The organism is Chitinibacter bivalviorum, assembly GCF_013403565.1.
GTDB lineage: Bacteria > Pseudomonadota > Gammaproteobacteria > Burkholderiales > Chitinibacteraceae > Chitinibacter > Chitinibacter bivalviorum.
The window spans coordinates 1,439,508-1,554,850 of the sequence record NZ_CP058627.1; the positions used below are offsets into that span (position 1 = coordinate 1,439,508).

The following is a 115,343-nucleotide window of genomic DNA, read 5'->3' on the forward strand; positions in this document are numbered from 1 at the left end:
TTGATGACTTTGCCCAAGCCCTTGCGACACATGGCATTGTGCTTAATCTCAAAAGCCAGATGCTCTATAGCGATCAGCAGTTATATATCAATGGCGAAGAAGTTGAGTTTGAAGATGCAAGCGCTGAAGATATCGCCGCCCTGCAGCTATTAGCGAATGAACGCACCTTAGCTGCAGGGGAATACTCCGATGAACTCGTCGATTTACTCTATAGCTATCATGAATATGGATACCTCCAACCCATTACCCGATAAGCTTGCCCAGCCTTTTGATACCCGAGCAGGGTATCAGGCTGCGTTCAGCGCCATCATTAGTCAAGCTGGCCATACACTATTGATGTGTGAAAAGGATTTTGCCGAGATCGATTTGGGTTGCAAACGCAATTTTGACCTGCTGTGGGCGTTTTTCTCGCAACCCTCGCCAGGACGATTGCAACTCTTAATGCAAGACAGCGATTATCTCGGTCGACACTGCCCTCGCTTTATGCAGCTTTATGATCGCTTTACCCATTTAATCGAACTACGGGTAATTCCTGAACATTTACGCCAATGGCAAAAAGGCTGGGTCGTGAGCGATCACAAGAGCTATTTAATTCGTCACCATTACGACTGGTATCGCGGCGAATTAGCGAATGATCCGCAAATCGTTGCGCTGCTACGACAACAATTTGCCACACTTTGGGAACAATCCACTTCAAGTAATGCACTGCAACGCCTTGATTTATAAGGACGTACACTACGTTACACGGAGTAGCAGATTCCACTTCAATTTCAAGCCCTAAATGCGACCTAAACACTAGCAATTTGTCGGCATGGTGATTAGAATTCGCAGCGTTGGTTGTGAAGAAAGTCACAACGAAGTGAATTTAGGCGATCGGCAATTGCCGGTTACCGATAGTTAGTCAATCAAACTTAATCTTAAAGGATTTCAAAATGAAACAATCTCTGCTCGTTGCTGCTTTGTTGGCTGTTGCTTTGTCTGCTTGCGGTAAAAAAGAAGAGCCAGTTGAAGCTGCTTCTGCTGTAGTTGAAGCTTCTGCTCCAGCTGTTGAAGCTTCTGCTCCAGCTGCTGACGCTTCTGCTGCTTCTGCTGCTGTTGAAGCTCCAGCAGCTTCTGCTGCTTCTGAAGCTGCTGCTAAGTAATTCGGTTTTACCGAATACTGAAAAGCCGACCACAAGGTCGGCTTTTTGCATTTCTGGGGTAAAATAGCAGCCATCTCCCAACGATCTCCTTCCATGTCCATTCAAATCCTCCTCCCCCGCTGGATCATCCCAATTATTCCTCGCCACACCGTGTATAGCGACTATGCTCTGGTCATGAATGGCGAGCGCATTATTGCGCTTCAAGCCAAAGATGAGGCACTCGCAGCCTATCCACAAGCGACGATCACCGAGCTACCCGAGCATGCACTCTTGCCCGGGCTCGTCAATCTACACGCACATTCAGCCATGACCTTATTGCGCGGATTTGCTGATGACCTGCCGCTGATGCGTTGGCTCAATGAACACATCTGGCCAGCCGAAGGGATGCATGTGAGCGATGAATTTGTCTTCGATGGCTCCCAACTTGCCATCGCAGAAATGATTGCCGGCGGCACCACCAGCTGCAATGACATGTATTTTCATCACAGCGCAGTTGCACGCGCAGCGCTTGATGCAGGTTTTCGAATGACAATCGGCTGCTCGATTCTCGAGTTTCCAACTGCATTTGCCAGTAATGCCGACGATTACATCGGCAAAGCCCTGAAAAGTCGTGATGAATTTCTCGGCGAAACGCTTGTTAATTTTACCCTCGCACCACACGCGCCCTACACTGTCAGCGATACGACTTTTGGCCGCATCATTACGCTGGCCGATCAACTCAATCTCAGCATCCACTGCCACATTCACGAAACAACGGACGAAATCGCAGGCAGCCTCAAAGAATATGGAGTCCGCCCCTTAGAGCGCCTCGCCCAGTTGGGACTGCTTGATAGCCCGCTGATCGCAGCGCATATGGTGCACACCACCGACACTGAGATCGCCCTACTCACCCAAAAAGGCGTGCACATTGCGCACAATCCGGCCAGCAACCTCAAGCTCGCCTCAGGCTTTGCCCGCATTCACGATCAACTGGGCGCAGGCATCAACGTTGGTATCGGCACCGATGGTGCCGCCAGCAATAATAAGCTCGATATGTTCGCCGAAATGCGCCTCGCCGCCCTGCTCGCCAAAGGCCAGAGCGGCAACCCAGAAGCGATTCCTGCGTGGCAAGCATTGGAAATGGCCACGCTCAATGGCGCCATTGCATTAGGCCAGCTGGGACAAATTGGCAGCCTCGAAGTTGGCAAACAAGCCGACCTGATCGCAGTGAACCTTGCCGCATGCGGCACGCAACCATGTTACGATCCAGTATCGCATTTAGTTTATGCCGCAGACCGTAATCAGGTCAGCGACGTCTGGATTGCCGGTCGCGCCGTCTATCGTCAGCAGCAACACCAAACACTGAAGCTAGGCGAGATTGAATCCAAAACTCGTTACTGGCAACACAAAATCAAAGCAGGTATATCCTCAAAAGCCTTATAAGGATTAATGTTGTGACCAATACCCACGAAGAAAAAATTAATGTTGATGATGGCGAGATCGCCAAATTTTCAGCCCTCGCACACAAGTGGTGGGATAAAACCAGCGAATTCAAACCGCTGCATGAAATCAACCCGCTGCGCATTGGCTTTATTGATCAGCATGCTGGCATCAGCGGACTGAAAATCCTCGACGTTGGTTGCGGCGGCGGCATTTTGTCTGAAGGACTCGCCGAACGTGGCGCAGAGGTCACTGGCATCGATCTGGCGGAAAAATCACTCAAAGTCGCGCAACTGCATTTATTTGAATCGGGGCTCAAAGTCGATTACCGCAAAGTACCTGTCGAAGAACTTGCTGCTGCCGAGCCAGAAAGCTACGACGTCGTGACCTGCATGGAAATGCTCGAACACGTCCCCTCGCCCGCCAGCATTGTTGAAGCCTGCGCCCGCCTCGTTAAACCGGGCGGCTGGGTGTTTTTCTCGACACTCAATCGCAACGCCAAAGCGTATATGCTGGCCGTCGTGGGTGCGGAATATGTACTTAATATGCTGCCGCGCGGCACGCATGATTACGACAAATTCATCAAGCCATCCGAATTGGCCCGTATGACGCGCACCGTAGGGCTCGATACCGTCGCACTCACCGGCATGACATTTAATCCCCTGACGCAAGTGTATAAACTCACCGACGACACCGACGTGAACTACATCGTTGCCACGCGCAAAGGCTTATAAAATGATCAAAGCCGTATTATTTGATCTCGATGGCACACTGGCTGACACCGCACCCGATATGGGCGCGGCGCTCAATCGCCTACTCATCGAGGAAGGCGTTGCGCCCCGTTCGCTCGACGACATTCGCCCCGTCACCAGCCACGGCGCACGCGGCCTACTGGAACTTGGTTTCGGCATCGGACCGACGCACGCGCGGTTTAGCGAATTACGCGAACGTTTTCTTGACCTGTACGCCGAAAAAATCTGCGAAGGCACTACGCTGTTTGACGGCATCAGCGAACTTATCGAAGAAATTAACGCACGCGGCATGGCGTGGGGCATTATCACCAACAAGCCAATGCGCTTCACCGACCCGCTAGTGCAATTACTCCCCCTCCCTATAGCCCCACAGACCTGTGTTTCTGGTGATACGGTAGGTATACCCAAGCCAGATGCCAAACCTATGCTGCATGCAGCCGCCGAGCTGGGCATCGACCCGATTCATTGCCTGTATGTTGGTGACGCCGAGCGCGACATCGAAGCGGGTCGTCGCGTCGGCATGAAAACCGTCCTCGCCAATTACGGCTACATCAGCGACAGCGACGACACCGCTAGCTGGGGCGCGGACTTGAATATCAATCACCCACTCGAATTGCTAGTCCATTTAGGGTAAGCAAGGTATAATCGTCTCTCTTCACTTCGCATGAAGAACTCCGAACATGGGGGTGCCATGGTTTCGACAGGGGTTGCAAAGCGGATGAGGGCATGTCGGGGTCTCAGCTGCCCGTAAAAACAACTGAAAACATATAGTCGCAAACGACGAAACTTACGCTCTAGCTGCTTAAGCTAGACTCTGCACCGCAAGGCCCATCGGGCGGGTCGGGTAAAACCGGCAGCAGAGTCATTTAGATGGGATCGCTTTAAGTCGGGTTACTTGGCTTAGGGTTAAACTAAGGTGACTCGCTCTCTTCAAGCCTGCCCATCGGCGTGATTGAGAGTTAAAACCCAAATGATACGGCTAAACATGTAGAACTCACTGTAGAGTGCTTCTGGACGGGGGTTCAACTCCCCCCACCTCCACCAAACACTTGTTTCACAAAGCTTCAAGAAATCTCAAAACCCGCATAAAGCCTAGCTTTAGCGGGTTTTTTGTTATTCATATTGTTTCAAACAGTTTCACAAAAGCGCATCATTTTCCTGTCCCCTATCCTGTCCCCAGTCTATGCTTTAATAGATTCTCAACAAAAAGGGGACAGATATGTCACTCAACACTGGGGCAGATAATGAAAAACCGAGGAACCTGTTAACCGTTCTTGCCATTAAAAATGCAAAGGTTCCAGAGGGTAAAACTGAAACAACACTTTATGATGGAGATAGGCTCTACTTACTCATTACATCCACGCGCCAGCGTTGGTACTTCCGTTTTGGATTACAGGGAAAAATGTACAAACAATGGCTTGGTGAATACCCAAAAATTAACCTAAAAAAGGCTCGCGAACTACGCAATGCTTCTGCGGCCATGGTACTCGAGGGCAAAGATCCCCGAGTCGTCAAGCAGATCAGCAAGGCCAATGCAAAAGTCAGTACTGACGATACATTTGAAGCAATTAGCCATGAGTGGTTTGCGCGTGCAATGGCGCAAAAATCTAAAAGCCACAGAGACAGAACAATAAATCGCTTGGAAAGCGATATTTTTCCATGGCTAGGCAAGCGCAAAATTTCAACCATTGAGGCACCAGAATTACTTATTTGTCTGCGTCGTATCGAAGAACGTGGCGCTATTGAAACGGCTCACCGTGTTAGATGGTCATGCGGCAAAGTTTTTGCGTATGCCATTGCAACAGGCCGTGCAGTTAACAATCCTGCCGATACCTTAGCAAAAGCAGACGTATTGAAGTCCCCTACTTCTATTCCTTTCCCTACTATCACTGATCCAGTAAAAATCGGCGCTTTATTGCGTGCGATTGATAGCTTAGAGGCAGGCATAACCGTCAAATGCGCCACACAACTTGCGCCACTCGTATTTACTAGAATTGGTGAATTGAGAAAAGCGGAATGGACAGAAATTGATTTTGATCGCCAGCAGTGGCGTATTCCTGCAGAAAAAATGAAGAGCCGCGCGCCTCATATCGTTCCGCTGTCTAAACAAGCAATTGAAATACTCAAGACAATCCATCCTGTAAGCGGACACAGCCAATACGTATTTGAAGGAGGCCGCAGCAATGGCCGCCCAATGAGTGAAGCAGCTATAAATATTGCATTACGGCGTCTTGGCTACACCCAAGAAGAATTTACGGGACATAGTTTCCGCAAAATTGCCTCCACTCAACTGCATGAATCTCACTTATGGCACCACGACGCAATAGAACGTCAATTAGCACATGGTGAAAAAGACAGTGTTTCTGCAACATATAATCATGCTCAACACCTACCAGAACGGACCACGATGATGCAATGGTGGGCAGACTATCTTGATAAACTTAAAGCTGGTGGCGATGTAATAAACTTCCCTGCAAGAGCAGTCTAAATTTTGGCACAATGTTAGGTGACTTGATTCAGGGGTCAAATCACTTCGCATTAGTCCGTTGCATGCTTCAAGGGGCATCGCACAGGTCAGCTCGCGTACCAGGCTGTGTAAAAACGCCAAGACCGACGTGGGTCATTTCGCCTAACCAATTTGAATCACGCGCGTGTGATTTGAAGTAAACGTAAAACTTCATAAATAACACCACTGAAAACAGCAAATAAAAGGCCCTTCAGCCCTTCATTGCCACCAACATTGCTTGATTTCCCATTATGTTCATAACTCGCTTCATGTTATACGCGAGTATATGCAAACTCATCTCTGTACTGACGTGCTTCAAGGTCTTCATTAGGAAGTGCGTTGCCCCCATCCAGGCTTTTAGCGTACCAAAGGGGTGTTCAACGGTCTGCCGTCGAATGCGCATTGCATCTGGTTGCAATTCCAGCCGCTGCTGCGCTTTTTCCAGTACCGCCTCATGCTCCCAGCGACTCACGCGCCGATTATTACTCGGAGTACATTTGGTTTTGAGCGGGCAACGTGGGCAATCAGAACTCCAATACCGGCTCATATAGCGCCCAGCTTCCAGACTCACAAAACGATGAATTAGTCGGCTATTGCCTGGGCAGACATATTCATCGCGAACTGGGTCATAGTGGAATTCATCTTTGCCAAAGCGCCCATCGGCTTTCGCGCCTGAGGTTTGCGGCTTCGGCACCAAAACCATGATGCCCGCCTGTTCGCACGCCAGTATTTCATCACCGTTGTAATAACCCCGGTCAGCGACCACCTCTAGCGTTTCTTGTTCGAGCACTGCTTTGGCTTGTTGGGCCATATTGGCCAGCTGCGCGCGGTCATGCCCTTGATTGATGACTTGATGCGCAATAATTAAATGGTGCTTGGCATCAACAACGGTTTGCACGTTATATCCCACAACACCACTGCCACGGCCGCTGGTCGCCATGGAACGGGCATCTGGGTCGGTGAGTGAAATTTGTTTGTCTGGCGTCTTGGCGAGTTGAGCCTCGACCTCATCCAGGCGGGCCATCTGCGACTTTAGTCGCGCCAACTTGTCCTTCAAGCGAGCGACCTTGGCTTCTGCAATATCGGGCTGTTGCCGGTCTGCAATTTCCATCTCCCGCAGGTAACTTGCAATGTTCGCTTCGATTTGCTCCCGTTGCTTCGCGAGTTTGTTGCTGGTGTAGTTGCGGTCGCGATGATTAACGGCTTTGAACTTGCTGCCATCAATCGCCACAATGGCGTTGCTAAATAAACTGAGTTGTCGACATAGCTGAACAAACTGGCTGCAGACTTTGCAGATAGCAGGTCCATTATCTTTGCGGAAATTGGCGATGGTTTTAAAGTCGGGCATTAAGCGACCGGTGAGCCAAATCAGCTCTAGATTCCGGTGGGCTTCACGTTCCAAGCGACGGCTAGATTGGATTCTGTTGAGGTAACCGTAGATATACAGCTTGAGCATCGTGCTGGGATGGTAGGCTGGGCGGCCAGTGGCTTCTGGCTCAACCCCATCGAAACCGAGTGCCTTTAAATCCAGGTATTCTACAAACTGGTCAACGACCCGGACAGGGTTGTCTGCGCTGACATAATCTTCCAAGCATTCAGGCAACAGCAATGTTTGGGTTCTGCTTTCACCTGCAATGAATCTGGGCATAGAATCATCCTTGGCGGGGAGTTCCAAGAATTATACCGGTCGAGTGTTTATGTGTTTTTACACAGCCTGGTACCAAAACCAATCAGCATAGAACCAACAAACTACTACGAGATGTTGACGAGCAGATACTCTGGCTTTGAAAGTTTATTTGCACATTTGAACAATAAGGATCTCGGTAAACACACCTCACAAGCTGCAAATTAATAACAAACGAAACACTTCAACGGGTAATTTTCAAGCTTGTACTGTCAACAATCTTCGGTATGGAGTGTGAATTGCAGTTCAAATTGGACAGGCAATTAAAACACAATGATGAGCACCTAGAATTAGCGCATTATTAGCCAACCCCTGAAAGAACTTCACCTTCAATTAGTAGAGCCCTGACAATTGGAGATTGCTCAGCGCGCGCACGCGCACGCGCAATTAGGGCACAGCAGCCAGATTTCAACCCTAAATTCAAAATAAATATTTTTTTGTTTTTTTGCTACATAAAATCACTTTCAAAGATGAAAGACATCACCCACTTAACGTTGCGTACTAAGCCATACTATTTATCTAACTTACAAAAACCATAAATACTTAAAAAAATCTTAAAATAGCATGTACACAAATACGATAGCAATCGAGTCTAAGGCAAAGTCAACAGCACCAACAACTTCCTAAAAAATTATTATTTACTCAACAAAAACAGCCTAACCACGGGTAGATACTTAATCTAAAAATAGCAATTTAATAAATAAATCTATTTAAGTTTATTATCGTATTTATTCTATCCAGACAATGCCGATCGGCTCTCGACCAAGGGAACATTCTAGGGCTGGACGGCTGGTTTTTATTTCTTTCGATTTGTTGTACATTTTCCTGAGCAAGCAAGTTTTTGCTAAAAATCCGCACATCAGCTGATGTTGCAACTACACAAGGGAATATACAAATGAACATCAATCCATCAAAAAATGGCCGGATAATGCGTGTGAAAGAAGTAGCGCTGCGTGTTGGGGTTTCAAGATCGACAATTTATCGCATGTTACTCAAGGGAAAATTCCCTCCATCATTTGCTATATCACGGCGCTGTATAGGCTGGAGAGAGTCGGATATCGATGACTTCATCACTAAATTGTCGTTAAAAGATTTGGAATAGTCGATAGCCACCAAAGCCCAGATTTCATTCTGGGCTTTGGTGGCAAATTACTTGGCCGTTTAGACGACACTTAATTTTCGTGCTTGATCTACTCAATACAGAGGCGTATTTGTTAGAAAAAGCCAATTCGCCTGAGAGCAGCTTGCGGAGTAACCGGCGGTAGCCTTAAAGTCAATTGCCCACGTAATTTCCGTAAGGCATTTGGGTCCTCCACAACATCAACTGAAAACTCAATTGCTTCAATGAGTGCGGCTTTCAAACTTCGGATTGAGTCACACCGAGATGCTAACTCGCACAAGATGGCGTTATCGACTTTGCTATCGAAAAACTGCCCACACTCCATCTCTTCTAGCAGTGAGTGATAGAGCATTGAAGCAAGACGCTGTAACTCCGCTGCAGTTGGGGCTTCGGTTTTGAAAACACGCACCCTCGATAGCATTGGCGAGCTAATTCTCTCCAAGTCATTTGCTGTCAGCATAAAGCTGGCATGCTCCATGTTAATTGGGGTGGCCAAGAAATTGTCCATAAATTGCCGGCTATTTTGCTTCTCGAGTAGCATTAGCATTGCATCTGTGTAGTCCCCTTTTCCACTGGACATTGAGACCGTTTTATCTACTTCTTCAATCACAATCACTGGATTTGCGTACCGACAACCAGCCATGAATTTGGCGACGCGGCCTGCGTCAGCATTGTTCCATTGAGCAGAAGAGCCTTGGAATAGCATCCCATCAAAATTACCAGAAAGTTGGATGCACAACATGGGCACCTCCAGAATCCGGCACACCTCAGCGCAAAGCCACGATTTACCGTTGCCGGCCGGCCCGATGAGCAGCAAGTTACCTAAGTGCAATGGCGCATGGGTTGCCGCCTGATGTTTGATTCGCCTGAGGAGTACCTGAAAAAACTCATGGTGCTGTTTTTGTTGCTCGTAAAACTTCAATAAAGCGTAGTAATGATGATCGCTAGCGAGAATGAGTTGCTTCGGGTGTCCTAATTTGCCCAATTCAGCCGTTTTTTCTGGTCGATTGGTCCGCAGCTGAGCTTCCATTTGGATTTCCAGTTTTTGGGGATCGACCAAATTCACCATCCGTGCTGGCTGGACGTTAATTTGCTTCATGGTCGCGTTGTTGGCAGGCAGCGAAGCTGCCGGTAGATGCCAGCTGCTGACCTCATCATCGACGAGCAAGAGAACAGTGCTTGAGTTGAGGTATGGCCAGAGCTGTGCAAGAAACTCGGCATCGAGCCCAGCGAGGCAACACACTACAGGTTTAGTTCCTTCATTGGCTTCGCTTTTAACACATGGAGGCGAAATGGGTTCGCCATTCAGATCGCTGTTCCAATAGTAATTTAATCGGTTTTCGGCCAGGGTATATTCAAGCTGTAAGGCAACTTCTTCTGTGCACTCAAGTGGCAAATGCAGCAATAAAGGTCCCTGGGGGTGAACGCGCCATTCTTTGATAATTTGAGTCAGACTCGAAAACCAACTGGGGATCAAATCAAACTCATGTGTTTCAAATCCGCTATCGCAGCAATCTAGATCGTCATCCCCCCAATCTGGCGCAGGCGGACCGTCAAAGATGGAGCTCAACATTTCTGAATCATCAGCGGACCCTAACCGGAGGCCTTTTGGCCAGGGAGCAGTAATGCGAATCAGCTTATTCCGATCAAGTGTTGCGCCAGCTTGCCGTGACAAGTAGCCACGAAGTGCATAGTCAGGCAATTCCCGAAATAAGGGGTTCGCATGTGCAAAATAATAAGAGTCGCGCATTAGACACCTCCCTGTACGCTAAATACCGGGCAGTCAAATTCACTGTGGTGTGCACTTACCGTGCGACGAAGGATTGCGGAGATGTGGCTTCGCAATGATGTGATAGAATATTTTTGCATCGTTTTCTTTCCTGAGATAAATGTTGCAGAGATCGTCCTACTGGTTGGTAAGATCTCAACGGGCCCCATTGTGTTCAAGCACTTTGGGGCCTTTCTTTTTTATATTGAATTTAAGTCATCACACAACCAAATGACTACACAATGTAATCATTACATCATGTAGCTATTGCGTCAAGCGAATTTTGGCTACATTATGTAGTTATGACCAAAACACGCACACCTACCGCTCATATCGCTCCTTTTGGATTGCGCATGCAAAATGATTTGAGGGAAGCACTAGAAAGTGCCGCCAATATAAGCGGGCGATCACTCAACGCAGAAATTGTTGCGCGACTCCAATCTAGTCTTGAAAAAGCCCCAAACCAGCAGGCATCTGAGCTTGAGGCGATCCAATTGGCTGTTCGTGAAGCTGTCCGAGATGAACTGAAGGAAATACTGCCCAAGCCCAAGGCTAAATAATCGGGCGAAGAAAACAGGGAAGCAAAAGCAAGATCAGGGGGTGATTTTGCATTTCAAGCGATGGCAGACCAAACATTAAATTAGTTAGAACGGCAAGAACCGTTTTAAAAAGTCGCGGACTTTTTCTAAACGGGATTTTTTGGGTGTATAGCTGATGAGTGATTGGTAATACTCTTGATCAAGACCAATTAGCTTGCTATTGGTCTGAAAGCGGTCATAACATCCCTTGAGTAAGAGATAGGCATCATCGAGTGTTGCTGGGTACTCACCATTTAGCTGGCGCATCGCAGCACAAGTGAGAATAAGTTCGTACCACCAATATGTAGTATCCGAAGGCCCCATTGCGGATGGTTTATAGTTCACGAATTCATCAATCTGCTCATCCGTAATGTCAGGGTGAATGAGCTGCGCATCTTTTAAGAGTTTAATCTCGTACTCAGTAATCTGAAGCACGGCAAAAAGATCGTCGACCTGTATAAAATGCCTCACCGATTTTTTTTGCAATGATAACTCTTCAGTATTGTCCCTTGAAAAAAACACTCGAACCGGACTAGGTGACTCGCCGATGTTGGTGCGGCTAACTGAATAGAGAGTACCGACCGCAATGCCACCAAATAGCGAATAGTTGGGCCGAATACCCAAGTAGATGAACATATTCTGATTAATCATCAGACCTTGTTCTTCAAGCTGAGAAATGAATTTAGGGTGTTTCAAAGATGGCATAATGATATTGAACCTGATCGTTGATCCATTTCACTATCACTTTCGCAAATAATGAAAAGAATTGGCCCCACTCCCGAGGCCTAACACTGTTTATCGGCTACGGATCATTTGCAACACACGGAAATCCGGCGCGGGATCAACGATATGTTTCTGGCGATCGTTCAAGACAGGGTTGGCACTGCTTGAAGATTTCGACAAAGCGCGAGACGACCCCATGTTGCCGGTTAAGTTACGGGCAAACGCAAACTGCAAATTAGCCCAATCGTTATAGTCACTTAACACTCCAATCTGCCCATCATCATTAACGTCATAACTGTAATGAGTTTGATTTGTGCCGTTATTGTTCCAATCCAGATTCACCAGACCTCGGCCAATGCCAGTTTGCGTGTCGCTTAAATCCGCTTCATTCAAATTACCACCAGAGCCATCAGAAAAATTTAATGGCATATTAGCCGCACAAGGCCCATTTGAGTACGAGCATGGGTCAGTGTTATTTAATCGACCCAAGTAACGCTGACGGAAGCTATCTGAACCGCTACCTGTGCCATATAGTGAATACAGATAATTCATCACGCTTAAGTAGTTGGGCTTGTAATTAATGCCGTCACCACCGCCATGGTTTAGGCCGAGGTTGTGACCCAATTCATGCATGATGGTTGCCGCTTGCATATTCACCAATTGATTCAGGCCAGTACCCGCCGTGGTGACAAAACCCCAATTGCCCATGGTCAGCAACAAATCATTGCCACCTAATTCGGCCACGCCTGATGAGCCGGCAGAACCATCACTCAACTGAGAATTGGCCATCAGCAGGAAATGGAAGGTTTGCAATCGAGCAGCATCAAAATATTGAGCTTTGTAGGCATAAATGGTTGACTCAGGGCATGGCGAACCTGAACTACCCAGTCCGATACATTGAGCGTATGGCACGCTACGACCGCCGCCCAAATTAAAATCAGCTGGCGAGAAGTTGGGGTTAAACAAACCGCCCACGTCAAAGTGAATGGCAATACCATGTGGCGCAAAGGCATTCACCACTTGTTGCAATGCTTCTTTCCGTGGTAGAACACCGGGGTCAAGCGTCTTCATCCAGTTTACTTGAATGAATACATCTTTTTGGCCGGGGCGCGCGCCCATGTCGTAATAATTGATGCCACCAAACGTCTGGCCCGGTGCTTTGGCATAGGTTGGAATGCCGTCACCATCTTGGTCAATCGCGTTGGCGGGGACATCATTTTTACCCAATGGCGTGCTAAATGCCACCGAACGCCATACAGTGCCAGTGCCTACTGTGTTTTGGCCCGGTACGACATCACGAACCAGTGAGCGGCCATACTCAACTGCAGTCAATGCTTCAGCATTTGTTGCGCCCCATGCGCCAGCCGTGGTGGGGGTGTCAGTATTGCTACCAAAGCGAACCACATCCAATGTTTTACCACCGGATACCAATTCAATAAAACCCGAACTGCCCCAAGTTGGAATGTTGTCGCCATTGCGAATACGAGCCACTTGGCTTGACGAAGGAATGTTTGAATCCACATCGCCGGTTACCAATAGATAACCACCCGCAGGGATGACCGTATTGGCTGGCATGGTGAACGTAACAGGCGCAACCGCCTGTTGGTATGGGCTGCTGCGACCGCCTGCGGTAGCGCGTACGGTGACATCATTTAAGTTAACCGCTTGCCCGCTGGTGTTAAACACTTCAAACCATGCCACCCCGTTGGAATACACGTTACTTGAAACTTCGCTGATGACCAGCGAACCGCTTTGCGCAGGCGTAGATGGAATGGCTGTTGGCGTCGGTAATGGAATTTGTGTTGCCGCAGGAGAAGGCGACGCTGACACCGAAACAGTTGCTGTCGGCGTAGGAGCTGTCGTGCTTGAATTGGGGATTGAGGCGCTTCCACCGCCACCACCACCGCAAGCGACTAAAGCAATAGATAATATACAGATGCTCGGACGAATCATGATAAAACCCCAACGCTCATAACAATTAACTTGTAGTTTTGGCAGCCTTCATTCCCGATCAAAAAATCCAACGAGAAACTCAGGGCGCAGACGCGCTTGATATTCATGCATTAGAGATAAAAATGCGTGAGTTTTCTCAATCGGTCATTGATCGGATAACTCAATGTTTGAGCTTTAACGACCCAATCGAATGCGCTCGCAGCAGGAGTGCCAATTTCATGTGCAAACTGCTGGAGCACACCTTTGTATTCCGTGGTTTGGGTAATCTCAGTTTCAAGATTTTCGATTCGATATATGCCGAAGCTTAGAACGCTCAACAGCACCAATGTCGCAATCGAACTTCCCAACGTCATTGCGCTGAAAGTTGAATTAATATTCTGTTTTGCAACAGGCCCCCAAGGCCAAAGCACAGCGGCAAATGTGAGAACGCCAGCATAAAACCAAGCCGACTGCAGAACATTCCCAAAGATCTGCAAGCTACCGAGAATGAGGAGAACGAACACCCATTTCGGGATTGGTAACGCAGGGATACGAAGCCCGATTTTTTTGGTTAATGGCGTCCCCAGCAGCACAACCTTGCTGAGATATCTCAGTGATTTAAAGGTGTGTGTCATCGCACCAAGGCAGCTAAAAAACAGTGCCAATGCGGGTGCAATGATCGACTCCGCGGCATCATGTCCGTACTGCTTGAATTTGCCATGTTTGGCAAAATCGGACTCGACCGCATCAAACACTTCACCATCGCTAATCGCCTGAGTCATTTTTCGGTAGTTTTGCTGGTCTGCAGGATGCAAATTAAGCATTAAAGGCAAGATGGTCGATCTAAAGTAATTGTAATTTTCTGTAGGCTTTTCAGCACAAGTTGCAATTTGGACAGTACTTGCAAGTTCATACCCTAACTTGTTGTAGATCCATTGCTGAATCATCTCAGAGGCTACAAACTGCTTGAAATCTGATGTTCTTGGCGTCCCATGATTGTCTGTAAGCCATACCACCCCAATAGCCTTGGCAAATTCTTGTTGAAACACATTTTCGACATCACTTGGTTCCATCTCAATGTAGCGTCGCTGATCTGGGCTTAATCGCTTGAGCATTTCAGCGCGAACTTGGGGCTGAGCTCGATTCCACATTGCGTTATTATTCGGTGAAATTCCACGCTGTTGAAGTTGTCGTTTAGTTTGTGAGACAACCTGTTGACCGAACCGCCATTTTGCATCTTCGAGTTGCTTTACTTTAGGCGTGACCGCTGCCCCTTTCTGCTTAAATTGCGCGTACATTGTAGGCAAAGCATTACAGATCGGAATCCAGGCCTTATTGAACGAAGTTGCTTCGAGGTGCTGCTTATTGATGATAAAGGCATTACGCATTTCTCGTTTGTTTTCCAACCAGCCTTTTACTGTATTTTTCGGGTCTTCCAGATGCCAAAAGAACATTGGAAAAACCGACATAAAGGTTTTACCAGAGGGGGAATGTAGCGTTGCCGGATCAGTCGGAATGCCTTTTAAACTCGCTGTACCAGCAAATACATCCGCAACGACGCCTCGGACTAAAAATGCTTCATATAGCTTGGTATTTGTCTGCTCATCTTCGACAAAGGCATCCAGTAAGGCTTTCTCGCCAATATATGCGCACAAAATTCCTGCTAGTGCCGCGCAAATCAGTCCACTGCTTAATCTAAACCACTTCAGTTCTTTGACTGACGCGTAAACCATGACGCCAAAACAAATGAGCGCAAGGAGCAGCAATTCGTTCACTCGTCTAGGCAACAGAGCATGCCCGATATAGATCGACACAGTTGCAGCAAGAAACACGACACACAGAACTTTGCCAATGTCGTGCTCAATGAGCTGCAAGATATCGTCCTGATGCAATAAGATTGACCATGCAATCAAAGCCAAAGCACAACCAGAGATCAGCCGCCCCCAATGTTCTACCGAATCAATTAAAGGCTTGGCAGCATTTCCACCAATGACATCGATTACATTGGCATTGAACGCCAGTTCGACGGTCAGATAGCTAATGGTCAGCAGCACCATCAATAGGTAGTATCGACGCATCACAGATTGATTTGCGGAGGACATTTACGACTTCTTGTTCAGATCGATGACGACACCACGACTATTTACACGGGTGTTTTCAACGACTTTGATTTCTTCAAACTTAACCACTTTATTCACTTCTGACTTGCTTGAAGCCTTCGGCTTAGTGCTACTACCTGCAGCTTTCGTGGAATCGTCAATAGCGACAACAGGGGTTTCTACCTTCGTTTTTGGTTTTGACTTTTGTTTTGTGCTTCCCGCATTGCTTTTTCGATCATCATTAGCAGCCACTTTGGATGATTTCGATTCAGACTCCGGGGCGTCTTTTTGCAGTAACGCAGACTGACGTCCAAACTGAGAAATACTATTGGGATTGCTTGAAACCCAACCCACTAAAAGCGGATCACGTTCTTTTGGGTTCCAGGTGTAATAGCCGACATTCCCTTTTTCATCGCTAAAAGGACGGATCTCGACTTTTGCATCTCGGTCCGTTTTGATTAAAGTATCAACCGTGTACTTTGCACCATCGGCTTGTAATTTGAGTACCTGATACCGATCACTTGAACCATCGCGTACTTTCATGATGATGTGCCGCTCACCGCCAAACATCATGTCTTGTACGACTTCAGGGGGGCGTTTGGGATCAGCGAGTTGAGGCGGTAAATCAATGGCTTTCTCCTTGCGGTCTACCCCAGTAAACAACAGGACGATTTGACCATCAGGATCACAGCGATTGGGCTTGGTTTTTGCAATAGTGAGCGGAGAACTACCATTTTTGTAGTTCTGAATAACCTGATATTGACCACTCGTTATTTCGTTGGATAATTCATGCAAGGCTTTATCGAATTCGAACTTGCTTCGTACGCAATCGCTAGCGAGTGCATTTTTACCACTGCACAATAGCGTGGTAGAAATGAAAGAAGTCAGCGCACCACTCGCTGCGCAGGCATAACCTTGGGTTGAGGTATTGGCACAAGACACCAATAACGGGCTAAGTACGAAAAATGTCAAACAGTGGGTAGAGTACGAGCTCATCTTTGGTTCGCAAAATAGGGAGGAAGCAATGTGCAACTTCTCAGATTAAGTTATTGTGCTTTGCAGTATTTTTGAGTGAAATCGGCGCGTTTTGGCAGCGGAGCCCCCGTACCGACCTTTCGGCAGTCCTCATCAAATACTGTGACTTGTTTTTTTATCAGCAAGTTTTTTACATTACCAACACTGGCCTCTGAGAGGTCCCACAGCTCCGAGGCTTTGTATTCTTTACACTCTGCCAATATGGCAAACAGGCGATCACAATCACCTTTAGGCATCAATGCGCCATCAATTGGTTTAGTTTCTCCACAATGCTTCGCGATCCAGTAGTCAACTCCTGCTTTACCTTCGTTGCGCTCGGTACCTGCGGGCACGCGAGTCAAACATTGTTGCCACTCTTCCGCAGTCTTAGGTTTGGCCGCCCAGGCTGAGCTAGCCAAGAAAGTACTGATCAACACTAGTACTATTTTCTTCATGATTTATGCTCCACGACGTTGTATGACAATGGTGCCTGCCACTAAATCGTGGAAGGTTTGATTTTTTTTACTGAAACAAGCAACGATGTAGCCGATCAATAGAATGCAAGACAGAAAAGAGATCACAAGACGGAGAAATGACGTTCCAACTGAAATGATCTTGCCATCGACCGAGCAAATTTCTAAACCCACTAATTTCATGCCTAATGTGCCGCGAATGGATGGTGTAGCCATCATAATTGCCATGGCCGCGCAGACGATGATAGGGCCAAGGAGTGCACCAACCCCTAGCGTGCCAATGCCAACAACCAAATCAAATGCGAGGAAAATCAAGAAATCGATCAAGCCACCTAATAGCCTTCGGGAAATAGGCGCAATGACGATGGGCTGCTCATTCAGCACGGCCGTTTCAGAGGGATCAAGGCTCGCAAAAAATTGCGCGATAGGATTGGTTGCTGCAGTTTCATTGATGAGACCACGCACTGGGTGGACCCCTACTACACCAGCCTCGCTCATTTCAATCAGCACTGTTTCATTTAAAACAGGAGCCAATGTCCCCTTCCAGTGTGAAATCATAAATTGATGCGCTTCGCCTGCCGCATTAATAATGCCCTTCCCTTCATTCTGGTTGTAATGAATGATTGTGCCTTTTTCCATCACCTATAATCCTTGCAACGCAGTTTAAAATGAAGAAGTACCACCTGATTTATGAACGACTTAGCAGTTCGAATTTGAAATCAGGGTGAAGTCGCTTTGAGCTTCACACATTCACTTCATAATAACCTTGCCATGCGTTATACAACAACCACTTGGTTGTTTTGTGTCGCAAAGCTTCCACCATACTTGCCTGATGGACGCAAATAACAAACAAGCTTTCGCAGAACGACTGAAAATAGCACTACAGCGGAGTGCTCCGATGGTGCAAACGGGAACCCAGCTCGCCATTCAGTTTAATTTGCGTTATCACGGCGAATCCGTTTCACAACAAACTGCTCATAAATGGTTAAAAGGCTTAGCACGGCCAAATCCAGATAAGATTGAAATTCTTGCTTCTTGGCTGGATGTCTCACCACATTGGTTACGATTTGGCGACGCAGATGACAGCAAAGTGGTTTGTCTTGAGCCCACGTCAGAGTTAGGCGAAATTGCTCCGACGGAAAAAAACCTGATTCTTCACTACCGATTGATGACTGATCAACAGCAGGCCATCATCCAAAATCTAATCAATGAGTTTTCGATTCGGCGAATTGTTTGGCCCAAAAAATCTTTGAATGATGACGAAGAATAACCTTCGAATCTAATGGTATTCACTTGAGTTCTGACACGTAAATTTGCCAACGCCCCACCTAACTTTTGGTCTGCGATGAACTTCTCTACGGAACGACATCTGAGTGGTAAATACTTACGGCATGCAGACTTTTGTTTATTAATGAGGAAGGCATCTCGGGGGTTGGAATTCGAGATGGCGATGAACGCGGCCTTAACCAGTTGGAAGATGATCCATCTAATCAGCAAGCGCAAGACTGTCGGCTTCGTTTTATTAAGCGGACATATTGCAAGTTAAGTCAGGCGTCTCTAGTTCGGCCAAAGCCGCCAGTCACAATCTATTGTTGTTGGCACAAAATCATTGTGCCACTACAACTACTACCAATTGGTCATCGATGAGAGAACAGAACAAGTATAAGATTTAGCTTTTATTACGCTCTTTGCTATGCACATAAAGGCATTTTTCCCAGCTGTTACACCAATACAATTTAAAGAATGTATAGTCGGCTCTATAGGAGCAGCGCTTGGCTTAATTGGCACTGCGATGCTATGCCAATGGTTTTTTGGTTTACACAGCCATTGGTTAATTGCTCCAATTGGGGCATCAGCGGTATTACTTTTTGCTGCACCAGCTAGCCCTTTAGCGCAACCGTGGTCAATTATAGTAGGTAATGTACTCTCTGCTGTAGCTGGAGTACTCTGCGCAAATCTCATTGGTCATACGGCATTGGCTGCGGGAATTGCAGTTATGCTGGCAATTGCGGTCATGTTACTCACCCGTAGTCTGCACCCGCCGGGTGGTGCTGTGGCGCTGACTGCAGTCATTGGCGGCTCACAGATCAGCGATCTGGGCTATCTATTTGTGGTTGTGCCCGTTGCGATCAATTCGCTGCTCATTTTGCTGATTGCGCTGATTTACAGCCATCTGGCCAGCCGCCGTTACCCCAATTACACCCCACCGGTGACAACACATCATACGAATGATCCCTCGCCCAGCCAAAGAGTTGGCACCAGTGCAGAAGATATCAAATATGCGCTGGCACATCAGGAACAATTGCTCGATATTAGCTCGCAGGATTTGCAGCATGTCTTGCATGATGCGCAACAGCATGCGTTACAGCTCAAAATAGGTGCTTTGCGCTGTGATGCTGTGATGTCGAGATCGGTCGTCACGGTAACGCCGGAAAGCAGCTATGCCGAGGCTTGGCAAAAACTCTCTCATCATCGCGTCAAAGCACTCCCCGTCAGCAACAGTCAATCGCAGTTACTGGGCATTGTGACCTTACACGATCTGGTAATTGACCCACCCAGCGCGCAACCACGCGCCGCTTTTACTATGAACACGCCGATTGCCGAGATCATGAATACCCAAATTCATACCGCCAGACCCGAGCAATCCTTGCTGGAGCTGGCGGAATTATTTGCCGATGGCGGCTTACATCATCTGCCGGTGGTTGATGCAGATCGACTGGTCGGGATCATTACCCAGTCGGATATGGTCGCGGCATTGTTGCAATGCTTGTTGTCAGCCAAAATTGAAACCAACTAATGGGTGCCCGAACAAAAACCGCAGCACGGTGCACCGACTTTCTCATCGCGGATTTTATGAATCTGCCAGCGCCATAAATCTGGCCCATCTTGCAGATATTCCCAGCGATAACTTTGGCTGTATTTTTTTTCAAACAGCGCCTGCAAGCGCATCGGACGCTGCTCGGCACTGAGCTCAAGACACTCGCCGACGGCTAATTGCTCAAAGCCTTGAAACAGCTGTTGCTCGGTTTCGGCGAGCCGAGCCAGATCAAATACAGACATCGTGTCCTCCCACATTAATTAGTCAACCTGTTTTGCAATGCTGCCAGCAGCGCCGGATCGGGCTCGACCGAAAGCGTGACGCTGGCCTTGACCACCTGCCCTTGCTGATCCAGCACGACAAAACGTGTGTTGTGGTTGATTTCGCCGTTGGCACCGCGGCGATATTTCACGCCCAGCGTAGCGGCCAGCTGGCGTGTGTGCGCGTCGTTATCACTGACTACCAGCCGATACACACGCTCGTCCATCTCATGGACTTTAGCCAAGGCCGCCAGACTTTTCGCCGTATCTACACCGGGATTCAAACTCACCAGCACCGCTTGCACCGCGCCGCGTTGCGCTGCTGGCAACTGCGTGATCGTCCGTTTGACGTTTTCCAGCACGATCGGGCAGGAAATATTGCAATCACCATAAAACATCGTGATCAGCGTCGCTTTCTTCCCCGCCTGCCCCAGCTTAAACGGCTGATTGGTTTGATCGGTCAATGGCACGGCCAGTTGAAACAATGATTCGCCACTCACGGCCGCTGCCGCGCTGGCAGCATGCTGATGTTCTTCGCACGCCGGTACGGCGCTGATGGCGCCGAGCAAAAGCATGGCAAGTATCGCTTTCATTTTCTTATCCTCAGTGACTCATTGAGCCGGTTTGACGCAGCGGAACCCCAGACTGCCGACACTATCCTGTCCATTTAACGCCGCCAGCAAGGCAATGCGCATCAACACGGCGTAGTTTTCCTTGTCACCTAAACTGAGCGACGCGGCGCCACAGGTTTCCAATATTTTCTGTTCACCCTGCGCACGGCTGTCGACGGTGACAAACAGACCATTAAAATCATCGACCCATTCCCAGATCAGTTGGTGCAGATCGTAAACGCCGTAAATATTGGCCGGATGCAGCCCGACATCGGGCAAACGCTCGACGCTGGGTTTTTCGTACCAGCCCAGAATTTGCGCCCGCCAGGCCGGATCAATGCGCGCGTCTTTACGGTTGGCATCGGCCGCGGCGGCAAATTCCCATTGCGTCCAGCTTGGCAAACTTGCGCCTTCGCTGGCGCAATATGCACTGGCAGCAAACCAACTTACCTGCGTCACCGGTGCATTCGCGGCATGCGGCGCAAAATCAGTGGCACTGCGCCACTGATTGAGATAACTGGCGGTGGCATAGAGCGTGGGCGCTTTACCGCGCTGCCATGCGGGGTTTGTAACGACAAAGCGCAGAAACTCCGCATTGGTGACCGGTTTACTGCGCATCTGGTATGCCGCGACAGGCACGGTCTCGCCATCCAGCGGCAAGGCCGTGCGCAGTGTGCCGCCTGCGATCGGGACGTAGTCGGCAGCGTGGAGACACCCTAGTACGAACGCGAAACAGACGGCTGCGGTTTTCATTTTGCTGCCCGCAGTTTTTTCACTTGATCGACCTTGAACATCGCCTTGCCGCCGTTGAGCGCGACGCTGACATAATTGAGCACATCGCTCATTTCTTGATCAGTGAGGGTTTGTGCCGGCATTGCCGAGTTAAATTTCTGGCCGTTCACCGTCACTTCGCCAGTCAAGCCATGATCAAGAATTTTGACCAAAGCGGCAGGCGTAGCTTTTTTAAAGTAATCCGATTGCTTGAGCGGTGGAAAAGCCCCCGGCAAGCCCGCACCGTCCGCCATATGGCACGATGCACAGACCTGTTGGAAAACCGCTTTGCCCGCATCCAGTTCTGCTGCTGAGGCCGTGCTAGCGATTAAGGCTAAAGCCAAACACATAGAGAAACGCATTTTCGTACTCCTCGATGGGTATATGTCTGAAATCTATTTAATTAATGATCTTCAGCCATATACCTTTAATATTAATGTTCAGCCTTAGCTGCCGCCGCTTTGCTGTAAATCTCTGGATGCTCTTCACCACTCACGCTCATAATACCGATCGCCCCTTTATGGAAAGCGCGGCTGAGCGCATGATCAACCAGCGTCAGATTGCCCGGCACCTTGGGCACAAACTCGACGATGGTCGAGCCGCCCGGAGGCACGGTCGTGGTTTGCACCTGTTCTTGGTATTTCAGGCCACCCTCGGTGTAAACCTTGTCAAAAATCGCACCGATGACGTGGAAATTGGAAGCGACGTTCGGCCCGCCGGAGCCAAAATACAAACGCACTTTGTCGCCCACATTGGCGGTCAGCGCGTTTTTGCCGGTCAGCGAATTGCTCGCGCCGTTAAATAAGATGTAGCTGGCGTTTTCGTCGATTGAGCGTTGCATATCAAACGGTTGCAGCCCGCCCGCACCAAACGCGCCCGGTGTATAAAAATCGCCCTGCATCACGTAATACTCTTTATCAACCGGCGCCATGCCCGCTTCGGGCTCAACCAGAATCATGCCGTACATGCCGTTGGCGATATGCATCGCGACGGGTGCGGTCGCACAGTGATACACATACAGACCCGGGTTCAGGGCTTTGAAGGTAAACGTTGCATCTTTGCCCGGCGCAATCAGCGTTTGTGGTGCGCCGCCACCGGGGCCAGAAACCGCGTGCAGATCGATGTTATGCGGCACTTTGCTGGTCGGCAGATTTTTCAGATGCAGCTCAACCGTATCGCCCTGACGCACCCGGATCATTTTGCCCGGCACCGTGCCACCAAAAGTCCAGAACATGTATTTCGTGCCCGGCGTGATTTCGCGAATCACTTCTTCGGTGGTCAGATTAACGATGACTTTGGCCGGTGTTTTGCGCACAATCGGCGCTGGCACCATGGGTGGCGCGGTCAATTCGGCCGTTTCGACTGGCAAATCTGCGGCGGCATCCGCCCAGGCCCCCATCGCCCCCAAACTGCCCATGGCCACCAGCAAGGTGGTCATCACCGCACGGTGTAATCGCGGTTGAAACTGTAATTTCGACATCACATCATCTCCTGTTAACACGCTTGTGTGATGTTATGTTGTAACTAATATACATATTAAATATTGATCAAAATCAACATGTATTTAATATACACATTAAAGTTACCGCTCCTACAACATCCACGCTCCAGCCCAATAAAAACGGCGCTAAAAGCGCCGTGATGGTTTGAAATCATTGATGTTTTTTTACGTCAACAGCGCTTTATTGCCCGCTGCAACCACAACCGCCACTACCGCAACCTTCACTGGCCGCAGTCTCGGCCACTTTCAGCGGCACAATCGCAAAATCAATGACGACGGCTTCATGATCACGTTGCACATAGCGCGCAACAACTTGCCCTTGATAGCGTTGCTCGATCTGCGCCAGCAGCGGCAATGGATCATGATCGTTCACAAAACGCATCGTTTCGCCCTCAGACAGCGATTCGAGCGCGCCGAAAATTGCCGCATGCCGAAAACGTTTGGCAACGCCGCGCGCATCAAAACCATACACGCCATCCAGAGTTAAATGAGAACTTGCACAAGAAGACATCTTAAATTCCTTTGTTAACAGGTATATGGCCAGGCACTATATTTTGCATAGCGTCTGACCACATACCTAATACACACATCAAGCTTTATTTTTTGCCAATTGGCCATCAAGCACTGGCACGGTTTTAGCTTTACCAAGCAGGCGCAGCGCAAACACTGCCAGATACAACACACCCGCCGCAAACACGATGTCACCCGGAACGCGCAGCCACACCAGCGTTTCCATCACGGATGAGTGAATGATTTCAGCCGAGCGTGCATACCACAGACCATGCTCAACACTCGCCGCAGCCTGGTAAATACCAGCAGGCAGCAAGGACATGAACACCATCATGAAGAGACCAATATTCATGCTCCAGAATGCCGGTTTCAGCAGGCCATCATTCCATTTCGCTGCAGGTGCAAGACCACGCAGGCAGAACAGCATCAGACCAATCCCCAGCATGCCGTACACCCCGAACAGCGCAGCGTGACCATGCGCAGCGGTCATATTCAGACCTTGCACGTAGTACAGCGCAATCGGTGGATTAATTGCAAAACCGAGCAGACCAGCACCGACGGTGTTCCAGAAACCTACCGCGACAAAGCACATAATCGACCAGCGATATTTTGCAACCCACGGTGCAGCTTGTGTGTGGCGATAAGTGTGATACGCCTCAGCAGCAATCAGCGCCAGCGGCACGACTTCGAGTGCCGAGAACATCGCGCCAACGGCAATGACCGAAGTCGGTGAACCGGTGAAATACAGGTGATGCAAAGTACCCAGAATGCCGCCGAACAAAAAGACGATGGTTTCCAGCACAATCGCACGATTCGCAGAAGCAGTCCGGATCAGACCCAGACGGCTGAGCAGCAAGGCGATCACTGCGGTGGCGAATACTTCAAAGAAGCCTTCCACCCACAGGTGAACCAACCACCAACGCCAGTATTCGATCATCGCGTAGTGGGTTTTTTGGCCCCAAACCAGCGACGAGGCGTAGAACAGACCAATACAGACCGCAGAAATAAACACCATCGCGATCAGGCCCTGGCTCTCGGACGGTTTACGCAGCGCAGGCCACAGACCACGGCCGAGCAAGGTTGCCCAGATCAGCAGGCCAATAAACAGTAGAATCTGCCACACGCGACCCATACTGGTGTATTCCAGCCCCTGATTACCGAGCCAGAAGCTGTAATTGGTCCCCAGGCGTTGCATCGTGCCGATCCAACCCGTAGCAATCGAGCCAACGACAATCAGGAGCAAGGCATAAAACAGCGCATCGGTGCCCAGCTTTTGAAACTTCGGCTCTTTACCACCGAGCACCGGCGAGAGGAACAGACCCGTCGCCAACCATGCTGTTGCAATCCACAGCACGCCCAACTGAGTATGAATCGTGCGGCTAACGGTAAATGGCAAGGCTTCAGCCAGCGGAATCCCAAAGAAACTGCCGCCTTCCACCTGATAATGCGCCGAGATAATCCCCATGCCGACTTGTGCCAGCAGCAAGCCGATTACGACATAGAAATACTTGAACGTGGCCTTCATCGATGGCGTCAATTGCAGCGCAATCAACGGGTCTTTATCCGGGCAAACGGCAGGCTCTTCTTCCCGCTGCATATTGTGAAACAGCACCATCGCCGCAATGCCGCCGATCAGCAAAATAATGCTGGCGATCGACCACAAGCTCGTTCCCGTCGTTGGCGTATTTTCAATCAAGGGTTCGTGCGGCCAGTTGCTGGTGTACGACAGATGATGCTCACCCGGACGATTGGTGCCCGCTGCCCACGCTGACCAGAAGAAGAACGCTGGCAGCGCTTTCAAATCGTCAGCATCTTTGATTGAGCCAGAGATCATTGCATACTGGGTACGCAATTTATCCTGCGCCGGATCGGTGCCAAACAGGCTTTCATAATGCTGCGCGACTTGTTGCATCGCCAGCGCGCGATCAGCCTGAATCGTCACCGTATCTTTGGCGGCGTCGTAGGTGTTGGTACGCATTACCGACACCACGCGCACATCGATCGGCGCCTGCTCTTCCCGATTCAGTTGTTCATAATTTTTATGATATTGCTGTTGCGCCCAGATATTACGTAGCGCGAGTACTTCGCGATGCAGCCAGTCGGCTGACCAATCCGGCGCCACATAGCTGCCATGCCCCCAGACTGAACCCATTTGCTGGCCGCCTGCAGACAGCCAGGCTTCCTGACCGCGCTGAATTTGCTCGGCGGTATACAGCACTTTGCCATTGCTGTTGACGATTTGCTGCGGAATCGGTGGTTTGTCGAGATAGATTTCCCTGCCTATCCAGCCTAAGGCGGCAAAAGACAGGAAAAACACAATCGCAAGCCAGCGCCAAAGCGTGCGCGTTTTTTGCATGATAGTTCTCCGTTGAGGGTGAAATGGGATGTCAAGTCCAATAAGTTACATATTACATGCAACTTTTATGAATATGCAAATTATATACATATTAAAGGCTAATTATTGCGCACAACATCGGTAACGGAGTTCATAGGCCAAGGAAAATATGATCAAAAAAAGTAGGTATATCTCTAAAGCTATTTTAAATAGGAATCTATAGAGACATACCTAATGGTGTATTTTGGAGAAGAATGTCAGGGACGAAAACCCGTAGGGTGAAGTTCGATGGCAAAGACCGCCCCCAACTCGACCGGATTACTGATCAGATCAGCCAGCGTGTAACGATCGAGCACAGCATATAGCGCCTGCAGCGCTTCATTTAGGATGAATTTGAGTCGACAGACGCTGGCGATATTGCAGCTATTGTTTTCACGGTCAAAACACTCGACCATTGGGCTGTCTTCTTCGCTCAGTCGTACCAAAGCACCAATATTGATCGCCGATGGTGGGCGCGATAAGAGCATGCCACCACCCTTACCACGCATCGTGTCGATAAAGCCTTGTCGCGACAGAAAATTAACGACCTTCATCAAATGATTATCCGAAATGCCGTACGCTTGGGCGATTTCGCTGCGCGTCACCACTCCGCCATCTTTCATTGCCACATAAATCAGTGTACGCAAACAGTAATCGGTAAAGACATTCAGGCGCATATACTGGTATCCTTTTCATAACACGCATTTTTAATACATATTACCTCAGAATGGGTAGTGTGCAATGGGAGTTTGTACTGATGTTGCCTCTACCTCTAAAGAAAATGCCTGACTGATATCAAATCAGCATAACGAAAAGCTGCATAGGCTGTTGGAATTATCTAAAGGAGTACCAGCGATGAGCATCACCACCGCATTACAACAACAGCATCGCCAGTGCGATGAATTTCTGGCGCAAGCTGAAAGTGCGGCCCGTGCTGCACAATGGGGTGATTGTGTGACAGCGACGCAAGTGTTTTGCCAAATGACCGAGGCGCATTTTGCGCTGGAGGAAGAATCGCTGTTTCCTGCTTTCGAGCAGGCCACCGGCATGAGTGGTGGGCCAACGCAGGTGATGCGCGGCGAACATGCGCAGGCCCGCGATCTGATGCAGGGCTTGCAAGATGCGGCGCAAAACTGGGATGCCGATGATTTCATCGGCTGCGCCGAAACCTTGTTGATTCTGCTCCAACAACACAATATGAAAGAGGAAAATATCCTCTATCCGATGTGTGATCGCAGCATCCCCGAATTTGCCGAGCGGATTGCGTAAGCCATGGCCAATCTCAAGCTGGACTTACGCGGCCTTGCGCCACCCGAACCGATAGAGCGGATTTTGCATTGGCTCGACGCAGCCATCGCGGGCGAAACCCTCCTTGCGCATCTGCCCCACACCCCTTACCCGCTGTACGATCATTTACGCATGCGTCCCTGCCACTGGGACTGTGCTGCGCATGCCGATGGTTCGGCGATACTGACCCTGCATCGAGACTGAACGATGTTCCAGCCTGAATTTAGCTTGCCCGTCGCACTACCGCTGCGTTTTTTTCGTACCGCGCCAATCTGGCTGGCGCTGGTGGCACTACTGGCTTTCGGTCTGGATGAGAGCGACTGGCAGCAGCGGTTTTCACCCGCCATGTTGGCATTAACCCACCTGCTGATGCTGGGCTTTGTGGGCAATATCATGATCGGCGCGCTACTACAGGTCAGCGCCGTGCTGGCCGGGGTAAAGGCGACAAATCCGGTTTTCTGGGGGCAGTTATTGTGGCTAGCCTTGCAAGGTGGAGCCGCACTGCTAGCAGCCGGTTTGTGGCATATGCAGCCGATCTGGCTACAGGCCGCGGCAGTGATCTTATTCACCAGCCTGGGTGGCTTGGCGCTGTGGCTGCTGATCGCGCTATGGCGCAGTGGCGTTGCGACACCCTTGCGCTGGGCGATTGTGGGTTTGGGCTTGACCGCACTCAGCGGCGTACTGTTAGTTAGCTTGCTCAGTACGGGCTGGCCCGCTATCGCGCTCAATGATTTGTTGCGCGCGCATATAGCGTTAGGCAGCATCGCCTGGGTTGTCGGGCTGATTATCGCTGTCGCCTTTACCGTCGTACCGATGTTTCTGGTCGCGCCAGCGTGGCCAAGTCGTTTAAATTGCTATTTATCGCTGGCCTTGCTGGCGACAGTATTGGCGGCTGCGCTTGATGCCCGCTTGCTGATGCTACTGGCACTTCCCGTACTAAGTTGGTTGCTGGCGCTACTGAAACTGCTTCGACACAGCCAGCGCCGCGCCGATCCTGCGCGCTATTTATGGGGCTGGGGCGGTTTCAACCTATTACTAGTGACGGTACTAATCCCATGGATGGATCAATGGTCCTCGCTCTTGAGCACGCCATCACAAGCGCCCATTATGCTCGCTGCTTATTTTCTGTTCGCGGGCGTCCTCCCGATTATCACCGCCATGCTGGCCAAAATTATACCCTTTCTGCTCTGGATGGATTTCAGACTGAAAATCAAAAGCGGTGGTGGCTTGCGGCATATGGGGCAACTCTTTCCCGAACGCTGGCTAAAAAAGCTGGCCTATCTATGCTTCAGCATGGGTATATCTTTCTTCCCTTTGTATTTATTAGCCTTTAAGTCAATACCTATCATTTTAATAATTTATGCAGTTGCCTTAAGCTATTGCATAGAATCAGCCTTGAGCATTCAGAATAAAGCTAAGATCCTTCAGTCTTAGCGCAAATTCTCAGTAGGGTCTAAATTATTTAGTAGAGGTAGGGAGGTTCAGTTGGAGCACATCAGTGACAGCTAAGGCCGAGTAGCTCAGCTGAAAAACTAAAATAATGAAGGCCGCAACAAGCTGGTTAGCGGCCTTTCGTTTCTCATGCTTTGGCATCGACAGATCGGCCTAAGCGGTCACCGATGTGCTTCTACAACCACATCAATCATCTTACTTTTGCGTCAGAATCTGAGTGGGCAGACAATGAGCTGTCAGGTGACGGTAGTCGGCCAGAAGCGGTCATCCCCTAATATCTCATTTACAAAACGTGTATATGAAACTACGGCAAGAACTTACTCCTCCTCCGCTCGATGAGTCGCTTGTGGCTCGTCTCGCTGAATTGGCAGATGCCATTGACGGCAATTCAAGCGAGATGCTGCGTTCTGAGTTCAATAGGCTTGCAGGTACAGCATTGCCAGTGAGTGCTTTTCAAGGGATTTACGGAAGCGAAAACCACGCCAACTTTGTGCGGAGGGTTCTACGAAAACAACAAATCAAGGCAGTGCCCGATGTTACTCGAGAAGAGCTTATCGAAATTGTCCGACGCGCAATGAAACCCGATAGGACTGGGTTGCATGAGGCATATATGGCCATATTGGATTGCAACGTGCCGCGGCCACACGCATCGAATCTGCTTTTCTATCCAGTCGACTACGAACACAGTAGCAACACATGGGGCGGCGGCAAACCGATGAGCGACTATGACCCAAGCCCAGAGCAAATCGTCGACTGGGCTCTTGATATGACCTCTAATCTGCGGTGAATGGCTGGAGATGAGAGGCAGCTAAGGGTCGGGTTGAGCCACTCAAGCTCAGCTGACGCATGACCAGGTGGCGGCAGGCTGTGAGGCAGAAGTCGAGCCACAGCTGCCACCCAAAACTACAACGCCTGCAACACTAAGAAAATTAGAGCAGCAACTCCAAGGGCTAACGAATAAAGAACCCTAATCCAGAAAATAAATGGGTTCTTATTCAGATAGATTAGAGGTCCACGCAGCGTTGTAGTTTTTGTATCAAGTGCAGCAACAACATCTAGCACTACTAAAGGTAGAAGAATAAGCGCAGCAGTAATTTTCAGCTCTCTGGAGTAGTACCAGCCGAAATCCTTTGTGACAACCGAAGCCAGCCAGAATATTGTACAAACAATAACAAGCGGCACTATAAAACGGTCGTATTGCTGTCTAGTTCTCATTGAGACCACTTCAAAACAAGTTTCGTTACCTAGCCGACGAATGCCGGTGTCGACCCATAACAGCCGCTGAAAACTAAGCGAGATTATGCTTCGGTGTCATGTTGTTTTCTAAATTGACGCTCCGAAAAGAGCCAAATTATGAGTCCAAATAGCCCGCCAGCAAGACTCCAAAGGATAATCTGAGGAACAAAATATGCGAGAGTTGGTTGAATATGACGTGTAAGAACAGGAAGGCATGACATTCCAAGGAACATCGGTAATCCCCACCCCAAAATCCCTCGAACCAAAATAAAATTCCATCTCCCTTTTGTTCTCGTTATTGCCCAGTTGTTTCTTAGTTTTGCACTAGCAGACAAGGTTTTTGATGTCGCCCTAGGATCTAAGCGCCATTCTTGCGGCACGTTAGAATACATGAAAGTCTCGCAGACTTTGGCGGATGGCCAACGAAAGATATAACGAGCAATAAGTGCATTTAGCAGCCACCCTAGAGCGTATCCCATCAGCATGAGAGCAACCATAATAAAGATGAATGCTATTAGCCAAAGCAATCCATTTGGTTGCTCTTTGACAGGGGCTCCGCCTGGAATCCCCATCGCTCGTCCTAATGGTCCGACAAGCAAGAAGAGTGGAATGAATGCAGAAAACATTAACACCAATGGGAGTACGCTCAACCACCGAACAATCTTTGGCTGCAGGTGTTCACCAATAATGAAGTTTGTACCTAATAGATTCATTTGGAATCGTTGCCTTTGATAGTTACATTATCTTGATATGCAATTTCAAAAAGTCTAAATATTATCCGTCCGCTTATGGCCGACTACCGTCAGCTGACAGCTCATTTTCGGCGCTCAATGACGCTGACGCAAAAGTAAGTTGCTTGATGTAGTACTGTGCGCACATGAGTGGCGGCTTTGGCCCGAACAGCTATGGCCCATGCCAAAATAAGTTGGCCACATCAGAGTACTACAGTTCGGAATACTTTAGATTGGCGGAAAAACCACTATACACAAAGCGCTATCCCTGTACCTAACAAGTCAGCCAACAGGATGCTAAACTGCAGGGCAGTTTGGTTTGCTCCGCTGCGCTTAGGCACCTTTTACACCCATCATTAGAGCCCAAATATGACGATCATCGAAGCGATCACATTTGCTATAGCAATACTCGGTGCAGCTCTCGGTCTAATAAACACTTGGCACAATCTCGACAAGGCGCGCGTAAAACTTATTGTTCAGCCCAAGCACGCAGTTGCATTCGGTGGGGCAGATGAAAATCTTAATTTTTGTATTGAGATTACTAATCTCAGCTCATTTCCCGTTACCCTCTCTGAGACTGGTGTTCTTTATCACGGAACCATGAGCAGAGGAGTAATAATTCAGCCAGTTCTACTGGATGGTGGACCGTGGCCGCGACGGTTAGAGCCACGTTCCTCCGTATCCATCTATGCACAAAATCCTGCAAAAAATTCGGAACGCTTGATTCGGTGTGCATATGCAAAAACAGCCTGCGGAGTTACAAAGCGAGCAACAAGTCCAGCATTGAAACAATTGGCTACTCATGGGCTCTAACCTTTCAGGTAGTTTTGGCAGAAGGTCGGCCTTCGCAATGGTATGAACCAGAAATGATTTAGGCCGCTAACTGATGGTTGGCGGCCTTTAGTTTTTCTCGCATCGACATCGACTGGTCGGCCTTAGCCGACGCTCAAATGTCTCTACAAAAGCTGGGGCGATTCAAAGGCCATGATCTTGTGACACGGATTGATAGGCAAAATAGCATCGATGCTGAAAAAATGCAGATTTAAAGACCGATGAGTTCAATGGTTTGCACAGCAATTTAGGTCACTCCAACTCAGCAGCGGCACTTCCTTAAGTTGGCTACTTCAAATTGGCAAAGCTCAACCAATACTTACAAAGACAGAACAGCCCAAAGTCTATTAACCGTCTAGTTACCCAGTCCTAAGATGATTTTTGGCCATAAATTGGATATTTAACAAATATCCGCGGATATTTTTGGATATCAAGTGGATATTTATTTTTTATCCAATCTAAAGATACGTTTTGATCAAATTGCAAATATCCAACTCGCTCACGCAGCATCAACAAGAATACAATGAAAGCCTGCAGAAAGTATGACAGCAGAATATAACTTGAGCCCAGGAAAAAAAACAAATTTGCTAGATGCCCATCGCCGCAAAAAATTGGCAGCAACATTTTGTGCTAGAAGTGAGTGAATCGATGCAATCACACAAAAGTCGAGAGGCCGTAACCCACAATGTAGCAATCTTTCTTTTCTACAGTCTTGCAATCGACTAATCGACTAAAGTTGCCGACCAACACATCTCCCCCTACTAAAGCTTTTGGCTCGCGGCCGAGCCATGGAGGCTGCGTTAGCTTACAGCCTTTCCCGTATCGAAATTACAACCAACGTGAATTAGCCTTTTCTAATGTTTAATGTTCCTGCATAATTTTGTCATTGTTACGTTTGACTTTGAGTTTTTAAAATGAATTTGTTGTTCGGTAGGTGGGGGGATATTCACATCTATCCACTGCCGTCTGTTTAAGTCTGTTGTCTTCTTCGATCTGTGCCATCTCCCCCGGTGAAATCTTAGAGCAAAATGCACGGCAGCAGCAATGGGTTAAAGAGCGCGAACAGTCCCTACGCGAGCAAAACGAACCGTCACCAAACGTTCAATTACAATCACCCACTCCCGCTTTAACCACCCGATTTCCTGCGCAAGAATCACCTTGTTTTGTCATCCACCATATTGAATTAATTGGCCCCAAGGCTGAACAATTTGCATGGGCATTGGATGCCGCAAATTCGCCTGATCGAGCCATTGATCGCTGTCTAGGTAGTGACGGCATTAACCTGGTGATGCGCCGTATTCAAAATGAAATAGTGCAGCGCGGATTTACAACGACTCGGGTTGTGGCCAGTGATCAGGACTTATCAAAAGGCACGCTCAGTCTTACCGTGGTGCCAGGGATGATTCGTCGCATCGTCGCATCTGAGGGTAGTAGTCCACGCGCTACGTATTGGAATGCGTTACCGTTTCAGGCTGGCGAGGTTTTAAATCTTCGCGCAATTGAGCAAGGGCTTGAGAATTTTAAGCGTCTGCCCAGTGTGCAGGCCGATATTCAGATTGCACCTGCTTCGGGAGCCGATGCACAGCCGGGTGACAGTGATTTATTGGTCAGTTGGCAGCAGCCGATGCCGTTTCGTTTCAGTGTTGGCCTTGATAATTCGGGCACTGAAAGTACAGGTAAATATCAGGGTTCTTTAACGTTCTCTTACGATAATTGGCTCACGCTCAATGACCTGTTTTATGTGTCGTTGACCCATAATGTCGGCCAAAGCACGGAAGGTGGCACATCTGGGTATACGGTGTATTACGCCATTCCTTATGATTATTGGTTGCTCTCGTGGTCGACGAGTAAAAGTTCCTACTTTCAAAATGTCGCGGGTGCAAATCAGAACTACCGCTATGGTGGCGACAATAAAAATGTCGAAATGGTCTTAAGCCGTTTACTGTGGCGAGATGCACAAAGTAAAACCTCATTTAGCCTTAAGGGCGGGATGCGCCAAACCCAAAATTTTATTGATGATGTCGAAGTGGGTGTGCAGCGACGCAGAACGGTAGGTTGGGAAGGTCACCTTTCACATCGTCAGTATCTTGGGCAAAGCACTTTGGATCTGGATGCGACTTATAAGCATGGCACGGGCGCATGGCAAGCCTTGGCAGCTCCCGAGGAGGCGTTTGGTGAGGGTACTGCCCGAATGGCGCTTTGGACTGCATCGGCTAATTGGTCGACGCCAGTATTCTCTGAAGATTTACGCTACTCAGCCAATTGGCGTGTGCAATGGAATCGGACGCGTTTGGTTCCTCAAGATCGATTCTCCATCGGCGGGCCCAGTACGGTTCGCGGCTTTGATGGTTCAATGACTTTGGTGGGGGACAGTGGATGGCTCATCCGCAACGACTTAAGTTTACCCCTCAACAAGCTTGCACTGGATGCCATTCCCGGTGAGATCTATTTAGGATTGGACTATGGGCATGTCGGCGGTCCCTCTAGTGATTTCTTGCTGGGCAATCAGTTAGCGGGCACTGCTCTGGGTGTGCGCGGCCAGTATAAAAATTTGAATTATGACGTCTTCGCCGGATTACCACTCTATCAGCCAACAGGATTTGGACCGAAAGATGTGACGGCAAGCTTCAATCTGAATTTAATGTTTTAGTCATTATATTTGAGCGATCCGACACGGTGTGTCACCCACTTTGGGGTTGGCGTGTCTGGCGAGGACAATCCTTGCCCTGTGATTGCTGTATTTATTTCTGGGTCTGGTTATGAATCAATCTCTGTATCGCATCGTTTTTAATCAATCGCGCGGCCTATTGATGGTCGTCGCTGAAAACGTCACAGGGCAAGGTAAAACCAGCACCCAAAGTGCACAAGCACCACAAACTCGCGCCAGGCTCATAACGCGCATCAGTGCATTGCGTTTTGCATTTTTGGCTGCACTTGGGGCCGTGACCTTGCTGATGCCCGTACAAGCCGCAGTTCAGTCTGATCATCAGGCGCCGACATCTCAACAACCCACCATTCTTAAAACGGCCAATGGCGTCGAACAGGTCAATATTCAGACCCCCAGTGCGGGCGGAGTTTCCAGAAATACCTATTCTCAGTTTGATGTCGATCGTGGCGGCGTGATCCTGAATAATTCCCGCAAAGATGTGCAAACACAGCAAGGTGGTTGGGTACAAGGTAATCCATGGCTGGCCACGGGATCTGCACGCATCATTTTGAACGAAGTCCGCTCCAGCAATCCCAGTTCATTAAAAGGTTACGTTGAGGTAGCTGGCCAGCGCGCTGAAGTCATTATTGCCAATCCATCCGGCATTCAGTGTGATGGCTGTGGGTTTATCAATGCCAGTCGCGCCACGCTCACCACGGGCAGTGCAATCTTTAGTGGGGATTCCCTTACCGGATTTCGTGTCGGCCAAGGGGCTATCACGATTTCGGGAGCTGGCATGGATGCCAGCCTCACTGATTACACGAGTTTAATTGCGCGTTCAGTCCAAGTGAATGCGGGCGTCTGGGCCAATAACTTAAACGTTACAACTGGCACGGGTGATGTGGCAGTCACTGGCGACAGCATTATTCCTAGCACCCAAGCCGCTAGTGGCCCTGCTCCCACCTTTGCGATTGATGTCGCGCAATTGGGCGGGATGTATGCTGGTCAAATCCATCTTATTGGTACTGAAGCTGGCGTTGGAGTGCGAAATGCAGGGCAAATTGGTGCCTCTGCCGGTGAAGTGATCGTGCAAGCTGATGGCCGAATCAGCAACAGTGGTTTGATCAACGCCACAACACAGGTTCAAATCAAGGGCGCTCAAGGTTTTGAGAATAGCGGCAACCTGTATGCTAATCAGGCCACCACGGTGCAAGTGACGGGCTCACTCTCTAATAGTGGGGTCATTGCTGCCGGAGGAGATGTGACCCTACAAGCGAAGGGTGGGCTCGGTCAAATCAGTAATACGGGAACGGGCACCCTGGTCGCGGGTTTAAAAGCCGATGGTAACTTGGGTGACTCAGGCAATTTGAGCGCACAAGCGGATAGTCAAATTGACGCGGCAGGTTTACTGGCCAGTGGTGGGGAGCAACACTGGAGCGCCCCTCAGGCCAGTTTAGCGAACAGTCAACTGATCGCTCGTACCTTCAGTCTGGCCGGGGATCAACTGGATTTGCACGACGCAAAAGCCAATATTGGTACAACGTTGGATCTTCAAGCACACCAGAGCCTGAACACGGCAGGAGCCCAGCTGAGTGCTGATCAACTTAAAATCAATACGCCGCAGTTGGATAATCGCAATGGACAGTTAATCCAAACCGGAAACGCTGATCTGACGCTGGCTGTCTCGCAGCAGATAGATAATCGTGGGGGGCGTATTGCGACCAATGCGCGCAATTTGACGCTGACCAGTACTGAGCTTCTCAACGACCATGGGCAGATCGAACACGCTGGCAGCGGTACGTTAAGTATTCAAGCGGTTGACCAGCATGGCGAACAGAGCCGGATGACCAGCACTGGGGTCATGAATCTGAGTGGTCAAACATTAAACTACAGTCATAGTGAATTGCAGGCGAACGCCATCAGCCTCAATCACAGCGATGCGGTACTCGATGGCTCGAAATTAACCAGTCGCGATGGGTTAAGCATCAACACCCAGCATACACTCAGTACCCAACACGCCCAGCTCAATGCCGATCAGATGACGATCAGCGCTGAAAACCTCAATAACCAAGGCGGAACATGGCAGCAAAGTGGTCAAGGCGACACCCAAATCGTTGTTAGCCAAGTAATGAATAATGCAGGTGGGCGGATCGCCAGTAATGGTCAAAACCTAACGATTCATGCGGCCGAAATTAATCAGGACCAAGCGCGGATTGAACATGCGGGCACGGGTTCACTCACGATCGACTCGGCCAATCAACACGGTCATCAAGCAGAACTGGGCAGTGCGGGTGAGGCGCACTTCTCGGGCCAGACACTGCAATATACCAATGGGAAGATACAAGCCAATCAGATCCAGTTCACGCATACTAACGCCACTCTGGATGGCAGTACGATCACCAGTCAGCACGGACTTCGCGCCGACATCGGGCAAACGCTCTCCAGTCAACAGGCGACCCTGAACGCCGACCAAATGACAGTCAATGCTTCGACGTTCAACAATCAAGGTGGGCAATGGCTACAATCGGGGCAAGGTGACACCCAATTTAATATCACGGGTCAATTCGATCATACCGGTGGCCGTCTGGCCACCAATGGGCAGAACCTCACCATTCAAGCGGGCACGCTCGTCACTGATCAAGCTCGGATTGAGCATGCAGGGACGGGGGTTTTGCGTCTGCAGGCCAATCAACAAAGTGGTACCCAAACCCACCTTGCCAGCCAAGGTACGCTGCAAATAGCGGGTGGTTCGCTGAGTTATACCCAAAGTGATTTGCAAGCCAATACCATCAATCTGACGGGTCAGACCGCCACGTTGGATGGCAGCACTCTCACTAGCAATGGTCAATTGAATGTTCGGGTTGATCAAACCTTATCGACGCGCAATGTTGATGTCCATGCAGCGCAACTCACGGTAACTGCGTCCAGCCTCAATAATCAAGGTGGACAGTGGAAACAATCAGGACAGGGTGACACGCAATTTAATGTCGCCACGCAAATGAATAACTCGCAGGGGCAACTCACCACCAATGCGCGCAACGTGACCATCCATGCTGGTGAACTCATTAATGACCAAGCGCACATTACCCATGCAGGCACGGGAACGTTAAGCCTTGAATCGGCCAATCAATACGGTGATCAAACGCAAATTACCACTGCGGGCAATCTCACTTTAACGGGTGACACGCTGAGCTATACCCATGGCACTTTACAAGCCCAGCAGATTGAACTGACCCACACCAACGCCACGCTGGACGGTAGTAGCATCACCAGTCAACAAGGACTTCAAGCCCATATTGACCAAACGCTCACTAGTCGACTCGCTCACCTTAAAGCAGATCAACTCACGGTGAACGCGGGTGAACTCAATAACCAAGGCGGTGAATGGTTACAAAGTGGCGCGGCAGATACATCGTTCACAGTTCGAACTCGACTGGATAATACCGATGGCAAGATTGCCACAAATGGTCAGAACCTCAGCCTCAATGCAGTAGAAATACTTAATCATAATGCCAGCATCGAACATGCCGGAACGGGCAGCTTATTACTGAACGCTCCGCAACTGGACAATCACGGCGGCGAGATTCTCAGTCAAGGCGCAGTGCGTATTGACAGCGCAACGATCCAGAATGGCAGCGGTACCATCCAGGGGCAACAACTTACCCTGCAAGGTGACACGCTCGATAATCAGCAAGGCCTCCTGCTACAAAAGGGCAGCGCGGCCACTCAAATTCAGCTCAGTGGTGCCTTGGATAATCGCAATGGCATCATCGCCAGTAACGGAAATACCAGTCTCACCGCCGGATCACTCGACAATCGTGGTGGCAAATGGCTCCAACAAAACGACAGTCATTTACAAATTCATCTGGATGGCTCGCTCAATAACAGTGATGCGGGGATTATTCAGGCACAACAACTCCACATTCAAAGTGCCGACCTGAGCAACCATCAGGGAAAGATCGTTGCCAGCGATATGCTCGATATCCACACCTCGGGTGCCCTCGACAATCATGCGGGGACTTTGGCCGCGCAAAACCAAGTCAAACTGTACAGTGGTGACCTCAACAACCAAGCCGGTACCATTGCCGCCGTTGCCGGTGACGTACAACTTACGACACAGGGACTCAATAATCAGCAAGGTAAATTGCTCGCCGCCACCACACTGACTCTCAACAGTGGCGCTCTGGACAACCAACAAGGCGTGATCAATGGGCAACAATTGACGCTCGATAGCACACAACACCAGATTAATAATGCGGGTGGGACCATCAATGCCAGTGGTCAACTGAGCATTCAAAGTGGCGCATTCGATAATACAGCGGGTCAAGTTCGTGCCGGTACCGATTTGAGTTTGGATACGCATGGACAAACACTCACCAATACTAATTCAGGGACTGACAAAGGCATCCAGGCTGGCGGCAATTTAACCCTCTCGAGCGGTGATGTGAACAACAATGCCGGTCTGATTTATACCCGGCAAGACCTTAGCATGCACAGTGGGGTGCTCAATAACGGTGGTCGTATCCTTGCAGAACAGAATCTGCAGTTCACTGGTACCGAGGTTAATAACCTAACGGGACAAATTCAAGCCGGGGGCAATCTCACCTTAAATGCTGACCGCATCGACAATCAAAATAGTTTGATACGTGCCGGGGGCACGACCACCCTCACCGCCACGCTGCTCAACAACCACAATACGCAAGCGGCCAATCAGGGCATTGAGGGGCAAAACATCACCCTCACCACACATACCCTCGACAATCGTTCAGGTGACATTCGTGCTGATCAACGCTTGGACATTGTGAGTGACGGCCAAGTACTTAATGGACAAGGTTTAGTGGCAGCGGGTCAAGCCACCGCCATTCGTGACCAGAACTTAGGAAATAAACAGCTCAACATTCAAAACGACAGTGGCCAGATCCAATCGGGCCACACCCTGGCACTCAATGTCGCCAGCTACAGTGGCACTGCGGGCCGCTTAGCCAGTATGGGTGACTTGAACTTCAGTGTCTTGGGTGACTACACTCATCAGGGCACCTTTGAAAGCAATGGCAACCTCAGTATCAGTACAACGGGTCAATTTATGAATCCGGGGGTGATTCGAGCAGGCCAAACCCTCACGGTGCAGGGCGCGGGTATTGATAATCAGACGACGGGTGAGCTCAGTGCCGGTAGCCTTCACCTCAATACCACCGGAACCCTCACCAATCGTGGCCTCTTGGATGGTGGTTTCACTTGGTTAGAAGTCGGCACGCTCAACAACGTGGGCACTGGTCGGATTTATGGAGACTATCTCTCAATTGCCGCCACAACCCTTAACAATGGTGAAGAAAATGGCACCGCAGCCACGATCGCTGCGCGGCAACAGTTGGATTTAGGGGTCGGCACACTCAACAATAGTGAACATGGCTACATCTTTAGTGCCGGAGATATGCACATTGGCGGTCAATTGGACGCCAATCAGGAAGCACAAGGTCAAGCGACGCTCATCAGCAATCGCAGCGCGACCATTGAGTCGCTGGGCAATATAACCATTAACGCCGCTCAAGTTGAAAACAAAGACTTGCATTTGGTCTTGGGCGAACAAATTTCGGCGCCAACCCCTGTCGAATACTACCTTGCGGGTGGGAAACAATACCGCCCAGATGAAGTCAGTATCAAACCCGCCGTCCCCATGGTCTACTCTCCCGCAGATGGCGCCCCCAATTACTTGGTGACACCGGATGGTGAAGTGGATCAGTGGTATCAAGTATCAGCAACACGAACCACCCATGAAACCAAGGTGATGTCCTCGGATGCGGCTAAGATCGTTTCGGGCGGTAATTTAAGCATCACGGCGGGCCACTTGCTCAATGACAACAGTCAGATCATCGCGGGCAATACGCTCACGATGACGCTCAGCTCGCCAATAGAAAATCTGGCCGCCACCGGTACGCGTACAATCGATGAAACAGGCACGTCCACCCATTATTGGAATGTCGCGACCTATGGCGCGGGCTGCCATCAATGTGGATTCCCTGGTGGCACCTACGTCCTCAATAACAGCCCTGGTAGCACCAACTCAAGCAGTACGACGCCTGATATCTCCCTCGGTACGAATCAAGTCCTTGAACATACCGCAGGACACAGTTCGGGGATTGCCATTGAGCAACGCCAAATTAACAGTGCCATTATCAATGCAGCCCAAGCAGGCACTGTACATGCACAGGGTAGTGGTTCAATCTCGGTGGAAAGTCCGACTTTAAGTCGTGCCACTGGCCCGCAAGACAACGCCGTACAACAACAAGCCTCGGGAACGGTCAGTCAAATCCTGGCCGCGACAAGTCAGCTCGCCACAGCACCCACTCAGTTGAGTAACCAGACCCAAGCAACACTTCAGCAAGTCCAAGATGCCAAAGGCACCATCCTGCAAAAGGTACGCACCTTGAACGTCGCATTTGGCCTGCCCAATAACAGCCTGTTTAAGACCAATACTAAGCCAGGCAGCCATTATTTGGTTGAAACCGATCCCCGCTTTGCTGGTTATAAAAACTGGCGTAGCTCGGACTACATGCTCAAAGAGTTGCAGCTCGACCCCGACTTGATTCAAAAACGATTAGGCGATGGGTTTTACGAACAGAAATTAATCAGGGAACAAGTTGCCCAATTAACTGGACAGCGCTTCCTCGGTAATTTCACTGATGATGATGCGCAATATGCGGCCTTGCAAGATCAAGGCGTCGCCTTTGCCAAAGCGCACAATTTGCGCCCCGGTGTCGAGCTAACCGCCGATCAAATGGCGCAACTGACGGCAGATATGGTGTGGCTGGTCGAGCAAAATGTCACCCTCCCAGATGGCACCGTTACTCAGGCGTTGGTGCCCAAAGTCTATACCATGGTGCGAGAGGGTGATATCAATGGCAGTGGCAGTTTAATTGCTGGCCGTGACATCAATATCAAGCTCGATAGCCTATTTAAATCCAATGGCACCCTCGCTGCAAAAAATAGTCTTCAGCTGGTCGCCAATGACATCGAGCTCACAGGCGGACGCGTGCAAGGCAACACCATCAATCTGGCCGCCAACCAGGATTTGAAGCAACTGGGCGGTGTCATTGAAGGGCTCAGCAAAGTCCAACTCAGCGCGGGGCGAGACATCGTGATCGCCAGCAACTCGCGCACCCAAAGCAGCTCAACGACCCTCGATCAAGCGCCGGTCGGTTATGGCCGCAGCGTGACAAATGTGAGCAGCACCACGCTGGGAGAGCGAACCGGAATTTCAGTGGCCGGAGATGGTGGCACACTCGTCATCCGCGCAGGACGTGATTTAACCCTCACCGCTGCCGACATTAACAACAGTGGTGCACAAGGTACCAGTACCCTCACAGCTGGGCGTAATTTAGCACTTAACACCGTTGAGGAAACCTCAAACACCAGTCAAATCTGGCAAAAACCGAACAACACGCGCTCTGAAAAAACGCAGACGCTGCAAGGCAGCGAAATTCATGCGGCGGGGGATGTGACGCTCAAAGCCGGACAAGACCTCACCGTCACGGCCGCCACCTTGCGCAGTGAAAATGGCGATCTCAACCTCAATGCAGGCAAGGACCTCACCATTACAGCGGGGATGGCGCGCCAAACCAGCGAAGAAGCGCATCAAACCACATCCAAGCGGCTACTCTCAAAACAAAGTACCACGACGCTACATGAAAGCACCCAGGAAAGCGCAGTGGGCAGCACCCTCAGTGCAGAGAATATTAATCTGCAAAGTGGCCATGACTTGAACGTCATGGGCAGCACCGTCGTCGGTAGCAAAGATGTCAACATCAAAGCTGGGCATGACCTCAACATCGCCAGTGTCACCGAAAGCAGCACCGAACACACCTTCACCGAAACCAAAAAATCTGGGCTAATGAGTACTGGCGGTGCAAGCTTTACCTACGGCAAACAGAAACAAAGCCAAGACACCCAGATTAGCGGTACAGAACAAAGTCATAGCGGTAGCCAAATCGGCAGTCTCAATGGCAATGTCACCTTGACTGCAGCCAATGGCGCACATATCAGCGGCAGTGAAGTGAAGACCCCGAATGGCGACATCACGGTCGCGGCAGACCATATTCTGATCGACACGGGCACGGACCAGCAACGCCGAACGGATACTCAGAAGTTTGAACAAAAAGGCATCACAGTCGCCGTCAGTGCCCCCGTCATTAGTGCTCTCGAAGCGACCAAAACGGCCGCCGACATGGTTAAAACCGCAGGGGCCACCAAAGACAGCCGTGTCGCCCTTCTCGCGGGCACCACAGCCGGACTCGCAGCTAAAAATGCTTACGATGGCCTCAATACGGCAGCAAAGAGCAAAGACGGCGTGACTGGCATCAACGTCAGTGTGAGCTATGGAGAGACCAAATCCACCAGCACCACAAATTCGAACAGCCAAACGCACAATGGCAGTAGCCTGGAAGCTGGGGGTAACCTCAAACTCATCGCCAGTGGCTCTGGCAAAAATAGCAACATTAACGTCATTGGCAGTGACCTCAAAGCCGGTAAAGATCTGACCTTAGCGGCCGATGGCGACATCACCCTGCAAGCAGCCCAAGACACCCATAACCGCAATAGCAGCAACAGCTCAAGCAGTAGCAGCTTCGGTGTTAGCTATGGGATCGGTAAAGGCACAGCGGGTCTGTCGGTCAATGCCAGCGCCAGTAAGAGTAAAGGTAGTGGCAGTGGTAACGACATCAACTGGCTCAATAGCCACGCCAGCGCCGGCGAAACGCTCAGCATCACCAGCGGTGGCGACACCAACCTCAAAGGTGCCACTGCGACTGGCAAACACATTGTGGCCGACATTGGTGGCAATTTGAATATTGAAAGCCTGCAAGACAGCAGCAAATACGACAGCCAACAAAAATCCATCGGCGGCAGTATTTCGGTCGGCTTGACCAGTGTAAGCGGCAGCCTCAATGTCGGACGGGATAAAACCCACGCCGACTACCTCGCCGTGAACGAGCAAAGCGGGCTCAATGCTGGCAAAGGTGGATTTGACATCAAAGTCAAAGGCAATACCGACCTCAAAGGCAGCGTCATCACCAGTGAAGCCGACGCCAGCAAGAACAAGCTGAGTACCGGCACCCTCACCACCAGCGATTTGAACAATCACGCGGAATACACTGCCAGCAGCGTTGGCATCGGCGTCGGATTTGGCTCCAACTTTGGGAAAGAAAAAGACGGCAGTGCTGGCACAAACCCCGGTACCGTGACGAGTGGCAAAACGGCTGGTAATGGCATCAAAGCCAACACCCCAGTGGTGATGGCCGCCAAAGGCGATGACAGCAGTACGACCCGCAGCGGCATTGCCGCTGGCAATATCACCATCACCAATGAAGATGCACAGCAACAGTTGACTGGCAAAACTGCCGCCGAACAGCTGGCCAGTTTGAATCGGGATACCGGCAACACGGCCGGTCATCTCGCCAACAACTACGACCAAGCGCAAATTGACGTTGCCTTCAAAGTCACCAAGGAATTCATCAACCAAAGTGGCACCTTTATGGCCAATCGTGCTGCCGAAGCCGATGCCAAGAAAAAAGAAATTAGCCTCTACCCTGAAGGCAGCCAAGAACGAAAAGATGCCCAAGCGGCTTACGATGAAGCCGCCAAATGGAGCCCCGGTGGTGAATATGGCCGCGCGATGACCGTACTGCAAGTCGCCGCAGGCGGCAATGTGACTGGCGGCATGGGCAACCTGATGCAAAGCGCCGCTGTCAGCTACATCCAAAGTCTGGGCGTCGAAAAGGTCAAAGAATTCGCCGACAGCTTTGAAAAAGTCCCTGGTGTGAAAGACGAAAGCAGTGAAAGCGCACGAACAGCCTTTCACGCCATCCTCGCCTGCGCGGGTGCAGCAGCCACCGGGCAAAATTGCGGCAGCGGAGCACTCGGTGCCGCCTCCAGCGTGATCCTCAATAATGTCGCAGACCAACTCCAGCACATCGACGGCAGCAACCTTAGCGCGGAAGAAAAAGAGCAGCGAAAAAATGCGATTGGCTCCATGGTTGCGGGCATTGCGCTGATGGCGGGTGGGGATGCAAGTGCGGCCAATGGCGCGGCGCAGATTGAGATGGAGAATAACTACCTGACTCCAAAGCAAATTACATCGAAGCAAGATGAATTAACAAAAGCAAAAACTAAAGCTGAGCGAGATGCAATCGAAAATAAATATGCTGAAAAAGATGCTCAACAAGCCCAAGAGGCGGGGAAAAAACTGATAACCAATCAATTAGGCGTAATGACTCCCGAGGAGTTCTCGCAAATAAGGGACAGCTTGCAGTTATTAGCCCAAAACCCATCCTGTAATACGGAGTGCCGCAGTGATGCAGAGCGCGGAGTAAAACAACTCAATATCTACCTGACTGCATATGACAAACATCAGGAAAATTTAAAAAGCCAAGAGTTTGTTAATACCGTTGGCAATGTGCTATTGGCGCTGATACCAATGGAGCGAATTGCTGCTCTTGCCAAATCTGGTCCAACTGCATTAGCAGGTAGTCTAGTTAAGCAATTCGGGGCGGATATTGCAGGTTCATCCGTGACAGGGGCAAAGACTGCGGGTAGGATTGAGGTCGCAAACACGGGAGTTGCAGCAACAGAAGCTGAAGTTTTAGCCAAGGTTCATGGCGGTCGTAGTCCATTCACAGAAATAAATGGGGCTCTTGGCGAGGCACATGGCTGGCAACGTGCATTAGAATCCGGTCATGTACCTATTTCCGAGCCTGGCAAGGCATCAGTGCCTGGGGCTGACTTTATTACATATAATCCAGAAACAAAATCGATTGTAGTTTGGGATGCTAAGTATCGCGCCCCTGGTGGAAGCTACCCTTCTTCTCTTCCTGCGGAAAAACTAAAAGCGTGGAGTGCAGAAGTATCTGCTGCTGTCAAAAATATGCCACCTGGCGCAGATCAACGTGCGGCTCAGCGTGCTTTGGATTCTGGACGCGTAACAGGTCAAATTTTCAAATGGCCTCAGTAGGGAGGGTAAATGATTAAAGACTCAACAGAATGGGAGAGGCTAGTAACCCTTTCCAAAGGTATTCTTCTGAACGCAATAGTTGCAAATGCTGTTCCACTTGGTGACGATCTATACCAAATTGGCCCATCAGCATATTGCATTGTGGATGATCCGGATGTGGCGCGGGATCATTTAACGGTTGTCTCCCTTTTGTGGGCTTGTAGTGCAAGTGCAGCAAGAAGAGCCTATTACAATGATATTGAGGCCGATGACTTAGTTCAAAGGTCTCCTCCTGATCATGTATTTCCGGGGATTAAAGACGGGAGTGCCTATGTTGACATTTTGCGTGGATTAAAGGGACTAGGCGTAAATGGTTTAATGGAGCATGCAAGCTATCGAATCGTAACGGACGGCAAATTTGTTCACAAAAGTATTGAATTCGATAAGGCTATCTATTACTTCCGCTCGCCTGATATAGATGATAAAAATCCACCATATGCAATTCTCTGGAAAATGAAATGAATTTAACTGCGTGGCTGTTGAGTTGCTGATATTTGCTGGACCAATGGCTTACGTAGCAAGTTATTGAAATGCATTTGAAAAGTTGATTCTGAGGTCGGGTAGTCGAATTTCAGTAAATGCATCAATAAATCATCGGTATCAACAGCATATTCGGCGGAACTGTGGTTGGCGACACGACAACATTCCATGATTTGCAACCAACGTCAAGCGAATTTTTTTGCGTTATTCACTTCCATGATGATGAGGTTTGTTGGTGACCATTCTTAGCTAGAACCCTGCCTAATTATATTGTTTGTAAAGTCTGCACTGGAAGTTCTGCTACTTTTATATCAAAATAGAAATCTCATATTTTGCTTCGCATAATCTCATTCGATGCTTCTCACCTCTCCGCAACGCCTCAGTTTATGCGATGAAGAAATCTCACATTATGCGTCTTGCTACATGTTTTGTAGGATCCCACTAACTTCTAGATATTTCCCACTTTTCTAGATTTCTGGGATTTCAGTTTGAAGCTAAAAAAGCCCCGGAAGGGGCTTTTTTGTTGAACCCTTGCCATATTTATACACGAAAATCACCGTAGGATTTGCAATCTCCACTGTAGGATTTTGTCTGCTACGGTTACCAAAGCTGAAATTTTAAAGCTCAACCTCAAGGACTGTTGCTCGGCCATTGCGGACCTTCAGATCTGATTGCTAAGCACGGCGCATGTTATTGTTTGTTTGAAAAACAAACGAAGATTGTTCTATATCAAGTCTGGCTTTTGCAATATTGGACAATAGCTTTTCCAATGTTTTTTTCTTGCGATCTCTCTAAAATGCTGCGTACATAGTGCTCAGCAGCACCATATGAAACTACTGGATTTATTAATGTTATTTCTTGCCAGCTATTTGGATTATTCTTTATATAATCTATGTCGATACCTAAAACTTGCGACGCCGAATAGAAATCGGCAAAAGAAAATCGATCGTCCCCACTAACAATAACGGCCAAGCCTTCTTCTAACCATATAGGATTGCGAGGTTCTTTTGCGCATTTTAGATTTTTTGTGGCGACATGTGTAATTTCATGAGAAATTATTATTTCGTTAAGGCCTTTCTTATTTAGTGCAATTATTTTATGAAAAATAGTAGACCCTTTTTCCCCATTTTCTTTGTCAAAAAAAGGAGAAAATAACCGATAGCACCAATCTGATTCGCATGCAACTAAGTAAAATTTTTCTGGGGGCCATAGTTTTGATGAAACATTAGCAATTGAATTGTTTGTCATCTCTAGAATTAGATTTAATTCTTGCTTGTTGTTATTTTGGATTATTGCTGTGTAGTCACCTTCTATTTTTATGGAAAATATGCTTATAAATGCAAGAAATACAAGTATTAATAATATTGCAGCATATTTAACGCTTCTCATTATTTTGCACTCAAAATTTAATTTTTATGATTTTGCCTTGTTAACATCAACTTGCTTAAAGTTAGCGAAGGCTCTTGTATTTCTTTGTTTGTGTTGAGCGGAATCTTCATTGCTGTTCTTACAAACTTCAGAAGGTTGTTGTATGCGACACAGAAAATCAAGTACAAGAATGCCAGCACAATATTGTTTTTTATTTCTAGCTTGTTGCCGATTATTGCTTCTGTAGCTATGCGCATTACAAAAAGAATAAAGCCTGCAAGTAAGAAGTACATAATATATTTAAAGTATTTACTCATGGGATCACTGTTGAATTGTGTGGCAGTTGGATTATATGAAAAGTTCTCTATCTGTTTTGTGTTGGGTTTTTTTTGATTGTATAATATGGCATATTGCTTTTGGCAGAAGAGGTTAATTGGGTGTCAATAGCTTCTGCAAAATAAAATATTTAAAATAAGTGGGCAATATAATAGATTGAATTTAATTCGCTGCATACCGGCTTATCTAAAATTTAATTATTAAGCATCTTGTGAATAACTAGCTCAATCCATAGGCTACTAGCTCCACGTATTGGAGTTGGTAAACTAATAACAATTGAAATGCTTGGATTTTCTTCTCATGTTAAAGCCAATGCTTCTGCGGATTAAAATCCGAAACCATAGGGCAGTTTGTACCCCCTTTATTTTGCTTGGAGAAAACGCCTAGACTACCAACTCCAAAGTGGCCGAAATCGCGACCATAACCACCCGAACCAGACGTTTATTTAAATTGCCAATAACTTCTGATTACTTACAAATTATTGTAAATATCAAGCTTATACTAGCACATACTTACTTAAGTAGTCATGTATGTTTGACTTGTATTTTATTAAGCATTTTTAATGAGAATTATTTTAGGGCATATCCATAAACTTGGCTTTCTTCCTACATGACTTGGTAGATTGCGGTAACGATCGTTTTTACAATGTGCAACTAATCTCCTACTGGCCGATTAACTTCAGAAGACATTTGATTGTCACCTTGTACCGTAACTGACGCAAAAGTAAGTTTTGAAGTGTCGGCCCAAAATAATATGAGTGGCCGCTATGGCCGAGCAGCACAAGCAGGCCCCACAAATACTTAAGGCCGCTACCTGATAGATTGCGGCCTTTCGTTTTTCAGACAACGACATCGACACATCGGCCAAAGCTGACGTACTAAAAAGCTTCTGCATCAATAGAAATGTTCAGTGCATTGAGTTCAGATTTTGTAAAACACCACAGTTAGAATGACTACATTTGATGGTGTTCTACCATCATCCTCTGGAGTCACTCATGATTCGCTTGGCGGTTGTTGGAACTAACTGGATTACCCAACGTTTTGTCGATGCTGCACATGACACAGGCAAGATACAACTGATCGCGGTGTATTCACGCACGCTTGAGCAAGCAGTTGCATTTGGCGTGCAATATCAAGTGGCACATTTTTTCGATTCGCTTGAAAAACTCGCTCAAACAGACTTGATTGATGCCGTGTATATCGCCAGCCCCAATTCTTTGCACGCGCCGCAGACTTTGTTGTTTCTCAACCATAAAAAACATGTGATCTGTGAAAAGCCACTGGCGTCCAATTTACGGGAGGTGCAAGCAGTGCTGGACTGTGCTCGCGCGAATCAAGTGATTTTGCTTGAAGCTTTTATGGGGCCACACCTCCCGAATTTTTTGGCAATCCAAAAAGCTTTGCCCAAGCTTGGACGCTTGCGGAAAGTATTTTTTAACTATTGCCAATACTCGTCGCGTTACCCTGCCTACTTAGCGGGGGAACACCCAAATACGTTTAATCCTGCGTTTTCTAATGGCTCCATTATGGATATCGGCTATTACTGCCTAGCAACTGCAGTTGCATTGTGGGGAGAGCCAAAATCATTATTTGCTAGTGCGAGCTTACTAGAGAGCGGCGTTGATGCGCATGGCACAGTCTGTCTCAACTATGGGGATTTCGAGGTGGTACTTGTGCACTCGAAAGTTTCGAACTCAATGATACCCAGCGAAATTCAGGGGGAAGATGGCACGCTAACCATTGGTAAGATTTCACAGTGTCTGGACATTAATTTCATTCCCCGTGAAGGAGTAGCGCTGGACATCAATCAAGAACAATGCTGTAACACCATGCAATATGAAGCTGAAACATTTGCCGATTTGATCGCGAAAAGGCAAGTAGAGCATCGTGGAATTGCAATTTCGCTGATTGTGGCAGAATTGCTCACCGAAATTCGCCGCCAGACAGGCGTAATTTTTCCAGCAGACATGCATTGAACGAACTGTGTATCGATACCGAAGCGTGAAATACGATCGGCCGCAAACCATTAGGTTGCGGCCTTTAATATTACCGGGCAATTCCACGGCTGTTCGGCCAAAGCAGACGTCAGAGCACCTAGAATTCATAGGGCGATTCAGACATGACATCCGTAGCAATCTGCAAACGTTAAGTACCAATTCTACTCTCTAAGCAAGTCAGCTCTTTTGCTTGTCCAAATGTACGCAGGAGGATATCCAAGTCTTCCTTTACTATAGTTTCGGGCGAGAAAGATTTCAGTGCTCCAGCGCCTGCCAGATCGTGGGCATAGGTAGCAGCCTTGTTCTTGGTAGTTATGCCGGCAATTTCATGGAACACTGCGATTAGGCGCTTGGCCATCTCCACTCGACTATCTGCCCCCCCAGCGTCGCTGTAATCTTCTCAACATCATCGAATACCGCGCCCACGGTTATATCCATAGAGGCAAGTTTTAAGAGTTTGGGCACTTCCGTTAGATAAAATTCAGCCCCCAGTTCAGCGCTTCTAGAGACTGCCTGACGCCAAACTCTCAACGTTTGTTCATCACTGGTTTCTATCTTTTCGAACAATTGCTTGATTAACTCCTGACCTCCATCTGGTTGTACTTGTAGCCACGTGCTAAACCCAAAATCGGGGGTAGATGCTGAGGCAATCGGTACCTTACCCAAGAGCTGTCGAGCAATGCTCTGCCTTGTCGCGTTATCACGCTTGGATGCCAAACTGCTCCACACAGTTTTGAGTGCCGAAACGTCTTCTTCCTTCTCCGGGTCAATCGTTGTAATGAGGTCAACTGCCTGCTCGATAGTGAGCTCGGAGTGCTGTGCCAAGATTGATGCCATGTCATCCGGAGCGGTCTTCCATGCCAGACAGGCAGTGTTCAGCATCTGCGGTAACTTGGTCTTGTCGACCAATCCACGTTTGAGCATTTCGTTCAGAGATCGTGGAATACCCTTAGTCAGTGACGCAGGCGACTGTCCAGTCGAGAATGCCACTGCTTGATCAAAAATTGGATCAGGGTTGAATCCAGGATAATTTGATGGCCAATCATCCGCCATCCAATCATGTAACCATGAATAATGGCCAGGATAACTTACTGCTTGAGCGAATAATTGTTGAAGCGAGCTTCCCACTGTAGTCGGTGTGGCATGTTCCAGAAGCGCGACCGCAGATGGAAATACTCTATAAAGGTATCGGCTGGGGTTTCCCGCTCTATTTGCAATCGCCGTCCACATACGATCCAGGTAAGCATGGAACGGCCCTTTCTCCCACAATGCTCTATTGGCATGCTTTACAAACAGTTCCAAGCGTCGACTTGCCTCTTCACTAACTATTTCATTGTCGATTAGAACATTCATGCCACTGACCATACTGCTCTGCATGGTTTCAGACAGCCGATACGTTGATTTAGCCGTTAGCTCAAGATATGGATCTGAGAGATCAGTCAGCAGGCGAGGGATCCAGGATTCCACGACTTTTTCCATCGCGCTAAAGTGATGGAGGCTCAACTGATTTGCGATGGCGCAAGCGGCTGATTCATTAGCTTCCTGTGCGCTCCATTGCACAACGAGATTTGCAAGAACGTCGACCGAGTTTTGATCGAGACGCGTTACATTGGCAGAGACCGCTTTGACCAAAGATTCTTTGGCTACGGTCCAATCATTGTTCAATTTACCGTCTTGAGCAACAAGAACCAATCGTTCAATAAACCCAGTCACAAACTTGGATATCTCGTTGTCTTGTGCCTTGTCGAGGTTGGGAATTGCATAAGAACATACAGCCTTGACTGTCTCAATCGAGTTGGTTGTGATCAACTGATTGACAATAACCCAAGCTGGACGGCGAGAGTCTTCACCCCGCGCAATTTGCCCTTCGATAATCCCAAGTGCGCGATTGACGGCTATTGTGTGATCAAATGGGGCAGGCTTGGCTTTAAGCAGCTCATCGGCAAGAGCTTTCGCATAGCCCATACCCAATCCTTGGGTCAAAAATTCGTCATTCAGCACAAGCCAATCCTCGAGCTGTGTGAAGGACAATTGTTCAACCTTCCCATCAACTCCGACGCTTCGATCAAGAAGCCACTTTAGAAAATTAGTCATGGCATCATTATCAAGCTCATGCGTACCAGCAACACGAATGACAACCGGAATAAGTGACTTAACCATGTCGCCCGCTTCTTTTAGGCTTGGCTTATCCAGAGATTCCTTCAAAAGTTTAATCTGCTGCCCTGGTGTCAATACGTCGTCAACCAATCGTGAGGTGATGCTGGATTGATCCTTGCCGGTTGCCTTCTCCAGCAGATGATCAATGCGCGTGATGCCGAGTTGAGACCGTAATTCCAAAGAATCCGCCACTTCGCGACATAACTCGCCTAGAAGCTGGGCGGCAGGCGGCTCAGGGATACGGTCAATTATGTCCGCAATTACTTTTGCGGCATTGGTCCGGCGATGTTCAGATTCGTCTCTCAGGTCTTCGAACATTTGGTACAACATTCGGGCTTGATCACTAGTAAGCGCGGATATGTCCTGATGTCGTCCCATCCCTTCCAGAACACCATCCGTGTCACCAGAAACAAATGCGTCGTAAATAGCCGGAGCTTTGTCACCCAATTGCCGGGTAATGGAGTCTTCCGAAAGAATCAGCAAGCTTTGTAACGAATTCGCCCATCGGAGTCCAACTAGGCTGGCGAGATACTGCCTCAGGGCGCGATGTTCGGGTCTAATTTCGTACTTATCTTCTTCAGTCAAACGCAGGTATTTTTCGATCAGTAGCTGCTGCGTTGTCAATGGCAACCCAGTGTGCGGTCGTTTCTGAACCAGCACTTCAGTAAATCTCAATAGGATAGCCGGATCGTCCTGCAGGTCCCGATAAAAATCTGGAAAGCTGACCTTGAAAGCACATATTGCGCCCAAAGAAATGGGGTGTTTAGTGACCGCCCCTTCATGCAAACCTCCAGGGCGATGCGTACCTGCACCCTCAATTTCACGTTGTGTTCCAAGCCACCAAGCTTGAGCAAAAGCATTCACAATCTGCAGCGCATTTCTGGGATCCTGTATGCCGACATGAATCATCCGATCAATAATTGGTGCCAATTGAAATCCACGCCCTTTCAGATCCTCGGCGATGTTGCCCATTCTTTCTAGATGGGATGTCGCAAATGCTCGCATGTCATGGCGCGGTGGTGGGGTAATCTCCAGACGAAACTGAAATACGCGGTCTAGGTAGCGCCGGGCATCAAAATGGTTGAATACGGCGGCGGGCAAATCCGCATTCCTACGACCCTTCGCTAACGCGTCCGCAATTTTCCCTTCATCACAAGAAATCACGAAAACCAGGCCGAGTCCCTTGGGTAGTCGATCCTTGGGGATTTCCATGAAAGTTCGGACTGCATCAAGCCCCAGTACCATTTCGTCGGCAGGTAATCGATCCAGATCGTCAACAAATACCACCAGACGCTCACATGTCTTTCCTGACTGGCCAGTTAGAGCTGTCGCTCTTCCGGCTTTGTATTCATGGATCTGCTTAACCAGCATCTCTTCATACTGTTCGGGGGTCGTGCTTGGAAAGGTAATTTTGGTGAGTAGGTTTGTGGCTTTTACCTCTGTTGGCTTCACATTTTTTAATACGTAAGTATAAACAAACGCGACCGACGGAATGAACAGAGCTTGGGCCCATGGATTGTTTATTCCCAGAAAATAGAGACCTAATCCCAGTAGCAGAAAAAGTCCAATCACTGCCAGAGTAAGTGCCAGCATCGGGATCATCCAGGCCCGCAGTAGTTCACGGGTAAGCTGCCTCACTGATTTAGGTGTTTCCTTCACCTCGCTGAACTGATGGAAAAGCTTGTCCTGAAGGCTTTCCTCCGACCCCCCCAGTTCAAGGAATACGTGGCGCAATAACGCGCGCTTAATATCCTGATCTTTACCGCCGAAACGCCAGGCGTTGAACGTAATACAGTGATAGCGATCTTTGCGAGTGAGCTTGTTTGTGCGGCTTGCATCGTCCCGCAGATTTGCCGTATAGAGTTCCTTGATACTGCTTTTACCGGTGCCCCAACCACCCAATAAGCCAATACTAAACGGCGGTGAGTAATTCTCTGATTCAATCAAGCTGCGAAGTGCTTTTGCAAAATGGCGGTGCCCGAAGGCATCTTTATCAGCGCTGGATATTTCTCGATCCAGTGCTGAAGGCATCATTTCTTCTAAAGACATCTCCACTCCCTGTGGATGCACGACGCATCTTTAATTAGGCTCGCTGCTTGCAAGCCAGTTAGATTGTCAGTGTAATTCTGACAAAGAATTTTCGCACCAGTCTTTAATATTACATGCAATTGGATTTCTCATGTAAGCCGTTTCTTGAATCGGGACGGCTGACTATTGTTGAACCCCCATAGTTTTTTCGACGGGTTTTGTCCGCTATGGCCGAGTAGCCAAGGTATGGCGCTGCAAAAATGAAGGCCGCAATCTGAAAGATTGCGGCCTTTAGCATTCAGGACGAAAGTTGTGTCATTTTAAGCTTCTGCGCTGTTAATTTTGATCACGATTCTCTGGCTAAGTCGCTGTACTGATGGGGCGCAAAGCATAACAATCGTAAAAGCCGCTGGCCACGCGGTGATAAAGGCACGTCCCCAACTCATGAAAAAGTGCTCGTTCAGGCCGACTACCATCCATGTGACCCAACCGCTCATGACGCCCGACATCAATAGCGACATTAAAAATGAAAAAACCCAACGAAATTTTTGTGCTTCGGACATGACGTTTGCTCTTTGTGCTTGTTGAATAATGTTGAGCATAGCAAAAGACGAAAATTGAAAATACAATTGAAAAATCAAATATAAATTCCAAAAATGAAATCATGCTTGATGATCTGGCGCTATTTGTTTGTATTGTGGAAGCGGGCAGCCTAAGCGCGGCGGCTAAGAAAATGGATTTGCCCGCGGCGACGCTCACCCGCCGTTTGCAGAAGTTGGAACAGCAATTGGGTTGCCAACTGTTACATCGTAGCGCGAGGCGTATGTTGCCAACGCCAGCGGGCCAGCAATATTATGAACAATGCCGTCCTTTATTGCAGGCTTTGCAACAAACTACGCAATCTTTGGACGCCAACCTCAATCAGCTCAGTGGCACGGTGCGAGTGCTCGCGCCAATCAATTTATCTAATGGCCCATTCCGGCATTTTTGGAGCAGCTTTATGCTGCGTTATCCCGAAATTAAGTTAGAACTTCAATTGAGCAATCACAAAGAGGATTTGCTTGGTAATGGCGCTGACTTGGCAATTCGCGTCGGCGAGCAATCCGACTCTTCTTTTGGGCAACGCCGATTGGGAGAGGTGCGCATTGTATTAACCGCATCCCCTGATTATCTGGCGAAAAATCCGCCGATTGTGAATCCATCATCGCTTGCACAACATAAATTAATCGTTGCCGATCCAGTGACTCAATGGCGCTTCACTGAGCGCTCGACGTCAATCCCCCAAACGTGGCTGCCGCAAGGTCATTTTCGCGTCAACGAGATTCAGTTGGCAGTGCATATGGCACGCTCGGGTATTGGTCTACTGTATTGTCCCAAGCCGCAGGTGATCCAAGAATTAGAAAGCGGACAACTTGTTACTGTGATGCCAGATTGGGAGACCGAATCCCGAGTTATCTACGCGGTCTGGCCGCAAAGCCAATTGATGCCAGCCCGAGTGCGTGTCTTACTGGATCATCTGGTCGATTGCGCCATGGCGCATCCATTGTTCAATTAAAACCATTTATATTGACGGTGTTTTGGAGTGCCATAGGTGCGAAAGATAATTTCGATCGCGGTGAAAATGTCCGCTTTGGCCGATCTGTCGATGCCGCAGCCCAAATAACGAAAGGCCGCAATCCATCAGGTAGCGGCCTTAGTTATTTATGGTGAAATCTCGTGCTGCTCGGCCAAAGCAGCCTTTCGCCCCACTAAGTTTGCAATCCGATCCGCATTCAGCTTGAGTCGCTCAAATAATTAAACTCCTTTTAACTGTAAGGAGTTTGCCATGCCGAACGATATTCACCACGAACCGTGGAACAAAGGAAAACTTGTTGGTCAAAAACCACCACTAAAGCTTAAAGAAATATGGGCCATTCGAATTCGATTGCAACTTGGTAAAAAGGTGCGTGACCTTGCCATGTTCAACTTAGCCATCGACAGTAAGTTGCGCGGCTGCGACTTAGTTAATTTAAAAGTTAGAGATGTTTGTCACGGGAATCAAGTCGCATCACGTGCTTCCATACTACAGAGCAAGACACAACGCCCAGTTCAGTTTGAAATTACGGAACCTACGCGTGATGCCGTTTCTGCTTGGGTTTTACAGGCCAAACTACGTTCTGATCAGTATCTTTTCCCAAGTCGGCAGCGCCAATTCTCGCCACACATTTCAACTCGGCAATATGCTCGGATTGTAAGTCGCTGGGTCAGCTCAATAGGGCTGGATCCGACTGAATATGGCACACATACCATGCGAAGAACCAAAGTCACGCTCATCTACAAACGCACAAAGAACTTGCGTGCGATTCAACTGTTACTTGGCCACGCCAAGATGGAAAGCACTGTTCGTTATCTTGGCATTGAAGTTGATGATGCTCTCGAGATATCGGAGCAAACTGAAATATAAAGCATCGTAGGCACTCGGCCGAGAATCTTACGTCTCGGCCAAAGGCGGGTATTACACTGCTTAAATCAACCGGAAAGTTCGTAGGAAGTGCTTCGCCCGCCAGATTCAGATTTATGCAACACACCCAAATTCAGTAATTCATTGATGTCTCTCAGCGCGGTATCGGTGGAACACTTGGCGATGGCGGCCCATTTTTTTGAGGTCAGTTTGCCGTCAAAGCGGTCCTGTAACCGATTGAGTAATTTGATTTGCCGCTCATTGAATGGCGTAGCCGACCAGCGCAGCCAGAAGTTGGCCTTGGCCAGCACTGCATCCAGCGTAAGCTGAGCGTGCTCAATTGCTCGGAGCAAGGTATTAAGAAACCAACTCAGCCAGAACGTGATATCCAGCGTACCTTTTTGGGTTTTTTCTAATATGTCGTAATAGTCACTTCGCTCTCGCTGAATTTGTGCCGAAAGGCTATAAAAGCGCTGAGTATTACCATCTGCACGCGCCAGCAGTAAGTCCCCCACCGCGCGGGCAATCCGTCCGTTTCCATCATCGAACGGGTGCAGGGTCACAAACCACAAGTGTGCAATCCCTGCCTTTAAAATTGCATGATCTTTAAGATCACGACTATTTAGCCAATCCAAAAAATGAGCAATTTCCTGCGTTAGGCATTCTGCAGGAGGTGCTTCATAGTGTACTTTTTGCCGGCCAATCGGGCCGGAAACGACTTGCATTGGGCCATCCTCATCCGCTCTAAACTCGCCAATCCGGATGCGGCTCATTCCGCTAAAGCCAGTCGGAAACAGGGCTGCATGCCAGCCAAATAACCGACCTAATGTGAGGGCATCAGCACTGCGAGTCGTCGCATCCAACACCATTTCGACCACACCTTCGACATGCCGATCTGTGGGTGCTAATGCACCAATATCAACGCCAAGACGCCGTGCAATCGAGGAGCGCACAGTGGAGACATCAAAATGTTCACCTTCGATTTCACTCGTTTTAAGGACATCCTCTGTCAATACCAGCAAGCTGGCCTGATCGCGTAGAGTCATGCCAACGTCACTTAATCGCCCAAGTAACATGCCTTGAGCACGGCAAACGTCAGCTAGCGGCTTTGCTAACGCAGCCAGATCGTAATGCCAATTTGGCCAGTCGGTAGACTGCCAGATGTATTTATATTCGCCGCTATTCATGCGGTAATTATGGGGTACATCCACCGCAAGAGCAACTTAATATCTGCAAATAATGCGGTGATTGAGCCAATTATTCACCGCACATTAACATTCAGAAATCCGTTTTGGCCTAGTAGCTCAGGCACAAAACCAAAATGATAAAGGCAGCAGCCCGAAGGGTAGCTGCCGTTCATTTTTCAACCGTCGGCATCGACACGTCGGCCTAACCGGACGTTCGGGTTTGTCTCTGTCAGAGTTCGCAACGTGTCGATTAGCTACCGTAGCTGTGCACGTTGGACACAACAAAAATATTCTAACGGGCTCAATAATACTTTGCTTTTAAGACGCCATTTCTTTGGCACAGATTGTAACTACATACTGCCTGACTTTATCGTATCCAATTTGTCTTGCTTCTTGAGTCCCATAAAGCACGATTGCACCTTCCGTAACCATTGCAATTAAGTTGACTACATCCGAAATTTTGGTAATGGCTAGGTTTGGATACGCATTTGCAATCAGAGCAGTGGTTCTTTCAATCGTTTCATCATAAAAGCGATCAACCATTCTGCTAATCGCTTCATCATGCAATGCCATTGCCCAAAGTTCTCGAAAGGTTCTTACTGTTGCAGTGCTTACCGCGTCTTTCATTAGCCAGTCGATTAGGGCTTCTAACCCAATATTATCTTGATCGCTCCCTATATTTAGCGCGACTTCAAAGTTGCATAAATATTCGTCAAGCATTCGGGTAATCAAAGCCTGAAGTAGTTGATTTTTGTTTGGGAAATGATAGGACAAATTTCCAGGTGAAATTCCTGCCAGCTGGGACACTTTACGCGTAGTAAAGCCAGTATGCCCATGTTCAATCAAGACCTTTCGTGCACTGTCCAGAATGTTACTTATCGTATTGAGTGATGTGATGGATTTTGAACGTGTAAGTGGGTCAGTTTGTTTGCTTGCGATCGCCATATTTCAACCTCATCAATGTGTATTTTTACAGCTCAAAATTAGTTCGTATGAACTAATATACTCGAATTAGTGCAATTGATCTAATTCTCAAAGTTCGTATCAAAGGAAGAAAATATGCGTATCAAACCACTCACAGTTGGTATCTCTCTAGCACTATTGGGCAGCATTAGCTGTACTCCAACGTTTGCGGCAGGTGGCGGTGGCTCGGCAGTCACAGATCCGGCGGCCATGGCTGGAAAGCACTTTGATCCCAAAGGCAAACAACCTTCCCAATATACGGTTGAGATGCAAAATGCTCAGCGCAAAAGTTTACCCTTTGAAGATCAGCGCGACTTCGAAGAGTCTAAAAAAGGCTTCATCGCAGCACCTTCCTATCGCCTGATTCGGAATGATCAGGGTGATATCGTTTGGAATATCGGTAGCTACGATTATTTATCTCAAGGTAAAGACTACAACAGCATTCATCCTTCACTTCAACGCCAAGCTCAATTGAATATGGCTTACGGCTTATACGAAGTTGTACCGGGCAAAATCTATCAGATTCGCGGTTTTGACTTGGCCAATATGACCCTGATTAAAGGAGATACGGGCTGGATCTTGTTTGATGTACTGACCGCAAAAGAAACCGCACGGGCCGCGCTTGATTTTGCCAATGAACAGCTTGGGAAACGCCCCGTGGTTGCTGTGGTACTGTCGCATTCACACGCCGACCATTTTGGCGGGATTCGCGGTGTAGTAGATGAAGCCGATGTGAAAAGCGGCAAGGTACAGGTACTTGCGCCAGAAGGCTTTATGGAGCATGCGGTTTCAGAAAATATGTATGCGGGTAATGCCATGACGCGTCGGATGCAACTTACTTATGGCACTTTGTTGCCTCGCAATCCCTTTGGACATGTCGATCAGGCCATCGGTAAAAACGTCGCTTCCGGTGAAGTGGGACTACTTGAGCCGACACGCACAATTAGCAAAGACATCGAAGAAATAACAATCGATGGCGTGCAGATGGTGTTCCAAAACACCCCCGGCACCGAGGCTCCGGCGGAAATGAATACCTATTTCCCGCAGTTTAGAGCTTTTTGGGCGGCGGAAAATGTAACTGGTACGGTCCACAATATTTATACCTTGCGCGGTGCGTTGGTGCGCGACGCATTGCTCTGGTCGAAAAACATCAACAATGCGCTATATATGTTTGGTGACAAAACAGATGTAATGTTTGCGTCACACAACTGGCCACGTTGGGGCAATGAGCGCGTGAAAGAAGTCTTGCAAACACAGCGCGACATATACGCCAATCTGAATAACGACGTGCTGCATCACGCGAACAACGGCGTGACGATTAATGAAATTCACAATGTCTACAAACCACCTCAGTCATTGCAAAGCAACTGGGCTGCACATTCCTACCATGGCTCGGAAGAACACAATAGTCGTGCAGTGCTCAATCGCTATCTCGGTTACTGGGATGCAAATCCAGCCACGTTAACTCCCTTGTCGCCGCGGGATTCAGCGCCTTTGTATGTTGAAATGATGGGCGGCAGCAAGAAAATCATCGCCAAAGGTCGTGAGTTGCACAAGCAAGGCAAATATCTGGAAGCAGTTGAAATTCTGAACAAACTCACATTGGCTGAACCGACAAACACTGCGGCCAAAGACTTGCTCGCCGATGTTTACGAGCAACTGGGTTATCAGAAAGAAAGCGTGGCATTGCGCAATAGTTTCTTGGCCAGTGCCTACGAGCTACGTCATGGCATACCTGAAGGCGCATCACCCAAAACAGGCAGCCCAGATATGGTACGGGCAATCTCGACTGAGTTGATGCTCGATTACTTGGGCGTGGCGATGAACAGCCAGAAAGCAGCGGGGATGAAATTCAAGATCAATCTGCTTACCCCTGATAATGGCGAGAAATACGTCTTGGAAATGAGCAATTCAACGCTCACCAACATCAAAGGCTTTACTGCCCCCGATGCCGATCTGACAGTGACGGCCAATCGCGCTGATCTGGAAATGATCATGACTGGGCAAGCTACATTTGAGAGCTTAGCCAAAGCGGGCAAAGTGAAATTAAGCGGCAATCAGGCTGTACTGGCTCAATTGATGAGTACGCAGGAAAAGTTTGATCCTCGTTTTGAAATCTTGCCAGGCACCAAAAAACGGTAATTCGGCACTAAATTAAAACTAAAACCATCGCTCGCCTGCCGATAATCATCCGCAGCTAGAGAGTGATGGTGCATTTCTCTCAATGGATGGCCCATCTGAACGATGCGGCCATCTCTTGCACTTGGGTTTTTCGATGAAATTTCAATCCAGCATTCTATTGCTCGCTCTGTGCACTGGCACCACGTGGGCGGGAGGGATTTATCTTTATGAAGTTGGCACCGAAGATGTGGGCTTAGCGGGTGCGGGTATGGCCGCCAGAGCCCAAGATCCATCGGTTATGATGACCAATCCGGCTGGCTTAAGCATGCTAAAGGGTGATCAAATCACCATCGGTGCTCAAGCACTGTATGGCGATGTGCAGTATCGCCCCCAGATAGGCGCTGATGCAGACAATGTGATCGGCTGGTTTCCAGGCATGAGCGCATTTTATAGCCACAGCATCAATGATCAGCTCACGGTTGGTCTTGGCCTGTATGGAAATTATGGACTTGCCATGGACTTTGGTCACTGGGGGCTTTCCGGTCCACAGGGCAACGATTTGGGAAGTTCACTCATTAAAAATGGCGCCACCATGGCGCTCACTTTCCAACCCAGTGTGGCTTATCGGATTAATGATCAATGGTCTATCGGGGCTAGCCTCGGGATCAATTACGGTTATGCCGCTTTAACACGGGATACCTTGCTCGGTGCGGAAGAAAAAACCTCAAATGAAGATTGGGCTTTGAATGCCAAATTGGGTGTACTGTATCAGTACAATGAATCAACCCGTTTTGGTTTAGCCTACACCAGTGCGACCCAATACAATTTTGATCTCAACCCCAGCATCCTTGGACAGCAAACCTTAGTTACCCAAGAGCTCAATGCGCCACAACAAATCATGTTCAGTGCATTTCATCAGCTCAGCCCGCGTTGGGCAGTGATGGGCAATGTCGGTTGGCAAGATTGGAGTGCCTACAATCAAAATAAAATCAATGGCGCCCAAGTATCACAACAATTCCAAGACACATGGCATTCAGCGCTTGGTGTGCAATATCAGTGGAATGAAAAACTCAGACTCAATACGGGCGTAGCTTATGACTCAAGCTTTTATCAAGATCAGCACAATGCGTCGCTCGCCCTACCCTCTGGCGCTGCATGGCGATTTGGAGCGGGTGCCGTTTACCAATTAGACAAGAAAAGTAGTGTCGGACTGGCGCTGGAATACATGCATGTCGATGATGCAACCGTGCAAAATATTGGCCCACTCAATGGGCAATATGATTCACCTCAAATGTTTTTCATTAGTGCCAATTACCAAACTCAATTTTAGCAACTGCAAGTGACCAGACTTTCATGTGGCTTGGATCACTGGGGCAATTCACAGTCCTTATTTAGCAAAAAGCCGACTGATCCGTCCTATCAAATACTCATTGTCACTACGAAAAAAGTCAATTCAACACTTTCACGTAATCAGCATGCTGTTTTTAATCATTGGCAAAAGCTGATCTATTTCTGGAATAACATGTCATTCAACAACGCATTTAAAATCAGTGCCCTTCTTATGGCTAGCCTCATTCTTACAGCATGCGGCGGCGGAGACTCAGAGGAGGACAATGCGCCACCCGCACCCACAAGTACGCCTGTGATGACGACAACTCCCAAGCCTGACACGACGCCGAGCCCCAATACCGATCAAGTATTTTTTAGTCCTTATAAAGACATATTGTTGGGCATGAACTGGAACACCAATGTGATCGGTACGGCGGTCAATGGTAGCCAACAAACCTTGCTGTCGGCGCTGCCGAGCAAGGCCGAAGTAGTGACGTGGGCATTTGCGACGGGGACGTGTGGCTCGGAAAACTGGGGCGGGCTAGATGGCGCAGCGGTGGCGGCAGCAAATGTGGGGGCGTGGGTGGCGGCCAACAAGAAATACATCATTTCCACCGGCGGCGCGGCGGGCGCATTTAATTGCACGTCGGATGCCAATTTTGTGAAATTCATTAATCGCTACAATTCGCCCAATCTGGTCGGTATCGATTTCGATATCGAGGCGGGTCAGACGCAGGCCGATATTGATAGCTTGGTACTGCGAGTGAAAAACGCGCAAAGCCAGTTCCCGCATTTGCGCTTTAGTTTCACGTTGGCCACGCTGGGCGGGAATGTGCAGCAAAGTCTGGGCGCACAGGGGCAACTGGTAATGGAGTCGATCAAGCGCAATGGCCTGAGCAATTATTTTATCAATCTGATGACGATGGATTACGGCAGCACCACGCCGAGCAATTGCGTAGTAAGCGGTGGGCAGTGCGATATGGGCCAGTCAGCGGTGCAGGCGGCGATCAATCTGCATAAGCAGTACCAGCTGCCTTATAGCCAGATTGAAATCACCCCGATGATTGGCGGCAACGACACCATCGATGAAACCTTTACACTGGCAGATGTCCAGACGGTGACGGATTTTGCGATCCAGAATAATCTGGGCGGCGTTCATTTCTGGTCGTTTGATCGCGATAAGGATTGCGCGCCGGGCTATGCCTCAGCGACGTGCAATACCTACGGTGTCGCTGGGACACTGGGCTTTTTGAATCGATTCCTGAACGCGCTGGCTTACTAAAAAAGACTGCGGGGGCTGACCAGAAAATATCTCTCTGACAAGCCCCGTGTCCTATAAGCTGAATGTTTCCACTCCTATATAAGCCGAGCAAAAAAGCCTGAGCCACATTGTAAAAGCCCTGCAGTCAGATTTACTGAGTTACCATTGAGCAATTCACTCAGATGGTCGACACCTACATTCGATGGTATAACGAATAGCGAATTAAGGTTTCACTCGGTGCAGTTAGTCCGATTGAATATCGAAAAAGGCTTGGGTTAAATACATAAAACCAGTCCAAGATTTTATCCGCATCCACCTGGGTCAAATTTCAATCGGCGCGAACAGTGGTTTGGCAATCGCAGCGCAGCAGCAGTGTAAGAGTGACTTTTGCATTTAGGTGAGATGACCGCCACACCAACACTTAAACAAACAAGATGTAAGTCTAGAAAAAGATACAATGGATGAAATGAACTTCAATTTGCCCAGAAATATCTATGTCACTGCAATTTCTACATCGAATCCAATTTCACTCGTTCATCACTGCACTGTTCATTACGGTCGTACTCAGCGCCTGCTCACCCAGTTCACCAGGCGCAAAAAGCCTAAACCGAATAGAATTAATGAAGTTGGTATTCCCAACTTGGGAGCCCAAAGGTAAAAATCAGATTCAAGAAATTAACCAGACTGCAGGTGAAATAAAACCAGCCTCTACGCCCGCTGAAAATGAATTGCGCTATCGTATTAGCCCGCAGCAGGTCGTACAACTCGATGCAGAGCACGCCGTCATGATCACAGGCTCGGCGCTCGTTGACCAAACCGGTGAAGTTGCCGGTGGTCATGCCTCATCGGGCATCATCAGTGCCTTCTGGTTTAAGAAAGACAAAGACCTTTGGACATTCTTAGACCAGCAAGACGAAGTCACTACCGCTGGAAAATATGGCGAACCCGAGGAGACTAAAGTCATCCGCTTGGATCAGACCCACTTTGCACTTGCGATTGAAAGCTCTGACTGTTTTCAAGGGCAATGTTTTACCAGCCTTAATCTGTATCAGATTGGACCAACTGAGATAAAACCATTATTTAGCAAATACATCCGCCTGAGTGAAGGCAATTTGGAATCCCGTGATTGCGAAGCGGCAATGAATCAACCAATAGGTAAAACCATTGAACGCAAAATCGAAGAAGATCATTTCAGCTCGCACGAATGCTATGACATCAAGGGCATGTGGCACATTGATGGCAAAGGTAATCAACCTGGCGATCTGATCATTGAATTTAGTGGTCAGAAAGAGCATCAAGTTGAATTAAATCGTGAAGATGGTGCAACGGAAAATGATCCAGTGCAAATCACGATTCAATCAACGCTCAATGAGATCAAGCAAAAACAGGTTTTGCGCTACAAAAACGGGCAATATCACCTTGTGAGTGGAAAAAACCCAAATCCAAATCAGTAGATAGTGAGGATGAATTCCTAACGGTTTTATATACATCCAAAACTATTTAATTTCGATTTCTAATATTTTTCTCCCTCACCGTCGCACCGCGCACTTCAAATTTCACGCGCTCCAGCAGCAAACCTTTGCTATCACGCAACTCGAGTTGATGCCGTCCCGGCCATGGGAACCAGTTTTGCGTTACGCCTGTGCCGATGTTCTTGCCATCCAGCCACCACTGCGCCGCTTTAACGCCGCGAGAGCGGAACACCAGTCTTTGATTAGCGGGCGGCACATCTGGGTCGAGCGCGAAAATACTGCCGTCGAGCGGCGCAATAATGCCGGGGGCTTGGTTCTGAGTCGGATTGGTTTCGGCAACGATGACATCGCGCTCGGTGCCGGCCAAAAACCATTCTTTGCGGCTCGCTTCGATATTGCCTTTGTAACGAATACTGCGTTGCGTAACACCGGCAGGCGGCGTAGGTGGCAATGAGGATTTAATACCCGTTTGCACTCGATCAAGCAGCGCCTGCCAGACTGGCGCTGCGCCGTGCATGCCGGACACATCCCACATCGGCTCGCCGCTGGCGTTACCGACCCACACCGCGACAGTGTACTGGTGCGAAAAACCGACCGCCCAATTGTCTCGCATGTCTTTGCTGGTGCCGGTTTTTACCGCGCTCCAGTACGGCGTCGACAGCACGCTTTCCAGACCAAAAGTTCGCGCACGCGCGGTACGGTCGGACAAGATATCAGCGATGATAAAACTGCTGGCAGCATCTAAAACTTTCTTATCCGCCACTTTGGCCTGATTGCTCATAAAGCGCGGTGGGCTGCTGATGCCGGCATTGGCGAGCGCGCGATACGCATTGGCGAGCTCGATCAGCCGGATGTCAGCCGCACCGAGCGCCAGACTCGCGCCGTAATAATCGCCATCCTGCTGCAAGCTGGTCATCCCCAGTGCGTACAAACGATCGCGCAAGGCGCTGGCACCGACCATTTCAATCGCGCGCACGGCGGGCACGTTAAGCGACGACGCCAGTGCGGTGCGCACCGACACGAGGCCTTTGAAATCTTTGGCGTAGTTTTGCGGCGCATACAGCCCGCCCGCGGTTTGCAAATCGAGCGGGCTATCGTCGAGCAGCGAGGCGGCGCTCAGATAGTGTTTATCCAGCGCCAGCTGATACAAAAAAGGCTTGAGCGTCGAGCCCGCTTGGCGCAATGCAGTGACGCCATCGACATCGGCAGCCGATGATAAACCCGCGCCCGCCGAGCCAACCCAGGCCAGAATATCGCCGCTAGCGTTGTCCAACACAATCGCCGCGCCATCCTGCACGTTGCGCTGCGCGAGCGCGCCCAGATGGCGTTTCAGTACCGCGTTGGCGTAACGTTGCAGTGGTCGCGAGATCGTGCTGTTCACTTGCGTTCCGGCGGCAATTTTCTGCTGCGTAATCAGCTGACGCGCAAAATGTGGCGCATCGTTTTCTGCTAGCGGATTGGCCGATTTGCTGCGTGATAAAGCCAGCTCGGTATCGATTTTGATCGCATCGCAATTGGCTGCTTTGGATTGATTTTGCAGGTCTTGCAAGATTTTGCACGCGCGCGTCGCCACTTTGGCTGGCGCGGCATTCGGGCCGCGAATTAAGGCTGCGGCAATGGCAGCTTCCGAATTATTCAGGCCACTGGGCATTTTGCCAAACAAGGTAGCAGATAGCGCATTCAGACCAATCAGCTCGCCGCGAAAGCTGACCAGATTTAGATATGCTTCTAAAATTTCGGCCTTGCTCCAGTGTGTTTCCAGCCAGCTGGCCGACCAGCCCTGCCCGACTTTTTGCCATACACTGCGCCCGCTATTGCCCGCTTTCAGATCATCATCGAGCAGACCCGCCAGCTGCATTGTCAGCGTCGATGCGCCGCGCGTTTTGGTATTCCAGACATTACCCCACGCCGCGGCAGCAACACCCGACCAGTCAACGCCGCTGTGCTGATAAAAACGTTTGTCTTCCGAGACCAGCAGGGCATGGCGCATCGCGGGCGAAATCTCTGGCAAGGTCACCCAATCGAGACGACGCGCCAGCATATCGACGCGAACGCGCTGCAGTGGGGCGCCGCTGCGATCGAGCACCAGCACATCGGACGAGCGCCACGCGGCTTTGACTTCTTTAAAGTTCGGCCTAGCCTGCGCTAGAGCAGGCGCTGGCCAAGTAATCGACACCAAGGCCAGCGTTAGCAGCAGTATCGCAAACTGAAAATTCGACTTCACAGACCTATTTCGCCTCGCTCACTTTCATTGGAGCATTAGGCAACAGACCAAACACATCCGGCGCGTACATTGCTTCAACACGCGTTGGCGGCAGCTGGAAAGTACCTGAGTTATTGAGGCGCAAGGTGTATTCCACTTTCAAACCACCGCGTGGTACATAGCTGTAGTAAGCGCGGTAGCCCGAGAAACTGCGCTCGACATAGTCGGCGTAGCTGCCGGCTTTAACTTCACTGGTGGCAATCGCCGAATCTCGCCCTAGTCCATTGCCCTGTATCGTTGCCCCAGCCGGAATCGGGTCATTGACTACCACCCAAGTCATATCCGCTTGTGCGGTAACATCGAGCGTGACTTTAACGATATCTCCCGGTTGATACTGGCCAGCAACTTTCTGGCTGATAGGCGTTAGTGTTTTCTTGATGCTGTAGCCCGCGTAGCGCGGGGCTTTGAGCACCACCGCAGCTTCGACTTGCACTGTCGCCCACGGCTCGCCGCTGCCAGTTTGCTTGAGTACAACCGGTTCTTTGCCAGTTGCGGGCCAAGCGAACACGCCTAAATGGCCATCTTTGGCTGGCCAGTTCAAGTTGAGCTTTTGCGTTCCCAAGCTCGCCGTTGTGTTGCCCGTCACTGGCGTATTTTCAAATTGACGCGAAAATTGCGCCACCGCCAATGTGCCCCATAAATTGGCCGTTGTCGTTTGCCAACTGCCTTTTTGCTGACGCGCCAATAGACCCGTTAGCACGCGTGGCATATCGGCTTGCCAATCTGGCAAGTTACGCGTCGCCAGCAGCAATTTGGCGGCATTCACATCGGCGCTGCCCATTAACCACCAGGCGTAATCATCGCGCTCGGTGCTAAACACCATCCGTGTGCCTTGATACGTTAAGCGCGCGCGCAGCAAATTGCTCGCCTCGGTGATTTTAGCTGCTTGCTGCGGGATCGCTTTGGCGCGATTAAGCAATGACAACCAATCAACCAGCATCGCAGTACTCATTTTCTGCGCATTGAGATCGAGCACATCGAGCATCGCTGGACGGAAAGCATCGTAGCGCGCCAATGCTTCCATCGCAGTTAAACGACGCGCGTCCAGATCCTGACGCGAGATATACAAATCGCGTTTGATTTTGCCTTCAACAAAAGCGCTCAGCGCGTTAATCATGCGCTGACGTGCCGTATCAGGAATTGCCAGTCCTGCTTCATGACTGGCCGCCAGTACATACGCGGTCAGAGTATCACTCCCAGAGATTGACCCACCTTCGCTTTGTGGGAAATACCCTGCCAAGCCATCGCTATCAAGGTACAGCGGCAGCTCGGTCATCAGTTTTTGCCAACGCGTTGCATCACCCAGCCCCAGAGCTACTGAGGTTTTTTGCTCTAGGCAAGAATACGGATACTCGAGGAACCAGCGGCGAACGCTAGGCAAATCAGAGCCGAGTTTATCTTGCAACGAAATACGAATACCGCCACGGCCCGCCAATGCATTGGCAGGTAGCGCGACCGGAATTTGCAAATCGCCCGTTACGCGTTGCAGCGTCGCCTGCTCGACCGTGACCGGCACCGCGGGCTCAACTTGCTGGCGAATGGCCAGTTTATCGAGCGCCTTTCCGCCCACTTCTTGCGCGCTAAATTGCCATTGCAACTCGTGCACGTCATTCGGTATCGCAATCGGCCACACAATATGGCGCGATTCGCCAGCTGGAATATCGAGCTGCTGCGTGGGCAGATTATTAATGCCTGCAGCAGCATTGACCGCCACTTTCATTTTGCGATCACTGCCATTGCGCAGCGTAATGCCCGCCGCGAGCTGATCGCCTTCGCGCACTAACGGTGGAATGCCCGACACCAGCTGCAAATCTTGCTGCACGGTAATGCTGCTCTCTCCCGTGCCAAACAGATCATTACCCTGATCAACGACCGCGACCAACCTGAAACGCGTCAACGCGTCATTAATCGGTACTTTCACACGCGCCGTGCCGTTGGCGTCGAGCACGACGTTCGGCTGCCAGGTCAGCAAGGTTTCCAGTAATTCGCGCGTTGGCGCTTTACCGCCGCCGCCACCCGGTGGCAGCGCTTTGCGCCCGTAATGGCGTTTACCAACGACTTCGAGCTGCGCCGTTGCCGTATCAACGCCATAGCTGTGGCGCTGGTACATCGCCTGCATCAGCGCCCAGCTGGTATTGGGTTGCAACTCCAGCAGCGCTTCATCGACCGCAGCAAAAGCGACTTCAGTTCCTGCAGGTGCCGGTTTGCCATTCGGTAATTTAACGCTAACCACGATTTCGGCCAGCTCCCGTATGCTGTAAATTTTGCGCGCAGGCGTGACGGTGACTTTAAGCTCTTTGGCCGCGCTGCCGACCTGAATCTCGGCAATGCCGTATTTAAACGCCGGACGTGATAAATCGACTAGTGCGGTTGGCGGCACATAGTCTTTGCCTTCTTTCCAGTACGCATTCCACCATTCGCCTGGTGTTTTCCAACCCCAGGTAAAGAAGGAATACCACGGCACATCGCGCACGCGGCCGCGCACGGCCAACACCGATACGTACACATTTGGCGTCCAATCAGCAGCGATTTTCAGATCAAAACTGGCGGTTTTGCCATCAAGCTCGACCGTACGCGTCTCCAAAATACCTTCGCGCTCAATCGCAATCCAAGCGGTGGCTTTTCGAAACGGCATGCGCACTTGAAAGTGCGCAGTTTCTCCGGGCTCATAGCTCAGTTTTTCCGGCAGGATATCAATGCGGTCGTTATTGTCGGCGTCAAACCACAACTCGTCGTGTTGGCTAACCCACACATTTTGCGCGCTGCGCGTTACTCGGCCCTGATCGTCTTTGGCTTCGACTATCAGCTCCATATCGCCAGCGTCTTTCAGATTGATTTCGCAGAAAACCAGCCCTTGCCCATTGGTCGTTTCGCTACAAACTTTGCCTTTATCGGCTATTTCTTCGCTGTTATCCCAAGCATAAAAACCGCCAACGAGGCGTTTACGCGCAGATAAATATTTATGCTCGCGTAAGCTCACTTTGACGTCTTTATTGGCAACCGGTTTGCCATTGGTATCGAGCACCACCGCTTTCAATTGCAATGCGCGGCCGGTCGTAATCCAGCTATCAACGCTCAGACCGATTTGAATTGCCGCTGGCCACAATGGAATGCGGCGCGTAATGCTTTGCACTTCGCCATTCGGGTCGCTAAACGTCATTTCGCTAACCAGATCGTAGCGCCTATCGAGCGCAGGCAGATTGCTGATCGCCGTTTTGCCATTGCCGTTCTGATCGAGTACTACCGCCGCTTTATCGAGTATGACTTTACCGTCTAGCGATGGCTGTTTTTGCTCAGGCCCAGCCTGAGGTGGCGAGAAAGTGTAGCTTTCGTAATTACTTGGGCGCTCATAACTGGTATTGAGCATGGCGCTCACTTGCACTGGCCAGCTTTTGGCCGGGCCGCCATTACCCCACGCCAGCGACACATTCAATGGAATATCTTTGCTGCCAATATTCGCGCCTTTTTCGGCGTTAATACGCCCTGTCATCACTGGCAGACGGAAAGCTTCAACGCGGAAATTGCCGCTGTGCAAGCTATAGCCATCGAGCGCCGGATTAGCAGGCGCGTCGCTATCGTCGCGGCTGCGCGTGCCTTTGCGTTCCAGATACAGCGAATACTCGCCAAGCTTGGCGTCTTTGGGCAGCGTAAATGTACTTTCGGCATAGCGACCTTTGCGCCACGTCAGCGGGAGATTCACTTCATTGCCGCTACCATCGTGAACAATACGTAGCTGTTGTGGCAACTGATCATTTTTTAGCAGTGATAAGCCTTTACTGCCTTGCACGCGCAAGAAATGCTTGAGCGAAACCGTCTCGCCTACGCGCAGCAAAGATCGATCGAGCACCGTATGCGCGATAATCGCTGAAGTTTCGTCACTACTGGTTGGAAATGGAAAGCGCCAAGATTCGATGCCTTTATTCCAACTCGAACGAACAAAAGACACATCATCATTGCCTGCAGCGTCTTTGGCGCGTGCGGTGACAAATAAGCCCGACAGCGCTTCCTCGCCTTCTTGATTGCCACAACGGCCCGCATCCAGTCGCTGATTAATCAGCGCAATGCCGTTCTCATTGGCTTTGCCCGACCACAATGACTTGCCGGCGCAATCGTAAATATTGATTTGCGCTTGCGGCACTGGGCGACCTTTATCCAGCGTCGTCACCCACACCGCGGTGTTTTCGCGCGATTGCTTCAGATGCACCGCCATATTGGTGACCAGCGCTGCGGTGCGCACATACATCGGCTTATTGCTGGCCAATAGCGATTTACCAAGGATTTTGGACGACACTTCGAATACATAAAAACCAGGTGTAGCCACCGGAATACCGACAACTTCAAAAGGCCACTTCCCGTTTTTATCCGGCTGCGATGGCAATTTCATCGGCTGCGCTGATTTTTCCTTTTCCAGCAAAGACAGGCGACGCGTCTCTACGCTGCGCTTGCCAACTTCGACGCTGCTTTCATGGTAGCGAAGCACTTTGCCCAGCCAGTTCATCATTTGCGCGTCATCAGTCACACGCAGCGCTTTGCCATCAAGCTGCACCGATTTAATTTTCAAATCGGCTTCAACGCCGCGCAGTGTCATCGGGACAGCCGCATCGCTACTCGATTCGATAATGCCAAATGGCGCTGCAGCAAATTTGGCCAGCGGTGGATAATCGGCCATTTTAATGGCCAACGGGAAACGATTGGCATTGGCAAGCGGACGCCCTACTTCATCGCTAAAACCATCGGGCAACACGAGCGATAAGCTTTCTAGCGGCGAAAATGGCGGCGCAAACGTAATTTCTTCGAGTGCGGCGCCTTTATTATTTTGCTCGGCTTGCGGCGCGCGTTTAGCCTCTGCACCATTTAAACGAATTGCCATCGCTAGTTTGGCCTGCACAGGCGAGCTAAATTTGACGCTGATTGGTTTGAATGGAATGCACGCGCCTTTGGCGTTTTCGCGCAAACAGTTCATCGTCGCGGTAAAAGGTGGCCGTACTGAGAAATTGAGCTTATCGGCAGCAGCTTTATCACGCGTATGCACCAGCATCAGCTTGCTATCGGGTGCCAGACGCTGATCGCAGCGCACGGTCGCTATTGTCGCCGCGTGTTTTTCCAGATCGAGGTGTTTAAGTAGCGCAGCTCTGTCGCTGCTACTGAGTGCTTTCACCGGAATGCGCTCGGGCAAGCTGCTTGATTGGCAATACAGCATATCGAGCTTGGGTGCAGCACCATTAAATTGCAGCACAAAAGCCTGATCTTCTTCGATCTGCCCTTCGCTCGGCCAGCTTTGCGTCACGATCGGCGCGCCAGTAAAAAAGCGGTAGCTCAGATTAGCCGGCAACGCTGCGCCTTTTAAGTCTTTCCAACCCGATTTGGGCGTAAAGCGGCAATCGGTATTGGCGGGCGGCGTTTGCTCCAAATCGAGTACCCAGGTTTTATCGTCAATCCAATGACTTTTGCCTTTAAGCGCACAACTGAAAGTCAGCGGTGCAGGTGCGGCGCTATTGCCCAGTGCGATCACGCTGGTATCAAAAGTCAGCCGAACTTGCTGTACTTCCTTGACTTCGCCTTGTGGGCTAAATTGCACCACATTGGCGGCAACGGCGAATGTGCTGATCGCAGTTAAAACTAGAGTCGCAACCAATACTGACTTTACTCGCATTTATCAAACCCTCAAGACTTACAATTTATTTGTAAGAAACAAAAGCAATTGTATTGTTTTCGAAAGGCATTGACGAGGACTGTACTCACAGCCAATCGTCTTGACACACAGTAAAGAATCGATAGAACAGGTGAGAATGTAATCGGAATCACGTTTGGCGAAATAACAATTTTGCAATTACCACCATAGTTGAGCTTGAGACGGAAATATAAACTCGCCCCACGCGCTTTGAGCCCCCCTTATAAATAGAACTCGAAACGTTTAAGTTTGTGCAAACGAGCAAAATCAGTTTCGATAGACCACTGAATAGACCCCAATTCCGTGGGTGGTTTTTTCGGCTAAGTTGATTACCTCAGGTCTGCTAGGCAATTTCGTGCTTGGAGAAAATGTCTGCAAAGGCCGAGCAGCACTAGCATGACCCCAGAAAACGAAAGGTCGCACCTGATTGGTTAGCCGCCTTTTATTTTTCAAGCTTCGGCATCGACACATCAGCCAAAGCAGCCATCTCACATTAAGCTCACTATGATTCACAAAGCCCTTTTAGTGAGACCATAGCTGCAAATAATCATGATTGGGATCGTAGTTTTTAATCTGCTTTTCAATATTAAAGCGTCGATTTGGCCTTGGATCAGTGCCGAGACCGGCTAAATACAGCCAATTTCCTTGATTGCTATACACATCGTAATCAATCAACTGTGATTCAAACCATGCTGCACCAGCTCGCCAATCACATTGCAAATCATGAATCAGGAAGCTGGCCACATTTTGTCGCATTCGGTTGGAAAGATAACCCGTGGCAGCTAGCTCGCGAATGCCAGCGTCGATAAATGGCTGGCCAGTTTCACCCTGACACCACTTAAAAAAATAATCGGCTTGATGTGAAATCGTCGCTGCATCATTCAGGCCTTTGGCGTGATACAGTTGCGAGCCAAAACGTAGATGCAATAACCTGAAATAATCCCGCCATAGCAATTCGAACCAAATCCAGTAGGTGCTTTCATTCGCGCCATTGATTGCTTCATGAGCGATTAATTGCTGATAAATCTGCCTTGCCGATAGCGCGCCACTGGCTAGCCAGGGCGAAAACTTGCTGGAGTAATCGCAGCCAATCAAGCCATTGCGAGTGTGCTTATATTGATCTGCCAAACCAGACGCAAAATAACGCTGTAAATGCGCCAGCGCCGCAGTCGCTCCACCATGCCATTGCGGATGATGATAGGGAAATGCACTTCGTTCATCCACGGAAGGCGTGCCCGCCCATTCGCTTAAATCGACGCTGTGTAGTGCTTGTGCAGTGCTCGGTGCCGCAGGTAAATGTTTGATTAAATCGAGTGGAGCTGGTGGCACGGTGCCCGATTGTTCAATTTGTTGGCGAAAAGTAGTGAATATCAACGGCAAGTCTTGAGGATGAAATGGCAGTGTGGACGGATCTAGCAAGCTCGATTGCCAAATGGTCTCGATGCAGTAGCCTTGGGTACGAAGTTCCTCTACTTGCGCCATTTCATACGGCGCGGCAATCGCCTCGCAATAAACCGTATTGGCCTTCAGATTTTGCAAAATAGACGGCAAAACCATGGTTGGAACACCCTCTACAATCAGCAAACGATTTCCTCTTTGGACACACTGCGCCGCCAGGTCTATAAGGGTATCAGCCAGAAATGATTTTCGGTGCTGACCTAGGCGAGCAAACCCCCACTGAGTATTTTCTTCGGGTGGCAGACAGTAAACCAAGGTGATTTGATCCGCTTGCTGGCAAGCATGTGCTAATGCCGCGTTATCGCTGAGGCGTAAATCATTGCGAAACCAATAAACCGCTTGCTTCACGATTGTTTCCCTTATTGAACAACTGTTGCGGCCAGCAGGGCATTTGCCGCATCGATGCCTGATAGGTATGCGCCTTCAATACGTCCACCAGCTAGCCAATCACCAGCCAATACCAAACCCGTTTCAGCGGATTGAACTACCGCTTCAGTGCTGCTCCCTTGCGCGAACTTCCAGCGATGTGCCAAGGCATTTTGCCAATTGGGTTCAGCTTGCCCCCACTGCTTAAGCAGGCGATTGAACTCCTGAATCAGTAAAGCAATGACCTCATCGGCTGAGTTTTCTAAATGAGCTTGCGACCAAGCGACGCTAGCGTGTAGCACCCAATTTTGGCCCGCTCGACCGAGCTTGCTACTGTCGTGAGCCAACCAAGATAGCGCGCCGTCATTGATGAAAGCGCCAGCGAACGGCAAATTAATGGCGTGTTCACAGCTGAGCATCACCGCCCAGCAAGGCTGCATGGGTGTATGTGCGGCAAAAGCGTGAACGGCCTGCGTCGGGTGTGCGGAGGGAATCAGTGTCGCTGCTTGCGGCGCGGGTATTGCCAGCACAAGCTGTTGCGCTTGCCAGATTTGCTCACCCGCGCTCACTTGCCAACCCTGCGTCGTGGCCTGAATCGCTGTGACTTGCACCGACAATTTGAGGTTCAGCGCTGTAGCCATCGCTCTTAAGGGCGCGTTCATTTTGGGCGTGCCAACAAAGCGTTGTTGCGGGGAGCTGATTTGCAGGTTTTGACCATCCCACGCATAAATCGGCTCAGTCCAACGGCTAATCTGATTGGCACGCAGCCAGATCGCCACTTGGCGACGAAATATCGCCGAGCGCGCGGTAAAATATTGCGCACCATGATCCCATTGTGCGTTCTCGTCTCGCCGCGTTGCCATCCGCCCGCCGACACCGCGCGATTTTTCTAACACTAAAACGCGTCGACCTGCTGCTTGCAGTTTTTGCGCAGCACTTAAACCGGCCATGCCCGCGCCAATGACAATCACATCCCAATTCGATTCCATTCGTGCACCTTGCTTGGCGTTGATCCATTGATCCAGAATTTATAGATTATCCAGTTGCGATAAATACCGCTCAGCCTGTGCCAAAGTCGCTGACTTTTCATCGTCGGCCATTTTTCGCCAGGTCTGATAAGTCATTCCCAGTCTTGGATTTTTTTCGAGGGTTGCCGCGTGACGATGATGAAAATGCCAATACAGGCTATTGAATGGGCAAGCGCCTTCGCCGTGGCGCTGTTTGGGCTCGTAATGGCAGCCTTTGCAATAATCACTCATTTTATTGATATAGCTGGCCGAGCCTGCATAGGGTTTGCTACCCAGCAAGCCACCATCGGCGTATTGGCTCATCCCGCGCGTATTGGGCATTTCCACCCATTCGAATGCATCAACATAAATCCCCAAATACCACGCATCCACTTCATCGGGTAAAATCCCTGCCAACAAAGCAAAGTTGCCCGTTACCATCAGACGTTGAATATGGTGCGCATAGCCCAGTTCGAGCGACTGAGCGATGGCGTGTTTGAGGCAATTCATTTTGGTTTGCCCATTCCAATACCAGCTGGGCAAACTGCGCTGATGTTCAAGCGCATTGAGCTGACCATACGCCGGCATACGCGCCCAATACACGCCGCGTACAAATTCCCGCCAGCCTAAAATTTGCCGCACAAAACCTTCCACAGTCGCAATCGAAACACGGCCAGCAGCAAATTCAGCCAAAGCCGCGTGAATCACTTCGAGCGGGTGCAGTAATTTGAGATTGAGTGCAAACGAGAGTCCTGCGTGAAATAAGGTCGGGGATGCGGTGCTCATTGCATCTTGATACGCGCCAAAATTAGGCAATGCATTTGCAATAAATGTACTCAGTGCATCTTTGGCCTGAGTGCGCGTGATCGGCCAAGGAAAAGATTCAGCCCGCGGCTGTCCTAGTGTTTTGACACCCGCAGACACAATTTCGCCCCACAAATCGCGCAAATCAGCAGCGTAATTGGGCCATTGTGGCGCAGCGGGTTGGCCAGTCCAGCGTTTGCGATTGTCTTGATCGAAATTCCATTGCCCACCCAGCGGCTGACCATCGGCATCGAGTAAAATTTGATACTGCTTGCGTAACGCGCGGTAAAAAAACTCCATACGTGGGATTTTTTGCGCAAATTGCGTACTGATCACCGCTCGATCCGCAAGGAAATGCTCGCTATCAACGACTTTAACTAAAATCCCCAACTCAGATTCGGCGGCCTGAAATTGGCTTTCTAGTCGATATTCATCCGCTTGTTGGCGTTCCAGTTGCGTTATCTGCTCGCTGGCAATCAAGTCAGATAAATTGCCAATAAAGTCTTGGCGATTATCAGTATCGCCAATTTTTATGTAGCGCACGCGGCAACCCGCCTGTTGCAAGGCTTGTGCAAACCCGCGCATGGCAGCAAAAATTCCCAGCACCTTTTGTGCATGGTGGTGGGCGTAATCAGTTTCGCTACGTAGCTCCATCAACACATACAGCACATCATCGCGTTCACGCTCGATTTGGCTAAACCAGCTGTGGCGAATATTAAGTTGGTCACCCAAAATCAGCCGGAGTGTGCTCATGCTTTACCCCTGTTCTGCGCGCAACGTACGCTGCAATATTTGACCGACGCCCAGTTTTTCTCCCATTTCTTGCGCCAAGCAAAAGAGCGTTGGCAAATTGGGCAGATTTTCTTCGGCAAGGTCAGTTTATGGTGTGTCATTGATGTTAGCTTTCATGAATATGTATAGCGTTACAAGGCAATGAGTCAATAGCCTGCGTTGATATACCCTTATGTTCTCGGTAGCGGATGCAAATGGGCGTGTCCACCATCAACACCAATGATTTGCCCTGTGATCCAGCGCGCCGCGTCACTGAGTAAAAATGCAATCAGGGCTGCGCTGTCCTTTCCTTCACCTACCAGGCCCATGGGGTTCATTTGTGCATTGCGCGCGAGTGCTTCAGGGGTGCCTGTCAAACGCGCCGATAACGCAGAACGAGTCAAACCCGGCATCACCGCATTGACGCGAATGGCTTTGTTGGCATAGGTCGCTGCCGCCGTTTGTGCCAAACTGGCTACCGCCGCTTTCGCACTGGCAATCGCTTCGTGATTCGGAAAACCTGCACTGGCAACCAAAGAGCCAATGAGCACCGCAGAGGCAGGCGTTTTGGTATTCAGTTGCAGATTGACAAAGGCTTTGAGCGCATAAAAAGCAGAAAAATAGTTTTGCGCAAATACGGCTTCGCAGTCGTGCGCCGCAGTCAGATGCAAGGGGCGGATCAAAGTCGAGCCAACGCAATGCGCAAAACCCGTAGGAATAAAATTGAGTTGCTGTGCGGTCTGTAAAATTATGTCCGCTGTGCCAGCGGCGCTTAAATCTCCAGGCACAACCAATGTCTCGCCATTGATCTCAGCCGCTAAGCTCAGCAAACTTGCTTCATTGCGGCCACTCAAGATTAGGCGACATCCTTGACCAGCCAACTCATGTGACAATGCAGAACCAATCGCGCCGGTCGCACCGGTAATCCAGATCGTTTTTGCCATTTCTCGCCTCCAGCCTAAGCATGCGGGCTTAGTCGCTACCGACTGGTAGAAATATACACTTGCAAGTAGCTTTTGGCGAGAGATACAGCACGCAAAATCGATATTGGTGCGAGTGAGGGGTGTGGTTGAGTTCTTACTAATGACACAGCGCGAATTGCTGCGCGAAGTTTGGGGCCCCAATCACAGTGAATCCAGTCAGTATTTGCGCGTCTACATGGGGCATTTACGCCAAAAACTTGAAAATGATCCGGCCTTGCCCCGATTTCTAATTACTGAAACCGGGGTTGGTTATCGGCTAGTCCATTGACCAATACCGATTAATCAGCCAAGTAATCGAGCCACAACTGAATCCAAATCGGGGTATGAGGGATGATGTGCTGTGTTAAGGCCAAATTGTCGGTTTCATGAAAGTCCATGATTTTTCCAAAAAAAGTAGTTGACCTCACCAAAATCCTCTATTTGCTGCGTCGCAGCATTGATGATAGTCAATCTAGAAATACCTTTTTTCTAATTCATAAGTGAGCCGAATAAATATTCAACACTTGGTTGTTTGGTGTAATAAATAGGTAACTTAATCAATGGATTACTTAATATTCAAGACGCCATACGATAAGGCTTGAGGCCGTAAGTTGATGGTTAGCGGCCTTTCGTTTTTCAGACGCAGACATCGACACATCGACCAAAGTGGCCATTTGCCATGGTTGAGAAACAGGATGGTTTTGTACAGAATTTCAGTAGACAAGCTCCTTAAGCTGAGTGGCGCAAAATTCTTTTTCCACAAAAGTTCGTATGTCGCGAATTATTTGCGCGACATGAATAATGTCGCAATAATGCTTTAGCGACATAACTTCTGATTCAATGTCGCAATACGCCAACAAGAATGACCGAGGTATTGTTTCAACTGGAAAAAGCAAAGGCCGCAAACTATCAGGTAGCGGCCGTAGTTTTTTGAAACGCAATTTCATGTGGCTCGGCCAAAGCGCCTCTGGTGTACGCCTAGCACGGCATCAAGAACCTTACTATTGCGCCAGTTTCATTGTGAGCCGACAATAGACTGTTCGCTGAAGGAAGTAGGCTCACCGAAGAGATAGTTCGCATGAAACTTTGGATCATGAGTGATTTGCATGTCGATGTGTACGGCTATCAAGTCGTGCCGACTGAGGCTGACCTGGTCATTCTGGCTGGGGACATTGGCGAAGGATTTCGGGGGCTGAACTGGGCGAATGAACAACTGGGCGATTTGCCGGTGGTGTATGTGCCCGGTAATCATGAATATTACGGTTTCAAGCTGGATCAGTTAAACGCCGAATTTGAGCAATTTTCTCAACCAACATTGCAGGTACTGCAACGACAAAGCATCGTGATCGGTGACATACGTTTTCTGGGGTGTACCTTATGGACGGACTTCACTCTTTTCGGTGCTGAACAGCAAAATATGTCCATGATTCTGGCCAAACAATACATGGCCGACTTTAGTCATATCTTTTATCCACACGCTGGTGAAGCCTCATTATTCAACCCAGTCGACAGCACCCTGATTCACCAACAGGATCGGGCTTGGCTGGAAAGTGAACTGGCCAAGCCGTTCGCCGGTAAAACGGCGGTCATTACCCATCACGGCCCTCATTCCGGCAGTTTACATCCCCGTTACGCGGAAGATTTGGTCTCAGCTGGATTTCTCTCGGATCTCACGCCGTTGATGGGGCTGGCCGAATTATGGATTCATGGCCACACACATCACAGCTTTGACTACCATGTAAATGGCACCCGAGTTGTTTGTAACCCCCGAGGTTATGCCAGCAAAAACAAAGTCGAAAATCTACAATTCGATCCAAGTTTGGTGATTGAGCTGTAACCGTAAATGCAATTAAATGATTGTGTGATCAGGAGCGAAGAAACCAATGAAAGAACGCTACCATTCATTGAATTTGCAGCCGGACTTTAATCCCTTAGATCCAACACAGGTATCAGATCCGGCTTGCTGGCTGATTGGCAATACAGCGCAGTCTTTAGAGTTAATGATGACCATCCGATTCCGTTTGCATCAGCGGGGGCTCGGTATTATTCACGAGCCGCCAGTTGGCGTTTGGGATTTGACCATCGATGACGAGCGTTGAGTGGAATCGATTTCATTTGCTGGACTAGCTGGAAAAGCACAAGCCATGCTTATGTGGATAGGATTAGCTACAGAGACTCCCTCCTCTTCAGCCTGCAATGGATGATCTGAGCTTTGATTCTGTTTCTCGATTTCGATGGTGCTTTGCATCCTAAACATGATAGATGCCTCATGCCCGTTGGGGGATTGTATTTGCTACATCTACAGCAGTTCACATTATCCCTCTAATGTGAACTGACAAACTCACTGAGGCTCAAGTGGCGAGTCATTAGAGACATCATATTTGTGTCGTTTTTTTTGATTATTATTACACTCTTCCTCACTCAACTGTTCGGCTAGAACGTGAGAAAGCATGGCACGAATTAACACTAAATCAGCCAAACTAGGGAAATATATCGGGAATACTTCGCAGAATGCATGTTCAATTGCATTTTTAGTATGACCTTCTCTGTGTAATTCTTTTGCAATTTGCATACCCACGGCAGCCCAATCATCTTCAACAAGGGGGGAAATCAAGCGCAAATTATTGATTAGTCTACGTAAAGCAGCTCTAGCTTGGTCTAACGACCCCGTTATCTTAATTGCTGAGCCTAGGCGATTTTTTTCAATCTCTGTCTGCAATTCTGGATTTGCAACATTCAATCCCAATTCGGCAGCTATTTTTGCACACCAGACTCTGCACTTCGTACTGCCAATGATATAAAACGAATGCCATTTTGAAGATGCCGCTTTTATAGCATGTAGAGCTCGTTCACCCACGCTCCAATCTTTTACTTCAATCATGTCTCCAAGATCAATTATTGCAGGGAAATCATTTACAGGACGCCGACCCTGTCGCATACGTTGACTGCGCTTGTGGGAAATACGAAATTCTGAATCGTTAATGTTAAGGGGTATCGATTGAATTGCTTTCACCGCAATAATTCTCATGACGTTTTGACTCAACCGATGCCTCCAAACTTGTACTAATTCAGGAGCCCGACTAGAGCGCAACCAAGTAGGAAACGAAGCAGGTGGACTTGGCCATTGATCGCGCAATTGCTGACGTTCGACTCGCTGTCTATTCTGGAGAGCAATCTTTTGTGCCAAGTGCCGTGCTGCTAAATGACCTATCACTTGTTTTTGCCGCCCCCTCTTTCCCGCGCCATCGCCTGCCAATTCATGAAGCCGAAGCTGTTTTTGGGTTTGTAGTAGCTGTTGAAGCTCAATTTTGTGAAGTTGCTGCAGTTCTAATTTCAGCTTGTGATAGTTTTCTGTATGGTTTTTTTTCAAAGAGGTATATTCAGTCCATTGCTCAACAACTTGTGGCAAATCAACTGGATCTATTGGCTCAACGCATTCGAGTTTCCATCGCAACTCTTCAGTTCGGTGTCTACGATCACACGCAGGATATGACAAAACACCCGTAATTTGTTCTCCGCTGTCAATTGCCAGACGGCATTCGGACAAGTTGCGCACACGGTCGAAGGGACCCTGCTCTGATTTGCTAGCGTCCAACTTTTCAACGTGCTTGTGCTTAAAGTAGTCATCACTTCTCTCCATGTAAGCTGCTTCAAATAAACCTAGTCTTTGTGTCAATTTATTAAAACTACAGTCAATACCGAGTCGAGATGCTTTTATCGGGATATCACCAACCATAACAATCGCCCCCATTTTGCGTCTCAATAAACGCATTCCATGCTCAAACAATTGCTGATGCAATTGAGCCCAGTTATTTGAGTCACGAAGAATTGGAGCACAAATCTGTATTGCAATACGTTCTGCTGATTTAAAACTCGTCGAATGCTCCTTATCGCATTTATTTTGCTCAGGCTTCCAAGTGCGACCAGTATCTTTATGCACTCTGCCTAGCTCTCCACTCTCCAGCACTTCGTAGCAACTATTTTCTTGACACTCCCAACCTTGAGCATGTTCAATTCGTGCGATTGCTCGATGTATTGCAAGAATATCAAATCCATTATTAGGCTGAATGACCTTGTATGTATTAGGATGCACTCGATTAATTACAATATGTAAATGAACATTTGCTGTATCAATATGCAATCCATAAATTGCTTGATGTAATTGAAGGCCTAATTCGAAAAGTAAAATATCAATCACCTCTTCAATATTGACCTCTGTGGGCTGCTCCCCTTCTTTCCAGCTTAAGACATAGTGGGTAATTGAGTCATCCGTACGAGTAGCGATTTGAGATAACGCCAACATTTCAGCTTGCCAGCCTAATTTACTACTAGCTAGAAAAAAACCACGCACATTATAGTAGGCACACTTCTCTCCATTATTTTTAGAACTTGGATTCAAAACATAATCGGTCAGCATATAGATTCGCGTTGACTTTGACGCTGATTTTTTAGGGTTCTTAATCTTCTTGGCTATCATGACTTAGCCTTTCGAAACATGCCTTTAATTTATCAAAAGTCTCTACCATATGCGGAGCATGATCTACAGATTGGTTTATCAAATGATCAATTTTTCTACCCAGGATATAAAGTTCCTTCAAAATTGACTGGGATTCATTCTTTGAAATACGTCCGCCAAGTAATTTTTGGCGAATGTATTTTGAAGGGGTCATATTTGCTTCTTTTGCATTAAGTCGTAACTGATCTGCCTCTTCTTTTGTTACTCGAAAAATTATCTTCTCATCAAGCAGAACCCCTTCTTTGATAGTCATGCTACATCCTCCTTTGCATTCGGCATGATTCCAACACTCTACAGGCACACGCCCCTTAAGCTAAATTTGTATGACATCCATCATCCTGTAATACAAATAGTCTCCGCACTAACAATAGATTAGTTTTTCAATAAATCAAGATATCTATCATCAAAGTCATTAAACTCAAGAGCTCCAACACAAAAAAAACAAGCAGTCAATACCCATTAAAGCAATAAAGCAATAAAGCAATAAAGCAAGGCGGATATTTAATTAAGATCGCCACCAAGCAAAACTTATTATACATATAAAAACAATTGAACAATCTTGGCGCAGAGCATACGGCAACCATCAACAATTGCAAGTACATACTCTACAGAATCAAGTTTGTGACTGAGGAATAAAATATTTTAGTACGAGAGGTAGAAGCCTAGAGAAAAATCTTAGAAACAAACAATATCAATAAACAAACGACACACACTTAACTACCAAACAATAAAGCCAATAGCGACAACCTGATAAAAAAAAGAACAATACAAAACCAACACCAGAAAATCATACAACCAGAAGATAAATAATATTCTTAGCTAACAACAAAATTCAACAGCAATTTCAATAAACCACTAAAATCATTTGCCACCATAAAATATATTTCAAACACAAACCTCATTCACATCAAATTTAAAAAAACATCAACACCAGCCCCATCAGTCTCACGAACTCAACCCAACAACAATAAAAATTTTAAAAATCTCTAGCAACTTAGTCACTCCGCCAAAGTTAGCCAATTGGATAACTCCAAGATATACGTAGCACGGAATTAATTCAATTTTAGTCAAAATCCATTGCAACCAATACGAGGCCAGGGGTGTAGCTGGTTGATGTGTAGCCAGAACGGTTAGAGATTACTGCCACAACTTTTAAAGAAAAAAAGTCGCCTCAGAGTTAATTCCAAAGAGGGCTACATTAAGTTTATTGGATAGGAAATAGGAATCATCGAGATTTTTGAATTCCACCGAGCTCTTCAATAATTTGCTTTATTTTTGGCTTGGTTTCGGCATTCTTTACAGATCCTAGTTTGTGATTATTTAGCGCAAGCTCTGCCACCAAACTTAAACCATTTTAATGAAATGCGGGCCATCCCTCTGCGACGCCTGTCGGGAGCTCCAATATTTTTCCCCAAGTGCACTTTGTAGTGCAGAATTGTAAAATCAAATCGAGGCGTGGATGTTGTAATGAATCAATCAATTTTTCGAATGTGTGCGCTACATCCACGCGAAAATAATTAGTCCACCCCCAGCGCCTTAAACACCGCATCGACGGGGTCCGAAAAGAAACTGGTCTGAAATTTGGCGAACAGCTCACCTGGTACGGACGGAGTGTCGACTACGCTCGACATTGGCAGCAATATACGTTTCGCTCCGGCGTCAAAAGCAACCTGTAGGGTTTCCGCGAGGTTGCGTGCAGGGGTGATTGTGCCGCCCAGAGCATTGGATGGCCAACTTAATCTGCATCTAGAAGAAAAAAACCACATCGCTTCATACAGACATCTCAAACCGCAGAAAAATAACAAGGCCTGATCTTGTGACACGGATTGATAGGCAAAATAGCATCGATGCTGGAAAAAAAGCAGACTTAAAGACCGATGAGTTCAATGGTTTGCACAACTGGTTAATCCAACTCAGCAGCGGCACGTCCTAGATTTGCTACTCCAAATTGGCAAAGCTCAACCAATGCTTACAAAGGCAGAACAAACCAAAGTTTATTAAAAATACAGTTGCCCAATTTTTGAGGTGCTTTTGGGCTATAAATTGGATATTTAACAAATATCCGCGGATATTTTTGGATATAAAGTGGATATTTATTTTTTATCCAATCTAAAGATACGTTTTGATCAAGTTGGATATTCCAACTCGCTCACGTAGCATCAATAAGAACAAAATGAAAGGCTACAGAAAGCAACAATGCGGTATATGACTTGAGCCCAGGAAAAAAACAAGTTTGCTCGATGCCCATCGCTGCAAACATTATCGTTTATGCGAAGCTAGAACTCAGATGGCGCATGAACTTGAGGTTTGGCTGTTTCAAAACCTGTATTCTTCAAGCTGTTACATCCCCATCAAACTCCAGCCAGTCTCTACCTGACCAGACGAACCCGTCAGACTCAGAAATATTAACCGAGCCTTTCGGCCGCACGGAAAATTCTCGTCGTTTACCACTTGTCTTGAGCGACCAAGTTACCTGACAAGTCCTGCATTGACAGTAGAAGTCTTGCTGTTGCCCCCGTTCGAATCGAGCTGAATGCCCACAAAGCTGAGCAAGGGCCGTGACTTGTTCGATGGCAATTTTGACGTCATTCTCAACTTGAGAATTAGCTGCACCTCTAAGTAATTCCTTCAGTTCGTTGGCTTTCTGAATATCGATTGGAGCCAGGAGTCTAACATGCGTTGGAGAAACAGATTCAAACTGCTCCGGCCAGGTATCGGTCAATTTCTTCGCCGGGGTAGGTAATGGGCCCAGTTTTCGGCCATAACCTTGGAGCAGTTGCTGCAGCATCCACTCATCAATCAGTTTTCCCATTTTCTCAACAACATAAAGATCCAGCGGTGATATGGGGATAAATTGTGACAATGCGATGCTATCTGGTGTGCCAGGCCAACACACGATGCGAGAAGACTCTAGGCTCTCACTGTCATTTATTGACTCGCCGAACCAAGCAATTGATACGATCCTCAAGGTGGCCCCCTCAGACTGAGTCAGGAGCCAATCATGCTCATCATGTTTGAGTACGAAGCTCTGACCGGCCCAACTGAACGACAAACCTACATCTACGGTTCGTGGGTCATACCGCTCAAGTGATCGCCTGATAACAAGTCCCACATAACTGACATAAGCAAGTTGCAACTGAAGTTGACGCTCCAAGCGTTCTTTCGGGGGGAGTGAGCGCTCCTCTCTATCATCTTTTAGCTTCTCCCATAGAGGAGGCAGATGTCGATAGTGAGGGTCATGATTCAGGATGTTTGTTCGATGAATTTTGGCTGGAACCACAGATGCGGGAGGCACCAATGAATAAAGCCCCCTTTGCTTGAGTCCTCTGATTGTACGCAACAGAGACTCCAAATCGCTGAGGGCTCGCTTTCCCGCCTCTAGCTGCATCCCAGTCTTGTCATCAAGATATGATTCACCCCAAAGGCGACAAATATCTTGGCGAAGTCGAAAATGCGTCTGCTCAGAGCCTTGGAACTCCAAAGCTCGCTCCAACCGTGAATTGACTCCCCGAATGCGAGCCAATCTCCTCGCAAGGTGTCGATCAAGCCGATCTAGCAACCGCTTGTAGAGCCGATTCTCATAGATGGTATAGTCGTCCTCGCTGAAACGAGCCAGAACCTTGCGTGGTTGAACACCGCTGAGCGTGCGCTGTTGCCAGCAATCTGAGTGTGATGCTAAGTGGCTAAATGCTGATGTCGCGAGGCGTCGAGCTCGCGCCACTGGAGCAACCAGGTCGTCATATCGAAGATCTCTGCGGGGGCGGTCAGATATAGAATGCAGGTGACCATCTCTAAGTACTGCCGCCAAGTCGCGCTCGAGTTCTTCGAGCGCGACTTGGGCAGCCATCTCTGCGGGCAGCATGGGAGAGACATTTGCATCATGTATGTGAGTAATTTTTCCGGAGATGAAAATAATCGCCTCCGCCGACAGATCGGTGTCCGCCTGCTCGTCATCGGACTGATCGAGGGAGAGCACTTGGAATTCAGTATTTTGAATCCGGATGACGCCCGATCCATCATCAGAGAGTAGATCGCCGGGCTGCAAGCGGCTGTGCCCATTGACCACGAGTGGTTCAAGCAAGCAATACCGACTCGGCAAAAATACGTCGGGTAGGTGACTGAGTTTGCCACCCGTAAAGCGATCCAGAAATATCATGCCCCACGTTCCTTACGGCGACGATCATCTGCCAACAAAGCAATAGAACAGCGAGGATCCGAATTCCAGCCTCTCCAAACTTTGCTCAGAGCTTGTTCAATGGCGGCTAGGTCATCGATGGTCGCATCATATCTGCCAGTAACCTTACCGCGCCTAAATACTCTACTAGCAAGTAAATGTGTTCGCGCCGATTGAAATTTGACCCACTTGATAATGAGCAGCCTATCCAATCAATTTAACTAGGCATTCAGCCTAGGAGTATCCTGATAAAGCCCCCACAAGATATTTATTTATGTTTGGCAAAAATACTCTTGCGGCAAGGCTACTCCAGCCCGTTTATAGATTTGCCAATAGTGTCGAATATCGGGATGAGGGCATTGTTCAAGCAGGGCTTGGGTTTCTGGCAACTGCTTTTGAAAGCGCTCAGAGTTGGTACATTTACTGAATGCGGCCTCTAGCATGGCCTCTGGCGGCATGACCAATTTTGTGAAACATGGCGTATTTACAGCAATCATCAAGCCCGCAGGGTCGTAATCTACGAAGGCAAAGACCGGTAATTTTAGTTTTTCTAAGAGCGCGACCACATAATTTTGGCTATACACCTGCGGCATGCCACGAAACAGCACAAGTGGATTGCTGCTAGGTATATTTGGCTCAAACTGCAGTTGGTGTATTTTTTCAAAGGCTTCCCAGTTTTCCACCAGCATCACGCCATCATGCCGATTGAGTTCTTCCACTTGCTGCCAATCCAATTCCAAATGACTTGCTGCGGGTAGATTAAACTTCTCATCACCTAGACATAAGGGCCTGCCCAGCAAAGCTTTAACGGCGACTCTGTTTAATCGCACACATGCTTGGCTCAGTTTCTCATTACCACCTAGTGCCAAACTGTCGGTACGACTTAGTCCATCCCACGCATCAGGCTGTGTGGAGTCGGCATCTACCCCCTCTTCGATTTTGAGCAGCTCTTTAATGACTTGCTTGTCGGCCAAACTAAAGATATAGCTTCTACCCAGCTGGCGGCCAATTTGATGTGTATTGGCAAATTGCGCCAATCCACGCGAAGACGCTGTTTTCTCATCGGGACTATGCACGATGCGCAGCAAGGTTTTGATTAAGCTTTTTTCCATATTTCGACATCAGTCACAATAAGATTTCCAGACATCGCCTCACTCAGACCTGAATAGGTGACATTCATTTCCATGCGGCGCAGCGTTAAATCGCTCGTTTTCTTCTTGGCTTCTAAAATCTGCCAAGCATGCAATACATAAATCAACCACGCGGCCTCATCCACCGATTGATATTCGGGCGTTGACCGAAGCCATTCAATGGCCGAAATCGCCTTCTGAGCGACTCGTACATCCTTTAAATACAGTGCAAACGCACGCTGCACGGGGGATGGAGCAATGATATTGACGCGCTCTTTAGCCTCATCCGCAATCATTTGCCCAGCTTGCCGTTCTACGGTGAATCGCAACTTGGGCGCGGGGATAGATTGGGCAACTTCGACTAAAGCATCACGGCTGGTGTTATCTGATAAATCGGCGTGCGTACTTAATTTAAGCCCTGCATATACCGAGCACCAATCTGGCAAATGATTGAGCTCATCGACATCGGGCAGACTATAGTCTGGATTTTTACGCAGAAACTGCGCAAAGGCACGCAAGCGCTGTGCCTGCGGCTCGACTTGGCGCAATCGATACAGATACTCTTTTAAGACCGTAGAAATATCCATGAGCGAAGCACGCCAGTGTGGCAAACGCTCTAGGATCTGGCTCTGATAGATATCCAGCAAAGGCTGCAATAAGGATGAGCCTGTCAGCTGCTCTAGTAATGCCGTAGCTTGCAATGCACCTAAAGCGATGCCAATTTGTTCGCACTTGCCTAGGTAAAACTCGTTCTGACGTTTTTTCTGCTCAAGGGTACTGACATTGGCAAACCGGTTATCCGCCAAAGACCGCATTAACGCCAAGAACGAATCAAGCCCTTCTGCGAGTTCAAACACGCCCGACTTAAAGTCGTCAGAGTAGGTGTCTCGATCTTCAGAACGATTATCAAGACATGCCTTCAGATACTCATCAATCAATTGTGGCAAACGATCAATTTGCTCGGCAAAATTAGCACTTACAGCGTAATTGCGTTGGCGCAGAAACACTTCATCCAGGTGACGACTTAAACTTGAATTAAGGCGAAACTCATCTTGCATTGAGGGCACTAGGGCACGGTGTTGCTTCAGCAAATACAAGGCGCGCTGCGTTTCATCGGTCAGCGTAACACCGCCATTGATGTACGCATCGGCGACGAGATCACGATGCTTATGGAGCACTTCCAGATAGGCCGCAATATTCTCAACCCCCGTGGTCACAGCAATGACCCTTGGCTGGTGACTTCAGCTTCCTCGTCTTCAAGGGCGATTTTTTCATGCTCGGACAAGAAAGCAATGGCCTCCATAATGAATTCGATCTTGCCTGTAACTTGATAAATCTCGCGCTCACTATTGGCCAGAAACAAATACCCTTCATCCTTAAAGCGATTCAGTACTTTATTAAATCGGGCGCGATCTGAACTATCAGCTGCGGGGCCTTTAACCAAATTGGCCAGTGATTGAAGATCACTACGCAGCGTTGGATTACTGTCGATCGACAACATCAAGCTTGCTGTTTCAATCACAGAGCCCGCGCAAATCACATCATCCTTTTGCGAGGCACGCATAACGAATTCAAGAAAGGCCACCAAGGGGCGAAGCTCATGTTTTATTTTGGTGAACACTTCTTTTGCTGCTTTTTTCTCAGGCCCACCTGTTTCGATATGCGCAGCAAAAAACGCCCCACCGTGCGCAGTACTGGCCAGCCTTAAGCCGATTTTCCCCAAATAATCATTCACAGCTTGCTGGTTGGCGGGATGATTCAAAAAAGCAAATGCTTCGTGATGCGTAATCTCGCAAATAAACACGCCCTCAAGCAAAAGCCGCACCGTATGTTCAAACATGAGCAGCCTCCTCTTCTAGCAAGAATGGATCAGCAACGCGCACTTGCATCAAGCGTCGATCGGGCTCCACTGTAAAGCAATGATTAAACAACTCTAAAGTTTCTGGATCAGGATCTGGAAACGCCGAAACCAGCGTAATCTGATTCCGCTTCAAGAGCTCGATCAGATGCACCACATTGCCACTATCAAGATCTTTAAGCTCATCCAAAGCCCAGACAATGTTGACATTGGCATCACGGCGAATTCGGTTGATGAAGGCGACAAAAATGCTCACTAGAACCAGGTAGGACAAGCCATTCGATGAGACCGCTTCCAGATCGGATGCCTTCCTAAATTGGCGCGGGTTACCATTTTCAGTCACTTCGCCCTGAATTCGGATGAGCTGTTTTAAATCCGCCTGAATACCGGATTTCGTTTCCCAGTGGCTCAACAAGTCATCCAGCGTTTTCGCAAACGCAGCAGGGGGTAGCTCATTACTCATGCCATTAACCCAATGATGATTCGCCTCGGCCATGTCGCAGATCGACTGCCAATAGGCTAACTCGCGGATCGTTGAGACTACCTCAACCTTCACATGGCTGATGCTTTCAAAAGAAATATTCTGATCAAGATGGCTTTGTAGTTCGCGATTAAATTGCAGCACCTTTTTATGGAAATCATCCATGGTTCGATGAAATTGGATTACGGTGCCAGCAATCAAACGCGCATCCATCAGCAGAATTCGCTGCATAGTTCGATGCTCATCAGTAAACCAAGTTCTAAATAGTGGCACCCACTCTTCATCGGGCGCATCGATCAGGCCAAGGCGATTTAGCTCCATAAACTCATAAGGTTTTGCGCCTGGGGTTTTCGCAAAACCGCGCTTAAGCTCACCGACCAAACGACGCACTTCGGCTTTACACTGTCGCTCATCATCCTCAGCCTTATTCGCCAGCCCCACCAGTAGATCCAGTGTCCAACTTGGATCAAACTGACTGGCTTCGATCGCGGTATATACCGCCATTTTTTCCAGCCGAGTTCGCGTCAATTGTTGTTGCTGTTCGAGTTTTTGGATTTGTTGCTTGAATTGTTCAAACTGCGCTAAATAACGCGCCTCATCCTCTTTCCATTCACGATCCAATGTTTTGAGCTGCAGGTTGAGAGCCTCTTCCTGCTCACGATATTGGCTCGCCTCTTCTAGCCAGCTTTCGCGTTTAGGCCATTCATCGCGCAGCCAGAGTCGCCAGCCCTGTACTAATTCAATGACTGTTTTGATTTTGCTAAGATCTTGATCAATCGCCTGCAAACGATCTGTGATTGCTTGCAATCGCGCAGTATCAATTCCCTGCGCCTTCAACGCTGAACGGCATTCTGAATTCAATTGCTCCAGCGTTTGAGTAAGGGCGGACCTGGCTGCTTTTTCTTTGGCACTGAGCGCATCGATCGCAATACGTTTTTGCTCCGAAAGTGCGATTTTTTCCTGTCTTGCTTTTTGCTCGAGTTCATCACGAGCTTCACGACATGCATGGTCAAACTCTTCAAGCGCGAGCTGACTTTTCTCGCAGGCTTCCTTGGCCTTGGCCAAGCCCGCTTCCGCATTCGCCTTGGCGAGATTGCGTTGCTCATTCAGCTGCTGCTTCGCAGATGCCAATTCATCCTTAATGTTGTCGACGTGATTTTTGGACTGTAAGAAGACTTGCTCATGTTGCCGCTTTGCCGCTTCAGTTTGCGTACACACAGCGCTGGATTGACTCAGTGATGCTTCCTCTGTCTCCTGTTCGGTACGACACAAAGCGACTTGGCGTTGCTGCTGCTCAATTTCAAATTGCACCGCCGATTCATCGGCCCGCTCATGCGGCGCCAGTTTAGATAAATCAAGGTTTAGCCCATACAGCGAATCAAGTCGTTCAATAAACTGCGGGCTTAAATCCGTGCGCGTTAACAGCTCACCATCAATCACGCGGGCAATATCTTGCGTCCAGTCTGGACATTCAGATCGCAAGAAATGCAGGAGCGTCCCCGGCTCAGGCATCGCAAAGCGTTGCATCTCTAGCAATGCGGACTCTAATTTGGTGAGTTCTTTTTTCTTGTCTTCAAGTTTGCGCTCTTGCCATTCGAAATTGCCTTTGGCCGCGCTATACGCAGCTGTTTTTTCTTGCAGGACAGTAGAGAGTTGGTTCTTCTTTTCTAACGCATCGGTCAGCGCCTGCTGCTTGGCTTCGACCAAAGCCTGATCTTTTGCGGGTACTTGCGGGTTGTTGAGTTGTGCCTGCCAAGACCCAACCGCTACTTGAGCGTGAGCTAAGGCAGAGGAATATGGCTCTCGCTGCGCCTTTTGCGCAGTCTCCAAATCAAGTCGCTGACCCGCTACTTTTTGGTCTAGCTGATGTTGGAGCGCTTCAAACTGTTGCCGTGCTTGCTCGGCCTGCTGATCTAGCTCTTCTTTAATCGCATAGAAACTGGCTTGCTGCTTTTGCTTTAGGGTTTCATAACGTTGTGCAATTTCACTTTGCTCACCTAGCAACGTTTCATGCCGTTTTTCGAGCTGCTGTTTTTCATCGCGTAAATCAGGAGATCTCTTCACCAACTCATCTTTAGCCCGAATGCCTTGTTGCTCATACGTATCCCACGTCTGCTGCAACTCGGTAGCTTTACCTTCGGCATACTGAGCATGCTTGCCAGCGTCGATCTTTTTGCCATTTAGTTGATCACGCGCTTTGGTGTATCGATTAAGCGCCTGCTGATGCTCATTATCGAGCTTGGATTTTTGCTCTACTAAGCAATACGATTGGTCTTCTAGGTGTGCGAGCAGTGAAGTCAGCTTGCCTTTGACTTCGCCCAAACTAGCTCGAGTGGCTTCCAGCCGCTGTGCCGCTTGATCTGCTTGGTTCATGACCGGTTCAAGCGTCATGACCGAAGTGTAGGCGGCATAGTGACGCGGCCAATCTTCCAGCTTTTTGCGATCCGCCGTCATACTCAGTGTTTGTTGAGTATCACTGGTGCATTCCACCACCATGCTCTGCAGATCTTCAAAATTGGTTTTGCGGCGAAACATGCCCGTGATGATTTTTTCGATCTGGTGCAACGGTTTATTGGGCACCGTAAAACCATAATCCGAAGATAACTCACGAATCTCACGTAAGCGTTTGCGATCACCACTACTGCTGTGTGTGGCCAGCATGATGGCGCGATATTCAGCCAAAGACTCAATTTGCTGTTCATGACAGCGAAAGCCATTTAGCTTTAAATGGCGCACCAATTGTGGCGCAGGCACGAACGCCCCATCAGCAGTCACGAACTGCTTGGGATCAAAGCCTTCGCGCACCAAACGAAAACATACTTTTTCACCATGCCTATCCGCATACGCCACCACCATGCGCAGCCCACCATCTGGGCGCTGATATTCAAAGACAATATAAGAAGTGGTTCGAGGCAGATAGTAGCCAGTAAAGCTCTGCTTGCCCGCTTCGGTGGTCACAATACGATTCGGACTTTCACCGTAAAACAGCATCAATAATTGCAGCATTGATGTTTTGCCACGGCCATTACGCCCGGTCAAAACGGCACCGCCATCAACGGGAAATTCAATAATCCTGCCGATGCTAAGTGAGTCGATCAGAATGAGTCGTCTGAGCTCAAAGCAAGATTTTGATATTAAATCTGATGCCATTTTGCTAGTTTCCTAGATACAAAAATGTGCCAATAAACTGGAAACTATCAGGCAATAGCTCCCATCTGGTGGGTTCTGTTATGGCGGTTTATGCCACTGAGAACGTCTTCCGATGCCATTCGAAGTTTTCAGGCTTGGGGCGTAAATGAACTTCCTTAGGCAATATCAGAGTCCGACCAGCCAAGGTTGGAATAAAACCTGGTGCATTGGGCATATGGCCAATTTGTCGCGCGACCGCAATGCTAAAGTCAGTGCGCACACCAACTACACCCGTATCAAATGCCCAGTGGCACAACTTGCAAAGTGCCATGCCATTGGTAATTTGATCGTTCTGCGACACGCTCCATGGCTCGATGTGTGCCGCATCGACGGCGGTATAGCCTTCGGGTGTGACGATGCGAGTGCCACACATGGCGCAGCGATGGTCATAACAGCGAACCACCGCTTTGCGAAAGCCCTGATCTCTAACTTGCACGGTGTATTTTGCAATGCTCGAGCTATCGCGTACTTTGTGCTTAGCTTGCTGTTCCAGCTCTAGGCTGTATTGGAAAATCGTATCTTGCTCGCCCATTTCAGCTCGTAGCAGCGCCTGAGCTTCTGGTGAAAAGTGCGTGCCAATGAGCGTATCGATCAAGGTTTGCCGTGATTGAGCATCTTGCATCAGGACAAATAAAGCCTCATCAAGCTGAGCCCCCATCACATGCTGGCGCAGTTGAGATACCGTACTCATCTTATCAATGAGTTCTTTTGTTACTGTTTTGTCGGGTAGGGGCACCAGATGCCAGAAAGGCTCATTTCCCATTTTTGAGAATGGAAAACCAATACTGCTGGTATGGGTGACTGGCATCAGCTTGTGCCAGAAACTGCCGAACAAAGCATTCAATTCAGTCATTTCATCAGCGATGCTGATAAAAGGCGAAGTGATTTGTTTTCGTCCCACCATATCCAACACGGCCAAGAGCAGCAGCGGTTTATGCGGCGCCTTTTTTAGCGTTAAGTCGCTAAATGCAGTACCGTTGGCTCGACGAATTTTTTGAAATTGGCTGCAGTATTGCGCTAGTGTCATTCGTCTTTCCAATATTTAGCTTTAGCTGGAATCACATACCGCACTCCGCCGCGCGGATCAGCCATATCACCTTCAAATCGGGGAATGAGGTGGATATGCAAATGCGGTACGGTTTGCCCCGCTGCTGGACCATCATTGATGCCGATGTTGTAAGCGCTTGGTGTGAACTCACGATCCAGCACGAGTTTGGCCTGGTCGAGCAAATCAAATAAATCATCACGCTCTGGTCGGCTTAGCTCGAAAAACGACCCAATGTGTCGGTGTGGAATAATCAACGTATGCCCCGGAGAAACAGGGAAACCATCACGAATGACAAAGCCTGATGCATTACGATCAATGATTCGCTCGGCGGGGATAGCGCAAAATGGGCAGGACATGAGGTGGCTCTATGATTAATGGAGGAGACTGATTAATCTTTCAGCAACCCCAATCTGATGCTGACTATTGTGCTCAATATTGCGCTTGGCGTAAATCATAGTAAGTGTAATAAAAACGGGATGGCGGCCGCACACACAAATAAGACCCACCCATCGGCACTAATTTTGCTGTAATCCATTTGATCACCCCCATCTGACATAAATGGCTGCACTCTACCTTCATGACTGGCTCACATGATGAGCTAGTATTTGTGCGACTATCTTATTTTTCACTTACACTAGCTTGATTGCTACACGGTGAGTTGATGATGAGTCAGAACGAGCGCTTTTACCGCATTAACCAGTTACTGCAAGATCGCAAGGTCGTGCCGCGTCATGTGTTTTTGGATGAGCTAGGTATTTCGCTGGCCACGTTCAAACGCGATCTGGAATACCTGCGCGACCGGCTCAATGCCCCCATTGAGTATGATCGTGCAGTTGGCGGTTATCGTTTTGTTCAGGCCCATACTGGCCCGAAGTTTGAATTGCCAGGTTTGTGGTTTTCCTCGTCGGAAGTGCATGCATTGCTCACGATGCAGCATTTGCTCGAGCAACTAGAACCTAGCCTACTCGGTGCACAAATTGCGCCTTTGCTGTCGCGCTTGCATACCATGCTCGATACCGGTGACGTACCGGCCGAGCAAATCGGCCAGCGTATTCGCATTTTGCGCTCAACGTCCCGCCCGTATGAACCCGCCGATTTTGGACCGATTGCGATGGCAGTATTACAGCGCCGCCAATTGCGCTTTAACTACTTTGTCCGTTCACGCAATGCTGCCAGTGCTCGGCTCGTCTCACCGCAACGCTTGGTGCATTACCGTGATAATTGGTATTTGGATGCCTGGTGTCATGAGCGCGATGCACTGCGCTCATTTTCGCTGGATGCGATCGAAGCAGTGCAGCTACTCGATGATCCAGCACTCACGATTGCTGATGCAGATTTAGATGACGAACTAGGCAGTGGTTACGGCATTTTTGCAGGTAAAACGGTGCAATGGGCCGAACTATGTTTCTCGGCTGAGCGAGCCCGCTATGTCTGCAAAGAAACGTGGCACCAAGATCAGACCAGCGAATGGTTAGCCGATGGGCGCTATTTATTGCGCATTCCCTACAGCGATGAGCGCGAGCTCTTAATGGATATTCTGCGCCATGGGGCAGATGTTGAAGTGCTAGCCCCCAGCGGGTTGCGCAGTGCGCTGCGCGATAAGATTACCCAGATGCAGGCCATTTATAGTGCGAGTGATGATGAAAAAACCATCTCAGCGCCAGCGCTCAATTTAAGCCCACTGCATGCAGCGGCAAAGCAAGCGGCGCAGGTGCTTGAAGGAGCCGATGCCTTATTGATTACAGCCGGGGCAGGCATGGGCGTTGATTCGGGCTTGCCTGATTTTCGGGGTGATCATGGTTTCTGGCAGGCCTACCCTGCCCTAGGCAAAGCCCAGATTGCATTTACTGATGTCGCCAGCCCACACACGTTTAAGAACGACCCAGCGTTGGCGTGGGGATTTTATGGTCACCGGCTCAATCTGTATCGCGCAACGATTCCGCATGCCGGCTTTCATTTGCTGCGCGAATGGGGTGAACAGCTAGAGCATGGTTATCAGGTCTACACCAGCAATGTGGACGGGCAGTTTCAAAAGGCGGGGTTTGATTCACAAAGAATCGTCGAATGCCATGGCTCGATTCACCATCTGCAATGCCTCAACGCTTGCAACGGCAAGATTGAATCGGCAGATTGGTTTGAGCCACAGATCGATGCCGATGCATGCCGCATTTTAAGCCAAATGCCCACCTGCCCTGATTGTGGCGCACTGATGCGCCCGAATATCCTGATGTTTGGTGATTGGGAGTGGCAGCAAGATCGTTGTATCGAGCAACAGCAGCACATGAATCAATGGCTAAATCGCCCCAAGCGCTTAGTGATCATTGAAATGGGTGCAGGTACGGCGATAGCGACCATTCGCCGTTTGAATGAACGCATTATGACTCAGCAACAACAACTGAATCCAAACCTGATTCGCATTAACCCCACCGAACCCGATGGGCCAGCAGGCACGATCAGCCTGCAAACTGGCGCTTTAAATGGGCTGCAATTGATTCAGTCTATGCGCCAACGCGAATAAGGCTTGAGACTGCACGATGCCAAGGACTTCACCATAAAAATACGAGTGGGTGACCGGCTTCCCCGTACTCACACAGTGCAATTGAATTTACATTTTTGACAAAGGCTTCCAGCATGCACGACATCATCTGCCCTCATTGCAGTACCGCCTTCACCATTGACGAAGCAGGCTATGCCGATATTTTGAAGCAGGTGCGCGATGCGGATTTTGAAAAACAAATCCACGAACGACTTGCGCTGGCAGAACAGGATAAGAAAAACGCCGTCGCGCTAGCACAAGCGCAAATCGCCAACGAACTGCAGCGCGATGCAGCGACAAAAGAAGCTGAAATTCAGGAATTAAAAGCCAAGCTCGAAGCCACCGCCGTAGAGCAGCAACTGGCGGTGAGCGAAGCCCTGAAAGCAGTTGAAAAGCAGCGTGATGCGGTGGCCAATGAATTAGCCAAAGCCAAGCAAGACGTCGAAGCGGCAGCCAAACTGGCCGAGGCGCAGCGCGAGAATGCTTTGCAAAAAGTTGCGGCAACGAAAGACGCTGAAATCCAAGCGCTCAAAGCCCAACTCCAAGCTGGTCAAGTGTCGCAGCAATTGGCAGTAACACAAGCGGTCAGCGCAGTTGAAAAAGAGCGTGAAGCACTGCGCAGCCGCCTGCAACACGTTGAACTAGAAAAAACACTGGCCGAGCAATCGCTGAAAGAGCGCTACGAAACCCAGATCAAAGATCGCGATGATGCGATTGAACGTCTGCGCGATATGAAGGCCAAGCTATCGACCAAGATGATTGGCGAAACGCTGGAGCAGCATTGCGAAACCGAATTTAATCGCATTCGCGCCACTGCATTTCCACGCGCCTACTTTGAAAAAGACAATGACGCGCGCAGCGGCAGTAAAGGCGACTATATCTTCCGCGACAGCGATGAAGCGGGAAATGAGATCGTGTCAATCATGTTCGAAATGAAGAACGAGAGCGACACCACCGCCACCAAAAAGAAAAACGAAGATTTTCTGAAAGAACTCGACAAAGATCGCGCAGAGAAAGGCTGCGAGTATGCGATTTTAGTTTCACTACTGGAACCTGAAAGCGAGCTTTATAACACCGGGATTGTCGACATGTTTCACCGCTATCCCAAAATGTATGTGGTGCGGCCGCAGTTTTTTATTCCGATCATCACGCTTCTGCGAAATGCGGCGATGAACTCGCTGCAGTACAAATCCGAGCTCGCCTTGGTCAAAGCGCAGAACATCGACATTACCAATTTCGAACTGGAGCTAGATAACTTCAAATCTGCATTTGGTAAGAACTATGAACTGGCCTCAAGACGCTTCCAGACAGCAATTGATGAAATCGATAAATCAATCGATCACCTGCAAAAAACCAAAGAAGCCCTGCTCGGCACCGATCGTAATCTCCGCCTAGCCAACGATAAGGCCCAAGATGTGACGATCAAAAAACTCACGCGCAATAATCCAACCATGGCCAGCAAATTTGCGGAGTTAAAAGATCTGGAATAACTGCGGCGACAGAATCTTTCCTTAGCAACAAGGCCACTTGAGCAACTATCGTTAGATCGACCTGTGCAGATTTTAATAAGGAGAAAATATGACGATCACTGATCTCTTGCCTGCACTGGGCTTGCTACTGATCTTTGCCTTGGCTGCGCTGTGGCTTGTTGTGCGATCTGGCAAGAAAAGGTCCAAGTCTCATCAGTAAATGAACCGAACTTCGATCGGTTTGAAGGTATGAAGGTTTGGCAGGCTCATGTGGCGAGCTAGGGCATTGGCTAAGCTACACTTATTCATACTCGCATTAGGTCGATATGCCAACTGCAACAACGTTAGAACGAGTATCCATGCAAGGTGCGCGGCAGTTGGTAATTTGGCCTTCACCCAGCGCGTCGCAACACCTCGTCGTGACCGCCGATGCACCGCAATTGATCTTGCTGGAGTTAGACAATGGCCAATGTTTGATGCTGCTGTTGGCTTTAGGTGAGTTGATGCGAGATGTCTGCCAGCAATACGATATGGCCACTCCTGAATGGCTAGATTGTCGCAGCCTCGATATACCTCTCGATCAAATGCTGACGGCACTGAATCGGGAGCAACGGCCATTTGTAGCGAGTACCTTGGCCGATTGGCAGGCCTATTTTTTCACAGTCGTACGCTGGCCGATTTATTGCGTGGCGGTTGAGCGCTTTAATAGCCAATTACCGCGCAAGCTCAGTCATTTTGCGCGCTGCAAACGCCTTTTTCAGCCCACTCAGCTCGGAGCATTTGCTCTACAACTACAATTTGCACAGCTCATTCAGTCCTGGCCAAGCACGATTCCATTAAGTTTCGAACACTACAACTTACTCATTCATGGCGATGAAACGGTGCGGCGTAATCGCTTTGATGCATTACGGGTTTTTCCTTTGAGTGCCAAATTGTGGGGAAATAGCGATCCAGGTGCCGATGTTTTATGTCACGCAATTGATACCGGCCAAGCCTTAATCCCCGGACTCGCGCAGCATGCCCAAGTGAATAGTGAAGTTGCACGCTGGTGTTTGCCACTCAAAGTCAGCGATTTGCCCACTTGCCTGGTTTTACGCCCAGTGGCCGAGATTGTTCAATGGTGCGCGATGATCGCCCGTGAGAAACGTCCAACATCGCCTGCCGAATGGCAGATTGTCGGCATGATGTTGCAGGCATGGTTAGGCCAAATGCCCTGGCAAAGCTTAGTGAGAGCGTGGCTACCAACATTGAGTCAACTCGGCTGGCAGAACGCCATGACTAAAGCACGGCAATGTTTTCCGGCAGAAAACCCGTTTGAAGTGATTGAAGATTTTCTTGAATCGCTAGCACGCTACATTCGCGCCATTAATCCGCAATACCAAGCTGATGAGGACGGTGTGCGTGATACCACGCTGGAACAACAGCTGGCTCAGGCCCTATCGCGATTGAGCCCGTGGCAAGTACTGCTTGCTGGACGATATTGGTTGCGGCAATTACATCGACCATTACCCAACAAGCAGGCCGTCGTAGCGTCTCCCCGCGTATGGCCTTCTCCGCTCACATCACCATGGCACCACCAGCTAGGATATGTTATCCCGCTGCGTTCGGATGCAGAACTCATCCGCGAAGGGAGCGCGATGCATCATTGCGTGGCCAGCCGTGCAATTGATTGTATTCAGTCATCGATGTTTATTTTTTCAGTCCGCTCACCTGATGATGAGCGTTTGTCGACAGTTCAACTCAAGCTGAATCAACGCCAAGACGGCGGATATCATTGGACGATCTATGAACATCGTGGCCTGCAAAACAGTCCCCCTTCCGCCCAAGCGCAAATTTTAGTGCGTGAACTACTCGCTATGTTCAACCAGTTTAGTGATGATGAATTGTGCAATCTATTTCGCAAAAAAACGCCCGCATCCCCGGAGCCAGAAACACCAAATATAGACATTGCTCAGCTAGCAACTGAAAGAACAATCATGGCTCACAGGTATCTGCACACAAAATTGCAGCAATTCTTAGGGTAACTCCTTCAATAATTAGTGCAGCCCTAGTGCAAGCAACCAGACGCCTGGCTGGCCATCACTTCATGTGGATGAGCCGATTAGCCCCCCCCCAAAAAAAAATTGCGACAATAACGCCGACAGTTATCAGGAAAAGTGAAAATCCTACAGAGAAATGGTACAGCTCCAACCCCATACTCACATACCGATTTGCCAACCTACATTGAAGCACTTTGCACTTCATCTACGTCTCGTCTCAAGGGTAGTAATTGAAATCGAAGCTAGCTCAAAGCTGCTTCTTAACACTAACAGAAAAAACGAATTATTCGTGTTTATGCAGTACAAAGCTAGCAGAGACGAAACCTGTCCCCATTTCTGTCCCCTTTTTAAAAAACAAACTAACAGAACTCAATAATAGCAACGGATCTAGGGCATGATTTCAACTCCCCCCACCCCACTTGTTTCACAAAGCTTCAAGAAATTATGGCGTAATGCATAAAGTGGCAGTAATGCCAATTTATGCTTTATTTTTCGAAGTGCCACATTATGCTTTATCACAAAAATGTGATAGCCCCGAAAAATGCTACTAGTTAGGGTAAGCAACAAAAAAGCCAACTTAAAGTCGGCTTTATTGTTTTGTAACACGACGGGGGTCAGCTGATACCCAACCCCTACTTTACTTCATTCAGAACATCATAGAGATGCTCAACTCTCATTAGAATTTCATGCGGTACATTTCGCTCGATTTCGCGAAGATTAATGGAGCGGCCTTCTTCGATAATTTCACGACAGGCAGATTCTAAAATTGGTTTTATTAGCGACAGCGATCACGATTGCAGGCACCACGGATCATATCAAAAGAGCGCGATTCTACTCTATGGAGTTTCATTTCCTTCGCGCAAAGCAAAAAGCCCAGCTCGATTGAGCTGGGCTTTCTTTAGGGGAGTCTGGCAATGACCTACTTTCACACGGGCTATCCGCACTATCATCGGCGCTGAGGCGTTTCACTGTCCTGTTCGGGATGGGAAGGAGTGGGACCACCTCGCTATGGTCACCAGACAAAACTGGGTGAGTCACTGTTCTTTCAAACAATCACTCGAAATAGAAGAAGTCTTAACAATCAGTTGATTCGCTACACTCATCAACTGATCTCATATCTCTTAACTTGTATTGGGTCGATTATACCATCAGCCGCTTAACGCGTCTCAGGTTATAGGATCAAGCCTCACGGGCAATTAGTATCGGTTAGCTTAACGCATTACTGCGCTTCCACACCCGACCTATCAACGTCCTGGTCTCGAACGATCCTTTAGAGGTCTTAAAGACCTAGGGAAGTCTCATCTTGAGGCTAGTTTCGCGCTTAGATGCTTTCAGCGCTTATCTATTCCCGACTTAGCTACCCGGCAATGCCACTGGCGTGACAACCGGTACACCAGAGGTCAGTCCACTCCGGTCCTCTCGTACTAGGAGCAGCCCCCCTCAAACTTCCAACGCCCACTGCAGATAGGGACCAAACTGTCTCACGACGTTTTGAACCCAGCTCACGTACCACTTTAAATGGCGAACAGCCATACCCTTGGGACCGGCTACAGCCCCAGGATGTGATGAGCCGACATCGAGGTGCCAAACTCCGCCGTCGATGTGAACTCTTGGGCGGAATCAGCCTGTTATCCCCGGAGTACCTTTTATCCGTTGAGCGATGGCCCTTCCATTCAGAACCACCGGATCACTATGTCCTGCTTTCGCACCTGCTCGACTTGTCGGTCTCGCAGTTAAGCCGCCTTTTGCCATTACACTATCAGTACGATGTCCGACCGTACCTAGGCGACCTTCGAGCTCCTCCGTTACAATTTGGGAGGAGACCGCCCCAGTCAAACTGCCTACCATGCACGGTCCCCGATCCGGATAACGGACCAAGGTTAGAACCTCAAAGGGGTCAGGGTGGTATTTCAAGGACGGCTCCACTGAAACTAGCGTTCCAGCTTCAAAGCCTCCCACCTATCCTACACAAACCACTTCAAAGTCCAATGCAAAGCTACAGTAAAGGTTCACGGGGTCTTTCCGTCTAGCAGCGGGGAGATTGCATCTTCACAAACACTTCAACTTCGCTGAGTCTCGGGAGGAGACAGTAGGGCCATCGTTACGCCATTCGTGCGGGTCGGAACTTACCCGACAAGGAATTTCGCTACCTTAGGACCGTTATAGTTACGGCCGCCGTTTACTGGGACTTCAATCAAGAGCTTGCACCCCATCATTTAATCTTCCAGCACCGGGCAGGCGTCACACCGTATACATCCACTTTCGTGTTAGCACAGTGCTGTGTTTTTGATAAACAGTCGCAGCCCTCATTTCTCTGCGGCCTCATTGGGCTCCGGTTGTACACCTTCACCTACTAGAGGCACACCTTCTCCCGAAGTTACGGTGTCAATTTGCCGAGTTCCTTCTCCCGAGTTCTCTCAAGCACCTTAGAATACTCTTCCTACCCACCTGTGTCGGTTTGCGGTACGGTTCAATATAAGCTGAAGCTTAGTGGCTTTTCTTGGAAGCAGGGTATCGCTCACTTCGTCTACAAGTAGACTCGTCATCACGCCTCAGTGTTAAAGCAGCCCGGATTTGCCTAAGCCACACACCTACACGCTTAAACCAACTCTTCCAACCGTTGGCTGAGGTAACCTTCTCCGTCCCCACATCGCACTTATACCAAGTACAGGAATATTAACCTGTTTCCCATCGACTACGCATTTCTGCCTCGCCTTAGGGGCCGACTCACCCTGCGCCGATGAACGTTGCGCAGGAAACCTTGGGTTTTCGGTGAGGGGGCTTTTCACCCCCTTTATCGCTACTCATGTCAGCATTCGCACTTCTGATACCTCCAGCATCCTTCTCAAGACACCTTCACAGGCTTACAGAACGCTCCTCTACCATATGTACATCGTACATATCCGCGTCTTCGGTTATCAATTTGAGCCCCGTTACATCTTCCGCGCAGGACGACTCGACCAGTGAGCTATTACGCTTTCTTTAAATGATGGCTGCTTCTAAGCCAACATCCTGGCTGTCTATGCCTTCCCACCTCGTTTTCCACTTAATTGATCATTTGGGACCTTAGACGGCGGTCTGGGTTGTTTCCCTCTTGTCCCAGGACGTTAGCACCCCAGGACTGTCTCCCATGCTCGCACTTGACGGTATTCAGAGTTTGCCATGGTTTGGTAAGTCGCGATGACCCCCTAGCCATAACAGTGCTTTACCCCCGTCAGTGATACATGAGGCACTACCTAAATAGTTTTCGAGGAGAACCAGCTATTTCCAAGTTTGTTTAGCCTTTCACCCCTATCCACAGCTCATCCCCTAACTTTGCAACGTTAGTGGGTTCGGACCTCCAGTGCGTGTTACCGCACCTTCATCCTGGCCATGGATAGATCACTTGGTTTCGGGTCTACGCCCAGCAACTATGCGCCCTATTCGGACTCGGTTTCCCTACGCCTCCCCTATTTGGTTAAGCTTGCTACTGAACGTAAGTCGCTGACCCATTATACAAAAGGTACGCAGTCACGGAACAAGTCCGCTCCCACTGTTTGTATGCATCCGGTTTCAGGTTCTATTTCACTCCCCTCCCGGGGTTCTTTTCGCCTTTCCCTCACGGTACTGGTTCACTATCGGTCGATGATGAGTATTTAGCCTTGGAGGATGGTCCCCCCATCTTCAAACAGGATTTCTCGTGTCCCGCCCTACTTGTCGTACGCTTAGTACCACAATTGTGTTTTCATATACGGGGCTATCACCCACTATGGCCGGACTTTCCATTCCGTTCTATTAACACGACTGCTATCACGTACAGGCTCTTCCCATTTCGCTCGCCACTACTTTGGGAATCTCGGTTGATTTCTTTTCCTGCGGTTACTTAGATGTTTCAGTTCACCGCGTTCGCTTCACATGACCTATGTATTCAGTCAAGGATGACCCAAAAGGGCCGGGTTTCCCCATTCGGAAATCGTGGGATCAAAGCACTTTGCCAGCTCCCCCACGCTTATCGCAGGCTATCACGTCCTTCGTCGCCTATCATCGCCAAGGCATCCACCAGATGCACTTATTCGCTTGATCCTATAACCTCAAACACGTTTTACCGTACTCTTGGTCAGAGTTTCGTATTTACGACTTGTTGAATAGTTTCTCACGCTATTCAACGGCTGACTTTTACATCAGCAGATACAATCAACCCAATTTATTACTGTAAAAACAAGTCACCCTGTTTTCACATTGTTTAATTAGGAGATATTACTTCTTCTATTTTGTTAAAGAACGATACAGATGTCTTTCGACATTCCGATTTAAGAAACCAGAACAAAATCAACAACCCGAATCCCAACTACTGATCCGTCTATTGACTGAATTCTAAATTCTTGACAGTGACTTTTTTGCTGCACCACTGTTTGCACAGTGCTCGCCGCAAGGTGTGGTGGAGGATGACGGGATCGAACCGACGACCCCCTGCTTGCAAAGCAGGTGCTCTCCCAACTGAGCTAATCCCCCAATCTGGCATTACTAAGCTGTTTCCACTTACTAGGTAAGTGGTGGGTCAAGCTGGAATCGAACCAGCGACCCCCGCCTTATCAAGACGGTGCTCTAACCGACTGAGCTACTGACCCAGCTTTTGTCTTCACTAGATCAACCCTAACTTCGAGATTACCTTAGATAATCTACGCCGCCAGAGCGACTGACCCAGCTTCCAACCAAGTCCGTAACCCTGAGATCAATTGCTTCATCTCGCAGTTACTTTCTCTGTATCTTCAAATTCTACAGCCGATGAGTGTGAGTACTTGACCCGCAGGTCTTTCTCTTGAAAGGAGGTGATCCAGCCGCAGGTTCCCCTACGGCTACCTTGTTACGACTTCACCCCAGTCATGAATCCCACCGTGGTAAGCGGCCCCCCTAAGGTTAGCCTACCTACTTCTGGTGAAACCCACTCCCATGGTGTGACGGGCGGTGTGTACAAGGCCCGGGAACGTATTCACCGCGACATGCTGATCCGCGATTACTAGCGATTCCGACTTCATGCACTCGAGTTGCAGAGTGCAATCCGGACTACGATCGGTTTTGTGAGATTGGCACCCCCTCGCGGGTTAGCGACCCTCTGTACCGACCATTGTATGACGTGTGAAGCCCTGGTCATAAGGGCCATGAGGACTTGACGTCATCCCCACCTTCCTCCGGTTTGTCACCGGCAGTCCCATTAAAGTGCTCAACTAAATGGTAGCAACTAATGGCAAGGGTTGCGCTCGTTGCGGGACTTAACCCAACATCTCACGACACGAGCTGACGACAGCCATGCAGCACCTGTGTTACGGCTCCCGAAGGCACTCCTCGATCTCTCAAGGATTCCGTACATGTCAAGACCAGGTAAGGTTTTTCGCGTTGCATCGAATTAATCCACATCATCCACCGCTTGTGCGGGCCCCCGTCAATTCCTTTGAGTTTTAGTCTTGCGACCGTACTCCCCAGGCGGTCAACTTCACGCGTTAGCTGCGTTACTAAGCTCCGAAAAGCCCAACAACTAGTTGACATCGTTTAGGGCGTGGACTACCAGGGTATCTAATCCTGTTTGCTCCCCACGCTTTCGTGCATGAGTGTCAGTATCAGCCCAGGGGGTTGCCTTCGCCATCGGTGTTCCTCCACATCTCTACGCATTTCACTGCTACACGTGGAATTCCACCCCCCTCTGCCGTACTCTAGTTAGCCAGTTCACAATGCAATTCCCAAGTTGAGCTCGGGGATTTCACATCGTGCTTAACAAACCACCTGCGCACGCTTTACGCCCAGTAATTCCGATTAACGCTTGGACCCTACGTATTACCGCGGCTGCTGGCACGTAGTTAGCCGGTCCTTATTCTTCTGGTACTCTCATCCCCGGTGGGTATTAGCCACAAGGATTTGCTCCCAGACAAAAGCGCTTTACAACCCGAAGGCCTTCTTCACGCACGCGGCATTGCTGGATCAGGCTTGCGCCCATTGTCCAAGATTCCCCACTGCTGCCTCCCGTAGGAGTCTGGACCGTGTCTCAGTTCCAGTGTGGCGGATCGTCCTCTAAGACCCGCTACTGATCGTCGCCTTGGTGAGCCTTTACCTCACCAACTAGCTAATCAGCCATCGGCCGCTCCAATAACAAGAGGTCTTGCGATCCCCCTCTTTCCCCCGTAGGGCGTATGCGGTATTAGCTATCCTTTCGGATAGTTATCCCCCATTACTGGGTACGTTCCGATGTATTACTCACCCGTTCGCCACTCGCCACCAGACCGAAGTCCGTGCTGCCGTTCGACTTGCATGTGTAAAGCATGCCGCCAGCGTTCAATCTGAGCCAGGATCAAACTCTTTCGTTTAATCGCTATGCTATTTTTACTACTTGGCTTGTACTTCAATACTCAAAAGAACATCCGAGTTTGAACCGAAGTTCAGACTACAAATATTACTTTTTCAATTGAGTGCAAGCACTTGTTTCGACTTACGAATCAAGCACTCACACTCATCGGCTGTATATTGTTAAAGATCGTTGCGACAACCAGAGAAACTTGTTTTGTTTCGCTGCGTCATCAGCAGAGAGGCCGAACTATACCCACCGCCTCGAAACCCGTCAACACCTATCGGCAAAGAAAAGCGAAGAAAGGCGCTAAGTGGTTGATCTAATTAGCAACCCAGATTGAAACATTTTTGCAGCAAACGCAAAAGCCACGTCCGCAGCACCAGCGGATTCGGTCAGAAATCGAGAAATAGAAGCAAAGAAACTGCAGAAAAAGCACGAAAGGCATGAAAACAGCGAAATCAACACGCCGAAAAGCACACAGCCCGCAAAAGCGGGCTGTTTATATATACAACTAATTATTCAGACTTAAGCAGCCACTGGGCGGCGCAGGAATAATGGGTTTGGCACGTCTACGCTTGATTGATAGAACTCGGTGAAGTCGTCGATGCCTTTAATCGCTTCATTGATGTCTTTATCTGCACGAACATCAAAGGCGGTAAAGCCACAGCGGGCCAGATAGTTAAGCGTATCTTTAAATACATCACCCACTGCACGCAACTCGCCAGTAAAGCCATAACGTACACGCAGCAAGCGACCAATACTAAAGCCACGACCATCTGTGAACGCTGGGAAATCACAGGCGATCATTGAGAAGGTATTGGCATCGACTGGCAAAGACTCTGGCTCATCATCTGGCGCAAAACACACCGCCACTTCACGCCCAGCCAAGGCTTCACGATTTGCCAGCCAGTATTGGTACGGAACCAATATAGCGCCTTCACTTGGGACAGATACCCCTCCCTCTGCATCGGCGATTACGCGAGTCCAACGGTTTTCAACGATTTCACGATTGATGATTACCTTAGACATCGGCTTTCTCCTTGCGAATTGGTTTGCCTTCGTAGACTTTGGCTTTAAATGGCTCGGCACCGATACGGTCGAACACGTCGATAAAGCGCTCGTCGCCTTCACGATGGGCCACAAACACATCAATAATTTTGCTCATCACATCGGGCATTTCGTCTTGCGCGAACGATGGGCCAATCACTTTACCAATTTTGGCATCAGCGCCTTGGCGGCCGCCCAGCGTAATTTGGTAGTACTCGGCGTTGTTTTTATCCACGCCCAAGATGCCGATATTACCCACGTGATGGTGACCGCAGGCATTGATACAGCCCGACATATTCATATCGATTTCACCCAGATCAAACAGATAATCCAGATCATCAAAACGTTCTTGAATCGCTTGCGCCACTGGAATTGATTTAGCATTGGCCAAGGCACAGAAATCACCGCCTGGGCAGCAAATCAAATCGGTAAGCAAGCCAATATTTGGCGTTGCAAAGCCAATGCGTTTCGCCTCTTCCCACAAAGCAAACAATTCAGATTGCTTCACATCCGCCAAAATCAGATTCTGGCCGTGCGATACGCGCACTTCACCAAAGCTGAAACGATCAGCCAAGTTCGCCACGTCTTCGAGCTGCGCATCAGTTGCATCACCCGGTGGAACACCGGTTTTCTTCAATGAGAACGTTACCGCTGCATAGCCAGCCACTTTGTGGGCAAACACATTGCGCTCGACCCAGCGAGCAAACGCTGGATGCTCAGCCTTCGCAGCGGTGAAAGCCGCGTCTTCTACTGGCAATGTTTCGTAGGCTGGTGCAGTAAAGAAGCGGTGGTTGCGGGCGATTTCAGCCTCAGTTAAGGTTTGAACGCCATCTTTCTCGAACGCCCATTCTTGTTCAACTTTGGCCGCGAATACTTCAGGCGTCAGCGCTTTCACCAAAATCTTGATCCGCGCTTTGTACTTATTATCACGACGACCGTAGCGGTTATACACACGCAATACCGCATTCAGATAAGTCAGCAGATGTTTTGGTTCTAACCACGGCTTGATCAGATCACCAATCATTGGCGTGCGACCCAAGCCGCCACCCACAAAAATCTCGAAGCCCACTTCGCCCGCTTCGTTCAATTTAACGTTGATGCCGACGTCGTGAACCAAGACCGCTGCGCGATCTTCCACCGCGCCATTCACCGCGATTTTGAATTTACGGGGCAGGTGGGCAAATTCTGGGTGGAAAGTCGACCATTGACGAATGATTTCACACCATGGGCGTGGATCAACGATTTCATCGTGCGCAACACCAGCGAATTGATCCGACGTGGTATTACGAATACAGGCGCCTGACGTTTGAATACCGTGCATTTGCACGGTAGCCAGCTCGGCCAACATTTCGGGTACGTTTTCCAGCGCAGGCCAGTTGTACTGGACATTCTGGCGCGTGGTGAAATGCACATAGCCTTTGTCGTATTTACGAGCGAGTTCGGCGAGCTTACGAACTTGCGCACTACGCAAATGACCATATGGAATCGCAACGCGCAACATCGGAGCGTGACGTTGAATATACAAGCCGTTTTGCAGACGCAAAGGGCGGAACTCTTCGTCAGTCAATTCGCCAGCCAAGTAGCGGCGCGTTTGATCGCGGTACTGCGCTACGCGCTGGTCCACGATCTTTTGGTCGTAATCGTCGTAAATATACATAGCTTCAATCCGGTTATACGGCTAAATAATGGTACAAAAATTGCCCAGCAAAGCACCCGAAGCCACGACAAAACCCATTCATCAACTGGGTGCAGCGAAAAGGTATCTGTCTTAGCCTCTCATTGAGGCAAATAATACCAGCCCTTCTATATCCAAGAGAATGATTATTTTTGAATATGCATCTGTTTTTTAGTTCTATCTGATCCAACTCAAACAGCAAGAGCATAAATTACTCGACCTCGCAATTCATGAAAATCACCGCTGTTTTGTCATTGTCTTGTCGCAACAGCAGGTTTAATCTTGCAATCTTTATCCAGTTAACTAAAAAGAGCCGCACGCCATGAGCAGCCGCCAAGCCATTCATCGTCTTGACTATACCCCCCCCAGCTATTTAATTGACCGCGTTGATTTAACTTTCGATCTGGAAGATACCCAGACCAAAGTCACCTCACGACTGATCATCCGCCGCAACACTGGGGTCGATAGCGGGACGCCATTGGTATTGCATGGCGAAGAGCTGCACTTGGAAAGCCTCAAGCTCGATGGCGCACCACTTCACTCGGCGGCGTATCAGATCAGCGACACAACGCTCACCATTGCGCAGATGCCTGACGATGGTATTTTAGAAATCGTGACCAAGATCGATCCGGCCAGCAACACAAGTTTGATGGGCTTGTATCAATCTAGCGGTAATTTCTTTACCCAATGCGAGGCCGAAGGTTTTCGCAAAATCACCTATTACCTCGACCGTCCCGATGTGATGGCCAAATTCACTACGACCATCATCGCCGACAAGTCGCGCTATCCGGTCTTGCTATCCAATGGCAACCGCGTGGGCAGCGGCGTACTCGACAAAAATCGCCACTGGGTCAAATGGGTCGATCCATTTAAAAAGCCAGCTTATTTATTTGCACTGGTTGCGGGCAAATTGGTCGTTTTATCAGGCACACACCAAACGCAATCGGGCCGCACGATCAATATCGAGATTTACGTTGAACCCGGCAACCTGGATAAATGTCATCACGCTCTGGCGGCTGCGCAAAAATCGATGGCGTGGGATGAAGAACGCTACGGGCTGGAATACGACCTAGATACCTATATGATCGTCGCCGTCAGTGACTTTAATATGGGCGCGATGGAAAACAAGGGATTGAATATTTTCAACACCAAGTTTGTACTGGCCAAACCCGACACCGCGACCGATGTCGATTTCGATGGGATTGACTCGGTCGTTGCCCACGAATACTTCCACAACTGGACTGGCAATCGCGTGACGTGTCGCGACTGGTTCCAGTTATCACTCAAAGAAGGCCTGACCGTGTATCGCGATCAGGAGTTTTCTAGCGATATTGGCAGTCGTGCCGTGCAGCGCATCAGCAATGTACGTGCACTACGCACCAGCCAATTTGCCGAAGATGCCGGCCCACAAGCACACCCGATCCGGCCCGATGAATATCTGGAAATCAATAATTTCTACACGATGACCATTTACGAAAAAGGCAGCGAAGTCGTGCGCATGTACGAAACTCTGCTCGGCCGTGATGGTTTCCGTAAAGGGATGGATCTGTATTTCAAGCGCCACGATGGTCAGGCGGTCACGTGCGATGATTTCCGTGCGGCGATGGCCGATGCGAATCACGCCGATCTGGCGCAATTTGAGCGTTGGTATAGCCAAGCGGGTACACCAAGGGTATCTGCCCACACCGCCTACAACGCTGAAGCGCAGACATATACCCTCACTCTGACGCAGTCATGTGCAGCCACACCGGGCCAAAATGAAAAGCTACCATTCCATATCCCATTTGCACTCGGTCTGATTGACCGCCGTGGGCAAGATCTGCCTTTGCAATTAGCGGATGAAGCCGCGCCACAGGGCACAACACGGGTGGTGCAACTACGCGAGGCGACGCAGAGTTTCACCTTTATCAATGTGCCCTGCTTACCGACGCCGTCCTTGCTGCGTGATTTTTCCGCCCCCGTGATCCTTGAATATGATTACAGCGCTGATGAATTGGTCTTTTTGATGGCCAACGACAGTGACGCTTTTGCACGCTGGGAAGCGGCCAATACCTTTGCCTGCCAACTGATCAAAACGTTGTACCAGAAAGACGCTACTTTGCCATTGGCAGCACCAGCGAGCTTTATCAGCGCATATAAAAAGCTACTGAGCAATGACAAGCTCGACCCCGCGCTGGTCGCGCTCATGCTGCAATTGCCTGAAGACAAATACCTACTTGAGCAACTGAATGACGTCGACCCCAGCCGCCTTGCGCTGGTGTGTCACAGCATCAAACAGCAAATCGCGCGTGAATTGCGCCAAGAGTTATTGGCCGTCTATCAAAAACTCAACGATGGCACACCGTATCGTTACGAAGGCGATCAAGTCGCACGTCGCAGCCTGAAAAACGTCTGTCTAGATTACTTGTCTGAGCTGGATGAAGCGATGATCTCCAGCCTGCTTTCCGATCAATATCGCAAAGCCGATAATATGACCGACCGACTCGCTGCGCTGAAAGCTTTGGTTAATCGGGATGGCGGTGAATCGCAGCTCGCGGACTTTGCCGCGCAATGGGCTGATGATGCACTGGTGATGGATAAATGGTTTACCTTGCAAGCGACCAGCCGCCGCCAAGGCGCGCTGAACCGCGTGCAGAGCCTATTGAATCATCCTGCGTTTTCGCTGAAAAACCCGAATAAGGTGCGCGCACTGATTACGTCATTCTGCGTACTCAATCTGCAGCATTTCCATGCGGCTGACGGCTATGCCTACGCTTTTGCGGCAGAAAAAATCATCGAGCTCGACGCCATCAACCCGCAAATCGCCGCCCGATTGGCCAGCTGCTTTAACCGCTGGACCAAAGTCGAACCATCGCGCCGTGAGCTGATGAAGCAAGAGCTGGAGCGCATCCGCGATCATCAGGGCTTGTCGTCAGATACGTTTGAGATTGTGAGCAAGGCATTGGCAGCCTAAACAAACTAAGCAGTACTGAAAACAAAAAAGCCAGTGCAATTGCACTGGCTTTTTCTTTAGCTAAATACTTAATTTGGCCACTTACCAAGAGGTATTAATCTCAATAGATTACCGATAAAGGCTTGCAGCCCAATACCCTTACTGCAAAGTTGCGGAACCTGCGCCTTCGCTGCCGCTATACAGCACGCCAATATCCACCGGATCAAAGGTGTATTCTTTACCGCAGAAATCACACACGACATGCACATGGCCACGCTCGGCGATGACTTCGTCAACTTCATGGCGTTCCATTAATTTGATCATGCCACCAACGCGTTCACGTGAGCAGGTGCAGGCAAAACGCAGGCTAGCAGGGTCAAACACGCGGGCGCTGTCTTCGTGGAATAAGCGATACAAAGTTTCGCGTGGCTCAAGCTGGAGCAATTCTTCGGCCTTGACTGTATCGGCCAGCGTCACCAGATGCTCCCAGGTGTTTTCCTGATCGTCCTGCGCTGGCATTTTTTGCAGCATCATGCCTGCTGCAATACCGTCTTCGCAGGCCAGCCACAAGCGCGTATCGAGCTGCTCAGAATGCGTCATGTAATGCTCGATAATCTGCGCCACACTTTGGCCCACTTCCATCCCAACCACGCCTTGATACGCTTCGCCCACGGTGGGGTCGAGCGTAATCATAAAGCGACCACGACCAAGTAATTCAGCCACCGAGGCTTTTTCATCGAATGCGCCGATTTTTTCCGCATCCCAACGCGCTGTCGCCCGCAGGGTATTTTGGCTCGTCACTTCGACCACGAGCAATTGCAAAGCACCCATGCCCTGCATTTGCATAATCAAGGTGCCGTCAAATTTGAGCATCGCCGACAGCAGCGCACCCGCCGCCATCAGCTCGCCGATACGGCTTTTGAGCACTTCGGGGTAATCGTGGCGCGCCAGCACTTCTTTGTAGGTTGCGTCGAGTTTGACCATTTCGCCACGCACTGGCGCTTTATCAAACAGGAATCGCTCTAATACATCTTTCATTATTTAAACCTTAGGCTGCTACAGAGTTGGCGCGCATTATACCTGCTCAACACGCCTCATTCTTTCTGCACTTTTGTTAATTGATAACTGGTCATCGGCAAGCTGGAGCTCACGTCAAAGGCACAACCGGCTTCTACGCCCACTTTGGCCAACGCTACAGCGTCGAGTTGATCGTAAAGCACATGCATCGCGCCAATCGCAAAATCGCGCCCGCTACCCATCGCCCAGAAACGCTGAAATTCATACACTTCGCGCAAGCTATACACGCCAAAAATGCCGTACTGATTGGCGACCAAGACGGTCATCTGGCTCGACTCGTAGGGGTCGTCTTCTTCCTCATCTGGTTTGAGGAAAAAATCTTCTTTGAGCTTGGTATGCAGTTTGCGGAATGATTCAAAGATGGCGGCACGGCTCGAAAAATCAAGGTTCTTAATTTTTTTCAGCGCCGATTGCAGCACCAGATCGTGGGCTGCGCTGCCACAAATGGCGAAATAACTACCTTCGTGTTCGAATATTTTATTCCAGCGCGCATCATCTACCGCGCCCAAACGCATATCGCCAAAGGTCGATTGGCTGTCGGCCGCAATCGCAATCTGGCCGTCTTTATGAACTACGACTACCGTGGTCATATTCTGCTTCCGCTTTCTTTACACGCAAAGATGCAAGTCTGCGGCGAGCTCTACTGGCTCGTCAACTTCGTCATGTGATCTGACTAAATCGCGTCTCACCCATTTTCATCCCGCAAGCCAAAACCATTAATCGGCAATATTTACACTTCATCCATGCTATGTGCATTTCATCGCACTGTTCAGCCCACTTGCTGGTGCCTCACTAAAGTAACGATATCGACAAAGGGGCACACACAATGTCAGCACTAGAGATCAAACAACTCAATAAACATTACCAGCTCGATGCCATTCGCGTTCCGGCGCTGATCGACATCAATCTGAACATCGCACCGCAGCGCTTTACCGTGCTGTCCGGCCCTTCGGGTAGCGGCAAAACCACCTTACTCAATCTGATCGGCTGCATCGATCGCCCAGATTCAGGCGAGATCATTATTGCTGGGCAACAGGTGAAACAACTGAGCGATGACGCCTTGGCTGATTTTCGCTCGCGGCACATTGGATTCATCTTCCAGAATTTCAATTTGCTGCCGGTACTCACTGCGTATGAAAACATCGAGTACCCACTGCTGCTCGCCAAAGTGCCTGCAGCCAAACGCAAAGCGCGCATTCTCTCGCTGCTCGACGCAGTGGGTTTGAGTGACAAAGCTCGCAATTTACCCGGCCAACTTTCCGGGGGTCAGCGCCAGCGTGTCGCGATTGCCCGCGCCTTGGCCACCGAGCCGCAATGGGTGTTGGCCGATGAGCCCACCGCCAATCTCGACAGCCACACAGGGGCATCGATTATCGAGCTGATGCGCACCATGCAGCGTGACCTGAATGTGTCGTTTGTATTTTCATCACACGATCCGCAAGTGCTCGCCGCAGCCGATGACGCGATCTTTATCCACGATGGCCGACTGGTCGAAACGGCAGCAGCGGGTGATGCACTCGCGGCGAAAACTGCAGCCATTAAAACAATCAGCACTCAACAGGTGGCAGCATGAATACGCTCTCTCTCGCTTGGCGCAATCTATTGCGCAACCGCCGTCGTTCAATGACGACGCTACTGGCAATGGTCATTGGTGTGATCGCCATCCTGCTGTTTGGCGGCTACAGCGGAAATATCAATCTGGGGCTGCAAACTGGGTTTGTGCGCAGCAGCGGGCATTTGCAAATCCAGCACACCGATTATTTCCTCTACGGCACGGGTAATCCGGCTGCGTACGGCATTCGCGATTATCAACGTGTGATTGATGTGGTGAAAAAAGACCCTGTCCTCGCGCCGATGCTGACCGTTGTCACCCCGACACTGAGTTTGGGCGGCATTGCGGGCAACTTCGCCGCCGGTGTGTCGCGCACCGTGATCGGTAGTGGCGTAGTAGTCGATGAACAAAACCAAATGCGCTTGTGGAACGACTATCAGTTTCCCGGCGAAGCCAAATTACTCGCCTTAACCGGCACCAGCAAAAATGCCGCCACCATCGGGACAGGCGTCGCGCGCGTTTTGCAACTGTGCGGCCCTTTGGCTGTGAAAAACTGCCCCCAAGCACAAACCAAGGTCTCACAA

79 protein-coding genes, 2 tRNA genes, 3 rRNA genes, 1 other RNA gene and 1 pseudogene (2 of these 86 cut by a window edge) are annotated in these 115,343 nt (G+C 49.1%); 36 read left to right on the top strand and 50 right to left on the bottom strand.

Going from position 1 to position 115,343, the window contains the following annotated elements:
* Together HQ393_RS06805 and HQ393_RS06810 are read left to right on the top strand one after the other, a co-directional pair.
* Positions 1-254, top strand: partial view of a ribosomal protein uL16 3-hydroxylase gene (locus HQ393_RS06805; RefSeq protein ID WP_179358071.1) — the final stretch only. 892 nt of this gene lie to the left of the window's left edge; the window shows 254 of its 1,146 coding nt (coding positions 893-1,146); its start codon lies beyond the left edge, outside the window; the stop codon is at positions 252-254.
* Positions 220-726 carry a DUF7931 domain-containing protein gene (locus HQ393_RS06810; RefSeq protein ID WP_179358072.1) on the top strand — a complete coding sequence of 169 codons (507 nt, stop codon included), beginning with the start codon at positions 220-222 and terminating at the stop codon, positions 724-726. The genes HQ393_RS06805 and HQ393_RS06810 overlap by 35 nt, the downstream gene beginning before the upstream one ends.
* Positions 727-901: 175 nt before the next feature.
* Here the strand turns inward: HQ393_RS06810 and HQ393_RS06815 are convergent, their stop codons facing one another.
* Entirely contained in the window at positions 902-1,243 is a 342-nt protein-coding gene (locus HQ393_RS06815) for a hypothetical protein (protein ID WP_179358073.1), read from the bottom strand.
* Between HQ393_RS06815 and HQ393_RS06820 the strand changes: the two genes are divergently transcribed.
* The 5 genes from HQ393_RS06820 (at position 1,236) to HQ393_RS06840 (ending at position 5,801) form a co-directional block, all read left to right on the top strand.
* Positions 1,236-2,564 (top strand): TRZ/ATZ family hydrolase, encoded by a 1,329-nt coding sequence (locus tag HQ393_RS06820; RefSeq protein ID WP_179358074.1) that lies wholly within the window; start codon positions 1,236-1,238, stop codon positions 2,562-2,564. The two genes, HQ393_RS06815 and HQ393_RS06820, sit on opposite strands and share 8 nt — an antisense overlap.
* 11 nt (positions 2,565-2,575) lie before the next feature.
* Positions 2,576-3,295: a bifunctional 2-polyprenyl-6-hydroxyphenol methylase/3-demethylubiquinol 3-O-methyltransferase UbiG gene (gene ubiG, locus HQ393_RS06825; RefSeq protein ID WP_218871316.1), complete on the top strand. Its 720-nt coding sequence runs from the start codon at positions 2,576-2,578 to the stop codon at positions 3,293-3,295.
* Between the two features lies 1 nt (position 3,296).
* Positions 3,297-3,947, top strand: coding sequence for an HAD family hydrolase (locus HQ393_RS06830; protein WP_179358075.1), 651 nt, complete (start codon positions 3,297-3,299; stop codon positions 3,945-3,947).
* Positions 3,948-3,995: 48 nt separating this feature from the next.
* Positions 3,996-4,357: a transfer-messenger RNA gene (gene ssrA, locus HQ393_RS06835) on the top strand.
* Positions 4,358-4,532: 175 nt separating this feature from the next.
* A complete protein-coding gene (locus tag HQ393_RS06840) occupies positions 4,533-5,801 on the top strand; it encodes a tyrosine-type recombinase/integrase (protein ID WP_179358076.1) in 1,269 nt (422 codons plus the stop codon).
* 229 nt (positions 5,802-6,030) lie between these two features.
* Here HQ393_RS06840 and HQ393_RS06845 read toward each other — a convergent pair whose 3' ends face one another.
* Positions 6,031-7,467, bottom strand: coding sequence for an IS1182 family transposase (locus HQ393_RS06845; RefSeq protein WP_179358077.1), 1,437 nt, complete (start codon positions 7,465-7,467; stop codon positions 6,031-6,033).
* Between the two features lie 931 nt (positions 7,468-8,398).
* Between HQ393_RS06845 and HQ393_RS06850 the strand changes: the two genes are divergently transcribed.
* The gene (locus tag HQ393_RS06850; RefSeq protein ID WP_179358078.1) at positions 8,399-8,605 is read left to right on the top strand and encodes a helix-turn-helix transcriptional regulator; all 207 of its coding nucleotides are present in this window, start codon (positions 8,399-8,401) and stop codon (positions 8,603-8,605) included.
* Between the two features lie 112 nt (positions 8,606-8,717).
* Here the strand turns inward: HQ393_RS06850 and HQ393_RS06855 are convergent, their stop codons facing one another.
* Positions 8,718-10,028 carry an AAA family ATPase gene (locus HQ393_RS06855; RefSeq protein ID WP_179358079.1) on the bottom strand — a complete coding sequence of 437 codons (1,311 nt, stop codon included), beginning with the start codon at positions 10,026-10,028 and terminating at the stop codon, positions 8,718-8,720.
* A 716-nt stretch (positions 10,029-10,744) separates the two neighbouring features.
* On the opposite strand from HQ393_RS06855, the gene HQ393_RS06860 reads away from it, so the two are divergent.
* Positions 10,745-10,951, top strand: coding sequence for an Arc family DNA-binding protein (locus HQ393_RS06860; RefSeq protein ID WP_218871318.1), 207 nt, complete (start codon positions 10,745-10,747; stop codon positions 10,949-10,951).
* An 84-nt stretch (positions 10,952-11,035) separates the two neighbouring features.
* Here HQ393_RS06860 and HQ393_RS06865 read toward each other — a convergent pair whose 3' ends face one another.
* The 6 genes from HQ393_RS06865 to HQ393_RS06890 all read right to left on the bottom strand — a co-directional run bounded on the left by HQ393_RS06865 (position 11,036) and on the right by HQ393_RS06890 (position 17,849).
* The gene (locus tag HQ393_RS06865; RefSeq protein WP_179358081.1) at positions 11,036-11,674 is read right to left on the bottom strand and encodes a hypothetical protein; all 639 of its coding nucleotides are present in this window, start codon (positions 11,672-11,674) and stop codon (positions 11,036-11,038) included.
* A 90-nt stretch (positions 11,675-11,764) separates the two neighbouring features.
* On the bottom strand, positions 11,765-13,645 hold the full coding sequence (locus HQ393_RS06870; RefSeq protein WP_179358082.1) for a lamin tail domain-containing protein: 1,881 nt from the start codon (positions 13,643-13,645) through the stop codon (positions 11,765-11,767).
* Between the two features lie 110 nt (positions 13,646-13,755).
* A complete protein-coding gene (locus HQ393_RS06875; RefSeq protein ID WP_179358083.1) occupies positions 13,756-15,726 on the bottom strand; it encodes a hypothetical protein in 1,971 nt (656 codons plus the stop codon).
* Positions 15,727-16,719 carry a hypothetical protein gene (locus HQ393_RS06880; RefSeq protein ID WP_179358084.1) on the bottom strand — a complete coding sequence of 331 codons (993 nt, stop codon included), beginning with the start codon at positions 16,717-16,719 and terminating at the stop codon, positions 15,727-15,729.
* Between the two features lie 50 nt (positions 16,720-16,769).
* A complete protein-coding gene (locus tag HQ393_RS06885; protein WP_179358085.1) occupies positions 16,770-17,192 on the bottom strand; it encodes a hypothetical protein in 423 nt (140 codons plus the stop codon).
* 3 nt (positions 17,193-17,195) lie between these two features.
* Entirely contained in the window at positions 17,196-17,849 is a 654-nt protein-coding gene (locus tag HQ393_RS06890; protein WP_179358086.1) for an RDD family protein, read from the bottom strand.
* 163 nt (positions 17,850-18,012) lie between these two features.
* Between HQ393_RS06890 and HQ393_RS06895 the strand changes: the two genes are divergently transcribed.
* Both HQ393_RS06895 and HQ393_RS06900 read left to right on the top strand, forming a co-directional pair.
* Positions 18,013-18,480 carry a transcriptional regulator gene (locus HQ393_RS06895; protein ID WP_179358087.1) on the top strand — a complete coding sequence of 156 codons (468 nt, stop codon included), beginning with the start codon at positions 18,013-18,015 and terminating at the stop codon, positions 18,478-18,480.
* Positions 18,481-18,903: 423 nt separating this feature from the next.
* Positions 18,904-20,007: an HPP family protein gene (locus tag HQ393_RS06900; RefSeq protein ID WP_179358088.1), complete on the top strand. Its 1,104-nt coding sequence runs from the start codon at positions 18,904-18,906 to the stop codon at positions 20,005-20,007.
* On the opposite strand, the gene HQ393_RS06905 is transcribed toward HQ393_RS06900, so the two are convergent.
* From HQ393_RS06905 to HQ393_RS06940, 8 genes are all read right to left on the bottom strand, one after another.
* The gene (locus HQ393_RS06905) at positions 20,004-20,270 is read right to left on the bottom strand and encodes a DUF2249 domain-containing protein (RefSeq protein ID WP_179358089.1); all 267 of its coding nucleotides are present in this window, start codon (positions 20,268-20,270) and stop codon (positions 20,004-20,006) included. The genes HQ393_RS06900 and HQ393_RS06905 overlap by 4 nt on opposite strands.
* 14 nt (positions 20,271-20,284) lie before the next feature.
* On the bottom strand, positions 20,285-20,881 hold the full coding sequence (locus HQ393_RS06910; protein ID WP_179358090.1) for an SCO family protein: 597 nt from the start codon (positions 20,879-20,881) through the stop codon (positions 20,285-20,287).
* Between the two features lie 18 nt (positions 20,882-20,899).
* Positions 20,900-21,652, bottom strand: a complete 753-nt coding sequence (locus HQ393_RS06915) for a formylglycine-generating enzyme family protein (RefSeq protein WP_179358091.1) — start codon at positions 21,650-21,652, stop codon at positions 20,900-20,902.
* Positions 21,649-22,032, bottom strand: a complete 384-nt coding sequence (locus tag HQ393_RS06920; RefSeq protein WP_179358092.1) for a c-type cytochrome — start codon at positions 22,030-22,032, stop codon at positions 21,649-21,651. Before HQ393_RS06920 ends, HQ393_RS06915 begins: the two co-directional genes overlap by 4 nt.
* Positions 22,033-22,103: 71 nt before the next feature.
* Positions 22,104-23,150: a copper-containing nitrite reductase gene (nirK, locus tag HQ393_RS06925; protein ID WP_218871320.1), complete on the bottom strand. Its 1,047-nt coding sequence runs from the start codon at positions 23,148-23,150 to the stop codon at positions 22,104-22,106.
* Between the two features lie 202 nt (positions 23,151-23,352).
* The gene (locus tag HQ393_RS06930) at positions 23,353-23,682 is read right to left on the bottom strand and encodes a DUF2249 domain-containing protein (RefSeq protein ID WP_179358093.1); all 330 of its coding nucleotides are present in this window, start codon (positions 23,680-23,682) and stop codon (positions 23,353-23,355) included.
* A 78-nt stretch (positions 23,683-23,760) separates the two neighbouring features.
* Positions 23,761-26,037 (bottom strand): nitric-oxide reductase large subunit, encoded by a 2,277-nt coding sequence (locus tag HQ393_RS06935; RefSeq protein ID WP_179358094.1) that lies wholly within the window; start codon positions 26,035-26,037, stop codon positions 23,761-23,763.
* A 236-nt stretch (positions 26,038-26,273) separates the two neighbouring features.
* Positions 26,274-26,732 (bottom strand): RrF2 family transcriptional regulator, encoded by a 459-nt coding sequence (locus tag HQ393_RS06940; protein WP_179358095.1) that lies wholly within the window; start codon positions 26,730-26,732, stop codon positions 26,274-26,276.
* Positions 26,733-26,910: 178 nt separating this feature from the next.
* Between HQ393_RS06940 and HQ393_RS06945 the strand changes: the two genes are divergently transcribed.
* The 4 genes from HQ393_RS06945 to HQ393_RS06960 all read left to right on the top strand — a co-directional run bounded on the left by HQ393_RS06945 (position 26,911) and on the right by HQ393_RS06960 (position 29,581).
* Positions 26,911-27,324 (top strand): hemerythrin domain-containing protein, encoded by a 414-nt coding sequence (locus HQ393_RS06945; RefSeq protein WP_179358096.1) that lies wholly within the window; start codon positions 26,911-26,913, stop codon positions 27,322-27,324.
* 3 nt (positions 27,325-27,327) lie between these two features.
* On the top strand, positions 27,328-27,546 hold the full coding sequence (locus HQ393_RS06950; RefSeq protein ID WP_179358097.1) for a DUF2249 domain-containing protein: 219 nt from the start codon (positions 27,328-27,330) through the stop codon (positions 27,544-27,546).
* 3 nt (positions 27,547-27,549) lie between these two features.
* A complete protein-coding gene (locus tag HQ393_RS06955) occupies positions 27,550-28,776 on the top strand; it encodes a hypothetical protein (RefSeq protein WP_179358098.1) in 1,227 nt (408 codons plus the stop codon).
* Between the two features lie 364 nt (positions 28,777-29,140).
* The gene (locus tag HQ393_RS06960; RefSeq protein ID WP_179358099.1) at positions 29,141-29,581 is read left to right on the top strand and encodes a bacteriocin immunity protein; all 441 of its coding nucleotides are present in this window, start codon (positions 29,141-29,143) and stop codon (positions 29,579-29,581) included.
* Positions 29,582-29,697: 116 nt separating this feature from the next.
* On the opposite strand, the gene HQ393_RS06965 is transcribed toward HQ393_RS06960, so the two are convergent.
* Together HQ393_RS06965 and HQ393_RS06970 are read right to left on the bottom strand one after the other, a co-directional pair.
* Positions 29,698-30,009: a hypothetical protein gene (locus HQ393_RS06965; RefSeq protein WP_179358100.1), complete on the bottom strand. Its 312-nt coding sequence runs from the start codon at positions 30,007-30,009 to the stop codon at positions 29,698-29,700.
* Between the two features lie 83 nt (positions 30,010-30,092).
* The gene (locus HQ393_RS06970) at positions 30,093-30,743 is read right to left on the bottom strand and encodes a hypothetical protein (RefSeq protein WP_179358101.1); all 651 of its coding nucleotides are present in this window, start codon (positions 30,741-30,743) and stop codon (positions 30,093-30,095) included.
* A 387-nt stretch (positions 30,744-31,130) separates the two neighbouring features.
* Between HQ393_RS06970 and HQ393_RS06975 the strand changes: the two genes are divergently transcribed.
* From HQ393_RS06975 to HQ393_RS06990, 4 genes are all read left to right on the top strand, one after another.
* Positions 31,131-31,574 carry a hypothetical protein gene (locus HQ393_RS06975; RefSeq protein WP_179358102.1) on the top strand — a complete coding sequence of 148 codons (444 nt, stop codon included), beginning with the start codon at positions 31,131-31,133 and terminating at the stop codon, positions 31,572-31,574.
* Between the two features lie 997 nt (positions 31,575-32,571).
* On the top strand, positions 32,572-34,242 hold the full coding sequence (locus tag HQ393_RS06980; RefSeq protein ID WP_218871322.1) for a ShlB/FhaC/HecB family hemolysin secretion/activation protein: 1,671 nt from the start codon (positions 32,572-32,574) through the stop codon (positions 34,240-34,242).
* Between the two features lie 109 nt (positions 34,243-34,351).
* Positions 34,352-45,241, top strand: a complete 10,890-nt coding sequence (locus HQ393_RS06985) for a hemagglutinin repeat-containing protein (protein WP_179358103.1) — start codon at positions 34,352-34,354, stop codon at positions 45,239-45,241.
* A gap of 9 nt (positions 45,242-45,250) precedes the next feature.
* Positions 45,251-45,742, top strand: a complete 492-nt coding sequence (locus HQ393_RS06990) for a hypothetical protein (RefSeq protein WP_179358104.1) — start codon at positions 45,251-45,253, stop codon at positions 45,740-45,742.
* A 747-nt stretch (positions 45,743-46,489) separates the two neighbouring features.
* Here the strand turns inward: HQ393_RS06990 and HQ393_RS06995 are convergent.
* Positions 46,490-47,149: a hypothetical protein gene (locus HQ393_RS06995; RefSeq protein WP_179358105.1), complete on the bottom strand. Its 660-nt coding sequence runs from the start codon at positions 47,147-47,149 to the stop codon at positions 46,490-46,492.
* A gap of 1,309 nt (positions 47,150-48,458) precedes the next feature.
* Here HQ393_RS06995 and HQ393_RS07000 point away from each other — a divergent pair.
* Positions 48,459-49,439, top strand: coding sequence for a Gfo/Idh/MocA family protein (locus HQ393_RS07000; protein ID WP_179358106.1), 981 nt, complete (start codon positions 48,459-48,461; stop codon positions 49,437-49,439).
* Between the two features lie 169 nt (positions 49,440-49,608).
* On the opposite strand, the gene HQ393_RS07005 is transcribed toward HQ393_RS07000, so the two are convergent.
* The 3 genes from HQ393_RS07005 to HQ393_RS07015 form a co-directional block, all read right to left on the bottom strand.
* On the bottom strand, positions 49,609-49,818 hold the full coding sequence (locus HQ393_RS07005) for a hypothetical protein (protein WP_179358107.1): 210 nt from the start codon (positions 49,816-49,818) through the stop codon (positions 49,609-49,611).
* A complete protein-coding gene (locus HQ393_RS07010) occupies positions 49,803-53,666 on the bottom strand; it encodes a KAP family P-loop NTPase fold protein (RefSeq protein WP_179358108.1) in 3,864 nt (1,287 codons plus the stop codon). The genes HQ393_RS07005 and HQ393_RS07010 overlap by 16 nt, the downstream gene beginning before the upstream one ends.
* 299 nt (positions 53,667-53,965) lie before the next feature.
* Complete coding sequence (locus HQ393_RS07015; RefSeq protein WP_179358109.1) at positions 53,966-54,208, bottom strand: DUF2798 domain-containing protein; 243 nt, start codon at positions 54,206-54,208, stop codon at positions 53,966-53,968.
* Between the two features lie 101 nt (positions 54,209-54,309).
* Between HQ393_RS07015 and HQ393_RS07020 the strand changes: the two genes are divergently transcribed.
* Complete coding sequence (locus HQ393_RS07020) at positions 54,310-55,200, top strand: LysR family transcriptional regulator (protein ID WP_179358110.1); 891 nt, start codon at positions 54,310-54,312, stop codon at positions 55,198-55,200.
* A gap of 270 nt (positions 55,201-55,470) precedes the next feature.
* A complete protein-coding gene (locus tag HQ393_RS07025; protein ID WP_179358111.1) occupies positions 55,471-56,088 on the top strand; it encodes a tyrosine-type recombinase/integrase in 618 nt (205 codons plus the stop codon).
* Between the two features lie 65 nt (positions 56,089-56,153).
* Here HQ393_RS07025 and HQ393_RS07030 read toward each other — a convergent pair whose 3' ends face one another.
* Together HQ393_RS07030 and HQ393_RS07035 are read right to left on the bottom strand one after the other, a co-directional pair.
* Positions 56,154-57,272 carry a Fic family protein gene (locus HQ393_RS07030; RefSeq protein ID WP_179358112.1) on the bottom strand — a complete coding sequence of 373 codons (1,119 nt, stop codon included), beginning with the start codon at positions 57,270-57,272 and terminating at the stop codon, positions 56,154-56,156.
* 318 nt (positions 57,273-57,590) lie between these two features.
* Positions 57,591-58,217, bottom strand: a complete 627-nt coding sequence (locus HQ393_RS07035; RefSeq protein ID WP_179358113.1) for a TetR/AcrR family transcriptional regulator — start codon at positions 58,215-58,217, stop codon at positions 57,591-57,593.
* 114 nt (positions 58,218-58,331) lie between these two features.
* Here HQ393_RS07035 and HQ393_RS07040 point away from each other — a divergent pair, with 114 nt between their 5' ends.
* From HQ393_RS07040 to HQ393_RS07060, 5 genes and pseudogenes are all read left to right on the top strand, one after another.
* Positions 58,332-60,377: an alkyl/aryl-sulfatase gene (locus HQ393_RS07040; protein ID WP_179358114.1), complete on the top strand. Its 2,046-nt coding sequence runs from the start codon at positions 58,332-58,334 to the stop codon at positions 60,375-60,377.
* A gap of 133 nt (positions 60,378-60,510) precedes the next feature.
* Entirely contained in the window at positions 60,511-61,686 is a 1,176-nt protein-coding gene (locus tag HQ393_RS07045) for an OmpP1/FadL family transporter (protein ID WP_179358115.1), read from the top strand.
* A gap of 315 nt (positions 61,687-62,001) precedes the next feature.
* A complete protein-coding gene (locus HQ393_RS07050) occupies positions 62,002-62,967 on the top strand; it encodes a glycoside hydrolase family 18 protein (protein ID WP_218871324.1) in 966 nt (321 codons plus the stop codon).
* 137 nt (positions 62,968-63,104) lie between these two features.
* Positions 63,105-63,233 (top strand): annotated as a pseudogene (locus HQ393_RS07055) (IS3 family transposase); the annotation flags it as partial.
* A 333-nt stretch (positions 63,234-63,566) separates the two neighbouring features.
* Positions 63,567-64,400 carry a hypothetical protein gene (locus HQ393_RS07060; RefSeq protein WP_179358117.1) on the top strand — a complete coding sequence of 278 codons (834 nt, stop codon included), beginning with the start codon at positions 63,567-63,569 and terminating at the stop codon, positions 64,398-64,400.
* A 46-nt stretch (positions 64,401-64,446) separates the two neighbouring features.
* Here HQ393_RS07060 and pbpC read toward each other — a convergent pair whose 3' ends face one another.
* The 7 genes from pbpC to HQ393_RS07095 all read right to left on the bottom strand — a co-directional run bounded on the left by pbpC (position 64,447) and on the right by HQ393_RS07095 (position 77,702).
* Positions 64,447-66,642, bottom strand: a complete 2,196-nt coding sequence (pbpC, locus tag HQ393_RS07065; protein WP_179358118.1) for a penicillin-binding protein 1C — start codon at positions 66,640-66,642, stop codon at positions 64,447-64,449.
* A gap of 4 nt (positions 66,643-66,646) precedes the next feature.
* A complete protein-coding gene (locus tag HQ393_RS07070) occupies positions 66,647-72,334 on the bottom strand; it encodes an alpha-2-macroglobulin family protein (RefSeq protein WP_179358119.1) in 5,688 nt (1,895 codons plus the stop codon).
* 540 nt (positions 72,335-72,874) lie between these two features.
* On the bottom strand, positions 72,875-74,158 hold the full coding sequence (locus tag HQ393_RS07075; protein ID WP_179358120.1) for a DASH family cryptochrome: 1,284 nt from the start codon (positions 74,156-74,158) through the stop codon (positions 72,875-72,877).
* An 11-nt stretch (positions 74,159-74,169) separates the two neighbouring features.
* Positions 74,170-75,165: an NAD(P)/FAD-dependent oxidoreductase gene (locus HQ393_RS07080; protein WP_179358121.1), complete on the bottom strand. Its 996-nt coding sequence runs from the start codon at positions 75,163-75,165 to the stop codon at positions 74,170-74,172.
* Positions 75,166-75,204: 39 nt separating this feature from the next.
* A complete protein-coding gene (locus HQ393_RS07085; RefSeq protein WP_179358122.1) occupies positions 75,205-76,740 on the bottom strand; it encodes a cryptochrome/photolyase family protein in 1,536 nt (511 codons plus the stop codon).
* Complete coding sequence (locus HQ393_RS07090; RefSeq protein ID WP_179358123.1) at positions 76,737-76,880, bottom strand: DUF2256 domain-containing protein; 144 nt, start codon at positions 76,878-76,880, stop codon at positions 76,737-76,739. The genes HQ393_RS07085 and HQ393_RS07090 overlap by 4 nt, the downstream gene beginning before the upstream one ends.
* A gap of 69 nt (positions 76,881-76,949) precedes the next feature.
* The gene (locus tag HQ393_RS07095; protein ID WP_179358124.1) at positions 76,950-77,702 is read right to left on the bottom strand and encodes an SDR family NAD(P)-dependent oxidoreductase; all 753 of its coding nucleotides are present in this window, start codon (positions 77,700-77,702) and stop codon (positions 76,950-76,952) included.
* A gap of 139 nt (positions 77,703-77,841) precedes the next feature.
* Here HQ393_RS07095 and HQ393_RS07100 point away from each other — a divergent pair, with 139 nt between their 5' ends.
* The 3 genes from HQ393_RS07100 to HQ393_RS07110 all read left to right on the top strand — a co-directional run bounded on the left by HQ393_RS07100 (position 77,842) and on the right by HQ393_RS07110 (position 79,819).
* Positions 77,842-78,009, top strand: coding sequence for a winged helix-turn-helix domain-containing protein (locus HQ393_RS07100; RefSeq protein ID WP_246307974.1), 168 nt, complete (start codon positions 77,842-77,844; stop codon positions 78,007-78,009).
* A gap of 789 nt (positions 78,010-78,798) precedes the next feature.
* Complete coding sequence (locus HQ393_RS07105) at positions 78,799-79,557, top strand: metallophosphoesterase (RefSeq protein WP_179358125.1); 759 nt, start codon at positions 78,799-78,801, stop codon at positions 79,555-79,557.
* 46 nt (positions 79,558-79,603) lie between these two features.
* The gene (locus HQ393_RS07110; RefSeq protein WP_179358126.1) at positions 79,604-79,819 is read left to right on the top strand and encodes a hypothetical protein; all 216 of its coding nucleotides are present in this window, start codon (positions 79,604-79,606) and stop codon (positions 79,817-79,819) included.
* A 242-nt stretch (positions 79,820-80,061) separates the two neighbouring features.
* Here HQ393_RS07110 and HQ393_RS07115 read toward each other — a convergent pair whose 3' ends face one another.
* The 9 genes from HQ393_RS07115 to HQ393_RS07155 all read right to left on the bottom strand — a co-directional run bounded on the left by HQ393_RS07115 (position 80,062) and on the right by HQ393_RS07155 (position 94,472).
* Positions 80,062-82,197, bottom strand: a complete 2,136-nt coding sequence (locus HQ393_RS07115) for a relaxase/mobilization nuclease domain-containing protein (RefSeq protein ID WP_179358127.1) — start codon at positions 82,195-82,197, stop codon at positions 80,062-80,064.
* The gene (locus tag HQ393_RS07120; RefSeq protein ID WP_179358128.1) at positions 82,178-82,489 is read right to left on the bottom strand and encodes a plasmid mobilization protein; all 312 of its coding nucleotides are present in this window, start codon (positions 82,487-82,489) and stop codon (positions 82,178-82,180) included. Before HQ393_RS07120 ends, HQ393_RS07115 begins: the two co-directional genes overlap by 20 nt.
* A gap of 2,079 nt (positions 82,490-84,568) precedes the next feature.
* Positions 84,569-86,392 carry a DUF2357 domain-containing protein gene (locus HQ393_RS07125; RefSeq protein WP_179358129.1) on the bottom strand — a complete coding sequence of 608 codons (1,824 nt, stop codon included), beginning with the start codon at positions 86,390-86,392 and terminating at the stop codon, positions 84,569-84,571.
* A 290-nt stretch (positions 86,393-86,682) separates the two neighbouring features.
* On the bottom strand, positions 86,683-87,522 hold the full coding sequence (locus HQ393_RS07130) for a DUF7281 domain-containing protein (RefSeq protein WP_179358130.1): 840 nt from the start codon (positions 87,520-87,522) through the stop codon (positions 86,683-86,685).
* On the bottom strand, positions 87,507-88,757 hold the full coding sequence (locus HQ393_RS07135; RefSeq protein ID WP_179358131.1) for a hypothetical protein: 1,251 nt from the start codon (positions 88,755-88,757) through the stop codon (positions 87,507-87,509). The genes HQ393_RS07130 and HQ393_RS07135 overlap by 16 nt, the downstream gene beginning before the upstream one ends.
* Positions 88,754-89,380: a condensin complex protein MksE gene (locus HQ393_RS07140; RefSeq protein ID WP_179358132.1), complete on the bottom strand. Its 627-nt coding sequence runs from the start codon at positions 89,378-89,380 to the stop codon at positions 88,754-88,756. The genes HQ393_RS07135 and HQ393_RS07140 overlap by 4 nt, the downstream gene beginning before the upstream one ends.
* The gene (locus tag HQ393_RS07145; protein WP_179358133.1) at positions 89,373-93,029 is read right to left on the bottom strand and encodes an ATP-binding protein; all 3,657 of its coding nucleotides are present in this window, start codon (positions 93,027-93,029) and stop codon (positions 89,373-89,375) included. Before HQ393_RS07145 ends, HQ393_RS07140 begins: the two co-directional genes overlap by 8 nt.
* An 88-nt stretch (positions 93,030-93,117) precedes the next feature.
* Positions 93,118-94,095, bottom strand: coding sequence for an HNH endonuclease (locus HQ393_RS07150; protein ID WP_179358134.1), 978 nt, complete (start codon positions 94,093-94,095; stop codon positions 93,118-93,120).
* Entirely contained in the window at positions 94,092-94,472 is a 381-nt protein-coding gene (locus tag HQ393_RS07155) for an HIT family protein (RefSeq protein ID WP_179358135.1), read from the bottom strand. The genes HQ393_RS07150 and HQ393_RS07155 overlap by 4 nt, the downstream gene beginning before the upstream one ends.
* A gap of 305 nt (positions 94,473-94,777) precedes the next feature.
* On the opposite strand from HQ393_RS07155, the gene HQ393_RS17525 reads away from it, so the two are divergent.
* The 3 genes from HQ393_RS17525 to HQ393_RS07175 all read left to right on the top strand — a co-directional run bounded on the left by HQ393_RS17525 (position 94,778) and on the right by HQ393_RS07175 (position 100,145).
* The gene (locus HQ393_RS17525; RefSeq protein ID WP_218871327.1) at positions 94,778-96,634 is read left to right on the top strand and encodes a Sir2 family NAD-dependent protein deacetylase; all 1,857 of its coding nucleotides are present in this window, start codon (positions 94,778-94,780) and stop codon (positions 96,632-96,634) included.
* A gap of 113 nt (positions 96,635-96,747) precedes the next feature.
* Entirely contained in the window at positions 96,748-98,142 is a 1,395-nt protein-coding gene (locus HQ393_RS07170; RefSeq protein ID WP_179358136.1) for a DUF2130 domain-containing protein, read from the top strand.
* A 338-nt stretch (positions 98,143-98,480) separates the two neighbouring features.
* The gene (locus HQ393_RS07175) at positions 98,481-100,145 is read left to right on the top strand and encodes a PcfJ domain-containing protein (protein WP_179358137.1); all 1,665 of its coding nucleotides are present in this window, start codon (positions 98,481-98,483) and stop codon (positions 100,143-100,145) included.
* Positions 100,146-101,066: 921 nt separating this feature from the next.
* Here HQ393_RS07175 and rrf read toward each other — a convergent pair.
* The 7 genes from rrf to HQ393_RS07210 all read right to left on the bottom strand — a co-directional run bounded on the left by rrf (position 101,067) and on the right by HQ393_RS07210 (position 109,180).
* Positions 101,067-101,180 (bottom strand): 5S ribosomal RNA (gene rrf, locus HQ393_RS07180).
* 155 nt (positions 101,181-101,335) lie between these two features.
* Positions 101,336-104,222 (bottom strand): 23S ribosomal RNA (locus HQ393_RS07185).
* A gap of 353 nt (positions 104,223-104,575) precedes the next feature.
* Positions 104,576-104,651: transfer RNA gene (locus HQ393_RS07190), tRNA-Ala, on the bottom strand.
* A gap of 39 nt (positions 104,652-104,690) precedes the next feature.
* A tRNA-Ile gene (locus HQ393_RS07195) sits at positions 104,691-104,767 on the bottom strand.
* Between the two features lie 194 nt (positions 104,768-104,961).
* A 16S ribosomal RNA gene (locus tag HQ393_RS07200) occupies positions 104,962-106,495 on the bottom strand.
* Together the 16S, 23S and 5S rRNA genes with 2 tRNA genes alongside form the textbook arrangement of a ribosomal RNA operon.
* Before the next feature lie 506 nt (positions 106,496-107,001).
* Positions 107,002-107,505 carry a DUF934 domain-containing protein gene (locus HQ393_RS07205; RefSeq protein WP_179358138.1) on the bottom strand — a complete coding sequence of 168 codons (504 nt, stop codon included), beginning with the start codon at positions 107,503-107,505 and terminating at the stop codon, positions 107,002-107,004.
* Positions 107,498-109,180, bottom strand: coding sequence for a nitrite/sulfite reductase (locus HQ393_RS07210; protein WP_179358139.1), 1,683 nt, complete (start codon positions 109,178-109,180; stop codon positions 107,498-107,500). The genes HQ393_RS07205 and HQ393_RS07210 overlap by 8 nt, the downstream gene beginning before the upstream one ends.
* 340 nt (positions 109,181-109,520) lie before the next feature.
* Here HQ393_RS07210 and pepN point away from each other — a divergent pair, with 340 nt between their 5' ends.
* Positions 109,521-112,151: an aminopeptidase N gene (pepN, locus tag HQ393_RS07215; RefSeq protein ID WP_179358140.1), complete on the top strand. Its 2,631-nt coding sequence runs from the start codon at positions 109,521-109,523 to the stop codon at positions 112,149-112,151.
* Between the two features lie 138 nt (positions 112,152-112,289).
* Here the strand turns inward: pepN and hslO are convergent, their stop codons facing one another.
* Complete coding sequence (gene hslO, locus HQ393_RS07220; protein WP_179358141.1) at positions 112,290-113,168, bottom strand: Hsp33 family molecular chaperone HslO; 879 nt, start codon at positions 113,166-113,168, stop codon at positions 112,290-112,292.
* A gap of 56 nt (positions 113,169-113,224) precedes the next feature.
* Complete coding sequence (locus tag HQ393_RS07225; RefSeq protein ID WP_179358142.1) at positions 113,225-113,797, bottom strand: Ntn hydrolase family protein; 573 nt, start codon at positions 113,795-113,797, stop codon at positions 113,225-113,227.
* 236 nt (positions 113,798-114,033) lie between these two features.
* On the opposite strand from HQ393_RS07225, the gene HQ393_RS07230 reads away from it, so the two are divergent.
* Both HQ393_RS07230 and HQ393_RS07235 read left to right on the top strand, forming a co-directional pair.
* The gene (locus HQ393_RS07230; protein WP_179358143.1) at positions 114,034-114,780 is read left to right on the top strand and encodes an ABC transporter ATP-binding protein; all 747 of its coding nucleotides are present in this window, start codon (positions 114,034-114,036) and stop codon (positions 114,778-114,780) included.
* Positions 114,777-115,343: the 5' end (the start) of an ABC transporter permease gene (locus HQ393_RS07235; protein WP_179358144.1), read on the top strand. It continues 846 nt past the right edge of the window; 567 of the gene's 1,413 nt are visible here — the first part of the coding sequence; its start codon is at positions 114,777-114,779; its stop codon lies beyond the right edge, outside the window. Before HQ393_RS07230 ends, HQ393_RS07235 begins: the two co-directional genes overlap by 4 nt.

Coding starts and splice junctions, on each gene's coding strand:
- HQ393_RS06810 (WP_179358072.1), top strand. CDS start 220: ATGAATATGGATACCTCCAACCCATTACCCGATAAGCTTGCCCAGCCT.
- HQ393_RS06820 (WP_179358074.1), top strand. CDS start 1,236: ATGTCCATTCAAATCCTCCTCCCCCGCTGGATCATCCCAATTATTCCT.
- HQ393_RS06815 (WP_179358073.1), bottom strand. CDS start 1,243: ATGGACATGGAAGGAGATCGTTGGGAGATGGCTGCTATTTTACCCCAG.
- HQ393_RS06830 (WP_179358075.1), top strand. CDS start 3,297: ATGATCAAAGCCGTATTATTTGATCTCGATGGCACACTGGCTGACACC.
- HQ393_RS06840 (WP_179358076.1), top strand. CDS start 4,533: ATGTCACTCAACACTGGGGCAGATAATGAAAAACCGAGGAACCTGTTA.
- HQ393_RS06845 (WP_179358077.1), bottom strand. CDS start 7,467: ATGCCCAGATTCATTGCAGGTGAAAGCAGAACCCAAACATTGCTGTTG.
- HQ393_RS06850 (WP_179358078.1), top strand. CDS start 8,399: ATGAACATCAATCCATCAAAAAATGGCCGGATAATGCGTGTGAAAGAA.
- HQ393_RS06860 (WP_218871318.1), top strand. CDS start 10,745: ATGCAAAATGATTTGAGGGAAGCACTAGAAAGTGCCGCCAATATAAGC.
- HQ393_RS06865 (WP_179358081.1), bottom strand. CDS start 11,674: ATGCCATCTTTGAAACACCCTAAATTCATTTCTCAGCTTGAAGAACAA.
- HQ393_RS06870 (WP_179358082.1), bottom strand. CDS start 13,645: ATGATTCGTCCGAGCATCTGTATATTATCTATTGCTTTAGTCGCTTGC.
- HQ393_RS06875 (WP_179358083.1), bottom strand. CDS start 15,726: ATGTCCTCCGCAAATCAATCTGTGATGCGTCGATACTACCTATTGATG.
- HQ393_RS06880 (WP_179358084.1), bottom strand. CDS start 16,719: ATGAGCTCGTACTCTACCCACTGTTTGACATTTTTCGTACTTAGCCCG.
- HQ393_RS06885 (WP_179358085.1), bottom strand. CDS start 17,192: ATGAAGAAAATAGTACTAGTGTTGATCAGTACTTTCTTGGCTAGCTCA.
- HQ393_RS06890 (WP_179358086.1), bottom strand. CDS start 17,849: ATGGAAAAAGGCACAATCATTCATTACAACCAGAATGAAGGGAAGGGC.
- HQ393_RS06900 (WP_179358088.1), top strand. CDS start 18,904: ATGCACATAAAGGCATTTTTCCCAGCTGTTACACCAATACAATTTAAA.
- HQ393_RS06905 (WP_179358089.1), bottom strand. CDS start 20,270: ATGTCTGTATTTGATCTGGCTCGGCTCGCCGAAACCGAGCAACAGCTG.
- HQ393_RS06910 (WP_179358090.1), bottom strand. CDS start 20,881: ATGAAAGCGATACTTGCCATGCTTTTGCTCGGCGCCATCAGCGCCGTA.
- HQ393_RS06915 (WP_179358091.1), bottom strand. CDS start 21,652: ATGAAAACCGCAGCCGTCTGTTTCGCGTTCGTACTAGGGTGTCTCCAC.
- HQ393_RS06920 (WP_179358092.1), bottom strand. CDS start 22,032: ATGCGTTTCTCTATGTGTTTGGCTTTAGCCTTAATCGCTAGCACGGCC.
- nirK (WP_218871320.1), bottom strand. CDS start 23,150: ATGTCGAAATTACAGTTTCAACCGCGATTACACCGTGCGGTGATGACC.
- HQ393_RS06930 (WP_179358093.1), bottom strand. CDS start 23,682: ATGTCTTCTTGTGCAAGTTCTCATTTAACTCTGGATGGCGTGTATGGT.
- HQ393_RS06935 (WP_179358094.1), bottom strand. CDS start 26,037: ATGCAAAAAACGCGCACGCTTTGGCGCTGGCTTGCGATTGTGTTTTTC.
- HQ393_RS06940 (WP_179358095.1), bottom strand. CDS start 26,732: ATGCGCCTGAATGTCTTTACCGATTACTGTTTGCGTACACTGATTTAT.
- HQ393_RS06945 (WP_179358096.1), top strand. CDS start 26,911: ATGAGCATCACCACCGCATTACAACAACAGCATCGCCAGTGCGATGAA.
- HQ393_RS06950 (WP_179358097.1), top strand. CDS start 27,328: ATGGCCAATCTCAAGCTGGACTTACGCGGCCTTGCGCCACCCGAACCG.
- HQ393_RS06955 (WP_179358098.1), top strand. CDS start 27,550: ATGTTCCAGCCTGAATTTAGCTTGCCCGTCGCACTACCGCTGCGTTTT.
- HQ393_RS06965 (WP_179358100.1), bottom strand. CDS start 30,009: ATGAGAACTAGACAGCAATACGACCGTTTTATAGTGCCGCTTGTTATT.
- HQ393_RS06970 (WP_179358101.1), bottom strand. CDS start 30,743: ATGAATCTATTAGGTACAAACTTCATTATTGGTGAACACCTGCAGCCA.
- HQ393_RS06975 (WP_179358102.1), top strand. CDS start 31,131: ATGACGATCATCGAAGCGATCACATTTGCTATAGCAATACTCGGTGCA.
- HQ393_RS06985 (WP_179358103.1), top strand. CDS start 34,352: ATGAATCAATCTCTGTATCGCATCGTTTTTAATCAATCGCGCGGCCTA.
- HQ393_RS06990 (WP_179358104.1), top strand. CDS start 45,251: ATGATTAAAGACTCAACAGAATGGGAGAGGCTAGTAACCCTTTCCAAA.
- HQ393_RS06995 (WP_179358105.1), bottom strand. CDS start 47,149: ATGAGAAGCGTTAAATATGCTGCAATATTATTAATACTTGTATTTCTT.
- HQ393_RS07000 (WP_179358106.1), top strand. CDS start 48,459: ATGATTCGCTTGGCGGTTGTTGGAACTAACTGGATTACCCAACGTTTT.
- HQ393_RS07005 (WP_179358107.1), bottom strand. CDS start 49,818: ATGGCCAAGCGCCTAATCGCAGTGTTCCATGAAATTGCCGGCATAACT.
- HQ393_RS07010 (WP_179358108.1), bottom strand. CDS start 53,666: ATGTCTTTAGAAGAAATGATGCCTTCAGCACTGGATCGAGAAATATCC.
- HQ393_RS07015 (WP_179358109.1), bottom strand. CDS start 54,208: ATGTCCGAAGCACAAAAATTTCGTTGGGTTTTTTCATTTTTAATGTCG.
- HQ393_RS07020 (WP_179358110.1), top strand. CDS start 54,310: ATGCTTGATGATCTGGCGCTATTTGTTTGTATTGTGGAAGCGGGCAGC.
- HQ393_RS07025 (WP_179358111.1), top strand. CDS start 55,471: ATGCCGAACGATATTCACCACGAACCGTGGAACAAAGGAAAACTTGTT.
- HQ393_RS07030 (WP_179358112.1), bottom strand. CDS start 57,272: ATGAATAGCGGCGAATATAAATACATCTGGCAGTCTACCGACTGGCCA.
- HQ393_RS07035 (WP_179358113.1), bottom strand. CDS start 58,217: ATGGCGATCGCAAGCAAACAAACTGACCCACTTACACGTTCAAAATCC.
- HQ393_RS07040 (WP_179358114.1), top strand. CDS start 58,332: ATGCGTATCAAACCACTCACAGTTGGTATCTCTCTAGCACTATTGGGC.
- HQ393_RS07045 (WP_179358115.1), top strand. CDS start 60,511: ATGAAATTTCAATCCAGCATTCTATTGCTCGCTCTGTGCACTGGCACC.
- HQ393_RS07050 (WP_218871324.1), top strand. CDS start 62,002: ATGACGACAACTCCCAAGCCTGACACGACGCCGAGCCCCAATACCGAT.
- HQ393_RS07060 (WP_179358117.1), top strand. CDS start 63,567: ATGAAGTTGGTATTCCCAACTTGGGAGCCCAAAGGTAAAAATCAGATT.
- HQ393_RS07070 (WP_179358119.1), bottom strand. CDS start 72,334: ATGCGAGTAAAGTCAGTATTGGTTGCGACTCTAGTTTTAACTGCGATC.
- HQ393_RS07080 (WP_179358121.1), bottom strand. CDS start 75,165: ATGGAATCGAATTGGGATGTGATTGTCATTGGCGCGGGCATGGCCGGT.
- HQ393_RS07085 (WP_179358122.1), bottom strand. CDS start 76,740: ATGAGCACACTCCGGCTGATTTTGGGTGACCAACTTAATATTCGCCAC.
- HQ393_RS07090 (WP_179358123.1), bottom strand. CDS start 76,880: ATGACACACCATAAACTGACCTTGCCGAAGAAAATCTGCCCAATTTGC.
- HQ393_RS07095 (WP_179358124.1), bottom strand. CDS start 77,702: ATGGCAAAAACGATCTGGATTACCGGTGCGACCGGCGCGATTGGTTCT.
- HQ393_RS07100 (WP_246307974.1), top strand. CDS start 77,842: ATGACACAGCGCGAATTGCTGCGCGAAGTTTGGGGCCCCAATCACAGT.
- HQ393_RS07105 (WP_179358125.1), top strand. CDS start 78,799: ATGAAACTTTGGATCATGAGTGATTTGCATGTCGATGTGTACGGCTAT.
- HQ393_RS07110 (WP_179358126.1), top strand. CDS start 79,604: ATGAAAGAACGCTACCATTCATTGAATTTGCAGCCGGACTTTAATCCC.
- HQ393_RS07115 (WP_179358127.1), bottom strand. CDS start 82,197: ATGATAGCCAAGAAGATTAAGAACCCTAAAAAATCAGCGTCAAAGTCA.
- HQ393_RS07120 (WP_179358128.1), bottom strand. CDS start 82,489: ATGACTATCAAAGAAGGGGTTCTGCTTGATGAGAAGATAATTTTTCGA.
- HQ393_RS07125 (WP_179358129.1), bottom strand. CDS start 86,392: ATGATATTTCTGGATCGCTTTACGGGTGGCAAACTCAGTCACCTACCC.
- HQ393_RS07130 (WP_179358130.1), bottom strand. CDS start 87,522: ATGGAAAAAAGCTTAATCAAAACCTTGCTGCGCATCGTGCATAGTCCC.
- HQ393_RS07140 (WP_179358132.1), bottom strand. CDS start 89,380: ATGTTTGAACATACGGTGCGGCTTTTGCTTGAGGGCGTGTTTATTTGC.
- HQ393_RS07145 (WP_179358133.1), bottom strand. CDS start 93,029: ATGGCATCAGATTTAATATCAAAATCTTGCTTTGAGCTCAGACGACTC.
- HQ393_RS07150 (WP_179358134.1), bottom strand. CDS start 94,095: ATGACACTAGCGCAATACTGCAGCCAATTTCAAAAAATTCGTCGAGCC.
- HQ393_RS07155 (WP_179358135.1), bottom strand. CDS start 94,472: ATGTCCTGCCCATTTTGCGCTATCCCCGCCGAGCGAATCATTGATCGT.
- HQ393_RS17525 (WP_218871327.1), top strand. CDS start 94,778: ATGATGAGTCAGAACGAGCGCTTTTACCGCATTAACCAGTTACTGCAA.
- HQ393_RS07170 (WP_179358136.1), top strand. CDS start 96,748: ATGCACGACATCATCTGCCCTCATTGCAGTACCGCCTTCACCATTGAC.
- HQ393_RS07175 (WP_179358137.1), top strand. CDS start 98,481: ATGCAAGGTGCGCGGCAGTTGGTAATTTGGCCTTCACCCAGCGCGTCG.
- HQ393_RS07205 (WP_179358138.1), bottom strand. CDS start 107,505: ATGTCTAAGGTAATCATCAATCGTGAAATCGTTGAAAACCGTTGGACT.
- HQ393_RS07210 (WP_179358139.1), bottom strand. CDS start 109,180: ATGTATATTTACGACGATTACGACCAAAAGATCGTGGACCAGCGCGTA.
- pepN (WP_179358140.1), top strand. CDS start 109,521: ATGAGCAGCCGCCAAGCCATTCATCGTCTTGACTATACCCCCCCCAGC.
- hslO (WP_179358141.1), bottom strand. CDS start 113,168: ATGAAAGATGTATTAGAGCGATTCCTGTTTGATAAAGCGCCAGTGCGT.
- HQ393_RS07225 (WP_179358142.1), bottom strand. CDS start 113,797: ATGACCACGGTAGTCGTAGTTCATAAAGACGGCCAGATTGCGATTGCG.
- HQ393_RS07230 (WP_179358143.1), top strand. CDS start 114,034: ATGTCAGCACTAGAGATCAAACAACTCAATAAACATTACCAGCTCGAT.